Here is a 115,343-nt window from a genome sequence, read left to right on the forward strand (position 1 = left end):
GAGCGAGTCTTAGTTTAATTAAATGCTTTCTCTTTTTCTAAAGATATTATTTTTCTTTCTGCAAATCTAAAGGAGCGGAGTCGAAGCATCTCATAAAAATTTTTAACCCAATAATTTATTTTTCAGTTTATTAAACTGATATTCTATTTTATCTAAACATAGATTTCCAATACTTCCCTGATGAGTATGATTAAGATTTCCGATTTCAAAATCAAACTCATTATTTTCAATCTCCTGCCCTACTTTTACATACGCATCACGGAATGAACTCCCATTTTTCACCTCTTCATTTATTTTCTCTACGCTGAAAAGATATTTATACTTTTCGTCTTCCAGAATTCCATCTTTCACCTGAATATTTGGCAATGTATAACTTAAAATCTCCAAGCATTCTTTTAAAGAATCAATGGCCGGGAAAAGAATTTCCTTCGTCAGCTGCATATCTCTGTGATAACCTGAAGGCAGGTTATTTGTTAACAAAATAAACTCATTCGGCAACGACTGGATTCTGTTGCAACGTGCACGAACCAATTCGAAAATATCAGGATTTTTCTTATGTGGCATGATGCTGCTTCCCGTTGTAAACTCTTTAGGAAAGCTTATAAAATCAAAATTCTGACTTAAATACAGGCAAACATCATAAGCAAATTTCCCCAATGTTCCAGCCAAAGTTGCCATTGCCATCGATAACATTTTCTCTGATTTTCCACGCGTCATTTGAGCATACACCGAATTGTAATTCATCGACTGAAAGCCTAAATTATAGGTCGTACTCTCACGGTCGATCGGGAAAGACGAACCATATCCCGCCGCAGAACCCAATGGATTTTTATTAATGATATTTTTAACAGAGAACAACATTTCAACATCATCTAACAATGCTTCAGCATAAGCTCCAAACCACAACCCAAACGATGATGGCATCGCAATCTGTAAATGCGTATAACCGGGAAGCAGAACATTTTTATGCTGTTCTGCCAGTTTGATTAATATTTGAAAGAATTCATCTGTCAGTGCCGCAATTTCACGAATTTCATCAACTAAATATAGTTTGATATCCAATAAAACTTGGTCATTTCTTGAACGTGCGGTATGAATTTTTTTTCCTGTATCCCCTAATTTTTCAATTAAGATAGATTCTACCTGCGAGTGAATGTCTTCTGCAGTTTTATCAATTTCAAAAGTTCCGTTGTCGATATCTTTCAAAATTTCTTCCAAAACAGATAACATCTGCTCTGATTCTTCATTGGAAATAATTCCAACTTCTGCCAACATTTTACAGTGCGCCATCGAGCCTTTGACGTCGTATTTCGCTAAACGCTCATCAAAATCAAGATCTTTCCCGACCGTAAATTTATTGACTAATATATTGGTGGCAAGGTCATCCTTCTGCCATATTTTTTTCATATTTTTTTCTTTAAAAATTTAGTTTGTTTTGACAACTCAGCAGGACACCCTTATTATTTTGTACAAGTCTTTCATTTCTAATTCAATTTTTGCATAAATCTTTATTAAAAATATTTCAAACTTCATTGCCTGCTGAGTAAGGCCAAAACATTAAAAAACTAATATTATATTTCTTTTGTCTTGAAACAAAAGAAACAAAAATTCAAGACTGGAAACTTCCGCTAAAAAATATTTTTATTCTCTAAAAATCCCAAAACTCGTGCGAATTGAATATTGGTTCTTCGATTCGATATTTGTCTCGCACTCAAACAGTGGGATTTTCTTGACGTTCATAAAACTATTTTTCTTAACGCTCCATTTTCCTAAGTCGTTTTATAAAACTTTTTCAAGGATTTGAATATAAATATCAATCCCTTCTTTTATTTCATTTATATATATGTACTCATCCGCTGTGTGAGAACGCCTACTGTCGCCAGGACCGATTTTCACTGATGTACACGGAATAATCGCCTGATCGGACGAAGTTGGAGAGCCGTAAGTTGTCCTTCCGATTTCCAAACCAGCTTGTACAAAAGGATGATCCATTTCGATTTTTGAAGAATTTAGCCTGAAAGATCTTGCCGTTAAGGTTGATTTCATCTGTGATTGGATAATTTCAAATGCCTCTTCATTGGAATATTCATCCGTCACCCTAACATCCAACGTAAAAGTGCACGATTCCGGAACTACATTATGCTGAACTCCGGCATGAATTCCAGACAATGTAACTTTAACTTCACCCAAATAATCCGAAACCTTTGGAAATTTGAAGTTTAAGATCTGTTGCAGATCTTCCATACATTTCACAATCGAGTTATCGTCGTTAGGATGAGCGGCGTGAGAAGGAGTACCTTTCATTTCCCCGTCAATAACCAAAAGTCCTTTTTCTGCGATTGCCAGATTCATCTGCGTTGGTTCTCCTACGATGGCAAGCTCGATATTTGGTAGTTGGGGAAATAAAGCTTCAATTCCGTCAAAACCTGAAATCTCCTCCTCAGCCGTCAAAGCAACAACTAAATTATATTTTAAATCTTCTTGAGCATAAAAATGCAAAAAAACCTGCGCCATCGAAACCAGAGAAGCTCCTGCATCATTACTTCCCAATCCGAATAACTTTCCATCCTTCTCAATGGCAAGAAACGGATCTAAAGTGTAAGCTTTATTTGGTTTTACCGTGTCATGATGGGTATTCAACAAAATTGACGGCTTGAAAACATCAAACTTTTTGTTCACCGCCCAGATATTATTTTTAAAACGTTTTGTTGGAATCTGATGTTTTTTGAAAAAATTTTCAATCTCCATCGACGTATTAAATTCATCCTTGCTGAATGACGGAATTTCAATCAGTTTTTTCAACAAATCCACTGCATTATTCAGTAATTCTTCTTTATTATAAACAGATTTCAGTTCCTGCATGATGATTTTCTATGTGGTTTTTTAGTTCGGTTTCTTTAATTAAGAATACCTTATTGACTTTATTTTTTACAGCTCCCAAAGCGTTTTCTAACTTTGGAAGAATTCCTTTATGAAGTTTCCCTTCCTCTTTTAAGGTTGAAAATTCTTCTTCTGAAATATTTTTTATAACAGATTCCGGATTGTTTATATCTTCCAAAACGCCTTCTTTATCGAAACAATACAACAATTCAACATCATATTTTATTGATAAAGCCTGAGCAATTACCGAAGCAATCGTGTCTGCATTTGTATTAAAAAGATGTCCTTTTTTATCATGAGTAATCGCAGAGAATACAGGAACCAATTCAAGCTTCAATAACTTTGAAATCAACTTTCTGTTGACGCTTTTTTCAGTAATATCTCCTACAAACCCGAAATCTATTTCGGCGTGTTCTCTTTTTTTAGCCTTAATTAAGTTGGCATCAGCCCCCGAAAACCCCATTGCTTTGCATTTTTTATGCTGAAGTTTTGCCACAATGTTTTTGTTGATTCCTCCCGCATACACCATCGCTACAATATCCAATGTATCTTTATCTGTGATTCTTCGTCCGTTAATCATTTTCTGTTCAATGCCTAGTTTATCAGCCAATGTGGTTGCTAATTTTCCGCCTCCATGAACCAGAATTTTCTTTTCCTGAATATCAGAAAACTGCTCCAGAAATTCGTTCAATAATTCCTCATCATCAATTAAAGCACCGCCGATTTTTATGATGTATAATTTTTCTTTCATTATAAACACTTTTATGATCCTTGTCAAGGTTTAAAACCTTGACAAGGATTGAAGGAATTTCTGTTATTTTGAATTGATTTCATCCAAAATTTCAGAAAAAACTGCCTGAGCCGAGAAAATTCGGTTTTTTGCCTGTTGGTAAATGATAGAATTTTCACCATCCATTACCTCATCACTCAATTCCACATTACGACGAACCGGAAGACAGTGCATTACTTTTGCCTGATTGGTATTGGCTAATTTTTCGTTCGTCAACATCCAGTTTTCTTTTACTTCAGGCATTGCTGCATAATCATCAAAAGACGACCAGTTTTTCACATACACAAAATCTGCATCTTTCAATGCTTCATCCTGATTATGGATTATTTTAACATCTTTGGTGAAGTTTTTATCCAAATCATAACCTTCAGGATTCGCAATCACCAATTCCACATCCATTTCCTGCATCCATTCTGCGAAAGAATTTCCTACCGCATGGGCAATTGGTTTGATGTGAGGAGCCCAAGTTAAAACCACTTTCGGTTTTTTTTCTTCCTTCCAGTTTTCTGTAATCGTGATACAATCTGCCAAACTTTGTAAAGGGTGACGCGTTGCAGATTCCAAAGAGATAACCGGAACTTTTGCATGTTGCTCGAACTGACTTAAAATACTTTCGTTAACATCATCTTCCTTGCTTTTCATTCCAGCGAAACAACGAACCGCAATGATGTCACAATATTGATTTAACACTTCAATAGCATCTTTTATGTGTTCAACGGTGTCGCCGTTCATCACAGCTCCGTCTGCAAATTCCAGATTCCAGGCCTCTTGAGCTGCGTTTAACGTTAATACATTTAACCCTAAATTTTGTGCCGCAATCTGGCTGCTTAAACGAGTTCTCAAACTTGAATTCAAAAATACAAGTCCGATTGTTTTTCCTTTCCCCTTTTCGGTTTCCGAAAGAGGATTTTCTTTAATTTGTAAAGCTTTTTGTATGATTTCCTGCAAGTTTTCAACATCACTTACAGAGGTGAATTTTTTCATTTTGAATTGATTTTAAACCAAAAATTTTTAACACTTTAGTACACTTTAGAAGTTTTATAATATTGAAATATTTAGAACACATGAGTTGAAAATCAAAGATTTTCAAAATCTTAAGTGAACTTCTTCAACTTTATTTTTTAACTTAATTAAACTAAAGTGTTTAAAATTTTGTGGTTAATTAAAATTTAAAGATTTTCTAAAACAGTTTTCAAAGCACTGATGAATAAATCAGTTTCTTCTTTTCTAATGTTAAGCGCCGGAAGAATCCTCAACACAGCCTTATCATTGGAGTTTCCGGTGAAAATATGATGATTGTACAACAAGCTGTTCCTCACTTCCGAGCAATCCCTGTCGAGTTCAATTCCAATCATCAAGCCTTTCCTTCGGATCGTTTTAATATGTGAAAAATCTTTAATTTCATTTTCAATATATTCGCCTATTTCCTGAGCATTTTGGATGAGATTTTCATCTTTCATTACGTCTAAAACCGCAATTGCAGCGACACAAGCTAAGTGATTTCCGCCAAAAGTTGTGCCCAATAAACCATTGCTTGCCTGAAATTTCGGATGAATCAATACTCCGCCAATTGGAAAGCCATTCCCCATTCCTTTTGCCGTTGTAATGATATCTGCTTCAACTCCAAATTCCTGATGAGCAAAGAAATATCCGCTTCTTCCGTACCCTGATTGAACCTCATCTAAAATCAAAACCGTATTGTATTTTTCACACAGTTCTTTGATTTTAGTTAAAAATTCAACCGTTGGAATCATAATTCCTCCAACTCCCTGAATTCCTTCAATAATTACAGATGAAATTTCACTTCCATGATTTTCAAAAACAATTTCAAGCTGTTCTATATTATTCCATTCAGACTTAATAAATCTTTCGTCATAGTTTACGGGAGCTACAATTTTAGGATTATCAGTCACAGAAACCGCTGCTGAAGTTCTTCCATGAAACGAACCTGAAAAATACAGCACTTTACTTTTTCCGTTATGGAAAGAAGCCAGTTTTAAAGCATTTTCGTTCGCTTCAGCTCCTGAATTGCATAAAAACAAATTGTAATCTTCCAACCCTGAAAGTTTTCCTAATTTATCAGCTAGTTCAGTCTGTAATTCGTTTTGAACCGAGTTTGAATAGAAAGATATTTTATCTAACTGGTTTTTTAATTGAGTTTGATAATGCGGATGGTTGTGCCCGATAGAAATCACTGCGTGACCTCCGTAAAAATCAAGATATTTTTCTCCTTTATCGTCCCAAAGAAATGATCCCTGAGCTTTTACCGGATTTATGTTGAATAATGGATATACGTTGAATAAATTCATTTTCTAGTTGATTGTTTTTGGTTGATAGTTGCTGGTTTTACAACTTCATTTTATTATATTTTCTTTTGTCTTGAAACAAAAGAAACAAAAGTTCAAGACTGGAAACTTTCGCTAAAAAATATTTTTGTTCTCTAAAAATTCTAAAACTTGCGCGAAATTGATATTTGTTCTTCGACTCGACATTTGTCTCGCGCTTCGAACAATTGAATTTTGTTAACGTTCACAAAATTATTTTTCTTAACGCTCCATTTTCCTATGTCGGTTTTGATTCGAGTTTTTAAAATTAATTAAAACTACGATAGAGATGCTTCGACAAGCTCAGCATGACAAACCTTTTACTTTGATATTAAAATGCTATTGGTTTCAAGTTTAATCCTGAATTTTCTTCCCAGTCCATTGCAAGATTCATGTTTTGAACAGCCTGCCCGGACGCTCCTTTCAACAAATTGTCAATCGCTGAATGAATAACCGCAACATTTCCACTCTTTTCTATATGAATCACACAGCGATTGGTATTGACAACCTGCTTTAAATCAATTGCTTTTTCGCTTACCTTTACAAAAGGTTCATCTGCATAAAAATCCTTAAACAATTGATGAATATCTGAAAGTTCTAAATCTGTTTTCACCGTGGAACTCGTAAAAATCCCTCTCGCAAAATCCCCTCTCCATGGAACAAAATTCAGACTGATTTCATTTGTATTAAAAGAAATTAATTGCTGTAAAATCTCATCCACATGCTGGTGGGTCAAAGTTTTATAGGCTGAAATATTATCATTCCTCCAGGTAAAATGCGTCGTTGCCTGCAAAGACTGACCCGCTCCTGTAGAACCTGTAATTCCCGTTGTGTACACTTCATTCAACAATCCTTTTTGAGCTAATGGAAGCAAAGCAAGTTGAATCGCCGTAGCAAAACATCCCGGATTTGCAATACTTTTCGCTCCTAAAAGTTGTTTTTTGTTGATTTCAGGCAGACCGTAGATAAAATTTCTTTTTGCGAAATTTCCATCTAAACGAAAATCATTTCCTAAATCGATGACCAACGTTTCATCTTTTACCCTATTTTGAGCCAGCCAATTCTGACTTTCTTTGTGAGGAAGACATAAAAATAAAATATCTACCTCTTCAGGCTGATCTGTTAAAACCATTTCACAAACCGTCGTTAAATCCGGGTACAAATCTGAAATTTTTGTCCCCGAATTCGAACGACTATATAAAAAACTCAAAGACACATGAGGATGAAAAGCTAGCAGACGAACCAGTTCGCTTCCTGTGTAACCGTTGGCTCCGATGATTCCTGCTGTTTTATTAATTTCAATCATTTTTTATTTTTGCCATAGGTTTCACCTACGGCTACTATTATTGAACCCTGCGGATTCTCTGTTTATGTTGATCTTTTTTAATCCATAGGTTTCACCTACGGCTATTCGTATTGAACCCTGCGGGTTCATCATCAAAACGCTGAATTAATCTGATGATATATATTTAAGGAATTGCTTACAATTTTCGTGTAGCCTTTCACATCTTCGCCTGTCCACGCTCTGTTTGCTTCGCCATAACTTCCGAATTTATCAGACATTAAATCATGTTCAGATTCAATTCCATTTAAAATAAATCTGTACGGATGAAGCGTTACAAAAACTTTTCCGCTTACTGTTTTTTGAGAATCATCCAAGAAAGACTCGATATTTCTCATCACAGGATCTAAGAAAAGCGCTTCGTGAAGCCAGTTTCCATACCAGTCAGACAATTGAGATTTCATCATCTGCTGATATTTTGAGAGCGTATGTTTTTCCAATAAATGGTGCGCTTTGATAATCACAGACGCTGCTGCCGCTTCAAAACCTACTCTTCCTTTGATTCCGACAATTGTATCTCCAACATGGATGTCACGACCGATTCCGTAAGCTGAAGCTAATTCTTCAATTTTTTGAATCGCGTAAACCGAGTGTTCAAAGTTCTCTCCATTCACTGCTACAACTTCACCATTTTTAAACTCAATTTCCAACTCTGAAGGCTGAGTTTCTTTAATTTGCGAAGGAAAAGCTTCTTCAGGAAGATAATTTCTTGATGTTAAGGTTTCTTTTCCACCGACTGAAGTTCCCCAAAGTCCTTTATTCACAGAATATTGTGCTTTTTGGAATTCCATTTCATAACCGTGGATTTTTAAAAACTCAATTTCTTCTTCACGGGATAAAGCCATATCACGAATTGGCGTAATAATTTCCACATTTGGACACATTACCTGAAAAATCAAATCAAAACGAACTTGATCATTTCCAGCACCTGTACTTCCGTGAGCGATAGCGTCAGCCTCGATTTCAATCGCAAATTTTGCAATTTCCTGCGCCTGAATCGTACGTTCAGCACTTACAGACAAAGGATAGGTATTGTTTTTCAACACATTACCAAATATCAAATACTTTACGCAAGAATTATAATAATCTTCCTGAGCATCAACACACCTGTATTCTTTTACCCCAAGATTGAAGGCTTTTTTCTCCAGTTCTTTTTCCTCTTCTTTAGAAAAACCTCCGGTATTTACAGTGACTGCATATACTTCATATCCAAGTATTTCACTCAAATATTTGGCACAGTAAGAGGTATCTAGACCTCCGCTAAATGCTAAGATTACTTTCTTGCTCATTTCTATATTGATTTTCGGGTTGATCACTTACAACACCATTTACTTTATTATTATCGGGAACGAAAAGCATTGCTGTACAAAGGCAGTTTTTACGTTCTTTTTTCATTAAAATTTCATAATTCACACAGTTTTTGCAACCGTTCCAGAATTCTTCATCCTGTGTCAATTCAGAATAAATTACAGGTTTGTATCCTAAGTCACTATTGATTTTCATCACTGCCAAACCTGTTGTCAATCCAAATACCTTCGCATTCGGATATTTATCTCTAGATAACTGGAAAACTTTATTCTTAATTAAAGTAGCGACTCCTCTGTTCCTGAATTTTGGCGAAACGATTAATCCGGAGTTGGCCACAAACTGACCATGTGACCAAGTCTCTATATAACAGAAACCTACCCATTCGCCGTTTTCAGTGGCTATTACAGCATTACCATCTGAAATCTTTTTACTTAAATATTCTATGGAACGTTTTGCGATGCCCGTCCCTCGTCGCTGTGCAGAATCATACATTTCCTGCTGTATTTCACTCACATACATTAAATGTTCGCATGAGGAAATTTCTATTTCCATTTATTTATCTGAATTTTTTGGCAAATTTAAAGCATTACAACTTTAAAAACCAAATAAAAAAGATATTATTTTTGTTAAATTAAAATAAACAGGTAAAATTATCTTTATAAGAAAATACAACTTTGCTAATTTATTATATATTTGCTAAAATGCTATATATGGAAAGTAATTGCCCCAAATGCAACAGCAATAAAATTGTAAAAAGCGGAATCATCAACGAGAAACAAAGGTTCCTTTGTAAGGACTGCAACTATTATTTTACGGTTAAAAAATTAGGCAAAAGAATTGACGATTATTATGTAACAAAAGCACTTCAACTTTATCTTGAAGGCTTAAGTTTCCGTGAAATAGAAAGAATTATCGGAGTTTCTCATGTCACGATAAGTTCGTGGATCAAAAAATATAATATCACAAGACCACCGCATTCTGAATTCCATCCGGTATATAAAATTTTAAAGCAAAATGAATTAATTGAATATATCGCTCAAGAAGAAAATCTTAAAAACTCAGGAATTATTATCACTCAGTTTGCAGATAAATATATGTTGATTAAATGGGAAAGATTTAAGAAATAATACTTATATTCAATTGTAAATAAGTTAATTATGAATTTTACTCTCGCAGCAATTATTGTATTTTGAAAAATTAATTTATAAAATTTTTAACTTTAATTAATATCAAACTATATTATTACCACTAATATATATTAAATTTTCGTAAACAAATTATTAATTACAATTTGGCTTTCACAAAATTAACGCCAAAAAATTGATAATTTATGAAGAAAATACTCACATTTATTGGATTAGCTCTAATCAGTAATTCTTTATACTCACAAGGTTCTCCCGACTACGGAAGTGGACTCAAATTAAACCTCAATCCGCAAGGTGATAAATATGTCAGGTTTATCTTATGGGATCAATTTTGGTTAAGAAATACCCAAATGAACCCAGAAAGTATGGTTGGCGGAGAACCAACAGACAATTCATGGAGTTTAGGAAACAGGCGATTACGTGTTTTAGCGTACGCTCAGATTTCTAAAAGATATATGATTCTTGCTCATTTTGGGATTAATAATCAAACGTTTATCAACGGCGGAGGCTCAGGAACTTCAGGAACAGGAGGTTATGGAAACGGGAAAAAGCCTCAAATGTTTTTCCACGATGCCTGGAATGAATACGCAGTTATTTTACCTGGAGAAGCCGGAAAATTCAGTTTATCTTTGGGTGCGGGACTTCATTATTACATGGGACTTTCCCGTATGACAATGGCTTCTACATTGAATTTCCTAACCGTCGACTCCCCTATTTTTTCATGGCCGTTGATCGACAACTCAGATCAGTTTGCAAGACAATTAGGAATGTTTGCTAAAGGAAAATACGGCAAATTAGAATATCGTTTTAGTTTAAATAAGCCTTTTGCAACAGATTTAGTTCCAGTAAATGTTACTGATCCCACAAAAGCCGTAGCAGTTGATAATAACGGAAATCCTAATTTTTCAAAAGCAGGTTATGTTGAATATCAGTTTCTTGACGAAGAATCCAATACGCTTCCTTTCAAAGTAGGTTCTTATTTGGGAACAAAAAAAGTTTTCAATCTTGGAGCAGGTTTTTATCATCAAAAAGATGGTACCCGAACTTCTATTAATTCAGCGATAGAAAAACATGACATTACGCTTGTTGCAGTCGATGCTTTCGCAGATATTCCTTTGGGAAATGCTAAAAATAAAATGGCAGTTTCTGCTTATGCAGGCTATTACAACTATCAATTCGGTCCCAATTATATCAGAAATTTAGGCATTATGAATATTGCTTCTTCCGATCCCAATTTTATCGGTGATAAAGCCATTGCAGGAGCAGGAAATCTACAACCAACCATCGGTACAGGTAATATTATCTACGCGCAGGCGGGTTTACTTCTACCAAATCAGGCAGAAAAACCTAAAGTAAGAATCCAGCCTTTTGCGGCTTATACTCATAAAAGTTTTGATGCTTTAGAAAAATCATCTTCACAGTTTGATATCGGAGCGAATTGGTTTATAGACGGTCATCATGCGAAAATCACTACGCAATATTCAACACGACCAGTTTATACGAGCCCGACAAAAAGTCCATCTTCCAAAGGGGAATTTATTATGCAATTTCAAATTTATTTATAAAAACTTCAAAATTTTAACCACAAAAGATACAAAAGCTATTCTGCTGTTAAGAAAACAAAGTTTATAAAAGATTTCTTAAACTTATATGTTTTTCTTATTGCAATTTAATAATAAACTTAAAAATAACTAATGTGTTAATCTTTTGTCTCTTTTGTGGTTAATTAAAAATAAACTATAAAAACTCAATATCAATTTAACTAACATCAAAATCAAGCAATATGAGCGAAAATCATCACGATACCTACGAAAATATGACCGAAAAGCAGAAAAACCGCACCATTTGGAGCGTGATCACTGCCTCGTCACTTGGTACATTAATAGAATGGTACGACTTCTATATTTTTGGAAGTTTGGCCGTTGTTTTAGCAACGAAATTCTTTCCGTCAGATAATCCTACCGCAGCATTTTTATCTACGCTTGCAACTTTTGCTGCCGGATTTGTGGTAAGACCTTTTGGAGCTTTATTCTTCGGAAGACTAGGAGATATTATTGGAAGAAAATATACTTTTTTGGTTACTTTATTAATTATGGGATTTTCAACTTTCCTCATCGGATGTATCCCGAGTTTTGAAACTATTGGATATCTTGCGCCGGTTTTAGTTTTAATTTTAAGACTATTACAAGGTTTGGCGCTGGGCGGAGAATACGGAGGTGCCGCGACTTACGTTGCAGAATACGCCCAGCCCCACAGAAGAGGTTATTGGACTTCATGGATTCAAACGACTGCAACTGCAGGGCTTTTCATTTCATTAATTGTTATTTTAATTACTAAAAATACCCTTTCTGCTGAAGAATTTGAAGGTTGGGGATGGAGAGTTCCTTTCTGGATCTCAATTTTAATGGTGGGAGTTTCTTATGTCATCAGAAAAAACATGAAAGAATCTCCACTTTTTGCTAAAGCTAAAAGTGAAGGAAAAACTTCAAAAAATCCTTTAAAAGAAAGTTTTGGGAATAAATACAACTTCAAATTTGTCTTATTGGCATTATTCGGAGCGGCGATGGGACAAGGGGTAATCTGGTACACCGGACAATTTTATGCCATGAGTTTCCTTCAAAAAGTAATGAACGTAGAATCTTCACAGGTCGATTCTTTAATGGCAACTGCCTTATTGATGGGGACTCCTTTCTTCGTATTTTTCGGTTGGTTGTCAGACAAAATCGGGAGAAAAGCCATCATGATGACCGGAATGCTGGTTGCAATTCTAGCCTACAGACCAATTTATGATGCAATGTTTAAAAGTGTAAATCTTGAAACCAAAACCGTCGCAGCCAACGGAATTACAGAAAAAAGAACTGCAAAAATTCATAAAGATATCGCCTCAGATAGCCTTGTCAATTTCCATAAAGAAATATTGTACACAGACGGAACTTTAATTAAAAAAGACAGTGTAGTCCATTGGTCACCGAGCGGTGTTGTGATGAAAGACGGAAAAGCCGAAGAGCCAAAAGTTTCTCAAACCGTGAAATTAGCCGACAATACAAAATGGTATTTGGTGTTTTTGGTATTCATTCAAGTGATATTTGTAACGATGGTTTATGGTCCGATTGCTGCTTTCTTGGTAGAAATGTTCCCGGTGAGAATCCGTTATACATCGATGTCTTTACCGTATCATATTGGAAACGGGGTGTTTGGAGGACTTCTTCCTGCCGTTGCAACTTATTTAGTGACCGTTGGCAAAGATGCAGGACATCCGACCTGGTATCTTCAAGGGCTTTGGTATCCTATCGGAGTTGCCGCAGTCTGTTTGCTCATCGGAATGATATATCTTAAAAATAAGAACAATAATATTCACGATTAAGCATTGAATCACTCAATTTTTCATTAATTTTAATACTACTAAAATGGACACACTAAAAAAAATATTTGGCATTATCTGGATCTTAGCAGCTCTCGTGGTGGGATATTTCGGGATAACGGTCATGGGAATTCCAAAGATCACTTCGGGAAAACAGGAAGATCTGGTATTCGGAATCATAATTCTATTTGTTTTGATGCCGATTATTTCTGGCGGATTAGCAATTTTCGGCTACTATTCTTTAACAGGAGAATATTCTGACGATAAAGCCTAACCCATAAAATCATGAATGATAATTGATAAATGATGAGTTAAAACACCGTCAATTTATCAATTATCATTTATTAATTATCACTTATGAAAAAGAGACACGAACAAAAATTAATACTTCTGAGCATCGGACTTCTAGTTGCCTTCAGTATTCCTATTTCGTTGTTATTCAACAGTGAAAAGGAAGTCTTTGGCTATCCGATGATCTTAATTTACGTGTTCGCAGTCTGGATGATTTCCATTATTATCTCTTTTGTAATCGTAAAAAAATATGATGAGTAGTTTCGCGTTATTTATCGTTGTTTTGATCTATTTGGCACTTTTATTCTTAGTCGCTCATTTGGCGGAGAAGAAAAAAAGCAAAGTCTGGATCAACAATCCTTACATCTACGCATTGTCTTTGGCTGTGTATTGCACGGCTTGGACGTACTACGGAAGCATCGGCGTTGCAGCTACAAGCGGGCTTAATTATCTTCCGATTTATATCGGTCCCATCATGGTAATTCCTGCATGGATTTACATTAATACCCGAATTGTAAGAATTTCAAGAGTTAATAAAATAAGTAGTTTAGCAGATTTTATTTCGTTAAGATATGGGAACAGCAGAAGTTTTAGCGCGATTATTACGATCGTCTGTCTTTTGGCGATTGTCCCTTACATTGGTTTACAGATTAAAGCGATTTCCGAAACATTTCATTTGGTAACAGAAACACCAATGTCTAAAAACATTTTGACAGATAATGCCACTTTTGTGGTTGTTTTAATTGCTTTATTTTCATCCTATTACGGAACAAAATATGTTGATGCCTCAGAAAAACGCTTGGGAATTATTTCCGCTATTGCATTGGAAAGTTTTTTAAAATTATTTTTCATCATTATTTTAGGATTATTTGTTATTTATTATGCTTTTGACGGATTTTCAGACATTTATGAAAAGGCCAGTAAGTTTGAAGATTTTAAAGCAAAAAATACCTTCAACGGAATTGAAGGTGCGATGAACTGGATGGTTTTATGTTTGATTTCAGGAACAGCAATTTGTATTCTTCCGAGACAGTTTCACACAGCGATTGTTGAAAACAGACAGGAAAAACATATTAAAACTGCGATCTGGTTTTTTCCTCTTTATTTATTGATTTTCACCATTTTCATCTTCCCGATTGCTTGGGGCGGAAGATTGATTTTTGAAGGACAAAACGTGAATCCTGAGTTCTACTCTATTTTAATTCCGCAACATTTTGACAATACCTTAATTACGGTTTTCGTATTTCTTGGAGGATTAAGTTCTTGTATTTCAATGATCATTATTTCTGCGATTACTCTATCCATAATGCTTTCAAACAATTTGATTATTCCTTACGGTTTATTGGGAAAATTTAAATCAGAAAATGAAGTTCAGAACACCAGAAACATTACCAACATCAGGAAATTCAGCATTTTCGCATTGATTATCATGGCGTTCGGCTTTTATAAATATTTTATTTTAAAAACTTCGCTCGATTCTGTTGGCTTAATTTCATTTGTCGTGATCGGACAGTTGGCACCCGCATTTTTCGGAGCATTATTTTGGAGAAGAGGAACGTACAAAGGCGCAGTTATCGGATTGCTGGCAGGATTAGCAATTTGTTATTTCGGATTGATTATTCCGCAATATTACTTCTCCTATAATCAAGAATTAAAAGGAGTTTTGAGAGAAATGTACAATGCTTTTGATTTTTTCAGCATCTCTTTTTTGAGTAAAATTCCGCAGATTTTCTTTTGGTCAATGCTCGTGAATACTGCTTTATTTACAATCATTTCCGTGAGTGTAAAAGGAAATTACCGTGAAAGAAATTTCGCCGAATTATATGTTGATATTGATAAATACATTCAAAATCACGAAAACGCTTTCATTTGGCGCGGAACAGCTTATGTTTCAGATATTAAAAATATTTTAGAACGTTTTTTAGGTAAAAATAAAACTGAACAAGCATTAAGAATTTTCAATTTAAAATATAATATTGATTCTCAAACCGAAACTGCGGATTCAAGATTCATTAAATTTTCAGAAAACCTTTTGGCAGGGAGAATTGGAACCGCTTCTGCAAAGATTTTAATTGAAGGCGTAACCAAAGAAGATAAAATATCTTTAAAGGAAGTTTTAAATATTTTAGAAGAATCTAAAGAAAATATTACACTGAATAAAAAGCTAACCGAACAGTCGGATGAACTTCAAAAACTTTCGGATGATTTAAGAAAAGCTAATGAAAGTTTAATCATTAAAGACCATCAAAAGGATGATTTCTTGGATTCTGTCGCTCATGAATTGAGAACTCCAATTACAGCAATTCGTTCAGCCGGAGAAATTTTAGCCGATGACGACGATATTCCTTTAGACATCAAAAGAGAATTTTTAAACAATATCATCACAGAATCCGACAGATTAAGTGAAATTATTAATGATATTTTGTATCTGGATAAATTGGAACATGGTGAAATTGCTTTAAATATTCAACAGAATAACATTCTTGAAACTTATAAAAAATCTGTAAATCCACTTCTTCATTTAATTCAGCAGAAAAACATTCATTTAAGCGAGGTGAATCTTTTAAATCAATTTATATTTGAATATGATGAAGCGAGGATGATTCAGTTATTTCAGAATATTTTAGGAAATGCCTTGAAATTCACAGACGATCAAGGAACGATACAAACTAAATTATCTGAAAAGGAAAATGAATTAACGATTAAAATCTTCAACACAGGAAAAACAATTCCTGAAGAAGATCTGGAAATGATCTTTGATAAATTTTATCAATCTAAAAACCAAAACATCCTAAAACCAACAGGAAGCGGATTGGGGTTGGCAATTTCCAAGAAAATTGTACAAGCCCAAGGCGGAACCATAAAAGCAGAAAACAGCGGATTGGGCGTGACTTTTATAATTACTTTGCCAAACAATAACTATGCAAACAACGACGAACCCGAAGGGTTCAACAACAGTAGCCGTAGGTAAAACCTATGGAAACGAATGAATAAAACACAAACCAGAACCCAAAAGGGTTCAATAATAAAAGTACAAATGAAAAATGGGAACATATCGACAAATATTTTATCATATTGTTTTCGGAACAAAACATCGGGAACCAACAATTAATGAAAATAATGAATCAGAGTTATACAAATATATTTGGGGTATTTTAAAGAATAAAAAATGTAAATTATACAGAATTAATGGAATGCCAGACCACATTCATATTTTTTGTGACCTGCATCCAAACATAAATCTCAGTAATTTGGTAAAAGATATAAAGGTTGCAACCAATTTATGGATGAAAGAATCGGCATTGTTTCCTGAATTTTTCGGATGGCAGGAAGGGTACGGAGCATTTACCACTTCAATAAGAGATAAAGAAAGAATTATAAACTATATAAAAAATCAAAAGGAACATCATAAAACGGAAACTTTTGAGGATGAATTTAAAAAGCTTTTAGCAGAACATGGAATCGAACCAGAATAAACATTGAATTAATAAAATTCAACCCTTGCGGGTTGGTTTAATGCAAATCATAATCCATATTACATAGGTTCCACCTACGGCTATTGAAATTGAATCCTTCGGATTCTCTAAAAACATATGAAAACAATGCAGTTGAATCATAAAAAAAATACAAAATGAAAAAGATAATCATTGCAGATGATGAACATAAAATATTGATGTCACTGGAATACAGTTTCAAGAAAAACGGCTACGACGTCTACATCGCAAGAGACGGAACCGAAGTATTGGAATTTTTAAAAACCATGATTCCTGACGTCATTCTACTCGACATTATGATGCCAAATTTAGACGGATACAGTACATTAGATATCATTAAACAAGACGAAAAATTAAAAGATACAAAAGTCATTTTTCTGAGCGCGAAAAATAATCCGAAAGACATTGAAAAAGGCTTAGAAATGGGAGCTGATGCTTATGTAACAAAACCTTATTCTATTAAAAAATTGATGCAGCAGATCGAGGAAATGTTTTAATTTAAACGCAAATAGCACTAATAAATTACACAAATAACACAATTATCATTCGTGCCATTTGTGAAAAGATTTGTGGCATTAGTGTTTAAAACCAAACACAAAAAATTAATATGAACACAGAGAGTTTATTTAAACAAAGCATAGAAGACAAAGAGAATTTCTGGAAAGAACAAGCTCAGGAAATCGATTGGTTTGAATTTCCTACCCAAATTCTTTCTAAAGACCAAAACGATTACACCCAATGGTACTCCGATGGCAAACTGAATATGTGCTATTTATGTATCGATAAACATATTGAAGACGGTTTCGGAGAGCAAATTGCCATTGTTTATGATTCTCCGGTTACCAATCAAAAAATACAGCACACTTTTAATCAAGCGAAAGAAGAAATTTCAAAACTGGCGGGAGGTTTGGCTTCTTTGGGACTGAAAAAAGGAGATACGGCTGTTATTTACATGCCGATGATTCCGCAGACGCTTTTTGCGATGTTGGCCTGTGCAAGAATTGGGGTCATTCATAATGTTGTTTTTGGAGGTTTTGCACCTCATGAATTGGTGGTGAGAATTGATGACTGCAAACCAAAAGCTTTAATTACGGCAACCGCTGGAGTAGAAATCGCCAAGAGAATTCCTTATTTACCATTGGTTGAAAAAGCGATTGAACTCGCTCAGGACAAAGTTGAAAATATTATCGTTTACAACAGAAAATTAGTCGAAAATCAACATGAAATGTTTGATGGATTAATTGATTACAAAGAATTAGTTCAAAAATCAGAACCAGTGGATTGCGTTTCAGTTGAGTCTACTCACCCACTCTATTTGCTGTACACCTCAGGAACTACAGGAAAGCCAAAAGGAATTACCCGCGATACAGGAGGTTACGCCACCGCGTTGAAATTTTCCATGAAATATATTTATGGAATTGATGAAGGAGATACTTTTTGGGCAGCGTCCGATTTTGGTTGGGCAGTTGGGCACAGTTTTTCGGTGTACGGACCTTTAATTAACAGAAACACCACCATTATTTTTGAAGGAAAACCCATCATGACTCCCGATGCAGGAACATTTTGGAGAATTATTTCAGAATATAAAGTTTCTGCGATGTTTACAGCTCCAACAGCAATTCGAGCGATTAAAAAAGAAGATCCGAATGGAGAATTGGTTAAAAAATATGATTTAAGCCATTTCAAAAAACAGTTTTTGGCAGGTGAAAGATGTGATGTTGCGACGTTGGATTGGTTTGAAAAACATATCGGAGTTCCCGCAATCGATCATTGGTGGCAGACAGAATCTGGTTGGCCAATGTTGGGTTTAATGACGTTTGATGATCATTATAAAATCAAAAGAGCTGCTGCAGGAAAACCAATTCCGGGATATGATATTAAAATTTTTGATGAAAACGGATATGAATTGGATGCTCATCAGGAAGGCTATTTAATTATAAAACTTCCACTTCCGCCAGGTTCATTATTAGGAATTTGGAATGATAATGAAAGATTCCAAAGCAGTTATTTATCACAATATAAAGGCTATTATTTTTCTGGAGACGGAGCCATAAAAGATGAAGACGGCTATATTTTTATTACAGGAAGAGTTGATGATGTCATCAATGTGGCAGGGCACCGACTTTCAACCTCAGAAATGGAAGAAATCGTTTCATCACATCCCGATGTTGCTGAATGTGCCGTTGTCGGAATTGATGATGATTTGAAAGGTCAGATTCCTTTTGCAACGGTTGTTTTGAAGAATGGTTCAACAATTTCGGAAGAAGAAGTAGAAAAAGATATTGTAAAATCGGTTCGTGAAAAAATCGGAGCCGTTGCCTGCCTTAAAAATGTGATGATTGTAAAACGTTTGCCCAAAACACGTTCAGGAAAAATTTTAAGAAAACTCATCAGAACATTATTAGACGGTAAAGAATTTCAGATTCCGTCAACGATTGATGATGAAAAAATCATTGAAGAAATTCAGCAAAAAATCGAGGAATATAAGGCTTAAACAAGAAATTAAGCATAAATTTAATTATAAATAAATTCAAATTTCAAAAACGAAAGGGATATGAGAAATTACTTAATAGAAGATCTTCCACATTATTTTGAAGAGTATAAAAACTCTATTAAAAATCCTAAAAAATTCTGGGACAAAATAGCAGATCAGAACTTCGTATGGTACCAAAGATGGAGCAAGGTGGTGAAGTATGATATGAATGAAGCAAAAATCGTTTGGTTTAAAAATGCAAAATTAAATATCACCAAAAACTGCATCGACAGGCACTTAAATGAAAGAGGCGAAAAACCCGCCATCATCTGGGAACCCAACGATCCGAAAGAAGCAGCACAACATATTTCTTACAACGAATTATACAATCGCGTCAACAAAACAGCCAATATTCTTAGAGATATGGGCATCGAAAAAGGCGACAGAGTCTGCATCTACCTTCCAATGATTCCTGAACTGGCGGTCACAATGCTAGCCTGTGCAAAATTAGGCGCTGTACATTCTGTTATTTTTGCAGGTTTTTCTGCATCAGCTGTAGCATCAAGAATTAATGATTGTGAAGCCAAAATGATCATCACATCAGACGGAAGTTATAGAGGAAGCAAAGTTTTAGATTTAAAAAGCATTGTGGATGAAGCGTTAGAAAAAACTCCAACCATCGAAAATGTTTTGGTAGTAAAAAGAACCCACAATGAGATCAAAATGAAAGAAGGCAGAGATCATTGGATAGCTCCTCTTTATGAAAAAGCCTCTCCGGATTTTGTAACTGTAATTATGGATGCAGAAGATCCGCTTTTTATCCTATATACATCAGGATCAACAGGAAAGCCAAAAGGAATGCTTCACACCTGCGCAGGTTATATGGTTTATACCGCCTATACTTTTAAAAACATTTTTAATTATCAGGAAAACGATATTTATTGGTGTACCGCAGACATCGGCTGGATCACAGGGCATTCATACATTCTTTACGGCCCTCTTTGTAACGGAGCGACCACTGTAATTTTTGAAGGAGTTCCTACTTATCCTGAGCCGGATCGTTTCTGGGAAGTTATTGAAAAACATAAAATTACGCAATTCTACACTGCTCCAACCGCAATTCGTTCATTAGCGAAAGAAAGTGCAGAATGGGTTGACAAACATGATTTGAGTTCATTAAAAGTAATCGGATCCGTTGGTGAACCGATTAATGATGAAGCTTGGCATTGGTTCAATGATCATGTTGGAAGAAAAAAATGTCCGATTGTAGACACATGGTGGCAGACAGAAACAGGCGGAATTATGATTTCACCGCTTCCGTTCATTACCCCAACAAAACCTACGTACGCTACTCTACCTCTTCCTGGCGTTCAACCTGTTTTGATGGATGATAAACGCAATGAAATCACAGGAAACCAAGTTACCGGAAACCTTTGCATCCGTTTTCCTTGGCCGGGAATTGCAAGAACAATTTGGGGTGATCACCAAAGATATAAAGAAACCTATTTCACTGCTTTTCCGGGAAAATATTTCACTGGTGATGGCGCTTTGAGAGATGAAGTTGGATATTACAGAATTACAGGTCGTGTGGATGATGTTATCATTGTTTCAGGGCACAATTTAGGAACTGCTCCGATTGAAGACAGCATCAATCAACACCCTGCTGTTGCGGAATCTGCGATTGTTGGCTATCCTCACGACATCAAAGGAAATGCTTTGTACGGCTATGTTGTTTTAAAAGAAACGGGAGAAAGTCGACAAAGAGAAAATTTGAAAAAAGAGATCAATCAGTTAATTTCAGATCAGATTGGACCGATTGCTAAATTGGATAAAATTCAGTTTGTTTCCGGACTTCCTAAAACTCGTTCAGGAAAAATCATGCGTAGAATTTTGAGAAAAATTGCGGAAGGTGATTTTAATAGTTTTGGAGATATTTCAACGTTATTAAATCCTGAAATTGTAGAGGAAATTAAGAACGAAAAAATATAAATTAAATTTAAGGTTGAGATGTTATTTAGGTTGATAAAACTCACCTTAAATTTAAACGACAAGATCAATAGGAACGGGCTTTAGCCCGTTTTCTTTTTAAGAATACAATCAATTGACTTTAATCAAAACCTGAATTATAAACTAACATAAATTTAAACACACATTCAATAGATATTCTCATAAATTTTAACAATTAAATATAGATAAAATAATATAATATCAATTTTATTAAATTAAATACAACATATGTGAGATTTAATTATTATCTTTAAGTACAAATTTAAAAACTATTGCTTATGTCAAATATATTAGCTGGGTTATTTGAACATCACAGCGATTACAAACAACTCGAAACTGATCTTGAAAGCTCGGGATTCGGAAGTTCAGATTACATCGTATATCTTGATGACACACACCATTACTCTCAGTATATGACAAGTGTTTCTGTAAGAGATAAGGATCAAGCAGACAATGCGAAGAGCATTTTTAATCAAAATTCTGTAGTAAAAACTTACTTATTTGAGAATGTAAGTATAGAACAGGCTGATTATAATAACATCAAAAGGCTTATTGACGCTAGAAACAGAGCGGAAATACATAATTGTCCCGATGTCAAAATAAAAGCTTCAAGCCATGGCATGGACTCTGAAGTAAAATTCTAGAAACAAAATTAAATACTAATAACCGAAAATCCGTAGAACGTTCTGCGGATTTTTTAATGCTTTGAAAAGTGGGAAAATTTTCGTATTTTCGTTTAAATATAGGCTTTTACACAAATGAGTTACGACTTAGAACAGGAAAATAAAGAGATTCTTGCGAGATATAAGGATCTGATTTCGAACACCTACAGAACTTTGGATGAGGAAAATAATAAACTTATCCGAAAGGCATTTGATATTGCATTGGATGCCCACAAGGATCAAAGGAGGAAATCTGGCGAACCTTATATCTACCACCCCATTGCCGTTGCGAAAATCGTAGCGACAGAAATTGGTTTGGGGGCAACTTCCATTGCCTGTGCGTTGCTGCATGACGTGATCGAAGATTCAGATTACACTTACGAAGATCTTAAAAAGATATTTGGAGAAAAAATCGCCAATATCGTGAATGGATTAACAAAAATATCCATCATGAATCATCAGAATATCTCCGTACAATCTGAGAATTACAGAAAGCTTTTGCTTACTTTATCTGAAGATTTCAGAGTTATTTTGATCAAAATCGCCGACCGACTACACAATATGCGAACGCTGGAAAGCATGGCGCCCGACAAACAGAAGAAAATCGCTTCTGAAACGGTCTATATTTATGCTCCGATGGCGCACCGTTTAGGTTTGTATAATATTAAATCTGAACTTGAGGATCTTTCTTTAAAATATAATAATCCAGAAGTTTTTAACGAAATCACGGAAAAATTAGAGCTAGCCAAGGAAAACCGTGAAAGATATATTGATGAATTTAAAAAGGAAGCTTCCGAAAGATTACAGGAAGAAGGATTAAATTTCACCATTAAAGGCCGTGCCAAAGCAATTTCTTCCATTTACAGAAAAATGCTGAAGCAGGGAGTTTCTTTCGAGGAAGTATTTGATAATTATGCGATTAGAATTATTTATAAATCTGATGCTAAAAACGAAAAATTCTTAGCCTGGAAAATTTATTCTATCGTAACAGACGTTTATCACAGTAATCCGTCACGAATGCGTGATTGGATCACTCAGCCCCGTTCTACAGGATATGAAAGTTTGCATTTAACCGTTCTTGGTCCCGATAAAAAATGGATTGAAGTTCAAATTCGTTCCGAGAGAATGGACGAAATCGCTGAAAAAGGGGTTGCAGCACATTACAAATACAAGGAAGGTTACAAGCAAAGCTCCGACGATAAGAATTTTGAAAGATGGGTAACAGAAATCCGCGATGTTCTTGAGCAGCAGCAGGACCTTTCTACTTCTGAGCTTTTAGATAATATTAAACTTAATTTATATTCAAAAGAGGTTTTCGTATTCACTCCAAAAGGTGAAATTAAAATCTTACCAACCAATGCAACGGCTTTAGATTTTGCATTTTCAGTTCACTCCGATCTGGGAATGAAATGTTTAGGAGCAAAAATCAATGGTAAATTAGTTCCAATTTCTTACGTTCTTCAAAATGGAGATCAGGTTGACATTCTTTCGTCCCAAAATCAAAAACCGAAATTTGACTGGCTGGAATTTGTTGTTACTTCAAAAGCCAAGTCGAAAATCAAAGGTTATTTGAATTCTCAAAAAAATCAGTTGGTTGAGGAAGGAAAAGAGACTTTACAGAGAAAACTTCGTCATGCAAAAATCAATTTTAATGATGAAGAAATCAACAAACTTCAAAAATTCTTTAATTTAAAAACTTCTCAGGAATTATTCCTGAAATTCCAGACTAATGAACTGGATGCGAGTAGTTTAAGAAAATATATAGAAAGTAAAAACGTATTTAATAATTTACTTTCAAGATTCAGAAAATCTCCGACAAAAAATACGGCTTATATAGAGCCAAAAGAGCAGAATCTTGACATGATCGTCTTTGGAAAAGATGAAGAGAAGCTGAATTATACTTATGCAAAATGTTGTACAGTAATTCCGGGAGACAAAATTTTCGGATTTATAACCATTTCGGAAGGTATAAAAGTTCACAGTGACAATTGTCCGAACGCGATCAACCTTAGAGCGCAATACGATTACAGGGTGATTCCTGCGAAGTGGGTAAATGCTGAAAGTTTCCAAAACAGAGTGAAAATTGAGATCGAAGGTCTCGACAGAATGGGAATGATCAACGATATTACTGCCGTCATCAGCGGTTCTATGGGAATGGATATGAAAAGTATGTCAATTGAATCCAACAACGGAATTTTCACAGGAAACATCAATCTTGAGGTTAAAAATAAAAGTCAGTTGGAGGAAACATTTACAAAACTGAAAGATATTAACGGAGTTTCACGAGTGAGACGATTACAATCATAACATGAATTTATCTGTATATTTTAAAAAATTTTTCAACAACAGTCAGTCATCGGGAATTATACTTATTTTTTGTGTGTTAGTTTCGTTACTAATCGCAAATTCTTCTGCTGGAGAAGGTTTCCAGCATTTTTTGGATAATGAAATTGGTGTAGATCTTTTTCATTTAAAATATCCTGTCAGCATTTGGATTAATGATGGTTTGATGGCCATTTTCTTCCTTTTAGTTGGATTGGAAATTAAAAGAGAAATGGTAGAAGGTGAACTTTCATCTTTTAAAAATGCTTCTCTCCCTATTTTCGCAGCCATCGGCGGAATGGCTGTTCCGGCAGGAATTTACAGTATTTTCAACGCAGGAACTCCCTACGCAAATGGCTGGGGAATTCCGATGGCAACAGATATTGCTTTTTCATTAGCTATTATTTCAATGTTGGGAAGTAAGATCCCGAATTCAATTAAAATTTTTCTTGCAGCATTAGCTATTGTTGATGATTTGGGAGCTATTTTGGTCATTGCAATTTTTTATACAGAACAGATTCACTGGACGTATTTATTACTGTCTTTTGGAGTAACTGCTTTATTATTTTTATTGAATTTTTTAAAGGTTACAAAGATTTATTTTTACATTATTCCTGGGTTATTTTTGTGGTATTTTCTGCATCATTCAGGAATTCATGCTACAATTGCTGGAGTTTTATTAGCGTTTTCAATTCCGACAAACGCTTCTAATGTGAAAATTTCACCCTTGGAAAAATTAGAACATACATTACATTTCCCTGTAAGCTTTTTAATCATGCCCATATTTGCTTTAACCAACACCAATATCGCTTTTAATAATGGAATGATCGAAGGTTTAACGAGTACCTTAGGTTTAGGAATAATTGGCGGATTGATTATAGGAAAATTAGTAGGAATTAATTTACTCTCATTAATTGCTATTAAATTTAAACTAAGCTCACTTCCTCAAAACAGCTCGTGGACGCAAATGATAGGAGTCGGTTTCTTAGCCGGAATTGGTTTTACGATGTCTATTTTCATTGCACTTCTTTCCTTTAAAGGAGAAATTGAAATTCAGGATCAGGCTAAATTTGCGATTTTAATTGCTTCTTTTTTGGCAGCTTTTTTAGGATATCTGATTTTAAATTTAGGATCTAAAAAGAAGGAGGTAATTGAGAATTAATTTTTTGAAACCGACCAAGTTCCGTTTAAATTACCCATTTTCCATGTTCCGGATTTGTTTTCTAAATTTCCATATAAAGTAAATCCTGAGTTAGAGTTTGTACTGTTTATTGATGAACCTACTAGTCCCGAATAAAAAGTCTCTTGGTGGCCTTGGGAAATTTTAGTTCCTTCTATTGTTCCGCTTTTGCTTACATTTAAAATTAAAGTTCCACTTTGATCTCCTGAATAACTCCCACTCCATTTTCCCATGTAAGGAGAAGTGTAGTTTTCTTCCTGCTTATCGCGTTCTATTTCGTCAAGAACATGCTGGCATGAAAGGACGGTTAATAATGGAAATATGATTAGTAGGTATTTAATTTTTAGTTTCATAAGTTATAGTTTTTTTGCTATTCATTATTTTAATAATTTGAATCTCTTCTTTTTCCAATTTATCAGAATATAGCTTCCATATCTCTTGTAAAAAATATTTTAAATCTATATAAACAGTTATTAAAATTGAGTTCTAAAAATCAAAATTTTACTTAAGCTCCAATTTCTCTAATATCTTCTTTGTGAACATCTGAGCCATTGGATTTTGATAACTTGTAAAGCTAATAAAATTCCCATTATTATCTAAAATAAAACTTGTAGGATATGATGATACTTCCATTCTATTCAATAACATCTTTTGACCCGATAAATGAATAAAACTAAATGGCGTTTTTTCAAGAAACTTTTTTAAAACATTTTCATCATCAAACGTAATGGCGATAAAATTTACTTTATCCTTATATTCTTCCTGAAGTTTATTTAAATCAGAAATTTCATCTATACAAGGATTGCAGTGAGTATACCAACAGTTTATAAAGTATGGTTTCGACTTATCAATACTTTTATTAGAACGTATATTTACCAAATTAGTAAAATTAATATTATTTTTAAATGTCTGTTCAAAATAGGTCTGACTATCAAAAAAATATTGAGAATTATCCGATGATTTTATTTCTAAACGAGGTAAAATAAAAGTGCTGTCATTCTTTTTAAAAATCAAAGCTATACTTTCCGTAATTTTTCCTTTAGCGGAAATACTGTCCTTAAAATTCTTATACTCTTTTTCGTTCAGAGCTTTAGTTCCATTTAATAAAAAATACTTGTTTTGAGAGAATCCTAAGATTACAAACAAAATGAAGAAAAGTGAAAATGTTTTTTTCATTGTTGCTGAATATTATTATTTACTATACAGATAAGTTAGTATAAAAATTAATTTTTCTTAACCAGATCTTCCATTCTATAAAATTGTATTGCTTTTTGTTTCAAAGGATTTGTACTCCATTCTTCCCATTCACCGGTATAAGGATCATAACCGCATTTTAACGGTTTAGAAATATCTAATCCATTTTCATTGTGAGTCTGTTCCGTGTAAGCTCTACAATCTGTACAGATATATCGAAATTCACAGTCTTTGCAAACTTCTATTCTATCTTTGGTAAGATTCCAGTATTTTTTGAAATCCTGATGATTCAAAGCTTCTTCTAAGGTTGTTTCTTTAATATTGTCAAAACTTTGTGGCATTGATGGACAGTTTTTGATATTTCCGTCTTTGTCTATTGATATTTTTTTGTGAAGACAGGAGTTATGATTAATTGCTTCTAAAACTTTTGGAAGATTTGTATTAAAGTATTTTACATCTACTTTTCCGCAAGAATTCATTTCTATTTGTTTCTTTGTAAAAGATGTAGAAAACTTGTACCTGTCCTTTGGTTTATAAATTATTTTTTTACAATTATAAAAAACTAAACTATATACTCGACAGCAGAATTGATCTATAGATTTTAAGAATGTCTCATTAATATCATTATAATATAAAGAGAATATTTCTATTGATGTAATAGTTGTACTTTTAAAAGAATCCTCTATAAATCTAAAATCTTGAATCGTTAATGGCTTATTATAATGTATTACAATATGTTCAGTACCCAGATTGGATAATGATGAATTAATGTTATTCAGGACTGCTAAATTATCAATTTCTAAAAAAGCATTTGTTATTGCATTCGGTACAGAATACTCATAAGTAAGAGGTGGGAAGTTTTTATCCCAGTCATTTTTTGTAATAAAACCAAATTCATTTTTTAAGAGTATATCTATATATTCTTTTACAAACTCTTGTGAAGTTACATCATATGATTCAATAACGCTTTCTATTGGTTTTTTACTAAGCTCATTAATAATTTCAATAAATTCCATTGGAAATAACTCCGACTTATCTCTTTGTAAGTCAGAGACTAGTATCCTATCAATACCTTTTGTTATTAAAATATTACTGAATAGATTAAAATAATTCATAGTAGTCTAATAATTGGTTTGCATGGTGTAGATCTTATTAAGTATTCTGTTTGATAATCTTCACATTTCACAAAAAACGTTAATCTCGTTTTACTCTTAAATGATAATTTATTTCTAGAGAATTCTATATACTTAAATGTGAGAGGAAGTTTATGCTTCTCTTTCGGAATATTTTTCATAAACTTATTGCAATTTCGTAGTCTAGTTTATAATTACAGTATGTCGATACATTACCAAACTGTCCAATCGCATTGACTTCTAAAAAATAAAATTTTTCACCACTTTTAATAAAATCTATTGAGCCAGAAGTTAAATCAAGCTTATCCATTAAATTAATAATTTTATCTTCTAAGCCCTTTGGAATGCTGTACCTTACATTTCTATTAGGTACTTTTTTATTATACTTTCTATAATCCACTTTGGTTTGATCATCATTTTGAGAAAAAATAGCCATTGACCATACTTTCCCGTTCAGATAAAATGTTCTTATTTCAAAATCTTTTTCTATTTTTTCTTGAAAAAAAGTGATAAAAAAATTACCTGGCTCCTTTTCTTTTATAATAGAAGTATACATAAAACCATCATGATTCTTTTTATCAAATTCTAAAATCCCGTTTCCATTAATTGTTTTAATAATTGTATTTTCAACTTCAACATTCGCTGTATCTTCTGCTAAAAAATATTTTGGGACATCAAAACCAATTTCCTTTGCATGGTCTAAAACAATAAGCTTATTGATATGAAAATTACTCTCTTTATTGATATGCTTTTTATTTTCCAAATAATTTAGAACATAATTTTCTAACCAATGTTGATGCTCATTCATATGAAGATTTATAACCTGATCATCATACTTCTTTCTTAAAAAACGAATCCCGCCTCTCCGATACCAAACGCTTGAGATTTCATCAATGTAAAAATTATTTCTATTACTTTCTATGTAAATGCGTTTATCTTTTGTTTTTATCTCGAAAACTTCATTTTCATGGATACGGATAAACTTTTTATCAAGAGATACCAGCCAACGTATTATTTCTGTTGTAGTTCTCTCATTATTCTCTGAAACTATCAATATCATTACTATTCTTTAAAATAATCATCACGGATTTTTTTGTCATGCTTCAAACTAGGCATTCCTATCTTTTTACGGTTTCTGTTCACTTTTAATGTATCCATTATATTTTTATAACAATTAATACCATATTCACATTCTCGTCTTTGAATAGCAGCACGCTTATCAATCATGCTAGCATAATCTTCAGGTGTACATTCTCCCGATTTTACATACTCCAATATTTTTTCTTTAAAATATGGAAAGCTTTTGGAGTCCGCTGTATGAGTAAGAATAGGATCCATTGACATAAAAATATTGTTATTTCCCCAAAGTCCTATTTTTTGAAGAGAAGGATACCCATAATTAGAAAAGGTCCACAGAAGTAACTGCTCATTTTTAATATCATTTTTATTATAAAGTTCACGATCACTTCTTCCTTTTTCCTGATCTCTAAATATTGCCACAGAAAAAGAGTCAATCAATTTTTTATTTAGTGTTTTTTTCCAATTCTGAACTTTTTCTTCAACCTCTAAACTGTCAATCCCATATTTTTTATAAAGGATAAAAAAATCTTTATCCATTCTGTTATACTTCCAGTTAGGAGCTACCAAAGGGATTAACTTATATAAGTTTTTTTTACCTCCAACTTTTTTTTTATACTTATCTGAAAGTATAATATAAGTTTGAAACTCGTTAATGAGAGTTGAATTATGTGGTGGGTATTTTTTAAATAAATTTTGATACATATTTAGAGCTGTGACGCTATCATTTCTAATACGATAAATACTATCAATTTCGTTTACTTTATTTAAATAAGTTATTTGATTATATTTTCTTGTTTGACATGAAAACGTCATAAAAAAAATTAAAATATAAAAAAGTTTTTTACACATAATGAATGATATGATTAGAGTATATTAAGTTAAAGGCTGATCATTATTAAGATCAGCCTTTTTTACTAATTAGGACACAATGAATCAGTTTTTGTTTTAACTCCATCTGTCCAATAATTAGTATCAGGACAATTATTTTCGCATGATGCTGTAGTCCATTTTTCATTACTTCCTCCTCCTGTAATAAAAGCAGGATTCAATAACTTTTTGTTTTCTAAAGAAGAAAAATTCTTCTTCATTCCTGTTAATTTTTTCATAATTTGAAATGTATTTTATTTTCTGTCATTATTGACAATTCAAAAATATCAAACGTTATTGAAATAATTTCAAACTTTTTATGTGAATTTTATGTGAATTCAGCACATAAATAATATATTTGTACCACACAAATAAGACACAAATGATAAACAAAAAATTAATTAAAGCCCGTAAGGCTATGTATACTCAGGAAAGTATAGCAAAGATTTTACATATGACCCAGTCTCAATATCAAAGAAGAGAAACGGGAGAAATAAAAATATCTAACGAAGAATGGGAACGTATAGCAAAGGCATTAAATACTACTGTAGAAGAAATTAAGGAAGATCATCTATCATTAATTCACAATCATGATACTGTATCAAATAATTATTTAGAAAATAATCAACTTTATAATATTCCGGATTTTATTCTCAAAAATCAAAACGAATATATCGCGCTTCTAAAGGAAGAAATTGAAGAATTAAAAGAGGAAATTAAAAATTTAAAATCTCTAAATAATTTTTCCTAGCTAGAAATTAACTTTAATATTATTTACTGGCAATAGTCTTTCTAAGGATTATTGTCAGTTTGCGTATGATAATTTGAATCCTCTTTTCTAAGCTCATCCGACAACAATTTCTCCACTCTTAATTTTCTAAGAGCCATATTCAGTTCATTTCCAAACAGAAGAAGATAGACGTTTACATTTACCCAGACCATCAGTAAAATCATACTTCCGATTGATCCGTATAAAACGTTGTATCTGGCAATATTTTTAACATACAGCGCGAAAAAATAAGTAGTAACAACAAACAGGACGGTCGTCAGAATTGCACCCGGAACAGCTTGTCTAAATCTCGCAATTTTCACGGTTCCCAACCAGTAAAATAGCGCCAAAAGAATAAAGTAAAACAATGGAAATGAGACAAATCCGATGATGCTAGAAAGGTTTTCAACCAACCACGAGATACTATCATCAGGAGCGAATAATTTCATTACAACTTCCACATAATACACCCCAAAAAGAGCCAGAAAAACGATTATTATAAAGCCAATTGTAATAAAAAATGACAGAATAAATTCTTTTACATCCGTTAATTTTTCATCAGAATTTTCATTAAATCCGTTGATGAGAGAAAATGTTCCGTTGGTAGCGAAAACTAAGGCTAAAACGATTGTCAGATTACTGATTCCCTTCATATTAGGAATAATATTATTTTCAATATATCCTCTCACTTCGTTTTCCATGTGTGATGGAAAAACATTGTGAATCAAAACTTCAAAAATATAAAACTGAAGCTTATCATAATGAGGCATATACGGCAAAACCGACAACAAAAACAGAAGAAACGGAAATAAACTTAATGTAAAACTCCATGAAATGGATGCCGCTTTTCTTCCAATCTTACCTTTAAAAACTCCCGTAATATAGATCTGAAACATCTCCCAAAGTGATATTCCCAACACAGGAATATGTATATCATCAAAGAATTTTTGAATTTTTAGAATGAAGCTGGGAATTTTAAGATTCATAAAGTATATTTGCGCCTAGCAAATATAAGAAATGCGTATCAATTTACTCTGCATTGGCAAAACGGATGACAAAGAAATCACCTCTTTGATCAATTATTACCTTACTCGCCTTCCCAAACACTGGAATTTTGAAATTATAGAAATTCCTGATGTAAAAAACGCCAAAAACCTTTCTCCTGATCTTTTGAAAAAAGAAGAAGCAAAACTGTTTTCTAATCATATCGATAAAAATGATCTGGTTGTGATTTTAGATGAGAAAGGAAAACAATTTACAAGCAGAGAATTTTCACAAAAAATAGATACCTGGATGAATTCTTCGGTGAAAAAAATTCATATTTTGATTGGTGGAGCTTATGGTTTTTCAGAGGAAATTTACACCAGAGCTAACGAAAAAATGTCATTATCTAAAATGACATTTACGCACCAGATGATCCGGTTATTTATCGTTGAACAATTGTATCGCGCAGATCAGATCTTGCAGGGAAAACCTTATCATAACGATTAGACTTCAAATGCTATATTTTAAATATTAAACTTTTAAACCAATCTGCCTTTTTGCTTCACCAACCACAAAGGCTACAGAATTTGCAATATTAAAACTTCGGATTAAATTTGACATCGGAATGGTTAAGTGATTATCAAAACGAGATAGAACATCTTTACTCAATCCTACACTTTCTTTTCCGAAAACAAGCCAGTCGCCGTCCTGAAAATCAGTTTCCAAATAGGATTTTTCAGCATGTGAGCTCATCAAAAAAACACGGGATTTGTCCGGAATCTGCTGAATCCATTCATCAACATTTGCATATTCTGAAACATCGAGATGAACCCAGTAATCTAAACCTGAACGTTTCAGATTTTTATCATTAATTATAAATCCAAAGGGATGAATTAAGTGTAATCTACTTTCCGTACCTACACATAATCGTCCGATATTTCCAGTGTTATTTGGTATTTCAGGTTCTACGAGAACAATGTTTAACATATTTATTTTTTACTGGTTTTTCAGAGAAAACCTTATCACAATGATTAATTATTTTGCAGGTGCTGTACATTTAGCATAATAATCTGCAAGAAGACCTTTTTCATATCCTAAACTTACAGCTTTATCCAGCGTTGTACATGCTTCTTTTGGTTTTGCAGTATCAAACAAGATCAAAGCTTTTGTAACATAAGATTGAGAAAATTTCGGGTCTATTGAAATCGCTTTATTAACATCAACAAGAGCTTCTTTAGATTTTTTCATTTTAAGATAAACATCCGCTCTTCCGTTGTACAAAAGAGATTCGGGCTTTTCGGAAATTAATTGATTATAATCTTTTAAAGCACCCTCCAGATCACCGCTGTTCTTTTTTAAATTGGCTAAACCTGTTTTTGCATAAATATTATCTGCCGCAAAACTTAAAATTTGGTTTAAATCTTTTGAAGCCAGATCTTTTTTTCCCTGACTTTCATAAATTTTAGAACGCGTTAAGTACATATCAACATTTTCAGGTTCTATCTGAAGGCCTTTATCAATGTATTCCAAAGCTTTTGCTTTGCTTCCTCTCTGACTGTTTAATGAAGCTAAATTTGCATAAACAGAAGCCGACAAAGGATTTGCTCTCAAGGCAGCTTCATAGGATTTAAAAGCCAAAGCGGTCTTTCCTAATCTTCTCTGTGACGTTCCTAAGTTATTATAATAATCAGATTGAAATTTCTGAATCTGTTCTTTTTCAGCAAGTTTAGAATATTGCTCTTCTGCACATTTGTAGTCTGCTTTTTTAAAGCATTCTTCAGCTATTTTGGCATCCTGAGCGGAAAAATTTAATGAGGAAAAGGCTAATGCCAGAATTAATAAATGTTTTTTCATGAGGTTATATTTTGTTTATTGATTACTTTTTTGGCAAGTGCACCAAATATCACTCCCAATAAAAGTCCAACAAACGCCCCCACCAAAATATCTATCGGGAAATGTACACCTAAATATATTCGACTGTATGCTACCACCACAGCCCACACAAATATAGCATAAGGAAACCAATTGAGTTTCTTTTTTAATAAAATACTTAAATAAGTTGCTAAAAAGAAGGTGTTGGAAGCATGCGCAGAATAAAAACCGAACTGCCCTCCACATTTCACGATTCTCATGTGATGCTCTAAAGTCGGGTCATGACAAGGTCTTAATCTCGCCACCCCAAATTTAAAAACACTCGCCAACTGATCGGAAACCGTAGCTCCAATCGCTATAAATATGAGAATAAAAACTAATGATCTTAGTTTGTAATTTTTATATAAAAAGTAAAGAAATATAATGTAAAGCGGAACCCAGATCCAAGTGCTGGAAATCAGCATCCAAAACTGATCAAAAGAAGAATTTCCCAAATTATTGAGAAACAAAAAGACCTTCTTATCTTCCTGAATAATTTCTTCCATGGATTATCTGCTTACCGGTCCTTCGTGAGTTTCGTCATCGGCAGGCTTTAGCTTAGGTGCTTCATTAGATTCATTTAGATTGGGTAAGAAGTCCTTTTCCATATCTTTCATTGGATTGTACTCTTTTGCGGCATCTTTTACCTTCTCTATTTCACGTTTAATTTCAGAAACAGGGTTATCTGTTTCCTTCATTATCTCAGTTTTGATGTCTTCCACTGCGCCACGCATTTTTCTTATGCCCGAGCCTAAGTCACGTGCTATCGAAGGAAGTTTATCCGGTCCGAATAATACAACAATCGCAACTGCGATCAATGCCATTTCTCCAAAGCTTAATTCCATGATACAAAATTACAAAAGTTTATACATATCTGATACAGTTATATTATATTTTAAACAAATTTTAATTTTTCAGTAAGTGAAGTTCGAAATTAATGTTGATATAAATTTGATGAACTTCTACTCTATTTTTAATTTGAATATTGACTTTTATAATATTTTTTGATGATTAAACTATCATTTAGACATTCGTTTTTAGTATTTTATAATATTTAATAAATAATTAATTCCAATCAAAGAGAATTATATCACAATTTTAAGTAAATTTATTACACACAAAACATTTAAATATTTTATTATGAAAAAACTACTAACTACATGTAAGGTTTTTGCCGTTTTAGCGGTATTAACGCTTACCAGCTGTCAGGACGAAAACAATCAGGTCTTGCAGGAAAATCCATCAGAAAAAGTAAGTCTTTCTGATCTAAAAAGGGAAATTATACCATCATCACAGGTAATTCCTGAGGCTGTTCAAATTCAACTTGATGAATCAAAAAAGAACATTGAAAAGTATCTTAAAAATGATCTTAAGATTGAAGGAATTGCTGTTTTGGGCAAGTTATCTACTGAAAAAGGAGTTTTTCTTTCACAAAATTTAATTTCTCAAAAGGACAATTTTGTTGCAGCAGGAAATATTTTAGATCCTGAGTCTGTAAAGATCGGGAAATTAGAAAACTTAAATTCAGGTGAAGATTTATCGATCGCTCAAAAAGGATTAAAAGATATGGCCATTGAAGAAATTAAAGCAAACGCAAATGTTCTTGAGATCAGCTGGAATCATAACGGAGAGAAATTCTCAACATTATGTTATTATAATGATTCGGGAATTATCTGGGATAATATTCTTGGCGGATTGGTCATGATGGACAAAAGAGGAAACTCTGAAGTTTCAAATGATGCAGCTGCAAAAGTATCTTCCAAATGGTACAAACAATGGTGGACTGCCAATTGGCTTTGGGGATCTAAAAGAGGTGAAATCGGATACCAAATTACCATTTATTATACAGGCTCATCTGTTTCAAATGTTGATGTGAGCGATTGGGGAAGCATCAGTTTAGGAAAGGCAAAAAGCGAAAGCAAAGTAACCAAAAAAACGGGAGCTTACGGACAGTGCAGATATGCTCTTGGACTTTGTACTCCTACCGGTTCTTTAAGCTTTAATTCAAGTAATTTTTCGGTATCATTCTCAGGATTGGGAAGCAATATCGTAAGCAACGGAACAAAATCACTTTATCCATAGTTACTAAATTCTTTCAAACGAAACAGGGAACCAAAATTTGGTTCCCTGTTTTTATTTATCTAAGTAATTTTACTTTATTTTATTCTTTTTAAAAGCATAATAAGTTGCAACAACACTCGCCGTCATCAATAGAAACGCTAAGAAAAATGGTGCTCCTGAGAATTTAAAAGGCGCTTCATCATGAGTAAAATAATAAAATAAATTCGTCATCATTGGAGGACCAACAATAGACGTTGCACTCATCAAACTCGTTAATGCTCCTTGAAGCTCACCCTGTTCGTTTGCCGGAACACTTTTCGTAATCACGGACTGAAGAGCCGGGCCGCAAATTCCACCTAAACAATAAGGTATTAAGAAAGCAAACATCATCCAGCCTTCTGTAGCAAAAGCAAATAACAACATTCCGAGTGCGTATAATGCTAATCCGTAATAGATACTTTTATGTTCACCTAATCTTGGGGTCGTCCATCGTATTAAAACTCCCTGAACCAGTCCTACCAATAATCCGACTACACCAAGGGAAATCCCAACCATTCTTTCTGTCCAACTGAATTTGTACATGGTAAAGAAACTCCAGTTACTTTGTACGGCATGCCCTGCAATATAAATTAAAATCAAAGCAACAATTAATCCTGAAATTTCGGGGTGTTTCCCTAAAAACTTAAATGAACCTACGGGATTTGCACGCTTCCAATTAAATTCTCTACGTTTATCTTTATCTAAACTTTCCGGAAGAATGAAATAGCCGTAAAGGAAATTAAGCAAACATAAACCTGCCGCCGCATAAAACGGAACTCTCGCTCCATAATGTCCTAAAACACCACCAAGAACAGGTCCGATAATGAAGCCTAAGCCAAAAGCTGCTCCAATTAAACCAAAGTTTTTCGCTCGATCTTCATCTGTAGAAATATCCGCGATATAAGCACTTGCCGTTGTGACACTGGCTCCTGTGATTCCCGCAATGATCCGCCCTAAAAAGAGCCACCAAATTGTTGGTGCCAACGCAAGGAAAATATAATCCACCGCAAAACCAAAAAGGGAGATCAAAATAATAGGTCTTCGTCCATATTTATCACTCAGATTTCCTACAACAGGTGAAAATATAAACTGTGTAAAAGCATAGGCAAAACCCAGCCAACCACCATATTTGGCGGCTTCACTTATGTCTGCGTGAATAAGTTCCTCAATTAATTTGGGAACAACAGGAATGATGATTCCCCATCCTGTAATGTCAATCAACAGCGTTATAAATATAAAGCCTATGGCCGCTTTTTTCCTTGAATTTTCCATAATCCTGCAAAAATAATCAAATTGGGAAAAATAATGGTTCTAAATTGTATTAATTAGTTGTTAGATATTTGTTGATGGTTGATGGGCATTGTTATCGTCTTTGAAACTATCAACTAAGAGCCATCAACAATCAACTATTGTGTTTGGCACAAAAAAAGCCTTTCAAATTGAAAGGCTTTTTCTTATTTATTGTAGTAATACTTATTTTGAAGCAAGTACTTCTTTAGAAGTAGTCGTTTTTCCGTGTACTTCATCTTCTTTTCCAGATTTAAGGAAGTCATATGCAATTGCCGAAGCAATGAATATGGATGAATAAGTACCGAATCCAATACCGATCAACATTGCAAACATAAACCCTCTTAAGTTATCTCCACCAAAGATGAAAATCGCTAAAATTACAAGGATCGTTGTAAATGAAGTGTTGAACGTTCTACCTAATGTACTAGAAATAGAGTCATCGAATAATCCAGCTAATGTTAAAGCTTTTTTCTCTCTTAAATACTCTCTAATTCTATCGAAGATAATAACGGTATCGTTAATTGAATAACCCAATACTGTAAGAATCGCCGCAACGAAATCCTGATTGATCTCCATGTTGAAAGGCATGTACTTGTGAAGCAATGAATAAGCTCCTAAGATAATAACCGCATCATGGAACAATGCTGCAACAGCACCCAATGAGAATTGCCATTTTCTAAATCTTAATAAGATATATAAGAAAATACCTCCCAATGCAGCTACTACTGCAAGAATACCGTGAGTTTTAATATCATCTGCTACTGTAGGTCCTACTTTTTCAGAAGAAATAATTCCTGCATGTTCTTTATCTGCAGATTTGAAATCATGTAATGTTACATTAGCCGGCAAGCTTGATTTTAAACCTTCATATAATTTCTGTTCTACAGTCTGGTCAGCTTTTAAAGATTCGTCTTCGATAAGATAATCTGTAGAAATCTTTAATTGCATGTCGTTTCCAAAAGTTTTAGCTTCAACAGAAGAGTTTTTACCGTCTTCAGTTTTGAAAACTTTTACTAAGTTCTGTTCAACATCCTCAGCATTTACCGCTTTATCAAATCTTACAACGTAGTTTCTACCACCTGTAAAGTCGATTCCGTACTTAAATCCATGAATAGCGATTGAAGCAATACAAACAACTGTTAATACAGCAGAAATGATATATGCATATTTTCTTTTCCCGATGAAATCGATCCAAGTATTTCTGAATAAGTTTTTCGTTGGAGGAGTCCAAACAGAAAGGTGTTTTCCTTTATTCAATCTTGAGAAGATCATTACTCTTGAAAGTAATACTGAAGTAAAGAATGTCATTAAGATACCAATTCCTAACGTTAAAGCAAATCCTTTAATAGGACCTGTTCCGAATAAGAATAGTACACCTGCCGTTAATAACGTCGTTAAGTGACCATCAACAATTGCACTTAATGCATGTTTGAAACCATCTTTATAAGCTTCTAGAATGCTCTTACCTGCAAATAGTTCTTCCTTCGTTCTTTCGTAGATAATTACGTTCGTATCCACGGCCATGGCCATTGTAAGAACGATACCCGCGATACCAGGAAGTGTTAATGTAAAGTCTCCAGAATCCATGATTCCGAAAATATAGAATAAGTTAATAATCATTGCAATTACAGCGTACACACCTGCACCACCGTAATAGAAAATGATATAAACGATAATAATCAAGAATGCAATAGCAAATGAAATAACCCCTGCATCAATAGACTCTTGTCCTAATGATGGTCCTACAACAGTAGCCTGAACCACTTTTGCACCTGCAGGTAATTTCCCAGCTCCCAGAACGTCAACCAATTCTTTAGCTTCCTCCTGAGAGAAGTTACCAGAGATCTGAGTTCTACCGTTAGGAATTGCGCCTACAACGTTTGGCGCAGTATAAACTCTACCATCCAATGTTACAGCAACCGGTTTACCAACGTTTTTCTCAGTTAAAGTTTTCCATTCTTTAGCACCTTTAGAATCCATCTGCATGTCTACTACTACTCTGCTTAGCTCATCATAGCTAATGCTTGCAGTTTCAACGGCACCATCTACAGGAGCTTTTTGGTTGATGTTACCTCTGATAGCATACAATACTAAACTTTCAGTATCAGTAGCTTCAGGCTTGTAACCCCAAAGGAACTGTGTATATTTAATGTTTGAAGGACGTAAAGACTGCCCTACTTTGCTGTTTAAGATTTTGTTTACAGTAGCTGTATCAGATAATTTTACACTTCCAACAGCACTTTGTCCCATAGATTTCCCACCCTGCATCAAATTCATGAAATTGACATTCTTAGCAACTCCCATAGAATCACCTTTTGCAGCGATCATTGTAGCTAATGTTTGGAAATAAGGATAAACTTCCGGAGCTTGTTGTACTTCCCAGAACTGAAGTTTTGCAGAAGTCTGAAGCATTTTCTTCACCTTATCAATATCCTTCATACCAGGCATTTCAACAGAAATTCTCGCCGTACCAGGTACTCTCTGAACGTTTGGCTGCACTGCACCCATCTTATCGATTCTGGTTCTGATCACCTCAAAAGCTGTACCTACAGAAAGGTCAATTCTTCTTTTAATGATGCTTTTTACCTGCTCATCAGAAGTATTGTATTTAATCTCAGATAAGTTTGTATTTCCGAAAATTTCCGGATCTGCAAGTTTAAGATTTGTTCCTTTTGATTTGTTTACAGCATCAAACTGATCGAAGAAATTGTCGATGTAAGATTTTGTTGAACTTTTCTGAGCTTCATCAGTCTTATTTAAAGCCTCGATAAGAACAGGATTTGTAGAGTAATTTGTAAGATCGTTTACCAAATCTCTTTGGTTGATCTCCAAAAGAACGTTAATCCCACCTTTCAAGTCAAGACCAAGTTTCATTTCCTTGTCTTTGGCTTTAGTGTAATAAAGTTTTGTGAATCCCAGGTTCAGCGTATCTTTAGAAAGCCTTGTAATTTCTTTCTGATACTTTTCCGGATTGTCTCCTGCAACAGCAGTTGCCTGCTTTTCAATTTTGCTGGCGTACCAAGTTGGTAATAGCTCATTTAAGCAAATTAACCCTAGTACAATAGCAACAATTGTAATAAGTCCTTTTCCTTGCATTTTGTTATAACTACGTTAAATTAAGTCGGCAAATATAATGATTTTCTTGATATTTTATGAATTTTTAAGAACAGAAATCGTTTATTTTCAGATATATCGGCTATTTCACTTCTATTTAAGATTTATCAATTTTTATGTTATATTATGATGATCTTTTAAATTTGATTGGTACGGAATTTTCATTCACTTAATTCAACACACTAAATATCAAAATATTATGAAAAAACTACTTTTTACGGCAAGTATTTTTTCTTCCTTAATCCTTAATTCTCAAACAATTATTTTGGAAGAATTTGCAACCGGACTTACGGCTCCGGTAGAGATTACAAACGCTAACGACAGTAGGCTATTTGTCGTGCAACAGAACGGAATGATTAAAATTATTCAACCAAACGGGACAATTAACGCCACGAATTTCTTAAATATCAGTTCTAAAATTCTGTATGGTGGAGAAAGAGGACTTTTAGGTTTAGCATTCCACCCACAATACTCGACGAACGGGTATTTTTTTGTGTATTACAACAACACAGCCGGGAACATTATCGTTGCAAGATACACCGTAACTTCAGATGCCAATGTTGCCGATCCTAATTCCGAAAAGATTTTATTGAATATTCCAAAACCGTTTGATAATCACAATGGCGGAAGTATTCATTTTGCACCTGACGGAAATTTATGGATCGTCACGGGAGACGGTGGAAGTGGCGGAGATCCCAACAACAACGCTCAAAACAAAAATTCTTTACTCGGAAAAATGCTGAGAATTGATGTTAATGCAACAGGAGCTTACAATATCCCGACCGGAAATCCTTTTATTGGCTCAACAGTTGATGGCTTAGACGAAATCTGGGCTTATGGACTTAGAAATGCTTGGAAGTGGTCTTTCGATCTTACAACAGGAAATGCAGTGATCGCAGATGTTGGACAGGGACAAATTGAAGAAATCAACAGAATCCCGCTCACACAGGCCGGGGTCAATTACGGATGGCGCTGTTATGAAGGAAATACAGCTTACAACACGGCCGGTTGTCAGGCTTCTTCGACAATGACTTTTCCAGTGGCGGTTTATGATCATTCCGGAGGAAGATGTTCTATAACCGGAGGTTACGTTTACAGAGGAACAACCTATCCTAGCCTTCAGGGGAAATATATTTTTAGTGATTATTGTACCCCACAAATCGGGATTTTAGATTCTGGAAACTCAATTACATGGACGACCTCATTTGCTGGAAATAATTTCTCAACTTTTGGAGAAGACAGTCAAAAAGAATTGTATGTTGCAGCGGTAAATAATGGGAAAATTTTTAAAATTAAAACAGATGCTTCTTTATCTACGAATGAAAATAATAATTTGAAGCAAATCAAAGTCTATCCGAATCCTGCTTCTAAAAAAGTTTTCATTGATGGATTGAAAGATAAAAATATTTCCGCCGAAATTATAAGTTCAGAGGGAAGGAAAGTTCTTGAAAATGCGAAAATTAACAGCGATAACAGCATTGATATAACAGGAATTCCTGCAGGGGTTTATTATATTAATTTAAAATCCGGTGAGTTGAAATCTTACAGTCAGAAATTGATTATTAAATAAAAAAACAAAAGCCTCAGAATATTCTTTTTGGGGCTTTTATATAATACCAAAATCCAGCAAGGATTGGAATTACCATCAATATTCTTTCCATTAAAGTAAATCTTGCTACCTCAAAATCAAATAAATCAGGTTGAGTTATTGCCAGAAAAACCATTACACCAGCCGAAATTATCATTAATGAAATTGGAAATTGTTCAAAGTGATGTGTATTATTTTTAAATTTCAAATTTAAGATCCAATATCCCAAAAACATTGTCATATAAGGGAAAGCCCAGATTCTATAAGTATCCCAGGCAACGAAATGAAGTAATAATGGCGATAAAACAGCAATCATGAATAGAAAAAATAAAGACAAACCTATTGTGTGGTATTCTTTGTAAACAATAAACAGCAAAAACAAAATTGGAAGACTAAAAGCGAAAGATTTATGATAAATCATTTTTATAATGAAACTTTTACTCTCTGTTGCTAAATAATGTGTAAATTTTTCAGTGTAAGAAGTTGCTACTAAATCTGCAATATCTTTTTTAATTAAACCTGAACCATTGAGATAATTGAACAAATTTAAATAATTATCCTTCCCGTAAATTTCCTGATAATAGGATAAAAAGAACATCAAAACAGCAGGAAGCGCTAGAAATAAGATGCTTTTATTGAATAATTTTAAATTAAAAACTTCTTTGAAAGAAAATTTTTCATCGGACATTTCTGCGACAATTAAAGCAAAAAGAGAAATAGGGATTGTCAGGAAAAAGGATATTTCATGAATCAGCAAACTTATGCAGACCAATATTGATGAAAGAAAGATCAGATTTTTTCTTATTAAAAAAATAATCAATATCGTCAATAAAAAAACAATATGATCTAAATAACCAATAATATGGGCACTTAAAACCACATATTGCGACAAAAAGAAAATTAAATAAAATACTACCCGATAGATATTTCGCGAAATATTATTCGTCTGTTTTAAAGCAATCAAATATAAAAATCCATAAAGAATCAACAATATTACTGCTGAAACCAACAGAATATTAAATTCATTTTTCAGAAAAAAGAAACCAAATATTTGTCCTGCAAGACCTCTTTTAATAAATCCGAACCGATAATCGATCAACCAATGTGCTTCTGACCACTCATTCGGAAATCTTATCGTTTTAAGAACACTAAAAATCAGTGCATAGAAATAAAGTAAAGCAAGCAGAACTTTCCCCTTCATAGACTAGATCGTCATTGAGAAAATTCTAGTCTCAGGTTTATTTCTCATCATTCTAAGGTCAAAAACCATCGCTACATTTCTTGTAAAGGCTCTTCCTTTTTCTGTAATTTTTATCTGATTATCATGAATTTCAACCAACTCATCTTTTTCCATTTCTTTCAGCATTTCAAAAGCATTTTCAAGCTCAGGGAAAGAGTTTTGCGCATCAAAAGTTGTTTCAAGCTGACACATTAAATTCAAAATATGTCGTCTTACAATAAGATCTTCTTCATTTAAACTATGACCTTTTACAACCGGAATTTCACCTTCTTCAACCATCTTCTGATATTCTTCAACCGTTTTTACATTCTGAGCAAAAGCATACCACGAATCAGAAATAGACGACATTCCAAGGCCAACCATCAATTGAGTGTTGCTTGAAGTATATCCCATGAAATTTCTGTGAAGTTTTTTCTGAATTAATGATTGGTATAAATCATCATGTTCCAAAGAAAAATGATCCATTCCCACCTCAATATATCCCAGATCTTCCAATAATTTTTTACCATCTTCGTACAAACGGCGTTTTTCTTCTCCGCTTGGCAGGTCATTTTCGTCGAAACCTCTTTGTCCGACACCCTTCACCCACGGAACGTGTGCGTAAGAATAAAATGCCAAACGATCCGGCTTCAATTCCATTGTTTTACGAATCGTATACTCCATTGCTTCCCAACTTTGGTGCGGAAGTCCGAAAACCAAATCGTGACTGATTCCTCTGTAGCCGATTTCTTTAGCCCATTCCGTCACATTTTTTACATTTTCAAAAGGCTGAATTCTGTTGATCGCTTTCTGAACTTTAGGATCATAATCCTGAACCCCAAAACTCACTCTTCTGAAACCTAGATCATACAAAGTTTGAAGGTGATCTTTCGTTGTATTATTTGGGTGACCTTCGAAAGAAAACTCAGGATGTTCTGCAATTTCCACACTTTCAAAGATACCTTCCAATAAAGTTTTCAAGTTTTTAGGAGAGAAAAATGTTGGTGTTCCGCCGCCTAAATGAAGTTCTTTTAATTTTGGTTTTTCATTAAAAAGTTCCAAATAAAGCTTCCATTCTTTTAAAACACTTTCTAAATAAGGTGTTTCTACACTATGCTGTTTTGTAATACGCTTGTGGCACGCGCAAAACGTACACAAAGCCTCACAAAAAGGTAAATGGATGTAAATAGAAATTCCTTCCCCTTCATTACTTTCCTTAAATGACCTTACAACGCTTTCTTTCCATTTTTCAGGTGAAAAAGTGCTCTCGTCCCAATAAGGAACGGTAGGATAAGACGTATAACGAGGTCCCGGAATATTATATTTATCTATTAAAGAATTCATTGAAAATGTAAATTTTAAAAATGGAACTCCAAAAGGAATTTCATATTGCAAAATTAAATATAACTTATGAATTTTAAATCATGAATTATATTAGGGTTTCTTTTCGAAATTTATAATGAGTCTAAATACCGTGTCCGCAAAACTCTTACCCAAATCGATGTAACCTGCACTGTCATAGTGCCAAGGGTCGTTTCCGTAATTATATTTTACCGTCGATCGGATGATCGCAGCATTTTTATCATTCTTCACAAATTTTTCCTGAGCATATTGCACCAACTCCCCTGTCGGCCAAACTTTCCCGACTTCATTCTTCCCGGAATCTGAAATTTTTCCAATCACAACAGGCAAATCATCGATTAATAAAGTCGCTCTCATTTGATTCATCAATATTTTCAGATGATCGTAATATTTATTGGCAATTTCTTCTGTCAAACCTGCGTCACTCTCGCCTTGCATCCAAAGAATTCCTGAAGGTATTAATTCATCTTTTTTGCCGTTTCCGTCGATATCCGCTTCAGATAAAGCATTTTTTACGGTTTTTAAAAAGTTATCGTATTGATTAATTCCGTTCTTTCCGTTAAAGTCTGCATCCCAGCATCCGAAATTGGCAGCTGCTAGGCTGTCGATGGAAGTTCCTTCTCTTGCATATTTTATTAAAGCAATTTTATCATTCGGGAAAAGTTCTTTCATTCTTTTTGCAAAAGTAATTTCTAAACCGAATCTGTCTGACAGCGTATTTGTTTTTCCATCTGTCTTAAATCCGGTTCCGTGTCCTGGTTTTAAAATATCCCATTTTCCGACTCCGCCATTCAAATCTCCATCCGGAACTGAATTTCCCTGAAAAATATAAACATCTTTAAAAGTTTTTGAATCATTCGGAAGATCTTTATTATATCCAAAGCCATTCATATTGGATTGTCCGGCAAGAATAAAAACTCTGATCTTTTGAGTATAAAATAAAGTCGGAATTAATAAAAGAAATAATATCTTAAAGTTTTTCATGCGGAAATTTTAACCAAAATTAAGTTGAAGAAAGTTTTAATGAAAAGTTTTTACAGAGATATGCTCTATATGAAAAATTTAGAATTTTAATTTAAGTAAAGATATTTTGTCTTTTCCAGCAATAACGACTGTATTTTTATCAACCCATTTGCAGACAAAAAATCCTTTTTCATTTGAAATTTTCTTCCATGTTTTCCCAAAATCGGAGGAATAACTGATATGCTGATCTCCTACGGAAATAATTTCTTTTCCTTTTGAATTTGGTTTAATTTCTACACAAGTTGTATACCCAGCATTTTTTCCGGAAGCCTGAATTTGCCAGGTTTTTCCTCCATCATTTGTTGTTGCAATATTGTTGATATTTGCCTCTTGTTTTGTATAATCTCCGCCAACTGCAATCCCGAATTTTTTGCTGCCAAAATCTATCGAATAAATCCCTTGAGAAGACTCCCCTTGAATAAAAGGAGTTTCATAAACATCCCATTTACAAGATATCGCTCTCTTTTTATAAATTCTTGATTTTTTGCCACCAGTGGCAATCCATAACCTTCCTGCATAATTTGAAATATTGGTATTACTGGCAGCAAAAGCTGCTTCTCCTTTTTCTAATTTTGGCCAGTTTTTACAATCACAACTTGTCCATTTTGATCCCCCATCACCTGAAAATGCAAGGTTCAGTTTTTGGGTAGGATCAGGATCACTGAAAGCTATTCCGAATTTATTATAAACCAATAATGCATCATAAAATGCTGTTTTCGTAGTGTCTGTATGCACAATCTTGTATGACAAATCTTTTTTATCAATCTTAAAAAAATAAGCCGGGCTTTCAATATTAATTGCAAAAAATGATTCTTTATTCTGAGCTAAAGTTCTGAATTGAAGCTTCTTTTCTGATAATATGATCTGTTTTTGATTATTAAAAGTCTTTAAATCAACAAAACCAAACTTTGAATCTGTTCCGCTGTACCAGACTTTTCCATCGTAAAGTTCTAAAGCGCGAATGCTTATTTTATCATTTAAAATAGTTGTCAGACTTTCTACTTGTTGAGAAAATGTAAGTATTCCCAAGAATGAAAATAAAATTGGTAAAAGCTTTTTCATATTAGCAAAAATAAAAAATCCACAGAATTCTGTGGATTTTAAGTTGAATATTTTTTAATTAATCTAAGTCTGGTTTTTCTAAAGGCTCCTGTTCAGCTTTAAAAGTTTCTCCATAACCTCCGTTTTGAAGTTTTGAGTTTCTCTTACTGTATAGGAAATAAATAATGAAACCGATAATTAACCAAGCAAAAGAATATAATTTAGCTTCTCTACTCAAGTTGAAAATCAAATAAACATTAATTAAAATACCTAAACAAGCAATCAAAGGTAAAGCCGGAACTTTAAAGTTTCTCTGTAAGTTAGGTTCTTTCACTCTTAATACCCAAACAGCTACACAAACCATCGTAAACGCAAATAGAGTTCCGAAACTTGTCATGTGAGCTAAGTCATTAATTGGTGTTAAAGAAGCAACAACAGAAATTACACCTCCCAAAATGATAAGGTTTTTTGTTGGAACCCCCGTTTTAGGATTTACTTTTGAGAAAGTAGCAGGGATAAGACCATCTTTAGACATTCCCAAGAAAATTCTTGATTGTCCCATGATCATTACCATTAATACTGAGATCAAACCAACTGTTGCTGCAATCGTAATGATGTAACCAGCCCAAGCATAACCTGCAATATCAAATGCGTAAGCTACAGGAGCTTTAATCGCATCAGGATATTTACCTAGCGGATTGAAATCTGTATAATGCATCATTCCCGTTAAAACAAGAGATACTAATATGTATAAAAGTGTACAGATAATTAATGAAGTAATAATAGCAAAAGGAACGTCCTTTTTAGGATTAATAGCTTCTCCGGCCTGTGTAGAAACTGCATCAAAACCTACGTAAGCAAAGAAAATAGCAGATGCTCCTGCGACAACTCCGCCTATACCGTATGCAGAATGCGAAACTCCGCCTTCCGTAATAGTTGTAGCTTCAGGGATAAAAGGAATCCAGTTTTTAAAAGGATCAGCAGATCCGAAAATAATAAATGCTCCAGCAATAATTACGAAAATAATAGCCGAAACTTTAAGGATAACGATAAAGTTATTTGCTTTTGCCGCTCCTTTTGTTCCTCTAACTAAAATTGAGATTACAAATAAAACGATAAAAAATGCCGGTAAATTCATTGAAAAACCAGAGTTTCCTGCTGCCCAATACGTTTGTGGATCAGTTGTAAGCCAAGCCGGCAAATGTAACCCAAACATCTTGAGAAGTTTTGCGAAATATCCCGACCAGGATACTGCGACGGTCATTGATCCCATTGCATATTCAAGAATCAATCCCCAACCGATGATCCAGGCGAAGATCTCTCCTACTGTTCCATAAGCGTAAGCGTAAGCCGAACCTTCTACAGGAAGTATTGATGCAAATTCTGCATAACACAAAGCTGCAAATACACAGGCAATACCCGCGATCACAAAAGACAAAGCCAATGCAGGCCCTGCATTATAGTATGCTCCTGTTCCCGTCAGTACAAAAATTCCTCCTCCGATAATTGCTCCGATTCCAATAGCAGTAAGGCTCCATTTTCCAAGAACGCGTTTCAGCTCACTCTTTTTGATATCAGCTTCATAGGCGCTCATCGGTTTTTTAACCCAAATTTTAGACATATTTTATTATTTATTAAAGATTTACGAAAATATAAAAAATTTAGAAATAGTAACGTTTATTGACAAACTTTCGTCATTTATTTTAAATTTAAAAACTTAAAAATCTGATTCACATATAATTTAAGGCATTTTCAGGTGTCTGATTTTTTGTTTATTTTTGACCTTATGAATTTATACGATCTTTTCGTAAAACCGTATGAGAACTATACTGCTTTACAAATTCTGTTAGAAGCCAGCGGAACGCTCTTCGGGATTTTAAGTGTTTATTTTTCCATCAAGAAAAATATTTGGGTATATCCTACCGGTATAGTTTCTACATTAATTTATGTTTACATTCTTTTCAACTTCGGATTATTGGGAGATTGTATGATTAATGTTTATTATACGGCAATGAGTATTTACGGTTGGATCTTGTGGGCTAAGAATTCTAAAGATCATATTCATGTTGATGTAACGTGGGCTACCAAAAAAGAATGGGTTTTTGCGACCTTCCTTTTCATAATAAGTCTACTTTTAGTTACCGTCATATATTATTATAAACCTTACATCGACAATCAGTTTTCAATGGAGGGTACAAACTTAGGTTTATATCATCTTGATTGGGCAAATTGGCTGGATGTTATCACCACTTCAATATTTTTGGTAGGGATGTGGTTTATGGCCAAACAGCGCATTGAGAACTGGATTTTCTGGATCATCGGAGATTTTATTTGCATGCCGATGATGATTTTTAAGGGTCTTGGTATCACTTCGGTTCAATATTTGGTATTTACTATAATGGCGATCCTAGGATACGTCAGTTGGAAAAAAAGTTTTAAAGAAAAAAGTACAATAAAGTCATGAAAAATTTATTAAAAATAACATTCAGTATTTTCGCTATAGCAAGCTTAACATCTTGTCTTGCTTATTCAGACGGATACGCAAACAACGGATACGGAGACCCATACTATAACAACGGAAATTATTACGCTCCTCAAGGATATTACGGCGGCGGCGGATATTATGGTAACGACGGATATTATTACAGAAATGATATCAATTATTACTACGACAGCGGTGTTCCTTATTATTATGGAAGCAACAGAAGAAAAGTGTATGTAGAAAGAAGAAATACGACTACTACTTCACAAAGACCTAATAACGGATTCCGAAACAACTCAAATAGTAACAACAACGGAGGCGGATTTAAGAATAACGGAAATAACAACGGAGGATTCCGAAACTCAAATTCCGGAAGCAACCAAAATAGCGGAGGTTTTAGAAATTCTACGCCACCTGCGAATAATGGTAATAATGGGGGGTTCAGAAATAGTACGCCATCAAATAACAATAGTGGCGGATTCAGAAATCAACAACCAACTACTCCGGCACCGCAAAATAACAACAGTGGTGGATTTAGAAATGATAACAGCTCGTCAAACAGCAATAGTGGAGGATTTAGAAACAGCACTCCACAAACCACAACTCCAACCAGATCAACCGGAGGCGGATTTAGATAAAACGATTATAAATAAGAAAACGGACAGCTAACACTGTTCGTTTTTTGTTTTAAATATAGTAATTTTGCACGTTTATATTTTAGACAAGAAAAGTATGGAATTTTATAAATATCAAGGCACAGGAAATGATTTTGTAATGATCGATAATCGTGACCTGCAGTTTCCTAATGACAAAAATACGATCGAAAAATTGTGCGACAGACGTTTCGGAATCGGGGCTGATGGTCTTATTTTATTGGAAAATGAAGATGGTTATGATTTTAAAATGGTGTATTATAATTCTGACGGTGGAGAAAGCACCATGTGTGGAAACGGTGGAAGATGTCTTGTAGCATTTGCTTTTTTCCTTGATATTTTTGAAGATAAATGCAAATTCATCGCCATTGATGGTGATCATGAAGCTGAAATCCACAACGGAATCATTAAACTAAAAATGATTGATGTAGAAACCGTTTCAAATGACGGAGAAGACGCTGTAATGAATACCGGCTCACCTCATTATGTAAAATATGTGGAAGACTTGGTAAATTACAACGTTTTCGCACAAGGAAATGGTATCAGAAACTCCGAAAATTATAAAGAAAAAGGCATCAATGTAAATTTTGTTGAAAAAATTACCGATGATGAGATCTTTGTAAGAACCTATGAACGAGGCGTTGAGGACGAAACTTTCAGTTGCGGAACAGGAGTTACAGCTTCTGCTTTAACTTTTCTGCAAAAACATAATCTAATCTCTGTAAAAGTTAAAACTTTAGGCGGAAACCTTAAAGTTTATGCTGAAAAAAATGGAGACTCTTTCCAGAATATTTGGTTAGAGGGTCCTGCAAAACAGGTTTTTAGAGGAAAAGTAGATCTTATTTAAAAACAACAAAAACTTTTAATCAATTTTAATAATGAAAAAAGCTATTCTCATTATCATTCTGCTAATTATTGTGATTGCAGGATTTTTTGGTTTTAGATTTTATACTAAATATTACGGAAACAACGTAGAAAAAGACGGATATGTTTTGATCCCTCATAATGCGAGTTTTAAACAAGTATTAGATTCTATTGCTCCCTATATTAAAAATAAAGAATCTTTTGAAGATGTTGCAAAAGATAAAAATCTTGATAAATATTTAAAAGCCGGTCGTTACCACATCCAAAGCGGAACAGGCAACACCAACTTGGTAAATATGATCAAAGCAGGAAATCAGAGTGAGAATACATTTAGAATTGGTGATTTTGGAGATATTTATCAAATGGTTGGTAAAGTAACCAAGAAAACAGAACTGGATTCTTTACAATTTGTGAATGATTTTAATAAGATCGCCACAGAAAAAGGGTATAATAATGCAGAAGATCTGAAAAAATATTTCTTCATTGATACTTATAATTTTTTCTGGACGGTAACTCCAAAAGAGTTCTTTAACAAATTTGACAGTCAGTATAACGAATTTTGGAACAGCGAAAGAAAAAATAAAGAGCAACAATCCGGATTAACAAGAGATCAAATTTATGCTTTGGCTTCCATCGTTTATAAAGAATCCGGAGGTAAAAAGGATGAAATGAAAACGATCGCAGGATTGTATTTAAACCGTTACAGAAAAGGAATGAAACTTCAATCCGATCCAACGGTAATTTATGCCATCAACAAGCAGACAAATTTTAAAGATCCGATAAAAAGAGTTTTATATAAACATTTAACGACCCCATCTCCTTATAATACGTATGCTAATAAAGGAATTCCACCAGGACCAATTTGTGTAGTAGATAAAAGCTCTGTTGATGCTGTTTTGAATGCAGAGAACAACAACTTTATCTTTATGTGTGCAGATCCTAAAAGATTTGGATATCACAAATTTACAGCAAGTGCAGAAGAGCATGCAGTTAATGCAAAAGCGTATCAGGATTGGCTGAATTCAAAAAATATAAAATAAGAAATAAATTTAACTTTATTTTAACAATCTAATAATTAACATTTAGGTTTAAAAAACGACATATACTTTATAAATAATAAACTAACCTTAATATATTGAAATGTATTCAATTAACAATTTCATAATATTAAGAAAGATTTTTCACGATTTTACACAAACAATACCTTATGAATCAGACGGAAATTATCAATATTTTCACAAAAAGAACTTTAGGGCTTACTTTTGTACTATCGGCGGCAGCGTTCGCCTTTGGACAGGAAAAAGCAGGTATTTCAGGAACGGTAGTTAATAAAAGTAACCAACCTGTTCCTTATGCTTCAGTGACTTTCAGTAATAAAGCAAATAAATTATTAAGTGATGCTACGCTTACCGACGAAAAAGGACAGTATAAACTAGACCTTACGCCTGGAAATTACGACATCACGATTGAGGCAATCGATTACAAGAAAAGCCTTATTAATAAGCAGATTTCAGCAGCCGGAAACATCGGAGCTTTATCTATTGAACCTGAAAAAAGCGCTACTAATGTTAAAACTCAGGATATTGAAGGAATTGTTTTAACAGCTCCAACAACCAAAGCTTACAAAGTAGAATTAGACAAGAGGACTTATGATCCTTCGCAGGATATTGTGAGTAAAGGTGGGAATTTGCAGGATGTTTTACAAAATGTTCCGTCCGTGGAAGTAGATACCGATGGTACTGTTTCGATGAGAGGAAGTAGCAATGTAAAGTTTTTAATTAATGGTAAACCCTCTGCTTTATTAGGTATTTCTGAGGGAAGCAATGCTCTTCAAAGTATTCCTGCTGACCAGATTGAAAGAATTGAAGTGATTACAAACCCATCTTCAAAATTTGAAGCATCCGGAACTTCAGGTATTTTAAATATCATCTTAAAGAAAAGTAAAAAAGTAGGTTTTAACGGAAGCGTTGTAGGAACACTTGGATATCAACCAAGAACCAATTTAAATGCAAATTTAAGCTGGAGAAAAAATAAATTAACTTGGTTTCTTAATGGTGGCGGTGGTTATAGTGAATCTACAACGACTAGTAGAAACAGTAACATCAATTATGATCAGAATAAAAAGTTTCAATTATTAAGATCTGATCAAGAAACCAAAAATAAAAATTATTTTAAAAATTATAATGCAACTGCTGGTTTAGTTTATGATTTAGATGATAAAAACTCATTTAATTTATCCGGAACAGTAAGAACATTTGATGGTGAGACAGACGGAACAATTAATTATAATTTCCTCTATAATAATTCCGATTTTCCGAATACTTATACTTTAAGAACAAGTGACGGAAATAATAATAACCTTGCGTTTCAAGGAGATTTTGGTTGGGATCACAAATTTAATGATAAAGGACATAATTTATCTGTTTCATTAAGTCTTCAGAGAAACAGAAGCAATAATTATACAGATATTTATCAGGAATCAAACTTTATTACTGACTTAGATACTTCAGGAAATATTATTGGTATTACGCCTCAAATGAATTATCAGCTAAGTAATAATGCACAATATTCACTTACAAAATCTGTAATCGGCAAAATTGATTACGAACTTCCTATCAGTGAAAATGCAAAACTAGAAGCTGGTTACAGAATTGACAGAAATGATAATTTCTATGATAATACAGCTAATCAAGCCTTAGGTTTAAATATTCCTTTTACTCCCCTAGGTAAGTTTACAAACGTTACCAATTATGATGAAATGTTTAATGCATTTTATTTACAATTCCGTAGTAAAATAGGTAATTTAGGATATCAATTAGGTCTTAGAGATGAACTTTCTAATGTAAAAGTAGATTACAGAAACCTTGAGGGAAGCAACCCTATTAATGAAAATAAAACATATAATAATCTTTTCCCAAGTGTATTTTTAAGTTACGATCTAGGAAAAGACAATCAGTTTTTATTAAACTATTCCAGAAGAATTGATAGACCGCGTTCTTTCTTTTTAGTTCCTTATTTTTCTATCACAGACAACCAGAATATCTTCTTAGGAAATGTAAATCTGAATCCTTCATATGTTGATTCATTTGAATTTGGATATAGTATTTCTAAAAAGAAATATACTTTAAATCCTACCCTTTTCTATAGAAAAACAACCGGAGATGATAAAACTGTGGCCTATCAGGATGACGAAAGAACAAATGTATATTTCACAACACCTGTAAACTTAGGAACCAACGAACAATACGGTTTAGATTTTAATGGTACGGCGGATGTTTTTCCTTGGTTAAAATTAATGGGTAACTTAAGTTTCTTTGGTTATAAAACAACTGGACTTTATACTTACAACACTATTGATGTTACGGGAGCAAGTATTACCAGAGAACGTCCTTATGATGGTAGCGGTTTCTCTACAAGAGCAAGATTAAATGCTACTTTTAAAGTAGATAAAACATTTAGCTTCCAGTTACAAGGATTCTACAGAGGTCCGCAAAACACTGCAAGTCAGGACAGAAAAGCAATGTATGCTTTAAATATGGGAGCATCCAAAACGATCTGGAAAGGAGACGGAACAATTGCATTCAATATGCAGGATATCTTCAATACCCGTTCTATGAGAAGCACTAACTATCTGGCAACAGGGGTTAGAGAGTCTTACATGCAATGGCAACCAAGACAGTTCTCAGTTTCTCTGACATACAGATTTAAGCAAGGCGAAAAAGTAGAACAGCCTAAAAAGAAAAAAGACATCAACGCCAATGATACAGGCGGGGACGAACAAGGTCCAATGTAAGATAAAATATAATCACAAAAAATCCCGAAATAAAATTTATTTCGGGATTTTTCTATTTTGTAGCTTTTGCCATTTCGGCTTCAAAGATTCTTTTCCTTAAGTCGCTCGAGGAAAACCTGTGATCTCTTTTGTTGTAAAAAATTTCTATGCCTTTTTCTTCACAGTATTTTTTACCTGTGAAATCTTTGTCCATATAATCATCACCGATGATTCTTACGTCAATCACAAAAGATTTTAAAATATCTTCCAAATCCTGTTCTGTGTAATAAGGGATAATTTCGTCAACCGCATTTACAGCTTTCAACTGAATATAACGCTCCACAATAGTTTGTGTCGGCTTGTTTTTAGTCGGACGATCGTGAGACGGGTCAATTTGAAGACCAACAATTAGATAATCGCAAACTGTTTTTGCTTCTTCCAGCATTTTGATGTGACCTGCGTGTAGTAAATCGAACGAGGAAAATGTAATGCCAATTCTTTCTGTTTTCATAATGTGTATTTAAAATTTCACTGAATACGATATTCTAAGGGATTAAATCTAAATTCAGCAAAGTATTTTTAGTTATATATTAAATTAATTATTTCTTGATTCTAAATATTTTTGCCACTCCCAAGTGGTTCTCAAAGCTTCTTCCAAGCTCGTTTCAGACTTCCAATTGAGTTCCTTTTCTGCTTTGTTTGGATTAGCATAAGCGATCGTAATATCACCTTCTCTCCTATCACAAATTTTATACGGTACCTCAACATTATTTGCAGTTTCAAAAGCTTTTACAACTTCCAAAACAGATGATCCTTTTCCTGTTCCTAAGTTATAAATATCAATGGTAGCTTTATCAGACTCTTTGCTCATTAAACTTTTTAAAGCGGCAACGTGAGCTTTAGCTAAATCTACAACGTAAATATAATCACGAACTGCTGTTCCGTCTACCGTTGGATAATCATTCCCCCAAACACTTAGTTTTTCACGAATTCCGGCTGCCGTTTGCATAACATAAGGTACCAAATTATTAGGAACTCCAATTGGCAATTCACCTAATTTTGCAGATGGATGCGCTCCGATTGGATTAAAATACCTCAACAAAGAAATTTTTCTGTTGTAAGCTTTTGCGAAATCGATTAAAATTTCTTCGCCCATTTGCTTGGTCTTGCCATAAACACTTTCAGGCATTTTCAACGGTGTATTTTCGTCAATTGGCATTTCATCCGCTTGCCCGTAAACCGTACAAGATGAACTGAAAATAAAATTAGAAATTCCTCTGACTGTAAATTCTTGAAGAATATTAATTAAAGAAAACAAATTATTCTCATAGTAATCCACAGGTCTTTCCTGACTTTCTCCAACTGCTTTATATGCTGCAAAATTGATGCAACCCTCAATAGAATATGCATCAAAAACTTGAGTTAAAAGTTCCTTTCTCTTTAAGTCAAAAGGATAAAAATCCGGTTTTTTACCCGTAATTTCCTCAATATTTTTTAAAATAAATTTTTCAGAATTGGATAAATCATCTACAATAACAACATCAAAATTGTTATTCAAAAGTTCTACAACTGTGTGAGAACCAATATATCCAAGACCTCCCGTTACGAGTATTGCCATTTTTTAGTAATTATTTTTTTTAATCATTGTGTTTTCCTATTTCTTCTATTTCTAAAGAAGCTGAATTATCTATAAACTTATATTTTCTAATTAAAATATATAATCCAAATAAAATTAGATAACAAATTGGCACTAAAATATAATCAATTGGATCCTTTCCAAAATGCTTTTTAATAAAGATTGATTCGAAAACTCCAAATGTAAATGTTATTGCTATTAAAATTATCGAATATGAAAAGATTTTAATTGATTGTTTATTTTTTGTAATTAAACAAAATAAAGATATCATTGATAGTATTCCAATCAAAATTATAGACGTGGAATAAATAAAATCTCTTTTATTTAAAAATGAATTTGTAGCTATTCTATTTAGAGACGCAAAACCAAATATAATTGAAAATGCAAGATTTATTAAAATTGCAATCCAATAAATAATCTTATATCTAAAAACTTTTCTTTTCATTAATTACCCATAAATTCCAACACAGCATCCGTAATATACTTCAACTGCTCTTCATCCAATTCTGTATGCATCGGAAGAGAAATTACCTGATCCAAAAGCTTATCCGTATTCACAAAATCAGCATCATTACTTTCCTGATAGTATGCTTTTTGTTTTCTCAAAGCTACAGGATAATAGATCATTGCCGGAATTTCTTTTTCAGTTAAGAATTTTTGAAGATCGTTACGTTTACCATTCAAAATTCTTAATGTATATTGGTGAAATACGTGAGTAGAGTTTTCTGCTCTTTTTGGAGTTAAAATATTTTCGTTTCCGGCAAAAGCTTCATCATAATAATCAGCAGCTTTTCTTCTTGACTCGTTGTAAGTATCCAAATGAGGAAGTTTTTTTCTTAAAACTGCCGCCTGAATACTGTCCAAACGAGAATTAACTCCAACCTCATCATGGTAGTATCTTTCGTACATTCCGTGGTTAACGATTCCTCTTAAACGATGTGCTAAATCGTCATTATTAGTGCAAATTGCACCACCATCTCCGTAACATCCAAGGTTTTTCGAAGGGAAGAATGAAGTTGTTCCTACCGTAGACATTGTTCCCGCCTGTTTTACCGTTCCGTCCGAGAAAGTAAATTCTGCACCGATTGCCTGTGCGTTGTCTTCAATGACATATAAATTATGCTCTTCAGCAATTTTTAAAATCTCCTCCATATTCGCACACTGTCCGAAAATATGTACAGGAATGATCGCTTTTGTTTTTGGAGTGATCGCTTTTCTGATCGCTTCTGTTGAAATCGTGAATGTATCGTAATCTACATCTACCAAAACAGATTTAAGTTTAAGCAAATGAATAACTTCCACAGTTGCTGCAAAAGTAAAATCAGCAGTGATAATCTCATCCCCTTCTTTTAGGTCTAAGGCCATCAAAGCAATCTGTAAAGCATCTGTTCCGTTTGCACACGGAATCACATGATTTACTTCTAAATAAGACTCCAATTCATTCTGGAAAGACTTTACCTCAGGGCCGTTGATGAAGGCCGCCGAATCCATTACATTTAAAACTGCATTATCTACATCATTCTTTATTTTGTAATACTGACTTTGTAAGTCAACCATCTGAATTCTTTTCATAAATAAATATTTGTGTAAAAATAAGGAATTTAAAATCCTGTCAAAAATTTTATTGATTTTGTTTTATCTTTATACAAAATAAATACATGAAAAAACTTTTACTCTTTTGTATCTTAACGGGTTACTCGGCCGTTTCCGCACAAACACAGCTTGTTTTTGTTTATTTTAATGATAAACCGAACAAGACTGCATTTTACGCCAATCCGCTATCAGAACTGTCCCAAAAGTCTCTCAACAGACGTACAGCATTAGGAATCTTATTGAATGATCAGGATGCTCCGATTGAACAATCTTACATTCAAAACATTCAGAATCTGGGATTTACCGTTACCGATTATTCGAAATGGCTGAATGGGGTTGCCGTAAATGCTACTCCGGCACAAATCATTACGCTTCAGGCTCAGCCTTATGTTGGCTCAGTGGAAAGTTTTGCCAGAAATTCGTCCGGCGTTCCCAAAACTTCGAATGTTGATAAATGGGCAGATTTTAATTCCAATTATTCAACCAGCAAAACATTAACAACTTTTGATTATGGTTCTGGTTCAGACCAAATTGATCAGATCAATTTAAGACAACTTCACCTTGCAGGTTATACAGGAACGGGAGTTACCATTGCTGTGATCGACAGTGGTTTTCCGACCGTGAATACAGGTTCTGCCTTCGCAAGATTATGGACAAATAATCAGATCAAAGGCGGATATGATTTCGCTGCAAAAAGTACAGACATTTACAATCCTTCATTAAACGCACATGGAACTGTAGTTTTGGGAGCTATCGGAGGATTTATTCAAAATACTTTTGTTGGCTCTGCTCCGGATGCTGATTTTTATTTATATCGAAGCGAAAATGCAACCGTTGAAATTCCTGAAGAGGAACTCTATTGGATCGAAGCCGCTGAAGAAGCCGACAGAAAAGGAGTTGACGTTATTACAACTTCATTGGGTTACAATACATTCGATGATTCGAGATACAATTATACCTATGCAAATATGAACGGAACCACTTCTTTCATCGCTAGAGGTTCTGAAATTGCCGTTAATAAAGGAATTTTTCTTCTTGTAGCAGCAGGAAACTCGGGACAACAACCGTGGCATTATATCATAACGCCTGCTGATAATGCTAAAGTTTTCACGATTGGATCGGTTGATTCTGCAGGAGCTTCTTCCGGTTTTTCATCTTACGGTCCCAATTCTGCTGGTGTTGTAAAACCAGATGGAAGCACAAGAGGAAGCGGATCTTTTACTGTTAATAACAATTCATTAACCACAGTTTCCGGAACTTCAATTGCAACACCGATTGCTGCGGGAGGAGTTGCTTGTTTGGTTCAGGCTTTTCCAACAATGAACAGAGATTTGATGAGGAATAAATTAAGACAAACCGCTTCATTATCTCCAAGTCACACCGATCAAATGGGATTTGGAATTCTAAATTTTGGAAGTTTCTACAACGGAACATTAAATACCTCCGAAATTGTAAAACAAAAACAAGTTGCTATTTTCCCAAATCCTGTGAAAAGCATCCTGAATATTGCTACAGAAAGCAATGTCTTATCTTTGGAAGTGTATGATAATTTAGGAAGATTGATTACTAAAAATAACAATCAAAAATCTATTAAAGTTGAAGATTTTGCAAAAGGAACTTATTATCTGAAAATTCAGACGAAGGATAAGGCTTATTATGAGAAATTTATCAAGGAATAATTGAAAAAAGAGCTGCCTAACAAATTAAGCAGCTCTTTTTTATTTTTTAAAATGTTTTAAAATCCAATTCAGGCATTCCTCGGAATCCATGATGCTCCAGGAGTGTGGATGTCTAAAACCTTCAGGTCGTATTCCTCTGTCATTAACAATCACTAAATCTGCATTTTTATGCCCTTTAAGTTTTAACAAATTCATCATTGCAGTAATGCTGATACAGTTGGTGTCGTACAAATCTCTTCCTCGGTTATTCATCTGCCACATAATTCCAGGCTCTGTATAAATGAGCAACGGAATATTCATTAAATATTTTGCATTTCCACCATCTTTTTCGCTGTACAAAAACATAGACTCTTTGATATAATTTTCCTTATTTTTATCTGGATATCCAATGGCATCAACCATTTCTTTGCTGAAATATTTAGCTTCATTCACGGCTGCCTCAGAAAAATTTCTTTCTATATCTCTATTCAGTTGATAATACATTTTTTCGTAATCAAGTGGCGGATCCAGTGCAAAAACCGCACTTGGTATAAAATAAGTATTTTTATCTCTCACCGACATTTCAGCATATTTTATTCCTAGCATTCCACCGTAAGAAAGTCCTCCGATTGCAATGTTGTCTTTTGAAATTTTATGTTTTTCAACAACGTCTTTTGCAATTCTGTCTAAGAATTTCTGTTCAATAGTCATTGTAAAATTACCGTCTTCAAATCCGGGAAATAAGACGATCAAATTTTTATCAAAAGCCAACTCATCCAAATAAATCTGATTCATCACTCTTTCCGGTGTTTCTCCTCCACCCGGTAAAACAATGATCATTCCGACAGGTTTTCCTTCGGGTAGAATTTTATAATAAAAATTTTCAGTGTCTTTAAAAGTTATTTTTTCAGGTTTCTGAGAAAACACTTGAACAAAAAAAGAAATAAAAAAGACTATTAAAAATTTAAGCTTCATCTGATATTAGTTTTAGTTGATAAAAAACTACCCGAAAAACGAATAGTTGAAATAGGAAACGGTCAATTTTATTTTTTATTTTATTCTAATTTTTTATTTTAAAGGCTTCGACTCTATTCAGCCTGACACGTTACAAACTAAATGTTTAGTATTAGAAATGTCAGGCTGAGCGGAGCCGAAGCCTTTTTAAGTATAACTTTGAATCCAATATTTGTCATTTCGGAGGAATCTAACTCTTATAAAAAGTATGCGTAGAGAGATTCCACGCTGCACTTCGTTCCGCTCTGAATGACAACTTTATGTTTAAACTTAATATTCTTAACTTCTTAAAACAAACCTTAATGGTTCAAAATTTAATTTAAGCAGAGTTCCTACTCGCATTAATATTTCCAAACAGAGAACGCGTCACCAATTTTTCATAGGCTTCTTTATTACCTTCTCCTTTTTGAATTTTCATTAAAGCATATTGCTGAATACTCAATAATGGTAGAACAATTTTTTCACGAATTTTCACCGATTTTCTTGACAAAGGATCTTCTTCCTGAAGCAACTTAAAGCCTGTTAATTCCAGCATAATGTCTTTTGAAAGATTGTATTCTTCAAAAAGAACATTCCAGAACGCTCCGAATTTTGGATTGCTTTTAATATAATAGGTTAATGGGAAATAAGACTTATTCATACTCATCATCGAGTTCAAAACTAAAGTTTTAAAGAAGTCCGAACCTTTGTATAGATCTCTCACTTCTTCAAATCGTCCCTGCTTTTTCATTTCTTCCATCGCAAAACCGAAACCGAAGAATCCGGGAACGTTTTGTTTTAATTGAGACCATGATCCAACAAACGGAATAGCCCTAAGATCTTCAAACTTCAACTCACTGTCACCACCGCGTTTTGATGGACGGCTTCCGATATTGGTTTTACCGTAATATTCCAACGTACTCATTTCCTGCAAATATGGAACGAACATTGGATGAGCCTTTAGATCTGAATATTTTTTATAACTAATATCTGCCAGTTCAATGATTAGTTTTCTTTCTTTTTCGGTTAAATCTTTTTTAGAATTCTTGAAAACATCATTTTCAACTCCGGCCGTTAAAAGTTGTTCGAAATTGTATTTTGCCTGTTCTTTATTTCCAAAAATACTTGTGATCGTTTGTCCTTGAATCGTTAATTCAATCTTATTATTCGCAATTGTATTTCCTTGAGAAGCATAGAAATCGTGGGTTTTCCCGCCACCTCTTGCGGGAGGGCCGCCTCTACCGTCGAAGAACACTACTTTAATTCCGCTTTCTTCGGAAAGTTTGGTTAAAATTTCTTTGGCTTTATAAATTTCCCAGTTGGCTTTTAAATATCCACCGTCTTTTGTTCCGTCCGAGAAACCAAGCATGATCGTTTGCTGATTTCCTCTTTTTTCCAGATGCTTTTTGTAGATAGGATTTTGGTACAACTCACTCATTACATTTTCAGCATTGGCAAGACCTTCCATCGTTTCAAAAAGCGGAACAATATCCATGTTGATTTCTTCATCTTTGTAGCCACAAACTTTGAAAAAAGCATAGACATTCATCACATCTTTTACGGCATCAGAATTAGAAATAATATAGCGGTTCATTCCTCTGAATCCGTTCGCTTGTTGGATTCCTGTGATTTGGGAAACCGTCAGTAAAGTATCCTGAACAATTCCTTCAAAATCATCCGTATTTACTTTATCTGAAATTTGAATTAACTGATTGAATTTCTCATCATTTGTTGCATCAATATTTCCAAAAACCTTAGCGTGAACTTCATTAATTACCTGTTGATGAATTCTGCTATCCTGTCGAACATCCAACGTCGCAAAATGCGTCCCGAAAATCTTCACACGATCTCTGAAATTCAATAACAGCTCTAAAAATAAAGAATTATGATGTTCAACCAAGATTTTTTCGGCTTCATTAGCTCTCTTTAGAATATCTTCTGTTGTAATTTTTTCATTATTAAAAATCGCACCGTATAATTCGTCATTCAGTTTCTGTAAGACCTCTGAAACTCCCCTGAAACTCAATCTTCTTCTGATAAATTTCAAATGGCTGTAATATGATTTTAAAATAGCTGAACGAAGTTCTTCCGACACTCTTTTCGTAACATCTGCCGTAACGAAAGGATTTCCGTCTCTGTCACCGCCCGGCCAAAAACCAAGCTGAATAATATCTTCATGAAGGTGAAAATGACCGTTTCCGAAAGTGTTTCTGATCTTCGTAAACAGTTCACCAATCGTATCATAATACACATATCTCAAATATGAAATAATGCTCAACGCCTCATCGATCGGAGTCGGTTTTTCTTTATTAACGAAAGGTGTCTTTCCTAATTGTTGAAGTAAAGTATCAATATTTGTTACAGAATCGGTCGTAATTGCCGTTCTCAAATCCTGAATAATTCTCTGAACCGAGCTTGGATAAAACTGCGTTGGGTGCGCTGTAAAAACAACTTTTACGGTAAAATCTTTCAATTTCTCACGTACTTTTTCCAATTTATGATCCAGAAGTGAGCGTTCGAAAAGATTGGTTACTGTTCCGCTGTCACTTTCTGAATGCAGACTTGGAAAAGCAGCATCTTCGATACTGTCGAACAAAACGACCTGTCTTTCTATATATTGAATGATCTTGAAAAGCAATTCGAGTTTTTGCTCTTCCGACTGTAAATCTGTATGACTTGTAAAGAATTCTTCGACGATCTGTTCAGGTGTTTTTCCTGCTTCATAGCCGTTCTTACTTTCTTCATACAAAAACGGAAGCAACATCCCGATATTCGTCATTTTATCATAAGGCAGGCTCATAAATAATGAATTGTAGATCTGGAATTTATTTTCAACGATCTGCCTGAATTTTTCTGCGCGTTGGTCGTGTATCATATAACAAATGTAGGGGATTTTGGTTTGAATTCAAATGGTGTTTCTTTTAAAAATTTATTAATTATACATTTAATATCCTTTCTTGGAATTAATTCAATAACTTTATTTGAAACTATTTACCATGAAAGAAGACTCTATAATTGATCCTTTTTATCTTCAGATACAAAAGGAAATTAACCGGATTGAAAGAAAAGCTGATAGTTATATTTGGCTGTTTTACATTATCCGAATTACTCAAATTATTTTTGCAGGAATAATTACTGTTTTGGCAGGAATGTCAGAAATTAATGATCTCAGTGAAGCTAAAATTATTTTGATTTTAGGAGCTGTAACAACCGCCATTACGGCATTTGACACGTTGTTTCAAGTTGACAATAAGAAAAATACTTATAAGCTTGTTTTATTTGAGCTCAGAACAATCAGAGCCGAAATTGTTTATGAGTTTATGAAAGAAGGAAAAATTAATGATGAATTTAAAGCAACATTTTTGGGGAAATATCAAAAGGCTACTTCGTATGCCAGAGATCTTATTAGTACAGATATTGATAAAACTAAGGAAGTTAAAAAATAATTTTTTTTCTATGAGTTTCTGTTAATTGTGTTTAAAATATATCTTTGCAAAAATTTAAAAACACAATGAAATTCGGTATCATTTTCTATTCAATTTTAGGAATTTTGGCTTTATTAATAGGAGTCTATTTATTGCAATATTTTTTCATCCTTTCCATTATATTTTTTATTGGTGCATTTATCAATGGCGTTTTCATTTATAAAGAATATAATATTCACAAAAGTGATAAAATTGAATATGATGAAACTACACTCCCTGATGAAGTTATTGTTAAATATTCGCGTTCGGGAAGAATCATTACGATTTCTATGTATAGTATCTTTGTAATTCTGGGAATATTTTTTCTTTCTTGCATTATTATGAAATTGAATTTCATAACAGTGTTTATGGTTGCATTGTTAGCAGCATTTACGATTTATTTTATTGTAAAAGTTGTTTTAGAAATTAAGAAAATATCTAAAATCATGATTTCAATTAATGGAAAAGGTATTCAAGTAAAAGATAATCCAAGATATTTGTGGAGTGAAATCCAGCTTGAAAAAATTATTGTAAAACGTTTAGTAAGTCGTGAATCCAAACATGATTATAAGCCTGAAGTTAATTATTTATATTTTTTTCACAACAACGAAAAAATAGAAATTAACATTGATGATTTTGACATTACAGATTATCAGCTTTCACAGGTTTTAAAAATATTCAGAGTAAAATATAATAATCAACTTTAAATGAAATTAAAAATTAAAAACCCCATATCAATGGGCTTTATGTTTATCTTTAGTATAGTATGCATATCCCTTCCATTGCTTTTATAGTGGAAATTCAATGTTAGAAAAGAAGGAATATATTTGGTTTCTATACTTCAATTTAATTTTTATGTTCTTAATTATTTTCATGCTTAATAAAAGTTATTCTGAACTGATTCGTGCTGAAATAAGAGAAAAAAGACTTTTTTATCATAATTTTTTATTCATTAAAAAATCCGTTGAATTATCCCAAATCAATGGCTATAAAACAGGGCGAGACGATAATGGGAATAATTTGATAAGTTTATATAGCAATGAAAATAAGAGACTTTTTATTTTAAAAGATAATTATTACTCAAATATTCCCGAATTTGTAGAGAAACTACAAATTAATAATCTTGGAATAGAGTTTACTGTTTTTCAAAAAATAATTTTAAAACTTAAGGGGAAAAATAAAGACCAGAATTCTTTATAATTTTGAACACAACACATTAATCATTAATTTTACAAGTCACATAAATTAATCCAATGAAAAAAATATTCATATTCCTTTTAATGGCTTTTCTTTTTACAGCCTGTGGTGACGATTGCTATAATGCTCCTCAGCCGATAGCTTTTGAATTCGTTAATGCTGATGGTGAAAACCTGATCACGAATGGAACTCTTAACCCTTTTTCAATCAGTGACGAAAATCACATCGGAGTACAATTGACCAAAACGTCTGACGACAGGATCATTTTAGAAAATGTGGGCGCTTATAATGGTACAAAAAATTATACTTTTTATTCCAACCTTAAAATTTTTGATTTTTCAATACAATCGTCTGAATTTAAAGGAGGTTGTGATGGCTATCAAATCAATAAATTAACGTTTACTGGCGTTGGTATTGATGTAACAGATGAAAAAGGATATTATAAAATTGTTTTGGAATAAAAATAGCTAATAGTAAAATTGTGTCTGAGCATGGGTAAAATCCCATCCAGGAAAATAATAAGCATGAAAATTATTTTAATCATTTCTTTTCTATTACCGGGTCTATTCCTTTCCCAAAAAACGGTTTCCGAGGATTACAAAAAAATCCCCGAAATCCTCGACAGCACTGAGTTCCTCTACCCTTTCATCAAACCTGATACAAAATATCAATATTGGTCAGTTCTCCGCAACATTGAAGATCCTGATCCAGATAAATCTATCATTTACGAAAGTCAAATGCCCAACTTTATGACGCTCAATGATCCGGCGCCGGAAAAAGGTTTCTTTCAGCAATGCACGACCAATGACTGTTTTTCCTATATTTTAGCTTGTAAAAATGGCAAGACAGAATATTTTAATAATGAACAACAATTGAGAAATTTCATTGGATTTGTTGACAATTTACCGGAAGCGATTTTAATTGCAGAAACGTATGGTTTTAAGGTTGATACAAGTAATAAATTAGGAGGTTCTTATAAAATTGATGATCAATATATTTCGATGTATGTTTCTAAATCTAAAAATGATACGCAAAAAGAGTCTTTTTTCGTAAAAATCAATAGAAAAACGGGGAAATTGGAAGCGAAAAGTAATGGCGTATACTAATTTCCACCCTCTGTCATTCTGACGAAGGAAGAATCTAATATGTTTTAATTTGAACCACTAAGTTTGGATTAAGTAATTAAGAATATTAAGTTGAGATTCTTCACTACACTTCGTTTCGTTCTGAATGACAGTGTGTGTGTAGATTTGTGTGTAGACTATAAACACATCAAATTTCAATAGTTTTAATTAAACACAATCATAAGAATTTTAAAACTTCCTTAACTCAATTTTCACTTTGCATTGCGTAAATTTGGCTTAAATAAATTTAAGAACAATGCTTAATTTCGAGTTTAAAAATCCAACAAAAATACTTTTCGGGAAAGGCGAAATCGCTAAGATTTCAAAAGAAATTCCTAAAGACGCAAAAATATTAATGATTTACGGTGGCGGAAGCATCAAAAGCAACGGTGTTTACGATCAGGTACAAGAAGCTTTAAAAGGTTATGATGTTCATGAATTCGGTGGAGTTCCTGCCAATCCTGAATATGAAGTTTTGGTGGAAGCTTTAAAAGTTATCAAAGAAAAAAATATCACCTATCTTCTTGCTGTCGGTGGCGGTTCTGTGATTGACGGAACAAAATTCCTTTCTGCAGCAGCAAATTATGACGGCGAACCTTGGGAAATCCTTAAAAAACCTGTTAGAACTTTTGAAGGTGAAGGAATGCCTTTCGGTTCTATTTTGACATTGCCTGCAACAGGTTCTGAAATGAATTCGGGATACGTAATTTCAAGGAGAGAAACAAACGAAAAATTATCTTCAGGAGGTCCCGGGCTTTTCCCTGAATTTTCTGTTTTAGATCCGGAAGTGGTAAGATCTATTCCAAAAAGACAAATTGTTAACGGATTGACAGATGCTTATACTCACGTTCTAGAACAATATATGACCGCTCCATCTTCTGCTGATTTACAGGAAAGAATTGCAGAAAGTATCCTGATCAGTTTACAGGAAACTGCTCCAAAAGTCTTGTCTGATGATTTTAATTATGACGCGGCAGGAAACTTTATGTGGTGTTGTACAATGGCTTTGAACGGATTAATTCAGAAAGGAGTTATTACAGACTGGGCAGTTCATGCGATGGGACACGAATTGACAGCCTATTACGGAATTGATCATGCAAGAACATTAGCTGTAATCGCACCATCTCATTACCGTTATAATTTTGATTCTAAAAAAGGAAAATTAGCTCAATATGCAGAAAGAGTTTGGGGAATCAAAGACGGAACTGTTGAAGAAAAAGCTGAATTAGGAATTAAAAAAATGGAAGAATTCTTCCACAGCCTTGATATTAAAACTAAACTTTCAGAATATACAGAAGACTATAAAGGAACCGCAGAAAGAGTTGAAAAAGCCTTTACAGAAAGGAATTGGGTAGGTTTAGGTGAACACAAAAAACTGACTCCTCAGGATGCCTACAAAATTGTAGAAATGAGTTATTAATAAAGCTGGAAGCTGGGAGTTTGAAGAAAGGAAGAGTTTAAGTCTTCCGGCTTCTGACTTCCAGCTCCCAATTAAAATTCATTTATTTACAAACATTCGTTTAAAAAACCTTAATTTCATTATAAATATTTCAAATTTATTTATATTTTAGCATATTCTTAAATTTGTGATAATGAAAAAACAGCTACTTTTATTTGCCTTTTCCGCTTTGGCGCTTACTTCGCTTGCTTCTTGTGAAGATGATGATGTTCAAGCTTACGACTTAGACACCCTTCAAGGTGAATGGAAAGTCAGTAAATCAGAGATAATTTCAGGGAAAGACGGTAAAACTGTACTTGATACTTACAATCCTGCAGGATGTGAATTAAAAAATGTGACTTCGTTCAGTACTGATTATTCCACATCGTATACTTATTATGGTGGTGTAGGAGCTAATTGCCAGATCAGCGCACAAGAGCACGGTAAATATACCTATGATGCGGAAACTAAGGATATGGTAATAACGTACGACGACAATATTAAAGTAAAATATAAAGTAATCGTTCTTTCAAGCTCGGAGCTAAAACTAATGGATGTTCCTGGTGGTGGAGATTATAACGGAGATACAGTAAACGATCTTTATTATACTACTTATAAAAGATAAAACAAAAACTCTCGATTTTATCGGGAGTTTTTTATTAGAATGAATTTTAATTAACTAAAAATTATTAAAAAATGAAGAAGATGTTATCAGCATTCTTATTGCTGACCTTTGCCCTTTTCTTTTCACAGGAAAAAAAGCCGATGTATTGGCAGGACATTCAAAATTTCAAAAAATTAGATCAGGAAAATGCACCTCCAAAAGATGCTATTCTTTTAGTCGGAAGTTCATCTTTTACAAAATGGACTGATGTTGCCAATTATTTTCCCGATAAAATGATCATCAACAGAGGATTTGGAGGATCAAGATTAACGGATCTTAATTATTATTCTAATGATCTGCTTTCTCCTTATCAGCCAAAACAAATTATTGTTTACTGTGGTGAAAACGATTTCGCTGACAATCATAAATTAAAAGCGAAAGAAGTTGTTAATCGTTACAAAACGTTCTACAAAAAGATTCGAGAGAAATTCCCGAATATTGAAGTTGATTATATCTCCATAAAATACTCGCCAAGTAGAGAAAGTCTTTGGCCTCAAATGAAGGAAGCCAATAAAAAAATTGCTGCTTTTATGAAGAAAGAACCGAATGCAGAATTCATTGATATCACAAAAGCAATGGAAGACGCCAACGGAAATGCAAGGAAAGAGCTTTTTGTAGAAGATATGCTTCACATGACTCCGGAAGGCTATCAGATCTGGACGAAGGTGATGAATCCTTATATGAAATAATTTTCAACCATGATAAAAAAACGACTAACCATTTTAATTCCTATTTTCATTTGTTCTTTGATGTTTGCACAGAAAGACACCAAAAAGGAAGTATTGAAGGAACTTTCAGAAAAAGCTTGTCAATGTACAGATTCAATCAGAATACTTAATCGGAATAAAAAAGATATCCTAAAAGATGTGCATGGCTGTATCGACAAATATACAGGAGCATTACAAATTTCATCCCTTCTTTCAGGTGCCGAAGATTTAGCAAAGACCGCTCCTGAAGTGAATGGAAAAAAGCAAATAAATCTAAATTTCAATACTAGCAAAGACTCCAAGCAATATATAGACAGCTACAATGATATTGAACGATATCTGATGGGTAACTGCCAAAGTGTTAAAAATATTACAGAAACTTCTGAAACTAATGATGACGGATTTTCTAAAGATAAAGAAGCTATGGATTTTTATCATGAAGGACGAGAGCTAACGGAAAAAAAAGATTGGAAAGGAGCTATTGATAACTATGAAAAAGCAGTTAAAAAAGATCCTAAATTCATTTATGCATGGGATGCTTTAGGAATCAATTATAGAAGAAATGAGGAATTTGACAAAGCAATCTCTGCATATGAAAAATCATTGAAACTAGATCCGAAAGGAAAAATGGCTTTACAGAATATCCCAGTGGTATATATTTATAAAAAAGAATATCAAAAAGCAATTGATTCTTATATGAATCTTGATAAGGTATATCCCGGAGATCCTGAAGTATATTACGGAATTGGTAATGTATATTTTAACGCATTAAAAGATGATGAAAAGGCATTAGATTATATCTGTAAAGCTTACAGAATTTATAATGATCAAAAATCTCCTTACAGAACAGATGCAGAATCCATAATGTCATCTATTCATAAAAGCATGAAAGAAAAAGGCCAAACTGAAAAATTTAAAGAAATTCTGAAAAAGAATAACATGCAGTTTGATTAAACTAAAAGCTCCTGAACAAGGGGCTTTTTTAGTTTTAAACAATCAAGAAAATATTTTGAAATAATAAATATATTTTCATTTCTTTGTGGACTTTAAAAAAATTAAACTAACCATGAAGAAAATCTTATTTCTAGCTGTCTCGACGGCTTTTGTATTCAGCTCTTGTAGTAACAATGATGATGACGACAACTCAGTAAATATTGTCGGAGTATGGAAACCATCAAAAACCTTAAAAATTTCAGGAAGTAACGGGAATATAATCTCTACTGAAAATTCTTCTACCTGTAACAAAAAAAGTACTTATGATTTCAATGCAAACAATCAGTTAACGAGTCATATTTTTGAAGATGATTCAAATACCTGTACAGATTTCGGATCACAGACAGCGCCTTATTCTTATGATATGAACAATAAAAAGATCGTTATCGATGGAGATAGCTATGATGTAGCAAAGCATACTTCAAACGAAATTCAAATTGTTGTAGATTACGGACAATTTAATAGTGACAGCATTGAAGATCACATGATACTTGTTCTTACAAAATAAAAAAAGCAAGCTCCCAAAATTGGGAGCTTTTTCGTTTATTTCTTTCTTTTGGATTTTGAGATCGCTTTTTGCTGCGCTCTGTTGGCTCCAAATTTCTTAGGTTCTTTTCTTTTTGAAGGCCCACCCCAGTTTTCTTTTTTGTTTTTATCCTTTTTCTCATGGAAAGCTCCTCCTCCATCAAACAGTTTTGCATTTGCAGGATTTTTCATTAAGATCACATCTTCTTCTGAAATGATCTTTTTAGGATTAATTTTAACTCCTTCAGGGAAATCAACGAATTTTAATTCTCTGTCCATCAATAGTTCGATATCTAAAACAGGACGCTCTTCTTTTTTAGCAACAAAAGAAACAGCTTTACCGTCTTTATCTGCTCTACCCGTTCTACCGATTCTGTGAATATATTGTTCCGGAACCTCTGGAATCTCAAAGTTAATAACGTGAGTAATATTTGAAATATCTAAACCTCTTGCCATAACGTCAGTCGTGATCAAACCTCTGATTTCTTCATTTTCAAAGCGTTTCATCGCCTTCAATCTATAGTTTTGAGATTTATTTGAGTGAATTACATCAAACTGTTCAGGGAAAAGCTCATCAATTTTAGTAAATAATAAATCTGAATGCTTCTTATTATTAGCAAAAATCAAGACTTTAGACATATCTGCGTCTGATTTCAATAAATACTCCAACAAGTTGATCTTCGTATTGAAGTTTTCAACTTTATAAGCAGTCTGTTCAATTTTTTCAAGTGGAGTTCCGGATTTCGCCAATGAGATCTCGATTGGACCAGCAAAATACTGAGCCAGCATTTCATCCACAGCATCTGTCATCGTTGCAGAGAAAAGAATGTTTTGTCTCTTGTCTCTCATCATTTCGAAAATATGCGTTAACTGTGGTCTGAAACCTAAGTTAAGCATTTCATCAAACTCATCAATGATCAGTTTTTGAACTTCTTTAAGAGAAATAGCGTTATCAATCGCTAAATCCATAATCCTTCCCGGAGTTCCAACTAAAATATCACAGCCATTGTTAAATAAAAGCTTCTGCGTATTGATATTTTTTCCACCGTAAATTCCGATAACTCTTGCAGTAATATTTTCCGTTAATTTTTCAACAATTTCAGTTACCTGAACCACTAATTCTCTTGTAGGAACCAAAACAACAACCGTTGGATTTCCGGTTTTGTTATATTTCCAAGTTTTAAGAACAGGCAGCAGATAGGCTAATGTTTTTCCGGTACCCGTTTGTGCAATTCCCATCACGTCTCTTCCGGAAAGTATAGGTCCTATACTCTTTTCCTGAATAGGCGTTGGTTCAAACAATTCCAGGTCTGCTAAAACATCTAGAACTTTAACCGGTAAATCAAAATCTGCAAAAGTTATTTTATCCATTTTGCAAAGATAGGCAATTAATTTATTTATATATTAAGGATGGGAGTTGGAAGATGGATGTAGGAAGTTTAAAGCTTAATGTTAAATTTACATATTTACTAACTTCCATCTTCATGCTTCTAGCTTCAAGCCAAAAATTACTAAAGCTTAATACTTTTACTGATCACTTTAATATCGTCATCTTTCCAGACGCTAGTTGTAATAATTACATTTCCTTTCTTTTTGGGATCTTTTTTAATGGGGAATTTTTCGTCTTCCCATTGTGAACAATGCGTAGAAATAGGTGATACCAAAGGTTTCCAAATATTTTTGCTTAAAGTGTAGACATATAATGGATGCCAGCAACTTGTACACCAATTCGGGTAAAATCCGATGTCGTCTTTTCCGTCATTGTTTAAATCTTTGAGATTGTATAAAATTCCGTCCTTAGCGGGTGAAATCGTAAATGGTTTTATCTTTTTATCACTGAAATAAATGATGGTTTCGCATTTTCCGTCGCACTCATCACTGCAGTCGCTGACTTTGGTGTAGGCGTATTCTTTTGTTCCGTTTCCGTCATAATCGCCTAGAATGCCTTCGCTTTTTTGAGAGAAAACTAAGGAACTGAATAATGTAAGGAGGAATAAGGTTACTGTTTTCATGATTAGTTTTTAATTTTTTCTGTCATTCTGAACGAAACGAATGTGTAGTGAAGAATCTATTTTGAGATTGCTTCGTCACTTCGTTCCTCGCAATGACAAAATTGTGTTTTATTTTCGAGTTATTCTTAACAAAATAATGATAACCAATAAAATAGAAAAAATAAACCCTAACAAAGCAACCAATGATATCTCCCCGATTCTAGGGCCAGATTCTGAGACAAAAACAATCGCTGTTGCAATAATATTTGCTCCTAAAACCATGGCTAAAATCAAATTGACAATACTTGATTTGATGATTTGATTGGTTTTTTCAATATTCTTAATTTCACTTGAAACGGTGAATTTATTTTCATCTAATTTTTGAAGAACAGAACGAAGCTCTTTCGGAATTTCATCGATATTATCTGTGAAATTCATCATTTTATCCATTCCGTTTTTGAGGATGGTTTTTGGACTGATCTTTTTGGTGAGAATTTTTTTGGTATACGGATTAAGACTTTTAACGATATCCAGATCAGGGTTAATGGTTCGTCCTACCCCTTCAATCAAGCCAATTCCTTTGAATAAAAGATAGAAATAATCCGGCATATAGAGACGGTTATCTTTTAAGACGTCTTTCATTTTATTAATGATCGCCTGAGGATCAATTTCTTTTAAAGAAGTACTGTGAACGAAATTAAGAATATCGTCCACATCATTTTCGAATCTTCTTTCATCGGGAATCTCATAGCTTATCGCCATCTTTTTTAGAGATCTTACGATTTTATGAGCATTTTTCGCTACAAAGCTTACAATTAAACTTTCAAGGATTTCTTTATCATTCGGTTGAATTTTTCCTACGGCACCAAAATCAATGAAAACAACTTTACCGTCTTTTTTAACTAAAATATTTCCTGCGTGAGGATCAGCATGGAAAAATCCGTAATCCAAGATTTGAGATACAAATAGGCGCAACCCAACTTCGGATACTTTTACAGGATCTATATTGTTGGCTAAAAGTCCGGCTTTATCGGTTACTTTTATTCCATCAATGAATTCCATACAAAGGACGTTGTTGTTGCAAAATTCCTCGTAGATCTTCGGAACGTATGTCTCTTTATTATTTTTAAAGTTTCGGGCGAATTGCAGAATATTATTCTTTTCATTAATTAAAGAAACTTCCTCTAATAATGATCTTTCAAATGTTGAAATTGCCTGTTTCAGATTCAATTTTTCTCCTATTTCAGAGTATGATGAAATCAGTTTTTCGAGATCTTTTATTAACAGAAGGTCATCTTCGATAACGGTTTGAACATCGGCTTTTTTTATTTTTAAAATGACTTCATCGCCATTCAATAAAGTAGCTTTGTAGACCTGTGCGATTGAAGCTGTTGCCAATGGATGTTTCTGAACTTCAAGAAAATGATCATTAACCGAAATATTAAACTCGTTTTCAAGAATTTCATGTACATTCATTTCGACTGTATCTACCTTGTCCTGGAGTTTTTGAAGTTCCTGCACCAATTCCGGCGGAAGAAGGTCTTCCCTGTTGCTGAATGTCTGTCCAAGCTTCACAAAGGTGGGTCCAAGTTCTTCCAAAACGAGTCTTATCCTTTCATACACCGTTCCTTTTGAGATGATCTCGTCTGAATTTGAGGAATCTTCTTCCTGTTTGTTGTTCCCGTTCATTCTTGCGAGCATATCTTTAAATCCATATTTACTTAATACGGAAATTAATCTCGCGGATCTCTTAAATTTTCTTTGTTGCTTGTCGAACATAATCTATTTTCAATAAAAAATGGAGTTGCAAAGTAACTCCAAAAATTATTCCTATTCCGTATTTTTATAGGTCTTTATGAATATTGTATCGGTCATTTGCAATTTTACTATTGCCAACGCCAGTATTGAATCCGCCAACGCTAACATTATACTCTCCATTGCTGATTTTGAAACCGCCATCTACATCCCTACAATTGACTACTGAAATATTGAACCCGCCATTGCTTATACTGAATTTGCCAATGGTTATATTGTAACCGCCAATGGTAACTTTAAACTTGCCATCGCTAATACTGAACCCGCCAACGCTTATATTTAAATAGACCTTGGTTCATTATTTATCTCCTTTACGAACTTTGAATTCTATCCCGCTAATTTGTTTGTATTGCGGACTGGATGCTCCGAAAACACTTTTCACATATAGTTTAACTTCTTTCGCTGTCTGCAAAAGCCCTGATAACGGGTTGTACATTAAGTGATTTCTTTCCAGCATTGCGTTGCTATATTGAGTGTAGGAATCTATAAGTTCTGTATTTTTTGTTTTAAGATCTGAGAGCTTATTCTGTAAAGCTGTAATCTTTAAGTCATTTTCATTGGGGCTGTAAGATGGATTCTGAACCAGAATTTCTATGATCCCTGAAAAATGATCTACCATTTTGTCATATGACTGCTGAGAATTAGAGATCTGTTTGGTTTCAGGTTGCTGATCATCTGCCTGAACAGTGTTTTTCTTTGAAGGTGAGCCCTGTATTTTTCTATTAACAGACTTCATGTTATTTATCCCAAGCTGGTCTGCACCGGACACAGAATAGGCATTTACTATTTTGGTGGAAAGAGATCTTAAATCTGTAAAAGCATTTCTGCGGTTATTGGTAGCATTGTCAAAGCCTGTTTTTTTGGTTTTCGTATTATCGAGTTTACTTTGTACGCTTAGTAAAAGATCCTGAAGCATTTCTACCTTAAGGTTGTCTTTTATAGGATTGTAAGCCGCTCCGAATCCTATGCAAAAAGAGATGAGACTTTGAAAATTAGCTGCATTTTTTGCATGTCCTGTTTCACTTACAGCACTTTTAACAGCTTTAGAATTTGTGTTTTGATTTTTTGATTCCATATTATGTAAATAATTATGATTAATACAAACAAATTTACAAATCATAGCACATATACCAAATAAAAACACAAAAATCTATCACATTGAAAAATTTAAACAAACATAAATTAAAAATATTAATTCGTTAATATTCAAGCTTTAATTCTATGAATAAATTTAATTAAATATATAATTTAACTTAAAAAGACTATTGCTCAGACTTTTATTCACAAGTAAATTCTTTAATAATTTTTAAAAAATATATTTATCTTCGCAGCAGATTTTAACAAAAACAAAAGCGTAAGCTATCATTCAGGCTAGAGAAAACTGCGAATCTTCTTAACAACCCTAAAATGATAGACTTACGCCCGTGCTCTATACTGGGCGTGGGCTGTAGGTCATATCTGGTTGTTGGGTTCTTCGCAGTACCTCTCTAGCGGATTGATCTCAGTTCCACGCCTTTTATTTTATGAATTAATTTCCAACCTATGAGTAAAAAAATGCATCCCTATATAATACGACATAGTTTGTCGTGTCTGAGGATTAATTTTGAAAGTAGATAATAAAAAAGTAAAGTAAGGAAATCCACATTTTCCTGATCATAACAGTTTATAAATTTGAACACAATAAAAAAGCTAATGCTTATGAAAAAAAACTATTCGGGCGCACTTCTGGTGTGTGCATTATTTAATTTTTCGGCTCAGGAAGTAGTCTGGCAGAAAGATATAAAATCCAATACACAGGATTTTCTGAGTCAGGTTACTACGACTATTGATCAGCAGTATTTAATTACAGGAAGCAGCATTCAGGGCGATAAGCTTCAGGCTGGAAGCAGTAAGCAGAATAATGGTTACGATTTCCACTTGGTTAAACTTAACCAACAGGGAGAGGAAGTTTGGGAAAAGTATTTCTCCGGTCAGAATCATGATTTCTTATCTGCAACCGTGGCTACACAGGAAGGCGGTTTTCTCCTTTCTGGAACGTCTTACAGCGGAAAAGGTTTAGACAAAAAAGAGGATTCTAAAGGCGGATCGGATATCTGGTTGATCAGATTAAATGAATTCGGAGACGAGCTTTGGCAGAAAACTATTGGATCAAACGCAGATGAAGAAGCAAGATCAGTTATTCAAACTACAGATTTAGGATTTTTCGTTGCCGGAAATGTTCAGAATTCGGCTAAAGGTTATGGTTCCAAGGATATTTTAATTATCAAATTAGATAAGAATGGAAAAGAATCATCACAATTAATTTTAGGGGGAAAAGGTTTAGATGAAGTTGAAAAGATGATTCCAACAAAAGACGGTGGCGCTTTGTTAGGAATGTATTCAAGAAGCGGAAAGATAGCTGGAAGTGGGAAGATGGATGCTGGAAGTAAACAAACTGAAAACTTCGGAGAAGGAGATTATTGGATCATCAAACTTAATAAAGACGGAAAAGTTGAATGGGAAAAGAATTTTGGTGGAAAGGGTGATGACCATTTGAGAACATTGGCTTTGACTTCGACAGGATTTTTGGTCGGTGGTGAAAGCCGTTCTGAACGCTCAGGAAATAAGACAGTTGGAATTGAAGAAGGAACTGATGTCTGGTTAATTTCTTTGAATGAAAAAGGAGATGAAGTTTGGCAAAAGTCTTACAACTTCAAAAACAGAGACGTTTTGATGGGGATGAGTGTGATTAGCAGGGAGTCGGAAGATGGAAGCGGGAAGTCTACAAAAGGAGTGCTGATCGGCGGATATACTCAAGCTGAGGGAAGAATTGAAAGTGATGATGAGAAATTTTGGATGCTTTATTTAGATGAAAACGGCAATGAACAGTGGAGAAAGCACGTAAAAGGAGAATCCAGCAAGAAAGAGGAACGATTGTCAGATATCAAACTTAACAGAGACGGATCGATTGTGTTGGCGGGTACAAGTGCAGAGGAACTTGGAAAAGAAAACTGGAAAATCGTTAAGCTTGGAGATAAGCAAATTGATCAGTTGATTGTAAAACAAGATATTAAGATTTACCCGAACCCTGTGTCAGATTACACTTATGTAGAAATAGGTTTTGATTTCCAGGATGCTGATATTCTTATCTATGACATGTCTGGTAGACAATTACAAAGTTTGAAAACTAAGAATAAGGTGACGAAGATCAATACTCAGAATTTAATTCAGGGAGCCTATCTGGTGACTGTAAAAACTGCCAATAAAACAGCTAACGCTAAACTCATAAAAAAGTAAACACAAATACTCATGAAAAAAACAATTGCAGCAATTTTTATAATTGCTACACAAATGTATTCTGCACAACAGGCAACTGATATGCAGAATAATAAATATAATCTGACCATTAAATCTCCTGATGCAAGTCAATTATCAAAGCATATTGATATCCCGACTACAACCCATACAGGAACAGTAGGAATTGATATTCCTATTTATAATATTAAGGTTGATAATTACAGCCTGCCGATTTCGTTAAAGTACCATGCTTCAGGTGTGAAAGTGAAAGAAATTGCTTCAAAAGTAGGTCTTGGCTGGTCTTTATCAGTAGGTGGGATTTCACTTTCTAAACAGATTATTAACGTTGAAGATAAAGGATTTGTTCCTGTGATTAATCAGGCAGACGGAGCTTTTCACCCTAACGATAGAACTTCTTCCGACTATGCTCTTGCAAATACAATTACAGGATTTAATATTGTTGATCCTTCGAATCCTATTGTTGGGCAGAAAAGAGATTCACAGCCTGACATTTTTTCATATTCTATACCAGGAGATTCAGGAGATTTTCATTTTGACAGCACTGGAAAGCTGGTTAAAATTGGAGAAACAAGTGTCAAAATTGAGACCTACCCATTTATTTTAACGGATGATTCGGGCAATAAATATTATTTTTCTGCGGCTAATGAAATGAGGACATTTGGAGGAGCAATACCTACCGTGGAAAATACTGTAGTTACGGATTTTAAGATAGATAAAATAGTTCTTCAAAATGAGAAGGAAATAAGATTCGAGTACCTGCCAACTGCTTATAAATATCTGAGCAGTTATTATAAAGGCTTCAGGTTTCCTTTACAATGTCAAATATCCACAGACGGAGAAACTGCCCAGAATGAATATAGTGAATTCGCCTCTTTAACAGATGTAATGCGGGAAAGCTATTTAAGCAAAATTATTTATCCCGAAGGTTATACCCTCTTTACATATAGTAATAACAGGCAGGATGTACTTGGTGGACTTTCTTTAGATAATATTTCTGTGTTTGACAATAATGATAAAGTAATAGCCAATCAACAACTTAATAAGAGCTACTTTACAACACCTGACACCAAAAATATTGGAGGATATACGAATCATACTGATGCACTTACAAAAAGGTTAAAACTGAATGAGGTAAAAAATGTATTAGATAATTCTTCTTATAAATTGACCTATTATGAGGATAATCCTCTTCCGAACAGGCTTTCAGATGCAACGGACTATGTTGGATTCTATAATGGAGAGAATAACAATTTAGGAATTCCTTATGTAGCTCTTGATGATAATATTTATGGATGGGGGGATATTAAGAATCCTAATGTCAGTTTTGCTGTTTCTGGCAGTTTAAAAGAACTTATTTATCCTACAGGAGGTAAAATGAAGATGGAATACGAATTGGATGATTTCGATTCAGGCACGGGCTATGCTGAAACTGTTATTAATCAACGAGAAGAACTTGTCATTTCAGGAGATCCTGAAAAAGTCTTTACTGTAAATTCTATTGCCAGCACAATATCCTTCAAGATCAATTTCAATAGTACTGCAAACCCAGACAATGATGGTTCAGGTACTTTACCTGAAGCCAACACCCCTTATTTCATTGCTGAAATATTAGATAATACAAATCTTATTTTAAAAACATTCATTCTTAATGGAGATTATGAATTTTTCTTAGATAAAAAGCCTTCGTATAAATTAAGGATTAGAAAGTATAAAAATCCATCTATAGAAAAATATGCCAATTTTACGGTTAAGTGGTTTGAAAAAACAAATGTACCAGCTGTAAGACACAATAAATCTGTTGGAGGAATTAGAGTAAGTAAAATTATTAAACAAGATAATGCTGATATAATTGAGGAAAGGTTTACCTACAAGGATAAAGATGGTATTTCTACAGGTGTATTTATGGGAGATCCTATCAATTACTATTATTTTGCTTCCTCTCCCCATGGATATTGGGGTGAAACATGTAGAAGGCTTGTTATTAGTAATTCAGGAAACTTTAATCTGTCAACAATAAATGGAAAACCAACTGTTTATAATAAAGTCACAACAGAAAGAGTAGATGTAAATAATCCAAGTAAAAAATGGAAAACGGTTGATACGTATTACAACGCACCTTCTACCAATTATTATAACAATGAGAGTCCTTTCCAGACTTTCGTAAATAATCAGTTTGCAAGGGGGCTTTTGCTTACAAAAGAGGTTTTTGATTCCAATAATAATATAGTGAAAAGCACAGAAAATAAATATACCACTGATAATTATTTTAATCAAAAGTCCAGTGATTACTTAAGTCAGTTTCCAGATGTAACAATACGACCTTATCAGCTAACCATTACAAAGATAACTAAAGAACGTATTTTCACAACGGGAACTCAGTTCTTCTATATTCCAACATTTGAATTTACCCGATATGATATTGCATCAGCTTGGATGAAACTGGATAAACAAATAAATACAACGTATTTTAATAATCAAAATATAGTTGAAACAACCAATTATTTTTATAATACAGAGCATAAACATCTTAATCCTATGTCTGTTGAGGTAGAATCTTCCGATGGAACGATAAATAAAACCTCATACACCTACGCATACGAAAAAGGCAATCAGCTGATGATTGATAGAAACATGATCGGAATTCCATTAGAAACCATAGTCTTACAAAAACAAGATTCTAATGATACAGGAAAGGTAATGTCAAAAACAGGAACCACTTATCCAACTTCATTACCGACTGCTCAAGCAGGAAATCTTGTTTTACCATTATCTGTGCAAAAGTTTAATAAAGATAATTCCTCTGTTGCGGAAAGTAAGATTGAATATAACCAATATGATAATAAGGGAAATATCCTACAGTATACCACAAAAGGAAATATTCCTACCGCTATTATCTGGGGATATAACAATACTGCACCTATTGCAAAAATAGAAGGGGCTACTTATGCTGAAGCTCTAAATCTGGCCTCAGATATTATTACAAAATCCAACGAGGATGTGGATGTCAGCAAAGAGAAACTGTTAATGAATGCTTTGGATGCATTCAGAAATCAGTCGGCATTTAAAAACTTAAATATCACGACGTATACGTATGATCCACTTGTAGGAGTAACCAGTATAACACCGTCAACGGGACTTAGAGAATTTTATAAGTACGATTCTGTCGGCAGACTGCAATCTGTAGTGGATGCCAATGGTAATATCCTGAAAGAAAATAATTACAATTACAAACACTAAAAAACACATTTTATGAAAAAATATTGGCTATCAACCATAGTTTTTCTGTCCGCCGTTTTGTCCTTAACAGCACAAGACTTAACACAGGCAGAGAACTATGTCTACAGCAGGACCTATTTAGAGCCTGTCACTATTTCCAGCAGTACCGCGAAACAAGTGCAGGGAGTGAGTTATTTTGACGGTTTAGGAAGAGCTAAACAAAGTGTTGCGATCAAAGCAACCCCATCAGGAAAGGATATCGTAAAACCTGTGGAATATGATGGTTTTGGGAGACAGGTGATAGATATGCTTCCGCTTCCTCAACAGACCACGAACAACGGCGGAATATTTACCTCTCCCGATATGGCGGGTGCTGTATCAGTTTATGGTACAGCCTCCAATTATTATGGAGAAAAAAAGCTGGAAAACTCACCATTAAACAGACTGCAGGAACAGGCAGCTCCCGGCGATCCATGGAAAATGGGAAGCGGGAAAACCGTAAAATACACCTATGAGTCCAACAGCGATTCTGAGGTGAAGAAATTTATGGTGAGTACTTTCTGGTCTACTGTTTCCAATATAGTGGTTAGCGCTGTAAGTCTTAGTGTTTCCACTGAAAATACAGCGTATGCTTCAGGAGGCTATTATAAAGCCGGAACATTATATAAAAATAAGGTTACCGATGAAGACGGAAATACTAACATTAAATATATCAATAGTAAGGGTCAGGTTCTTATGGTAAGAAAAAATGACGGATCTCAAAACGTGGATACCTATTATGCTTACAATGAATACGGACAACAGGCTTATGTGATTCCTCCTTTGGCTGTTAAGGCGATAGAAACGGCAAATAATACGATCTCAACAGCTACACTGGATAATTTATGCTATCAATACCGTTATGACAATCAGGACAGATTGGTGGAAAAGAAATTTCCGGGAAAAGACTGGGAGTTTATGGTATATGATCAACAGGACAGAATTGTTCTGTTACAGGATGCGAACCTGAGAACAACGACCAACAATTTTGCAGCAAAGGGCTGGATTTTTACCAAATATGACCAATTGGGAAGAGTGGTTTATACAGGATTCTTTGCCAATACAGCGACAAGGCAGGTGATGCAGAATGCCTTAAACAGTATGTCTGTTAATGCTAAAAACAATGAAAAGTTCAGTACTACTCCCATTACCCAGAACGGGATGAATGTATATTACACAAAGGAAGCATTTCCCACAGGAAGTATGACAATCCTGAGTGTAAATTACTATGACGAATATCCTTCGGATACTCCTGTAAGACCTGATGTCATTTTAGGACAGAATACCCTTTCTTCCGTTCCAACCTCCATGACGGTTAACGGAGTTACAACCAGCAGAAGTATTAAAGGACTTCCTACTGCAACCTATGTAAGAAATATTGAAGATACCAATTGGACAAAAGATTACTTCTGGTATGATATGGAGGGAAGAACAATTGGTTCTCATTCTATAAATCATTTGGGTGGGCTTACGAAAACGGAAGCTGAGCTTGATTTTACCGGACTTCCCAAACAAACTGTCAGTTACCATAAAAGGAAAGATAATGAAGCCGGAATTACGGTAAAAGAACGCTTCGTGTATGATGATCAGAAAAGATTAATTCAACATTATCATCAGGTTGACAGCAAACCGGAAGAACTTTTAACAGAGAATACGTACAACGAACTTTCCCAGTTAAAGAATAAAAAAGTCGGAAATAATCTTCAAAGTATTGATTACGCCTACAACATCCGAGGTTGGATAACAGATATTAATAAGGATCAGATGTCCTTACCTGATTTGGGAGGAAAGTTATTTTCTTATAAAATTAAATATGCCCAAAAGGATGGTATTGAAAATCCTGATTCTGTTCAATTTTCAGGAAAGAATGTAAAAGCCAGATACAACGGGAATATTACTGAAGTAGATTGGAGAGCTGTTGAAAATATTGGAAATAATCCTTCTTTAACACCGAAAAGATATGGTTATGCCTATGATAGTTTAGATAGATTAACAGCCGGATATTATCAAAATCCGAATAATCCGAATAGTAAGGAAAATACGGAATCGTTGGCATATGACCTGAACGGAAATATTACAAATTTATACAGAACATCTGTATTGGAATCTGGAACCAATACCGCTATGGTTATTGATAATTTAGGATATACCTATGCTGCAGGAGGGAATTTGGTAACAAGTATCAATGACATCTCTCAAAACCCGATAGGATACGAAGGTGGAGGAAGCACGATACCTTATGATCTGAACGGAAGCATGACAGCAATACCTGATAAAGGAATTTCTACTATCAAATACAATTATCTGAATCTTCCTAATAATATGATGATCAGTAAAAATGGTAATGAAAACATTATCATTAATACCAAGTACAGAGCTGATGGAACAAAGCTGAGAAAAGAAAACACAACTGATCTAACAGGTTTTAACGGAACTATAACCACGATCAATACCATAGATTATCTTGATGGCTTTCAGTATTTACATTCAGTTAGTCTGACTCCGCCAAGCGGTGGCGGCTTTGAAATGCTTGCTGCTTCAGCATTATCCAGAAGAGCCATGGAGCCACAGGCATTCAGTATAGACGGTCCTGTTGTGACTGATCCTACTATTGATCCTCCTTTTGGAGGTGGTGTTATTGTGGATGTTAAAACACCGGATTTACAGTTTTTCCCAACTGAGGAAGGATTTTATGATTATCAGAAAAATCAATATATTTACAGTTACACAGACCATTTAGGAAATGTAAGGTTAAGTTTCGGAAGAAACAGCACAGGCGTTCTTGAAATTGTAGACAATAATGATTACTATCCTTTTGGGATGAATCATTTGAAAACGGGGAATGCCTATTTTGGACAGGGAAGTTATAAATCATATAAATTCTTAGGTCAGGAATTACAGGAATCTGGGATTTATGATATGAATGCCCGTTTTTATATGCCGGATGTAGGAAGATTTGGAACACATGATCCGTTAAGTGCATCAACATTAGATCCTTATGGATATGCTTATAATAATCCTATCCTATTTGCAGATCCTACAGGATTGGAAGGAGAACCTGTAATACCTCCCAACTCATTAGGAGGAGATAACAATCCTGCTCCAATAGAGGAAGTTATTGTAAATAAATCAGGGAAAGTAAATCTAAGTCCTGCTCCAATGATGATGCCTTCCAATTGTAATGCATGTTTTTATGGCGGCGGAGGTATGGCAATTAATTTGCCGAAGCCACAAATACAACCACTACCTTTGAACTGGAATTGTGGCCACTGCAATGATCATGGAGTTGTCATGATGGACAGCATGTGGGATGTTGTAGGAATTGCAATTGCTAATAATATAAGTCCAGAAAATCAGAAAGCAACAATGGTTTTGGGTATATTAGCGATTATCTTGTCAAAAGGACAAGCTACTGATGAGATATTGAAAGCAGAATTAGCAGTTGAAAAAGCCGAAGTAGGAGCTGTAAAGATGTCTTTAAAAGAAGATGTAAATGTAATAAGAGGAGGAACTTGTTTGGCTTGTCAATTTGAAAATGGTTCAGGTGTAATAGTAGATTCAAAGGGGCTACTTAATGGTGTTTCAGTAAATAGCGTAGAAGGTTTAAGTATAAAAGATTTATCTGCTGGAATTCCAAATGGAAAAATTGGAACAACAACAGTTAGCCAAATTGAGGCACTTGGAGGGAAAGTTATTGCTTCTCCAACTAAAAATAATCCTTTTCATTCCACATTATCAGGTATAACGGCACAACAGGCAGAAAAATTATTTAACCCTACAATAAAAAATCCTTTAAAATAAATAATTATGACAGAATCGGAATTAGAAAATATTCTTGAAATGTGTAATAAATCAACAGTTGGCCCTTGGACTTCCTACATTGAAGGAAGAGATTTTGATTCAGGTTCAAGCTTTATAATGACAGGAGAGAATGAAACTAGAGATTATGATATTGAATTTGTAAAAATAAAACCAGAGGATCAAGATTTTATTGCTATGGCAAGAAATATAATCCCAAAGTTAATTGATGAAATTGTTGCATTAAAATCAAAAATGAGTTAAATATTTGAAATCTTTGATTTTGTAAATAATTTTCCAAAGATTAATTAGAATAATTTCAAATACAAATTAATTGAAGTTCAAATAAAATTCAAAAACCAGAGTAGAAATTCCCTACTCTGGTTTATTTTTGTCGAAAAAAACATATTTAAATGATTGAAGATCATATCAAGTGAATCAGAGTTAGTGATGAAAAAGTTTTAGAAATAATAATTATATTTACAACTACACAGACGATTTAGGAAATCTAAGATTAAGTTTTGGAAGAAACAGCACAGACGTTCTTGAAATTGTAGACAACAATGATTACTATCCTTTTGGGATGAATCATCTGAAAACGGGAACGTCGTATTTTTGGACAGGGAAGTTATAAATCATATAAATTCTTAGGTCAGGAATTACAGGAATCTGGGATTTATGATATGAATGCCCGTTTCTATATGTCGGATGTAGGAAAATTTGGAACACATGATCCTTTGAGTGGTTCTACTCTTGATCCATATGGTTATGGATATAGTAATCCTATCTTCTTTGCTGATCCAACAGGATTAAAAGGAGAGCCCACAAATGGTCCAGAAGTGCCAGCGAATTCATTGGGAGGAATTAATAATCCACATCCAATAGAGGAGGTTGTCATAAATAAGTCAGGAACAGTTAATCTAAGTCCTGCTCCAATGATGATGCCATCTAATTGTCTGCCGTGTTATAGTATGCAGGGAATGACAATTGGCAATCTACCCGCTCCACGGCAAGAAGTTTTTCTTCCTGCAACCTACTATGACAGAGGTATAGCATTTATGGGACCGACAGATTTAGCTGGTATGATGGCTGAAAATGAATTAGCTGACCATGTTGGAGAAAGAGATGCCCAGTTTTTAATGACATTAGCGACTGTTGCGTTTTTTGCTAAGGGCGTTGCCACTAGTGGACCTCCTGCTGCTCCTAAACCAAATATATGGAGAGTTGGTGCATATAACAAAATGAAGGGGTTAGAGAAAGGGTTAGATGCACATCATGTGGGGCAAAGCGCAATTATGAAGAGATTAGTAGCTAATTATGAACACAAAAATGCACCTTCAATCCTAGTACCAGCTGCTGGTCACAGATTAAATATCCCTAACATAGGAAGAATGGCTATAACAAAAGGTAATGGAGGTTTTACAACTGCAAGACAAGTTCTGGCGAGAGATATTTTTGAATTAAGACGTGTTTATGGTAATCAGGGAATTCCTAATAGTGCATTAAAAGAATTAATTCAAATGAATAAAACAATGTATCCTGACGCTTTTACAAAATAATATTATGAACAATCAAGAATTAGTAGAAAAATTTTATCTAGAGTCAACTAAAGGTATTAAAGACGAGTGGTTTGTGAGTGAAATTCCACACTGGTATAGTTACATTATTAACCTTCCCCAATATTTACAAGTTACATATTTAACTGTATTATTGGAAAGCCAAGTATTTAATGGAGGATTTCATCAGTACTTTGCAAATGGATATGGACAGTTTGCAAAAGAAACTATAGATGCATTAATAGAAATAGGTGCATTTAAAAAATCAAACTTGTTGGAAAAAGCTTTTAATCTTGTCAAAGATGAAAACATTAGTGACGAAGAGTTTCGTAAAGAATTAGTAAATAAAACTCTTAAAAGGCTTTTTGATGAAGATGATTTATATGATCCTTTAGGCGACCTAGATGATATATACTATGATATCGAAGATGAATATATCGAAGACTTACTAGGGAATTATTTAAGAAAAATAATTTAATAGATGAAGCCCAAACAACTAATAGAAATCTTTAATAGAGATGTTATTGAAGGGAATCTAAGTTTATATCAAAATTTATTAGAAACAGCGACAAAGGCTACGGATCCAGTGTGGAAAGGTATAATTCCTATGTATATAGATTTTTCAAGAGAAGAAAAAGAAACATTCTTAAAATTCTTGAAAATTGTAGAAATTAATACACTGTCACATGCATTGGGAATATTAGATGGATCAACTTATGCAAATGGTATAGATGATGAATTTTTATTAACAACAGAAAATAGTAATGAAAAATTAAATGAGGATTTACAAAGCCTATTTTTAGAATTGGTTGAAGATAAATAATTTCAAATCTTTGTAATATTAAGAGTATTGATGATTTCAATACTCTTATTTTCGTAAAATGAGTTTTGCAAGAAACAGCACAGGTGATCTTGAAATTGCAGATGCCAATGATTACTACCCTTTTGGGATGAATCATTTAAAGACTGGAAATGCTTTCTTTGGTGTAGGTTCGTATAAATCATATAAATTCTTAGGTCAGGAATTACAGGAATCCGGGATTTATGATATGAATGCCCGTTTCTATATGCCGGATATAGGAAGATTTGGAACGCATGATCCGTTAAGTACATTAACATTAGATCCTTATGGATATGCTTACAATAATCCTATCATGTTCGTAGATCCTACAGGATTGGAAGGAGAACCTGTTAGTAATAAAGGTACTCCGCAACCATCATCAAATCAAATAAGGGATGATTATAAATTATTTCCTAATGGAGCGGTTGAGCTAATAAAAAAAACTAATGATAATTTTGACAGATTATTTGTTAGTGATGAAAAAGGGAATATAACTGATAAGAATCCTTTTATAATAAATAAAAAGAAATCTACAGATGCAACCATGATAACAGATTTGTCCAACGTTAAAGAGCAAACAGAGTATGGACCTTTGAGGTATACTATATCAAATAATATAGTACAAGCTTTAGATTTATATCAATTTATAGCTCTAAATTCTACTTCGGAATGGTCTTTTGAGAATCACAGAAATAAAGCAATTTTTGGCACTTATCAAAATGATGCTAGAAGTCCTAATTTTTCAACAGGTCAATATCCTGTAAAAGGCTTTAGTGAGACCTCCCTAATCTATGATATACATTCTCATGGCTCTTTATTAGGGACTAATGGTCCTTCATCTTCGTATTCTAATCTATATGGTTCTGATATTTCTCATGAAAGAACATCAAACTCAGTTCGATATATCTTCAGAACTAATGGTAATAAGCCTGGTGAAAAAGGAACAATGTGGAGATATGGACGATCAATTGATGGAACTCCTATTAAAGAAAAAGAAAAAGTTCCTGGAAATTTTTTAAAAAGTTACATTTCTCAAAATCCAGATTTTAATAAATAATTTATTCAATATGAAAAACTTAGTAATTGTATTTTTTATAATATTTTCTTTCTATTCAAACGCTCAAGAAAGTGATAAAAGATTAACCCCATTTTTAAAAGATACTAGTATTATTCCTAAAGTAGCAAATGTTTTAGATTTTATTGATAGTTCAACAACATTAAAGTTAAGTGATAATTCAACCTATTTCATTTCTTTAGGATTAGAAGATTTAAAATATGTAAAAAATTCTACTCGAGAAAGCGTAATATCTGAAGGAATCATTGGTTTTAGGATTTCTAATAAAATGCCTTATTACAAAGATGGGCTGAAATCTATCAAATGCTATAAAATCAATGAATATAGATATCTAATTATTTTTTTTGGTAATAATATAAGTAATCTAGAAAAATATATTCTTAATAGTGAAGCTATTCAATCGGATTGCAGTAAGTTAGCGTCAATCAATAAGAACATTCAAGACCTTCCTCAAAGTACTTTTTCATATTCTGTACATAATAGCATTCCTTTGCTATTTGAAGCTGGAAGCTTTGATGCTCTGGAATTTCTTAGAATAGAATTTTTAAGAGAGTAATGATACAATGGCTATGTTCCAAAATTAATGATAAGAACAATTTCAAATATTAATTCTTTGAAATTCAAAAAAAATTAAAAATAATAAATTCAAAAACCAGAGTAGAAATTATCTACTCTGGTTTATTTTTGTCGAAAAAACATATTTAAATGGTTGAGAATCATACCAAGGATGAAAAAGTTTTAGAAATAATAATTACATTTACCAGTACAAAGTATGGCTATCAATTTGCCGAAGCCACAAATACAACCACTACCTTTGAACTGGAATTGTGGCCACCGCAATGATCATGGAGTTGTCATGATGGACAGCATGTGGGATATTGTAGGAATTGCAATTGCTAATAATATAAGTCCAGAGAATCAAAAAGCCACAATGGTTTTGGGTATATTAGCAATTATCTTGTCAAAAGGACAGGCTACTGATGAAATATTGAAAGCAGAATTAGCTATTGAAAAAGCAGAAGTTATGGCTGTCAAAGATGTACATTTTATGCAAAGCAGTATTAAAAATACTACCGGAGAATTTACAGTACTAGGTAATGCTGAAGCATTAAAATCAGGAGCATTAAATCCTGAAATTTTAAGAATAAATGTTTGGAAGGATGCTGCTGGAAAAGTTTGGACATTAGACCATAGAAGATTGGGAGCCTTTAAATTATCTGGGTTAAATGAAGTCCCAATCAATTGGGCAACTTCAAAAGAGGTTCGTAGTCAAATGTGGAAAATGACAACTCAAAATGGAGGAACTTCTATAAAATTAAAATTGGGAGGAGGAGAAAATATGATAGTAAAATAAATAATTATGACAAATTTGGAAGAAGCAGTACAAGGAATAAAAGTAAAAGATGATTTTATAAGATTTGTGGGATTGCTAATAAAGGACTTTAAGGAAAATCCGGAAACTTGGGAGAATAAAAGTATAGAAGCATATTTAGAAGCCGTACAAAGTTGGACTGAAGATATGGAAGGATATTATATTAATAATAATCTTCCAATACCTGAAAATACAAATTGGAAAGTCTTTTCTGAAATTTTAATTGCAGCAAAAATGTATGAATAATAAGAGTTATCGATAATGTTCTGGTAATGTTCCAAAATTAGTAGTGAGAACAATTTCAAACACTAACTCATTGAAATTCAAATAAAATTAAAAATAATAAATTTAAAAACCAGAGTAGAAGTTATCTACTCCGCTGCGCAAAGTCTGTGACTTTGAGCTGTAGATAAAAATAAGGTAATGTTTTAAAGTTAGTGATGGGAACAAATCAAATCATTAACTCATTGAAATTCAAATAAAATTCAAAACAATAAATTTAAAAACCAGAGTAGAAATTATCTACTCTGGTTTATTTTTGTCGAAAAAATATATTTAAATGATTGAGAACATTAATTAACATAAAAGCCACTAAAATTTATATTGATAAACTTATTAATTACAAATATTTAACCAAAAAGTATGGAACAAACGGAATTGAAAGAAAAAATCTAAGTGTAAGAACCAACCTCAAAAGATTTGGCAGAAGAACGATATGTTTTAGTAAAAATATGGTGATATTAATTTCAATTTTGAAGATATATTTCTGGACTTAGTTCAATTAAAATTATAAACAAATACATGTAATAAAGATAAAATAAACACCTATTTTATGATACTTTAACTTTAAATTAAATACTAAAACAAAATATAGAGCGTTTATCTTTCAATATTCAACTAATTAACAACTTTCATCCTTAAAATCTTTATGGATTCTTTATACAATTTTTATAAAAAACATTGTCTTATATACTATTATTCGTAAAAAACCATTTAGATTTGCATAATTAATATTAATAACAATAACTTATGAAGAAACTTTCTACTCTTTTAGTACTTCTTCTGTGTCTGATTAATGTAGGCTTCCTGTCGAAGGCCTATGGACAGGCACCTGCAACACTCCCCTACACACAAAATTTTTCGACAGCAAATGATCTTACCTTAACCAACGGAACTCAGCCAAACAAATGGGCTTACGGTTCCGCAGCAGGTAATGCAGCCAATTCACTTTATATCTCAAATGATAATGGAGTTACCAATGCTTACACCATCGCAGGTGCAGCAAGTACAGTCCAGGCTTACAGAGATATAACGATTCCTGCAGGATCTACTCTAGCTACGATTACATTTGATTGGAGAGCATTAGGTGAAGTAACTTGGGATTATTTAAAGGTTTGGATGGTACCAACTACCTACACTCCTACACCAGGTACTTTAACAACTGCCGGATCCGGAAGAATCCAGATTGGTGCTGAGTTCAGCAATCAAGCTGCTTGGCAGAATTATCTTAATACGAACTTAAATATCAGCAGTTTTGCCGGAGGCACAATGCGTTTGGTATTTGAGTGGAGAAATGACGGCGGTGGCGGTACAAACCCTCCTGCTGCGATTGACAATATCAACTTGTTTATTCCAACTTGTTTCGTGCCGACACCAACAGCGCCATCTGCAATTACTGCTACGACAGCTACAATTTCATGGACAGCTCCAACTCCGGTTCCGGCAAATGGATATGCTTATTATTTAAGTACATCAAACACTCCACCTGTTGCTGCAACAGCGCCTACAGGAACTTCTGCTACAACGACGACAAACTTAACTCTATTAACACCGAATACAACATATTACTGGTGGGTACGTTCAGTTTGTAGTTCTACTGATAACAGTATTTGGGTTGCCGGTGCAAGTTTTACAACAGGACAGATCCCAACTACGATCCCTTATACTCAAAACTTCAATACAAGTAATGATCTAGGATTTACAAGTACTGGACAAGTCAATAAATGGGTTTATGGTTCAGCTACAGGTAATGCAGGAAACTCTATTTATGTTTCAAATAATGGAGTTGCCAATGATTATACAATTTCAGGTGCTGCAAGTGTAGCTCATGCTTACAGAGATATTACAGTTCCTGCCGGTACAACTATTGCTACTTTGGCATTTGACTGGAAATCTTTAGGTGAAACAGGATGGGACTACCTAAGAGTTTGGATGGTTCCTTCAAGTTTTATGCCTACTGCCGGAACTCAGATTACTGCCGGAGCTGGAAGAATTCAGGTTGGTGGTGAATTTAGTAACCAAACTGCTTGGCAGAATTATCTTAATACAAACCTAACGTTAACTAGCTTTGCAGGTACAACAATGCGTTTGGTATTTGAGTGGAGAAATGATGGCGGTGGCGGTACTACTCCTCCGGCTGCTGTTGATAATATCAACTTATTTATTCCAACTTGTTTTGTACCTACAGGAATGGCTGTGCCTACGGTAACAGCAACGAATGCTACAATTAGCTGGACAGCTCCAACTCCGGCTCCCGGAAATGGATACGCTTATTATTTAAGCACATCAAGCACTCCACCTGTTGCTGCAACAGCACCTACAGGAACTTCTGCTACAACAACGACAAACTTAACTCCATTAACACCGAATACAACATATTACTGGTGGGTACGTTCTGTTTGTAGTTCTACTGATAACAGTATCTGGGTTGCCGGTCCTAGCTTTACTACAGGGCAAATACCAGCATCTCTTCCATATACTCAAAGTTTCAATACAAGTAATGACTTAGGATTTACAAGTGCTGGACAAACCAACAAATGGGCTTACGGATCTGCAACAGGTAATGCTGCAAATTCAGTTTATATCTCTAATGATAACGGAGTTACCAATAATTATACAATTTCAGGTGCTATAAGTACAGTTCATGCTTACAGAGATATTACGATTCCTGCAGGTACAACGATTGCTACTTTGGCATTTGACTGGAAATCATTAGGTGAAACAGGATGGGACTACCTAAGAGTTTGGATGGTACCTTCAAGTTTTATGCCTACTGCCGGAACTCAGATTACTGCCGGAGCTGGAAGAATTCAGGTTGGTGGTGAATTTAGCAACCAAACTGCTTGGCAGAATTATCTTAATACAAACCTAACGTTAACCAGCTTTGCAGGTACAACAATGCGTTTGGTATTTGAGTGGAGAAACGATGGTGGCGGTGGTACTACTCCTCCTGCTGCGATTGATAACATCAACTTGTTTATTCCTACTTGTTTTGTACCTACAGCAATGGCGGTACCAACTGTTGGAGCAACAAATGCTACAATTAGCTGGACGGCTCCTACTCAGGTTCCTGCAAGTGGATATCAATATTATTTAAGCACATCAAGTGTTCCGCCAGTTGCTGCTACAGCACCTACAGGAGCATCTGCTACAACGACAACAAACTTAACTCTATTAACACCAAATACAACTTATTACTGGTGGGTACGTTCAGTTTGTAGCCCTACAGACCGTAGTCTTTGGGTTGCTGGTCCTAGTTTCACAACAACACAGATTCCTGCAACGATTCCTTATCTTCAGGATTTCACAGCTACTAATGATTTAGGATTTACAAGCACTGGTCAAACCAACAAATGGGCATATGGAACTGCTACCGGAAACACAGGGAAATCTATCTATATATCAAATGATAGTGGTGTAACGAATGCTTACACAATTTCAGGAGCTATAAGTACAGTTCATGCTTACAGAGATATTACAGTTCCTGCCGGAACAACGATTGCAACATTCTCATTCGACTGGAAAGCGGTTGGAGAAAGTACTTTCGATTATTTAAGAGTTTGGTTGGTACCTGCATCTTTTATGCCGGTTGCCGGAACTCAGATTGCTGCCGGAACTGGAAGAATTCAGTTAGGAACGAACTATAATCAACAAGCAACTTGGCAGTCATATTCTAATACAAACTTAAATATCAGTTCTTTTGCAGGTACTACTATGCGTCTTGTATACGAATGGAGAAATGATGGCAGTGGAGGTACTCAACCTCCTGTTGCAGTTGACAACATTGTAATTCGTATCTGTAGTAATACGACACCTGTGGTAACAGTAACACCTGCTTCTATTACTTATAATACTGCAACAATTACTTGGCCTCAGGATATTGGTGGTGCAAGTTATAGCATCAGATACAGACCTGTTGGTTCTACAGCACCTTGGTCTACAGCGAGTGTAGCTGCCGTAACTACAGCAACTAATACTTATAACTTAACCAACTTATTAGCTGCAACATTATACGAAGTAGAAGTAGCAGCAGTTTGTAATGCAACACCTGGTGTATTCTCACATAATGAGTTTACTACTAAATGTGATCCTACTCCACCAAATGTTACAATAAGTAATATTACGACAACATCTGCGTTGATTACTTGGGCTCCGCTTGCGGCTAGTTCATCATACACATTAAGATGGAGAAAAGTAGGTACTACAGGATGGCCAAATGCTGAAATAGCTTTACCATTAGCTCCTGCAAACACATATACACTTCAGAATTTGGCTGTTTATACTTCTTATGAAGTACAGATCGCAAACAAATGTGATGGAACTACTACACTTAATCCGTGGTCTAACCCGAAAGTATTTACGACTGAGAGAACATGTGACATTGCTCCTCCAGGATTAACGATTACGAACCTTACTCCTACTACAGCAGTTGTGGTTTGGGATCCGTTCCCGGGAGCGACTTATATCTTAAGATATAGAAAAGTAGGTATTCCGAGCTGGACAAACGTACCAGTTTCAACGAATACTCTTACATTGACAGGATTATTAGAATTAACTAAATATGAAATGCAGGTAGCAAATATCTGTAGTGGAACTCCAGGAACTTTCACTCCTCCATATTTGTTTACAACGCCAACAGTAACTTACTGTCCAATGTCTTCTACAAGTGCAGCTAATGAATTTATTTCAAAAGTAACTGTGAAGCCAAACGGTAAACCAGTAATGGATAACATTTCAGTAGGATCTACTTATACAGATTATACAGCTGTTCCTACTAAATTCATTGAATTAATTCAAGGTTCTACAGGTAACGAGATTGCTATTGAAAAAACTTGGTTAGGTACTAACAACAATGAAGGTATTGCTGTTTGGATCGACTTTGACAGAAACGGAACTTTCGATATTAATGAAAGAATTCTTGCTTCAGCTCCAAGTACAACGACTCCTGTTAAAGGAACGTTCAATGTACCAACAGATGCATTTGTTAGCTTAACTGATTACAAATATGTTGTCATGAGAGTAGCAATGCAGAGAGACGGTATCCCTGTAAACTGTACAAGTTTTGCAAACGGAGAAGTTGAAGATTACACAGTGAGAATTTCAAAACCAGGAGTTCCTAATGCAACAAACCAGACGGATATCATGATTTATCCTAACCCGGTAAAAACTGTATTGAATGTTAAAAATACAAGTTCAAGATCTAATTATAAGATCTACAATGCAGCAGGACAAGTGGTATCAGCGGGAATTATCTTAAACAACAAGATCAATGTAAGTAATTTGATCAACGGAGTTTATGTGATAGACATCGATGATGCTAAGGGTACTGCCCAAAAGAAATTCATCAAAGAATAATACTAAATTATCTTTAAAATAGAATAAGCTCTCAGAAATGGGAGCTTATTTTTTTGTGTTAATATTGAGAACGTTTTAAATTTTAAGCATAAAAAATCCCGCTTATAAAAAGCAGGATTAGTATATTTTTAACCTAAAATAATTTATTTAAGATAGGTTTCATAAAGATCATTTCGTCTGTCTTTCAGAATCTGAACAGAACCGTTGTAATGAAGATCTTTCAATAAATTTAAATCAACATCAACGATTAAAGTCATTTCCGTATTAGGAGTTGCCTCCCCTTTTATAGCATTTGATGGAAAAGGAAAATCCGATGGCGTAAACACGGCAGCCTGGCCAAACTGGATGTCCATATTATTAACTCCCGGTAAATTTCCTACACAACCCGCGATCGCAACATAACATTCATTTTCGATGGCTCTGGCTGCTGCACAATGACGAACTCTTATGTACGCATTTTGCGTATCAGTAAGATAAGGAACGAATAAAATTTTCATTCCCTGATCTGCCAAGATTCTCGGAAGCTCCGGAAATTCTACATCATAACAGATGACAAGACCAATTTTTCCACAGTCGGTATCGAAGACTTTTATTTCGCTTCCGCCTTTCATTCCATAATATTTTCTTTCGTTTGGAGTGATGTGAATTTTACGGTATTCGTCTACTCTACCATCACGATGAAGAAGATAACTCACATTATACAAATCATTATTTTCAAAAACAGGCATACTTCCGGAAATAATATTGACGTTATAACTAATCGCCAATTCTGAAATTTTAGCCTTGATTTGTTCCGTCAGTTTAGCCAATTCGATCATACTGTCCCTTTCCGAAAGTTTATTAAATGGTGCTAATAAAGGCGTGTTGAAAAGTTCAGGGAAAAGCACAAAATCTGATTTGTAGTCTCCCATCACATTCACGAAAAACTCAACCTGCTCGTAGAAAGCATTAATATCTTTAAAATGCCTCATCTGCCACTGCACCAATCCTAAACGAATGATGCTGTCCTGCATCGTATTTGGTTTTTTGCTGTAATAGACGTTATTCCATTGCAATAAAACAGCATTTTCTTTTGAAGATTCGTCTTCCGGAAGATATTTTTTTAAAACCTTGATTGGCAGAAAATTATTCGACAACTGAAAAGACAAAACGGGATCATAAATCTCTTTATCTCTTACTTTTCGGATATAATCTCTGGCTGAAAGTTCATGACTGTGTTTATGGTAATTCGGGATCCTTCCACCCAAAACAATGGATTTAAGATTGAGCAGTTCACAAAGCTCTTTTCTGGCATCATAAAGCCTTCTTCCCAGACGTAATTCACGATATTCGGGATCAACGAAAACTTCAATTCCATACAAAACATCTCCCGTTGATAAGTGGGTATTAAAAGTATAATTTCCTGTAATATCAACGTAGGTATGATCATCCCCAAATTCATTATAATTCACAATAATTGAAAGCGCAACCGCCGCCAATTTACCATCTACTGTGATACAAATTTGACCTTGGGGGAAAATTTTAGTCAGTTTTTCTATACTTCTTTTTGACCATATAGATTCAGACATTTGAGGATAAGCACGCTTCATTGTCACTACCAATTCATCGTAATCCTGAACCGTCAGTGTACGTGTGTCTATTTGCATATCATGTAATTTTACCTAAATTTAAGGAAAATTACCTAGAAACTATAATGGATTTGGATACTTATATAAAATACACCGATGAAAATAACACTGAAATTTCACAAAAACAGCTTGATCAATTTTCAGAATTTAACCGTCTGAGCTATGACAGTAAAACCAATGAACTTAAAAAAATAGAGCGTTTTTCAAAAAATTACAGAACAAAGGAAGTTGAACAATTAGGAGGCGAAGTTTATCTCTCTCCGGAAGATAATTTACCGGAAGTAATTACCAATCATATAGATATCGGATCGTTCGGTAAACCTTGGACGTTTCATTATAATAAAGAAACTAACGATAAAGGAGAAACTCAATGGGATTCTATTTTGTATCGTAACGGCAGTTTGCATGGTAAAGCTATTTCTGTATTTGATAATAGAAATAGAAAATTAGCAGGTTGTTCAATAGATTTATTAACGGGAACCAAAACGGATAAGTTTAAAAACTTTTATGGTGATCCCTCCGTTTTTGACTATGAATTTGAAAATGAAACAATTCCCTCAATTAAATTTACATATAACGAAAACGATCGTGTTGACGAAATTTTCTTTCAGGATGATGAGTTTTCAGTGAGAGATTTTCTTGATAATGATGAAATAGCGGCAAAATTTCCTTGGAAGGAGAATGAGTATTATCATGCTTTTGAGCCTATGCTTTTGTAAACTAAAAAGGAAAAAAATGATGAAAAAACTAATAACCATTCTCCCTCTTCTATTTCTTTTAAACTGTATCTCCAGAAATAGTGAAAGATATGTTTTAAGTGATCATACGGTGATATTAAAAGGTAAATTCTTTAGAATTGATAGTGCCAATAATATTTTCGTTTATCATTTTAAAAGCGACACTATTGAAGCTGTTTTTACAAGTTTTAATGATAAAGATTTTAAAAGTCCCAATTACAAAAAAATTAAACTTCACAAAAATTATACTTTAGTTTTAAACAGAGAAGTCAGATATGCAAATTGTTTTCAACCAGATTCTTCCGAAGAATCTTATACTGAAAATAATATTTTAGTTTGGAAAACAGGGATGAAATCTCAATATTTTGTTAGCTGTAACAATATAACAGCAAATAAGATAAATCCAAGATTTACATTGCTTAAATATATTAATCCAAGTTCTAATAATTATTAATAACTGCCTATGTATCTCAAAAACTTATTGGCTTTGTTATTTATATCATTGATCATTGCCTGTACACCTTACAAAATCAAAAATATTCATTTTAAATCTGAAACAATAACACTTAATGCAAAAATTGACAGTATAGATTCAACAGCTAACTATTATCTATATTTCATTAAAAATGATACACTTAATGCGTATTTCTCTAAACCAAAGCTTTGCAATAATTCTTACAAAACCAATATTGAAATTAAAAAAATATATTCATTAACAGTAAAAACTGATGCTGCTAAAACTTATCGATATAAAAATCAAGGTAATTATGATGTCTATGTTGATGATACTTTTTCTAATATTGATGAATCTATACTAGAATTAGTTGATTGCTTAAATATTTGCGGAAAAACAATTGAAAATTAATAACAAAAAAATCCTGCTCATAAGAACAGGATTTATATTTAAATTAAATCAAGATTATTCCCACTCAATAGTTGCAGGTGGTTTGCTTGAAATATCGTAAGCTACTCTGTTGATTCCTCTTACTTCGTTGATGATTCTGCTTGAAACAGTATCTAAAAACTCATAAGGAAGTCTGCTCCACGTTGCTGTCATAAAGTCGATGGTGTTGGCAGAACGAACAACCGCAGTATATTCATATGTTCTTTCATCACCCATTACTCCGACAGATTTTACAGGAAGTAAAACTACGAATGCCTGAGAAACTTTCTCGTAAAGGTCATTTTTATATAATTCTTCGATGAAAATATCATCAGCTTCTTGAAGAATTTTCACTTTTTCAGCATCTACAGCTCCTAAAATTCTGATTCCTAAACCTGGACCAGGGAAAGGGTGTCTGTGTACCAAATGATGAGGAATACCTAATTCTTCCCCAACTTTTCTTACTTCATCCTTGAAAAGCTCTCTTAAAGGCTCTAACAGCTCAAATTCCATTTCTTCCGGAAGTCCGCCAACGTTGTGGTGAGACTTGATTACTGCTGAAGGTCCGTTTATTGACTGACTTTCGATAACGTCAGGATAAATCGTTCCTTGAGCTAAGAATTTAGCCCCTTCAATTTTATGAGATTCTTCATCAAAAACATGAATAAATTCGTTTCCGATGATCTTTCTTTTTTGTTCAGGATCGTCAACTCCGGCTAATTTAGATAAGAATCTTTCTGAAGCGTCAACCAATTTAATATTCATATTAAAATGCTCACCGTAATTTTCCATTACTTTTACGTCTTCATTTTTTCTCAATAAACCTGTATCAACAAAGATACACTGCAATTGATCACCGATCGCTTTGTGAATTAAAACTGCTGCCACAGAAGAATCTACTCCTCCTGAAAGTCCAAGAATTACTTTGTTGTCTCCTACTGTTTCACGGATTTCTGCAACTGTTTTTTCGATATAATTGGTTAGTTTCCAGTTTTTCTCTGCATCACAGATACTGAAAACGAAATTTTCCAACATTTTACCTCCTTCCTCAGTGTGAGAAACCTCAGGGTGGAACTGTACGCAATAGATTTTCTTATCTTCATTAGAAATAGAAGCAATCACGCCAGATTTTGCGTTTAATTCAAAACCTGTCGGCAATTCTCCAACCTCGTCAAAGTGGCTCATCCAAACTACAGAGTTTTGAGTAACGCCTTTTAATAAAGAACTTTCTTTAATGATATCTAAATGAGCTTTTCCGTACTCTCCTTTTTCGCCTTTATTTACTTTTCCGCCTAAAAGATGTGCTGTTAATTGCATTCCGTAGCAAATTCCCAATACAGGAATTCCCTGCTCATATAATTCTTTTTCAACTAAATGAGCATTTTCTGCATTCACAGAACTTGGACCACCTGAAAGGATAATTCCTCTCGGTTGTTTTTCTAAAATAGTTTCTAATGGCGTATTGAAAGGTAAAATTTCAGAATATACCCCCATCTCACGGATTCTTCTTCCGATAAGTTGGTTGTACTGAGATCCGAAATCTAATATGATAATACCGTTATTCATTTTTATAATTAATTATTAATGCTTTAGGCTATAGGCAATATGCAGTAGGCTTTTTTATTTGTAGTAAAGCTTACTGCCTATAGCTTAAAGCTTACTGCTAATTTTAAACGTTTTACAAAAAAAGACCTGGATTTCTCCAAATCTTTTTTCGTGATTTTTATTAAAACTTCCCGATATCTTCTCTGTAGAAACTGTAATCGAAGTGTACATGTCCTGCATCTTCGTATACTTTCTTGCGGGCATCATCGTAAGTTGCTCCTGTAGCCACAATGTTTAGCACTCTACCACCATTGGAAACGACTTTGTCGCCTTTCTTGATAGCTCCTGCGTATAACAGCTGGCTGTGTTTTACTTTATCTTCACCTACGATCTCGAAACCTGTTTCAATGTTTCTAGGATAACCTCCAGAACACATTACAAGACAAACAGCTTTTTCGTCTTTAAACTTAAGCTCAATGTCTTTTCCTTCCATACAGTCGTTGATAACGTCTAATAGATTGTTTTCCATTAAAGCCATCAATACCTGAGTTTCAGGATCACCGAATCTCATGTTGTACTCAAGAAGGTAAGTTCCTTTCTTAGTTACCATTAATCCGAAGAAGATGATTCCTTTGAAACTGAAACCTTCAGCCTTAAGACCTTTTACAGTAGGTTCTAAAATATTTTGTTCGAAATCTGCAGCGTGTTCTGCTGTAAATTCCGGGCTTGGCGCCACAGATCCCATACCTCCTGTGTTTGGTCCTGTATCACCGTTTCCAGCTTTTTTATAATCTTTTGCTGCAATACAAGGGAATAGTTTTTCACCGTTTGAGAATGCAATAATAGAAGCTTCAAAACCTTCTAAAAATTCTTCAATAACCAAACGGATACCCGCGTCTCCATAGATTCTTCTGATCATGAAATCGTGGATCGTAGCTTCAGCTTCTTCCAACGTGTCGCAAATAACAACACCTTTTCCACCTGCTAAACCGCTAGCCTTAATTACTAGAGGATATTCCTGAGTTTGTACATATTCTTTAGCCTCGTTATATGAATCAAATACCACAGCTTTTGCTGTCTTGATATCATAGGTCTGCATGAATTTTTTAGAGAAAGCCTTACTTCCTTCAAGACTTGCTACTTTTTGATTCGGACCAAAAACTTTAAGATCATGTTTTTTAAACTCATCCTTCAACCCTGCTACAAGCGGAGCTTCCGGACCTACGATCGTAAGATCTACTTTTTCTTTAATGGCAAAATCTCTAAGTTCTTTAATCTCTGATAAATGAACATTTTTCCCTATTACATCGGTAGTAGCGTTTCCGTTTGCAAAAAACATTTTAGAAACTCTCGAGTCATTTTGAAGTTTAGCTGCCAAAGCAGACTCTCTTCCACCTTCACCTATGATTAATATTCTCATACTTTATTTAATTAGCTAGTCTATAATATTACAAATATATAATTTAAAATTAAAAAATTGAGAGATTAAGGAATTAAGAAATCACATGTGTAGTCTCTTAATCGCTAAATTTCTGAATCTCTTAATCTTTAGTGGAAAAAATGTCTAACACCTGTAAACATCATCGGAATGCCATGCTCATTTGCTGCTTCGATACTGTCTTGGTCTTTTACACTTCCTCCCGGCTGAATAATAGCTGTGATACCCTCCTGAGCGCAGAAATCAACTACGTCACGGAAAGGGAAAAACGCATCAGAAGCTAAAACTAGATCTCCTGTGAATTTTCCTTTTGCTCTTTCAATAGCCTGTTGAGTCGCCCAGATTCTGTTAACCTGTCCGCCACCGATTCCGAAAGCCTGAATTCCGTTAGAAACAACAATTGCGTTTGATTTAACGTATTTCACCACTCTCTGAGAGAAAAGCAAAGCTTTCTTCTGCTCTTCTGTAGGCTGAGTTTCAGTAACCACTTTAATATCATCAGAGAAGATACTGTCGTTGTCCTGAACTAATATTCCACCATCAACCTTCACCCAAGTCTGCTTATCAGAAACAGGGTTAACGATTTTTATAATTCTTAAATTTTTCTTCTTTCTTAAAATTTCCAAAGCATCTTCGTCAAAACTAGGAGCCATAACGATTTCTAAGAAAGTTTTGTTTAATTCTTCTGCTGTTGCAGCGTCAACCTTGTAGTTGGTAGCAACAATTCCGCCAAAGATAGAAATTGGGTCACACTCAAAAGTTTTTTGGTATGTTTCCAATGCTGAAGTTCCGATTGCAACTCCACAAGGTGTAGAATGCTTCACTGCACAACAAGCCATTTCGTCTTTGAATTCAGTAACCACTTTCCAGCAAAGATCCATATCACGAAGATTATTGAAAGACAATTCTTTACCTCCCAATTGTTCGAAATCTTTCATTGCTCCATTCTCGAAAGTAGAAACATAGTAAGCTGCCGTCTGATGTGGGTTTTCACCATATCTCAGGTCAGAAACTTTTTTGTAAGATGCGCTTAGATAAGTAGGATAATCTTCTTCTAAAAGCATTCTTGAAATAGCCGCGTCATAAGCCGAAGTAAGATTGAATACTTTACCCGCTAATCTTTTACGCGTTTCGATGTAAGTATCACCATTTTGTTCCATTTCAATTTTTACTGCTGCATAATCTTCAACATCAGTAATTACTGTTACAGAATCAAAATTCTTAGCTGCTGAACGAAGCATTGACGGACCTCCGATATCGATAAATTCTACCTTTTCGTGTAATGAAATGTCTTTGTTAACATTTTCAAAGAAAGGATAAAGGTTTACGATCACCATGTCGATCAAATCAATTCCATGTTCCTGAACCGTCTGCATGTGTTCTTCATTTGAACGAACAGCCAACAAACCTCCGTGAACTTTCGGGTGTAAAGTTTTTACTCTACCATCCAACATTTCAGGAAAATTAGTAACCTCGTCAATCTGAATTGGATTTAAACCAGCATCTTTCAAATGTTTGAATGTCCCTCCTGTAGAAATCAATTCGTAATTCTGGGCTTCCAAAAACTGTGCAAATTCTATCAATCCGCCTTTGTCAGAAACACTGATTAAAACTCTCTTTTTACTCATTTTACTTTCAATTTTTTACTTTTCACAGCTATTTCAAACTGTAAACCGGGTCTTTCACCTCCGATTTTACTTTATTTTACTTAGATTTTTTGCTTTTTTTCGAAATATTTAAAATCTAAATGTGTTTTTTACGTTCTGTTTGTCATGCTGGAAGCATCTCAACTATTTTTAGATTCCTACAGACTGACAAACTGGATGTTATTTTTTTAACGCAAAGAGCGCTAAGTTTTCTTTTAATGCTGAATGTTTTTAAGTTCGCAAAGGCGTTCCACTCAGCAAAGGTTTAATTAGTTTCCTAATACTTTATTGATCGCTATTGGAAAAATTTCATATTCAACTAAATGAACTTTTTCAGCGACCGTTTCGGGAGTATCATCTTCTGTTACAGCGAATGATTTTTGAAGAATTGCTTCTCCTTCATCGATTCCAGGAGTTACAAAATGTACGGTTGCTCCACTTTCTTTTTCTTTAGCTTCAATAACCGCATGGTGAACATGATGTCCCCACATTCCTTTTCCTCCGAATTTCGGAAGCAAAGCAGGATGGATATTGATTATCTTTCCGCTCCAGTTTTCGCAAAATTCAGGTTTTAGAATGGATAAAAATCCGGCCAATACGATTAAATCTGTATTTTCTGGAATAATTTTACTCAATTCGCTGCTGAAGTTTTTGCCTCTCGGGATCAGGACGTTTTCTATGTTATGATTTTGGGCTCTTTCCAATCCGTAACATTCTCTGTCGGCAACAACCAAAGATACTTTTGCATTCTGGATTTCTCCATTATCAATAGTATCAATAATTCTCTGAAGATTGGATCCTGAACCTGAAACAAGTATAACTATGTTTTTCATTAATTAGAAGTTAGAAATTAGAAATTAGAAATTAGTTTTAAACTAATCTCTAATACTAAATTCTATTTTTATTTAAAATTTCAGGTCTATTTTTTCGCTTCCTTCTGTGATTTCTCCGATCTCGTAAGCATCGTCCAAAAGGTGTAATACTTTTTCTGCGTGTTCTGCATCTACAACAACGATCATTCCGACACCCATATTGAATGTTCCGAACATTTCTTCACGTGCTACACCACCTCTTTTTTCTAATTCCAACATAATACTTGGAATCTGGATTTTTGAAGCATCAATAGTCGCACATAATCCATCACCGATAATTCTCGGAATGTTTTCGTACAATCCACCACCTGTGATGTGAGCGATACCGGCAACCTGTACTTCTTCAATCACTTTGTGAATATCTTTGTAATATAATCTTGTTGGAACTAAAAGTGTTTCGTATAATGGTTTTCCTTCAAATTCTTCTTCAAAATTCGGGAATACTTTTCTTACCAAAGAGAATCCGTTTGAATGGAATCCTGAGCTTGGAAGAGCAATAATTTTGTTACCCGGTTTGATTTTAGAACCGTCGATAATCTGATCTTTTTCAACAATTCCTACACAGAATCCTGCAACATCATAATCTCCCGGCTTGTACATTCCCGGCATTTCAGCAGTTTCACCACCAATCAATGCACAGTTGTTGTCTTTACAAGCTGCTACCATTCCTAAAACGATCTCAGCAGCGATTTCAGAATCTAATTTTCCGCAAGCCAAATAATCTAAAAAGAACAATGGTTTTGCACCGTGACAAAGGATATCATTTGCACACATTGCAAAACAATCTACTCCGATAGAATCGTATTTTTTAGAATCTAAAGCTACTTTCAGCTTCGTTCCTACTCCATCCGTTCCTGAAACCAAAACAGGATTTTTGTATCCTCCGATCTCGTAGAAAGCACCAAAACTTCCCAAATGATTCAATACATTTGAATTGTGGGTTTCACCAACCGCTTTTTTGATCTTGTCAACGGTTTTGTATCCTTCCTCTTTGTCTACTCCTGCTGATTTGTACGTGTTGCTCATGTCTACTTTTAAAAATTTATTTCAAACTTTTTATATCAATTTTAGAAAATAAAAAAGCCGACAATCTTGGTAGATTATCGGCCGTTATTTTATCTCAGAATTTCAGTGCCCACAGTTTTTCCTTTTATGGAGAAACATTCTTTGAAAGTGGACTGAATTTTCATCTTTTTTCTTTTTGCAAAGATATTAATTTTAAATTAATATTCAAACCTATTTTTCAAGGATCGATTCAATAGCTGAAATCTTCTGAATTTTTTCTCTTAACTCACTGTCTTTTTCTTCATTAGAAATCTTTTGAGCCGATTTGTCAAAATTATCATTAAAGAAAGGAAGTGTGAAGGTATCAACGATATTTCCTCCATGCGACGGAAAACGTTTTTCTGCTGCTTCCAAAACACCTAATCCACCTCTTCCTCCAGGAGCTGTAGCCATCAATAACATTGGAACTTCATTCCAAACTGTTCTTGGTTTGATTCTTGAAGTCCAGTCGAACACATTTTTGAATGCTGTAGAATACGTTCCGTTATGCTCAGAAAGAGCAACCAAAAGAACATCTGCGTTATCAATTTTTGATGCGAAATCTTGCGCTTGCTGAGGAATTCCGCCTTCTACTTCTCTTTGGTGCTTGTAAATTGGCATTTCAAAATCGTTCATGTCAACGATTTCTACTTCTGCGTTTTCGAATAATGTTGTGGCATACGTTACCAATTGTCTATTGATTGATGCATCAGAATTACTTCCTGCTACTGCTAAAATTTTCATTATATTTTTTCTGTTTAAAGTATTTTTATTTTTTTAAAACGCAAAGATCGCAAAGAATTTTGACAATTCGCGTGTTTTTAAAGTTCACAAGGGCGTTTCACTCAGCTAAGACTAAATGCTTTTATTTATCCCTAAATTTTATTTTAAATAAGACGGTAATTCCATCGGAACTTCCATTAAAAGGATTTCTGTGTCTTCGACAGCTTCTATATTAAAGCTTTGAGTATCCCAAATTCCTAATCCGTCTCTTTCGTTTAAGATTCTGTCGCCAACTTTTGCGCTTCCTTTTAATACAAAGGCGTAAACGCCGTTTCCTTTTTTGTTAAGTGTATAGTTTTTACCGTTTCCTTTCGTGAAATTGGCTAAATTAAACCATGCATCCTGATGAATCCAAACGCCGTCATCGTTTTTGTTTGGTGATAAAATCTGTTGGAATCCATTTACCTTTTCACCTTCTTTAATGCTTTTTTGGTCGTATCTCGGTTCAACATTTTCTTCTTTCGGGAAAACCCAGATCTGTAAGAATTTTACAGATTCATCTTTATTTTTGTTATATTCGCTGTGCATTACGCCCGTTCCTGCGCTCATCACCTGAATTTCGCCTTTTTTGATTACAGCAGTCGTTCCCATCGAATCCTTATGTTCTAAATCGCCTTCCAAAGGAATTGAAATGATTTCCATGTTTTTGTGAGGATGCGTTCCGAAGCCCATTCCCTGAGAAACGGTGTCGTCATTCAACACTCTCAACACTCCAAAATGTGTTCTTTCCTGATTTTGGTAATTCGCAAAACTGAATGTATGGTAAGAATTTAACCAACCATGATCTGCGTGACCTCTTGTATCTGCTTTATGATATACTGTTTTCATATCGTTAATTATTTATAGTACAAATTTACGGTGTGCAGACCGGGAAAATGTTGACGTAGGATAAGAAAGGTGAAGAGAACTTTTAAATGCCTTTTTTAAACGCAAAGAACACAAAGAATTTTTATTAATATTGAAAATATTTTTCGTTCGTAAAGGCGTTTCACTCAGCAAAGGTTGTGCGTTCTGTTTGTCATTCAGAACGGAACGAAGTGGAGTGTGGAATCTAAACTTATTTTGTAAAGTTGATTTTATGATAATGATTATTGAGATACCTGCGAATGAAAAAATGGTTGTTACATTTCTACTATGTTAATGAGATTGCTTCGTCGCTTCGCTCCTCGCAATGACAAAAAGTAATGATGGCGACAAATACCCTAGCCCCGATTGCAGAGAAAATCCTTTTTTGAAAAAAAAGATTGTAATGAAAAGCGGGAAATAGCTCCCGAAAAATGAATAATAAGTAATTGGTAATGAGTAATATTTTCTATTCACTTTTCTCTGCTTTCGTTGGGCTTCCGAAAATATGTTTACGGTGATTTTCGCCCCAATCTTTTAAAGATTCTACGACTGGACCTAATGTTTTTGTGTGTGCAGTAGGGAAGTATTCTATGCTGACAGGATATGTATCTTTGACTATTCTTTCGACCAAACCGTTTTGTTCAAGTTCCCTTAATTCTTTGGCTAAAACTTTTGATGTTAACTTCGGAATGCTTCTTTCAATCTCTGTAAAACGTTTATTTCCGTGATTTAAAGAGATGATGATCTGCAGTTTCCATTTTCCATTGATAACATCTAAAGTGTCGCGAACAGGCTTCAATGCCTGCATACAGTCTTTATGATTGTGTTGTTTTTCCATTTTTTTCACTTTCCTTTAGGTAACTACTATACTTTGGAAAGTAAATTTACAATAATTTTGTCAGTAATAAAAACAAAAAAAGTTAAAACAAAATGGCAAACATTTTAAATATCCAAACCAGTATCAGCGGAGAAAACTCTGTAAGCAACAAACTTTCTCAGGCTGTTATCAATCAATTGTTAGAAAAAAATCCTGGCAGCAAAGTTGTTACCCGTGATTTGGCAGCGAATCCGATTCCCCATTTGGAAATTCATCATTTTAGTGCTTCAAGAGTTCCGGACGAAGACAAAAATGAGCACGAAAAAGAAGCTGGAAAATATTCGGAAGAATCATTGAAACAAATTCAGGAAGCTGATATTATTGTGATTGGTGTTCCTTTTTATAACTTCACTTTTCCTTCAACGTTAAAATCGTGGATCGACAGTATTGCGGTTGGCGGAAAAACATTCTCTTACGCTGACGGAACTCCAAAAGGTCTACTACAAAACAAGAAATTATATTTAAATTTTGCAATAGGCGGTGTTTATGAAAACGGATTAATCGAAAACATGGAGCATTATTTAAAAACGTTATTCGCCTTCATCGGGATTACTGATGTGGAAGTTTTCCAGTCTCAGGGAATGATGGTTCCTCAATTGAAAGATGAAAATTTAGCGAAAACGGTGGCTCAAATTGAAGAATTAGTTTAATTGAAATTAATGATGAAATTTAACCATTAAGATCAAATTAAGTTGTTAAGATGGAATCTATTTTAACCACAAAAGGAACAAAAGATTAACACATTAGTTATTTAAGTTTATCATGAACTACAAAACAAGAACACATAAGTTTTAAAAATCTTTGATTTTTATTCTTTTGCAAACTTTTGTTTTCAAAATAGCTAAACTTTAAAAGTGCAATACTATCTTTTGTACCTTTTGTGGTTAAATTTTTAAAAAGCTTCTTTTATTTTAGAATTTTTCTTTAAACAGAAAAGTAAAACACAAATGAGAATCATACAAACGATTAAAAACTGGAAAATAATATCGGTTTGATTGGAAAAATTACCCAAAACATTAGTGATAATTCCAGTTCCGATTTGGTTTGCTGCCATTAAAAATCCGGATACCAAAACGGACAACGTCGGAAATTCCACCGTTCCCCAACCGATAGATCCCGGGAATATGCTTCCCATAAAAAATCCGATCAAAAACATCATTAATACAACAATATTTACGTTTGGAAATAGTATTAATGATAAAAGTAATCCCGCGACGATTAAAGGAGAGAACAGAAATAAGTAAGACAAATCATTATTTTTTGAGAAAATTCCGAAAAGCAGGCGGTTTAAAGCTATTCCGCCCCAGAATAATGATAATCCCAAGCTCGCTTTGTTGTTATCTAATCCTTGATTTTTGAGAATTATCGCACCAAAACTCCCAAAAGTTCCTTCAATAAAGCCGTACAAAACGATTGCTATAAAGAAAATCCATAATTTTGAAGGAATTTTAAAATGCTTTGGAAGTTCGAAAAATGTTCCTTTTTCCAGTTTTAAAAATAAAAAAAGGACGAAAATTATTGAAACTAAAACAAAGATACCTGCCGGAACGTACATCCAGTTTTTCACATTTCCAATTAAATTCATCATCATTGGAGAAGTTGAAGTTCCCAATCCGACCAAAAACTGCAATATTAAAATTGCGGACGATTTATTTTTTTCAAATAAGCTTGCTGCTAAAGGATTCAAAGTCGTAATCGAAAGTCCAAAACCTGAGCCTGTGAACGCTACCAAAATCATTAATACAGGAAAAAGCAAAGATTTATCATTCATTAAAAACTGGAGCATCCACAAAATTCCTGTTGAAATAATCATTAATAATAATCCGGCTCCCAAAATGATTTTCGGGCCGAATTTATTCACCAAAAACGGCGCTCCCAAACATGAGATGATAATACAAATCACCTGTGGAATAAATAAATTCCCAAACTGCGATGATGAAAGTCCAAAAAGTGAAGCATCCGTAAAAGCCGTTCCTAGAGCCGGAAACACGACAAAATTAACTCCCGTAAAAAAAGCCAATAAAAAGATGATAACGATTTGGGCTATCCTGGAATTCATGATGTTAAAACATTGGTTTTAAGATGATCTCCCACTCTCAATGCCATTGCAATGATTGTCAGCGCTGGATTTACCGCACCGCTTGAAACTAAAAATCCGCCATCGACAATATATAAATTATCGAGATCATGTGCTTTACAGTTTGTATCTACGACCGAAGTTTTCGGATCTAATCCCATTTTTGTAGTTCCGTTTTGATGGGCGGGTGAAGCGATATCCATACCTTTGCTGAAATAAATTCCTTTAAACAAAAACGATTTGAATTTTCCTGAAGCTTTTAATGCTTTGATCAATTCTTCTTTCAGAAATTCGTGTCCCTGTTGATTATTAGAAGTATAATTTATTTTAATTTGTCCGTTTTCAACCGTTACTCTATTATCCGGATCGGGCAAATCTTCCGAGGTCAGCCAAAAATCTACGGCGTGTTCTGCCATTAATTCAAAAGTAAAGCCCGGCGCGGCAATCGGACTGTCGGCTTTGATCTGATGTTCATCTGATTTCCCCAACATCTGAATGTGTCCCAAAGGAAATTCATAGCCTTTATTGGCATGGTAAAAATCATTAATCCCGAATGTTTTTCCGAATTTTGTAGGATTGGGTTCTGTGTACAAAGCTACCAAAGCAGAATTTTGATGAAACATATAATTTCTGCCCACCTGATCTGAAGAATTGGCAAGTCCGTTGGGGAATTTCTCACTTTTACTTTCCAAAAGAAGTGCCGCAGAATTAATCGCTCCCGCAGAAAGAATAACCAAATCAGAAGTCAGAGTTTTTGTTTCTCCGTTTTGTTGGACTACAATTTCGGCGATCTTGGTTCCTTCTTCATTTGTATTTAATCGCAACACTTTTGTATTGACAATCAATTCAACATTCGGATATTCCAACGCTTTTGCCAGCGAACAAAGATGAGCGTCACCTTTTCTTTCCGCAGCATCGGGAAAACCATCAAAACGGTCTAATGTGTATGGTGCATTTGCAGTTTCGTGAGGTTTAAAATTTACTCCAATCGGCAATTCAAACGGCTGCCATCCATAATCAATCAACTCATCAACAACTTCCTGAATTCGTGGTTCGTGCGGTAAAGGCGGGTTTGGATAAGGCTCAGAATCAAAAGGCTCTGTCGGATCTGATCCTCTTTTGCCATGAACATGAAAAAGTTTTTCTGATTCAAGATAATAATCCTTTAAATCCTGATATTGAATAGGCCAAGCCGGTGAAGTTCCGCCATAATGATGTATTTCTTTAAAATCTTCTTCTCTTAAACGAAATAAAGCAGCGCCGTAAAATTTGGTATTTCCGCCAACATTGTAATGCATTCCTGGGCGAAATGGTTTGTTATTTTTATCAAGCCATAATTCCGTCGTTGTATATCTGTTTTTCTGGAAAACTTCTACAGAATCCCAATTTTCTTTTTCTACAGGAACATAATCTCCTCTTTCAATAATGAGAATTTTTTTCCCACTATCTGCCAATCGATACGCCATTGTTGCGCCTCCTGCTCCACTTCCTATTATAATGATGTCGTACATTCTTTAAATTTAATCTATCTAAATTAGAGATTAAAAGCTATGATTAGCTTAATAAAAAATTAAAATTCAATAGATTGTATGAATAGAAATTAGATTTTAGATGTTAGAAATTAGATTTATCTTCTGAGTTTACAATTCACATTGTTATTGTAGGTTTTGGCTAAAGCCTTCTTTTGGATTAAATAAGAAAGCGGGCTAAAGCCCGCTCCTATTGATTATTAAATTAATTTTCAAAAATTTGAAGTTTATTATCAAGATTAACTATTGACAATTCATTCATTGACTCTAAAAATGTACCTGCTGAATTTCCTCTTCAATTTCCTGTGATGTTTCATCTTCTGATTTAATGAAAATCATTGTAACTACTGCTCCGATCAACATACAGACTCCTCCAACCACAACATAATCCATTGCCTGATTTCCGAAAATATTGCTTACAATCGGGCCTCCGAAAAGTCCATTAATGATCTGTGGAATTACAATAAAAAAGTTGAAAATCCCCATGTAAACGCCCATTTTTCTTTGTGGAATCACTTCAATCAACATAGCATAAGGCATTGCTAAAATGCTCGCCCAAGCAAATCCTAATCCGATCATTGACATCCAAAGATGATTGACGTCTTTAATGAAATACATTGAAATCAATCCTAATCCGCCACAAGCTAAAGCAAGAGCGTGGGTTTGTTTTTTTCCGATCCATTTTGCAATTGGAGTCAATAAAAAAGCGAATGGAATTGCCCAAAGATTGTACATTCCGAATAATTCGCCCGTTAAATCTCCTGCGTTATTGAAGGCTTTGGAGTGAGTATCTTCAGGAGAAAGTCCAAAATGATGGGTAGCCAAAGCACTTGTCGTAAAAACCCACATCGTAAACAAAGCAAACCAAGAGAAAAACTGAACGATTCCCAATTTTTTCATTTGAGTTGGAATGTTCGCAAAATCCTTGAAAATATCGCTGAATTTAGATTTCTCTTCTACGACTTCTTTTCCATCTTCAAACTCTGCAAATTCTTTTGGTGAATATTCTTTGGTTGTAATAATCGTGTAAAGTATCGTTATGATCAGCAATCCGGCTCCAACATAGAAGGAATAGATCACATTATCTCCAACAAAACCTTCCGGAGCTTCATTTGAAACTCCCAGTTTTGTCAACAAACTTGGAACATACGAACCGACAACCGCCCCGATTCCAATTAAAATAGTCTGAATTGAAAATCCTAACGTTCCCTGATGTTTTGGAAGCATATCGCCGACCAAAGCTCTGAAAGGTTCCATCGCAATATTAACGGAAGCATCCATCATCGCAAGAAAAATAACCGCTAATAAAAGTGCATTTGCCGCAAACATATGCGTAACCGTTGCCGCATTGGGAAGCAAGACCAATCCAATCGCACATAAGATCGCACCAATTAAAAAATAGGGTTTTCTTCTTCCTAACGGGCTCCATGTATTGTCTCCCATGTGACCGATGATTGGTTGAACGATCAGTCCTGTAAATGGTGCAACCAGCCAGAACCAAGACAATTCGTGAACATCAGCTCCCAGATTAGCTAAAATTCTGCTCGCATTTCCGTTCTGTAAACCAAAAGCCATCTGAATTCCCAAAAATCCCATGCTCATATTAATGATTTGAGGCATGGAAAGATTCGGTTTAATTTTTTTTGACATTGTGTTTTATGTTTATTTTTTTGTTTTTAAATCTTGAATAAGAACATCTTCAATAGCAGTTTTTTCAGCCACAACTTTATCCGACACATCGTTTGGAATTGTCATTGAAAGCACATATTGCTTCACTTTCCAAGCTCCGTTTATTTTTTCTACAACTCCGGAACCACGGCAGATTTTCATTTGAGTATCCAATACTTCATCAAACCAAGCCAATTTTCCATCTTTGCTGAAATAGATGTTTCTTTTTAATGAAGTGAAATTCCAGGTTTTCTTTTTATCGAAATAAGGTTTTGCCCAAATCATAAAGGCTTTTTTATCCCAAACTTCGGTTGCATCTGTTCCGATGAAAGTAGATTCATCTGCGAAATAATTGAAATAAGTAGTAAAATCGGATTTTGCAGCTGCAACATTGAAGCCGTCGAGCATTGTACCGATTTCCGTTTTTTCTTTATCAAATTTTGATTGTGCTGAAATGGTTGTAAAGCTCAATACAAATAAGATGAAGGTGAATAATATTGTTGTTTTTTTCATATTTAAATTATTTTTTCTAATAAACCTAACAGGTTTTAAAAACCTGTTAGGTTTGGAAGTTGTATCTAATTTTTTTAACGCAAAGAGCGCAAAGTTTTCTTTTTATCTTTTTTCTGCATATTTTTCGTTCGCAAAGGCGTTTCACTCAACGAAGTTTGAAAGAGAATATAAAATATGTTTAAGTTTATTTTAATTCAATAATCATAGACGTTTTTGCTGGTATTTTTAAGCTGTTTTGTAATGGAATTTCCTTATCAGAAATCACATCTTTTCCTTTTGAAAAACCGTTTAAAGATTCTGCAAAATGTTTTACATCTAATGTTTCTTCTTTTTCATTATTATTTAAAACGACCATTACGCTTTCTTTTTCATTATATCTAAAATACACAAAAACATTATTCTGAGGAACGAAATTTTTAGTTTTTCCGGAATGAATCACTTCTTTTCCTTTTCTCCAGTTCAGTAATTTTTGAGTAAAATCATAAAATTCCTTTTGTTCAGGCGTTTGAGCAGAAGTTTGAAAAGCATTTTGTTTATCCGATTTCCAACCACCCGGAAAATCTCTTCGGATATCAGCATCGCCACCTTTATTTTTGTCGCCACGCATTCCGACTTCGGAACCGTAATAAATTTGTGGAATTCCACGAACGGTCGAAATTAAGGTTAATCCCAATTTGTACGCTTTCGGATCATTGTTAAAAATCTCATTCCATCTTTCAGTATCGTGATTTTCAAAGAAAACCATTACATTATTGATGTCAGGATAAAGGAAATCACTTGCTAAACTGTTGTAAATACGGTTCATTCCCGTGTCCCAGCCTTCTTTTTCCTTCAGAGCTTTCGGCATATCGCCATACAGCATAAAATCCATCACAGACGGGAGATTTGAGTTATAATTCGCCGCTTCTCCTGTTTTTGAACCCTTTTGCCAAGCTGAAATATAGGCCGCGGTATTCAGCCAAGTTTCTCCAACAATATTGAATTTCGGATATTCGTCAGTGATTGCTTTTGCCCATTTTGCCATCGCTTCTTTATCGTTGTAAGGATAAGTATCTACCCGGAAACCGCCTAATTCGGCATATTCTATCCACCAAATTGCGTTTTGGGTTAAATATTTTAAAACTAAAGGATTTTTTTGATTGATATCAGGCATCGTTGTATCAAACCAACCGTCTAATGCTACTTTTTTGTCAACTTCAGAAGCATTCGTGTCGAACTGTGTTGTTGTTTTGTAATTGGAACGTTTGAAACCATTTTCACCATCATTAAATAAGTGAATCCAGTCTTTCGTGGGCAAATCCTTGATCATCCAATGCGAAATTCCCCAGTGATTGGTGACGTAATCCATCACCAACATCATGTTTCTTTTATTTAATTTTTGGGAAAGTTCTTTGTATTCTTCGTTGGTTCCGTAACGTCCATCAATTTTATATAAATCGGTTTGGGCATAACCGTGATATGAATACACTTTTTCATTGTCCTCATTTACCGGAGTTAACCAAACTGAGGTTGCTCCTAAATTTTGAATATAATCAAGATTGTTGATGATTCCGCGTAAATCTCCGCCATGACGGCCGTTTGGAAGACTTCTGTTTGCTTTTTCCGTTAAATTCGGGCTTGAATCATTTTTTTCATCACCATTTGCAAAACGGTCAGGCATGATTAAATACATTACATCTTTAGAAGTAAAAGATTCTCTGTTGGCAGAGTTTGGTATTCTTTCTTTTAATTCATAAGTGTAAGAACCAATATTTTTTTTGCCGTTTTTAATATTAATCTTAAATTTTGGAACATTGATCTCGTTGGTATTAACCGTTACAAAAACATAGTTAGGATTTTCAACTTTTTCGATGTTTTTAGCTTTAACTCCGTCTGAAAGCTCGATTTCATTGTTGGCAATATCTTTTCCATAGACCAAGATTTGGAGCTCGGGATTTTTCATTCCTTTCCACCAGAAAGCGGGTTCGACCTTGTCTAATGGTTTTTGGGAAAAAGCTATCACCGCGGTTGAGAGCGCAATAATTGTGTATAATTTTTTCATTTTTTTGTTTTTTATTTTAATTAAAATAGGTGCTTTTATTTTTTTAACGCAAAAAGCGTAAAGTTTTTTTTAACTACTAACTACTTTTAAGTTTGCAAGAGCGTTTCACTCAGCAAATGATAGCAATATTTAACATTTATTTTAAAATTTATCTACTTTTCTGAATATCCGATGCAAAATAAGGTTTCGTCTTTGTTTACGGGTGGAGTTCCTACTTTGTATAAAATAATTCCATCAGTTTTTGAAATAATATTCTGTTTCTTTTTACCAAATTCATCTGTAATATAGCCTAAAACTTGATTTTTTGTTACTCTATCTCCACTTTTCAGCTCACTGTAAAAAATTCCGGTTTCGGGAACTTTTATATAATCCTGTTGATCAAGAAGTGTTGGTTTTCTTTTTTTGGTTTTCGATTTATTTCTTATGTAATTTCCTGATGATTCAAGCATATTGTAAACGGCAGTCTTGATCATGTCTACATTTTCTTTCTGAACGGTTCCTAATTTTCCGGCTTCAATGCTTAAAGCTGTAATTCCCTGCTGGGTTGCCTGTTTAAAAGCATATT

The 115,343-nt window shown here is 34.1% G+C and carries 100 protein-coding genes and 1 pseudogene (1 of these 101 running past the window's edge); 50 read left to right on the forward strand and 51 right to left on the reverse strand.

Going from position 1 to position 115,343, the window contains the following annotated elements; all coding sequences use genetic code 11:
* Positions 1-102: 102 nt before the first annotated feature.
* The 8 genes from argH to AC1Q7L_RS16760 form a co-directional block, all read right to left on the reverse strand.
* Entirely contained in the window at positions 103-1,407 is a 1,305-nt protein-coding gene (gene argH, locus AC1Q7L_RS16725; protein ID WP_492307264.1) for an argininosuccinate lyase, read from the reverse strand.
* Between the two features lie 372 nt (positions 1,408-1,779).
* Positions 1,780-2,862: a M20 family metallo-hydrolase gene (locus AC1Q7L_RS16730; RefSeq protein WP_492307263.1), complete on the reverse strand. Its 1,083-nt coding sequence runs from the start codon at positions 2,860-2,862 to the stop codon at positions 1,780-1,782.
* Positions 2,837-3,631 (reverse strand): acetylglutamate kinase, encoded by a 795-nt coding sequence (gene argB, locus AC1Q7L_RS16735; RefSeq protein WP_492307262.1) that lies wholly within the window; start codon positions 3,629-3,631, stop codon positions 2,837-2,839. Before argB ends, AC1Q7L_RS16730 begins: the two co-directional genes overlap by 26 nt.
* Before the next feature lie 63 nt (positions 3,632-3,694).
* Entirely contained in the window at positions 3,695-4,654 is a 960-nt protein-coding gene (locus tag AC1Q7L_RS16740; protein WP_492307261.1) for an N-acetylornithine carbamoyltransferase, read from the reverse strand.
* Between the two features lie 185 nt (positions 4,655-4,839).
* On the reverse strand, positions 4,840-5,979 hold the full coding sequence (locus tag AC1Q7L_RS16745; protein ID WP_492307260.1) for an aspartate aminotransferase family protein: 1,140 nt from the start codon (positions 5,977-5,979) through the stop codon (positions 4,840-4,842).
* 346 nt (positions 5,980-6,325) lie between these two features.
* Positions 6,326-7,300, reverse strand: coding sequence for an N-acetyl-gamma-glutamyl-phosphate reductase (argC, locus tag AC1Q7L_RS16750; protein WP_492307259.1), 975 nt, complete (start codon positions 7,298-7,300; stop codon positions 6,326-6,328).
* Between the two features lie 131 nt (positions 7,301-7,431).
* Positions 7,432-8,625 (reverse strand): argininosuccinate synthase, encoded by a 1,194-nt coding sequence (locus tag AC1Q7L_RS16755; RefSeq protein ID WP_492307258.1) that lies wholly within the window; start codon positions 8,623-8,625, stop codon positions 7,432-7,434.
* Positions 8,597-9,196: a GNAT family N-acetyltransferase gene (locus tag AC1Q7L_RS16760; protein ID WP_492307257.1), complete on the reverse strand. Its 600-nt coding sequence runs from the start codon at positions 9,194-9,196 to the stop codon at positions 8,597-8,599. Before AC1Q7L_RS16760 ends, AC1Q7L_RS16755 begins: the two co-directional genes overlap by 29 nt.
* Positions 9,197-9,354: 158 nt before the next feature.
* Here AC1Q7L_RS16760 and AC1Q7L_RS16765 point away from each other — a divergent pair, with 158 nt between their 5' ends.
* The 13 genes from AC1Q7L_RS16765 to nhaA all read left to right on the forward strand — a co-directional run bounded on the left by AC1Q7L_RS16765 (position 9,355) and on the right by nhaA (position 25,561).
* Entirely contained in the window at positions 9,355-9,771 is a 417-nt protein-coding gene (locus AC1Q7L_RS16765) for a transposase (RefSeq protein ID WP_492307256.1), read from the forward strand.
* Positions 9,772-9,974: 203 nt separating this feature from the next.
* Positions 9,975-11,354 (forward strand): porin, encoded by a 1,380-nt coding sequence (locus tag AC1Q7L_RS16770; protein ID WP_492307255.1) that lies wholly within the window; start codon positions 9,975-9,977, stop codon positions 11,352-11,354.
* Positions 11,355-11,572: 218 nt separating this feature from the next.
* Entirely contained in the window at positions 11,573-13,153 is a 1,581-nt protein-coding gene (locus AC1Q7L_RS16775) for an MFS transporter (protein ID WP_492307254.1), read from the forward strand.
* 43 nt (positions 13,154-13,196) lie between these two features.
* Entirely contained in the window at positions 13,197-13,424 is a 228-nt protein-coding gene (locus tag AC1Q7L_RS16780; protein WP_066750187.1) for a DUF6814 family protein, read from the forward strand.
* A gap of 83 nt (positions 13,425-13,507) precedes the next feature.
* On the forward strand, positions 13,508-13,702 hold the full coding sequence (locus AC1Q7L_RS16785) for a hypothetical protein (protein ID WP_066750189.1): 195 nt from the start codon (positions 13,508-13,510) through the stop codon (positions 13,700-13,702).
* Entirely contained in the window at positions 13,695-16,412 is a 2,718-nt protein-coding gene (locus AC1Q7L_RS16790; protein ID WP_492307253.1) for an ATP-binding protein, read from the forward strand. The genes AC1Q7L_RS16785 and AC1Q7L_RS16790 overlap by 8 nt, the downstream gene beginning before the upstream one ends.
* Before the next feature lie 73 nt (positions 16,413-16,485).
* Complete coding sequence (gene tnpA / locus AC1Q7L_RS16795; protein ID WP_492307252.1) at positions 16,486-16,917, forward strand: IS200/IS605 family transposase; 432 nt, start codon at positions 16,486-16,488, stop codon at positions 16,915-16,917.
* A 155-nt stretch (positions 16,918-17,072) separates the two neighbouring features.
* Positions 17,073-17,432 (forward strand): response regulator transcription factor, encoded by a 360-nt coding sequence (locus tag AC1Q7L_RS16800; protein ID WP_492307251.1) that lies wholly within the window; start codon positions 17,073-17,075, stop codon positions 17,430-17,432.
* Positions 17,433-17,542: 110 nt separating this feature from the next.
* A complete protein-coding gene (locus AC1Q7L_RS16805) occupies positions 17,543-19,429 on the forward strand; it encodes an AMP-binding protein (RefSeq protein WP_492307250.1) in 1,887 nt (628 codons plus the stop codon).
* Between the two features lie 30 nt (positions 19,430-19,459).
* Positions 19,460-21,397 carry an acetate--CoA ligase gene (acs, locus tag AC1Q7L_RS16810; RefSeq protein WP_492307267.1) on the forward strand — a complete coding sequence of 646 codons (1,938 nt, stop codon included), beginning with the start codon at positions 19,460-19,462 and terminating at the stop codon, positions 21,395-21,397.
* Positions 21,398-21,693: 296 nt separating this feature from the next.
* The gene (locus AC1Q7L_RS16815) at positions 21,694-22,059 is read left to right on the forward strand and encodes a hypothetical protein (protein WP_492307249.1); all 366 of its coding nucleotides are present in this window, start codon (positions 21,694-21,696) and stop codon (positions 22,057-22,059) included.
* Positions 22,060-22,173: 114 nt separating this feature from the next.
* Positions 22,174-24,384 (forward strand): RelA/SpoT family protein, encoded by a 2,211-nt coding sequence (locus tag AC1Q7L_RS16820; RefSeq protein WP_410694244.1) that lies wholly within the window; start codon positions 22,174-22,176, stop codon positions 24,382-24,384.
* 1 nt (position 24,385) lies between these two features.
* On the forward strand, positions 24,386-25,561 hold the full coding sequence (gene nhaA / locus AC1Q7L_RS16825; protein WP_492307248.1) for a Na+/H+ antiporter NhaA: 1,176 nt from the start codon (positions 24,386-24,388) through the stop codon (positions 25,559-25,561).
* On the opposite strand, the gene AC1Q7L_RS16830 is transcribed toward nhaA, so the two are convergent.
* The 6 genes from AC1Q7L_RS16830 to AC1Q7L_RS16855 all read right to left on the reverse strand — a co-directional run bounded on the left by AC1Q7L_RS16830 (position 25,558) and on the right by AC1Q7L_RS16855 (position 30,092).
* Entirely contained in the window at positions 25,558-25,932 is a 375-nt protein-coding gene (locus tag AC1Q7L_RS16830; protein ID WP_492307247.1) for a hypothetical protein, read from the reverse strand. The two genes, nhaA and AC1Q7L_RS16830, sit on opposite strands and share 4 nt — an antisense overlap.
* Before the next feature lie 148 nt (positions 25,933-26,080).
* Positions 26,081-26,755 carry a TlpA family protein disulfide reductase gene (locus AC1Q7L_RS16835; protein WP_492307246.1) on the reverse strand — a complete coding sequence of 225 codons (675 nt, stop codon included), beginning with the start codon at positions 26,753-26,755 and terminating at the stop codon, positions 26,081-26,083.
* 47 nt (positions 26,756-26,802) lie between these two features.
* The gene (gwsS, locus tag AC1Q7L_RS16840) at positions 26,803-27,888 is read right to left on the reverse strand and encodes a grasp-with-spasm system SPASM domain peptide maturase (RefSeq protein ID WP_492307245.1); all 1,086 of its coding nucleotides are present in this window, start codon (positions 27,886-27,888) and stop codon (positions 26,803-26,805) included.
* A gap of 175 nt (positions 27,889-28,063) precedes the next feature.
* Positions 28,064-28,966, reverse strand: a complete 903-nt coding sequence (gene gwsG / locus AC1Q7L_RS16845) for a grasp-with-spasm system ATP-grasp peptide maturase (protein ID WP_492307244.1) — start codon at positions 28,964-28,966, stop codon at positions 28,064-28,066.
* Positions 28,967-28,968: 2 nt separating this feature from the next.
* Positions 28,969-29,799, reverse strand: a complete 831-nt coding sequence (locus AC1Q7L_RS16850) for a hypothetical protein (RefSeq protein WP_492307243.1) — start codon at positions 29,797-29,799, stop codon at positions 28,969-28,971.
* 101 nt (positions 29,800-29,900) lie between these two features.
* Complete coding sequence (locus AC1Q7L_RS16855; RefSeq protein WP_492307242.1) at positions 29,901-30,092, reverse strand: hypothetical protein; 192 nt, start codon at positions 30,090-30,092, stop codon at positions 29,901-29,903.
* Between the two features lie 143 nt (positions 30,093-30,235).
* Here AC1Q7L_RS16855 and AC1Q7L_RS16860 point away from each other — a divergent pair, with 143 nt between their 5' ends.
* Positions 30,236-30,604 carry a helix-turn-helix domain-containing protein gene (locus AC1Q7L_RS16860; protein WP_492307241.1) on the forward strand — a complete coding sequence of 123 codons (369 nt, stop codon included), beginning with the start codon at positions 30,236-30,238 and terminating at the stop codon, positions 30,602-30,604.
* Positions 30,605-30,645: 41 nt separating this feature from the next.
* On the opposite strand, the gene AC1Q7L_RS16865 is transcribed toward AC1Q7L_RS16860, so the two are convergent.
* A complete protein-coding gene (locus AC1Q7L_RS16865) occupies positions 30,646-31,608 on the reverse strand; it encodes a YihY/virulence factor BrkB family protein (protein WP_410694253.1) in 963 nt (320 codons plus the stop codon).
* 31 nt (positions 31,609-31,639) lie between these two features.
* Here AC1Q7L_RS16865 and AC1Q7L_RS16870 point away from each other — a divergent pair, with 31 nt between their 5' ends.
* Positions 31,640-32,113 carry a 23S rRNA (pseudouridine(1915)-N(3))-methyltransferase RlmH gene (locus tag AC1Q7L_RS16870; RefSeq protein ID WP_123983972.1) on the forward strand — a complete coding sequence of 158 codons (474 nt, stop codon included), beginning with the start codon at positions 31,640-31,642 and terminating at the stop codon, positions 32,111-32,113.
* 24 nt (positions 32,114-32,137) lie between these two features.
* Here the strand turns inward: AC1Q7L_RS16870 and AC1Q7L_RS16875 are convergent, their stop codons facing one another.
* From AC1Q7L_RS16875 to AC1Q7L_RS16890, 4 genes are read right to left on the reverse strand one after another with little or no spacing between them, the layout of a single operon-like run.
* Complete coding sequence (locus AC1Q7L_RS16875; protein WP_492307240.1) at positions 32,138-32,593, reverse strand: tRNA (cytidine(34)-2'-O)-methyltransferase; 456 nt, start codon at positions 32,591-32,593, stop codon at positions 32,138-32,140.
* Positions 32,594-32,641: 48 nt separating this feature from the next.
* A complete protein-coding gene (locus tag AC1Q7L_RS16880) occupies positions 32,642-33,460 on the reverse strand; it encodes a tetratricopeptide repeat protein (protein ID WP_492307239.1) in 819 nt (272 codons plus the stop codon).
* On the reverse strand, positions 33,457-34,023 hold the full coding sequence (locus tag AC1Q7L_RS16885) for a phosphatase PAP2 family protein (RefSeq protein ID WP_066750217.1): 567 nt from the start codon (positions 34,021-34,023) through the stop codon (positions 33,457-33,459). The genes AC1Q7L_RS16880 and AC1Q7L_RS16885 overlap by 4 nt, the downstream gene beginning before the upstream one ends.
* 3 nt (positions 34,024-34,026) lie before the next feature.
* Entirely contained in the window at positions 34,027-34,362 is a 336-nt protein-coding gene (locus AC1Q7L_RS16890) for a Sec-independent protein translocase subunit TatA/TatB (protein ID WP_410694256.1), read from the reverse strand.
* Positions 34,363-34,657: 295 nt separating this feature from the next.
* On the opposite strand from AC1Q7L_RS16890, the gene AC1Q7L_RS16895 reads away from it, so the two are divergent.
* Entirely contained in the window at positions 34,658-35,599 is a 942-nt protein-coding gene (locus tag AC1Q7L_RS16895) for a hypothetical protein (protein WP_492307238.1), read from the forward strand.
* A 69-nt stretch (positions 35,600-35,668) separates the two neighbouring features.
* Here AC1Q7L_RS16895 and AC1Q7L_RS16900 read toward each other — a convergent pair whose 3' ends face one another.
* Positions 35,669-36,889 carry a TCR/Tet family MFS transporter gene (locus AC1Q7L_RS16900; RefSeq protein WP_492307237.1) on the reverse strand — a complete coding sequence of 407 codons (1,221 nt, stop codon included), beginning with the start codon at positions 36,887-36,889 and terminating at the stop codon, positions 35,669-35,671.
* Positions 36,890-37,090: 201 nt separating this feature from the next.
* Complete coding sequence (gene secD / locus AC1Q7L_RS16905; RefSeq protein WP_492307236.1) at positions 37,091-40,003, reverse strand: protein translocase subunit SecD; 2,913 nt, start codon at positions 40,001-40,003, stop codon at positions 37,091-37,093.
* Between the two features lie 217 nt (positions 40,004-40,220).
* On the opposite strand from secD, the gene AC1Q7L_RS16910 reads away from it, so the two are divergent.
* Positions 40,221-41,591: a PQQ-dependent sugar dehydrogenase gene (locus tag AC1Q7L_RS16910; RefSeq protein WP_492307235.1), complete on the forward strand. Its 1,371-nt coding sequence runs from the start codon at positions 40,221-40,223 to the stop codon at positions 41,589-41,591.
* 13 nt (positions 41,592-41,604) lie between these two features.
* Here AC1Q7L_RS16910 and AC1Q7L_RS16915 read toward each other — a convergent pair whose 3' ends face one another.
* From AC1Q7L_RS16915 to AC1Q7L_RS16935, 5 genes are all read right to left on the reverse strand, one after another.
* The gene (locus tag AC1Q7L_RS16915; protein ID WP_492307234.1) at positions 41,605-42,810 is read right to left on the reverse strand and encodes a hypothetical protein; all 1,206 of its coding nucleotides are present in this window, start codon (positions 42,808-42,810) and stop codon (positions 41,605-41,607) included.
* A gap of 3 nt (positions 42,811-42,813) precedes the next feature.
* A complete protein-coding gene (hemN, locus tag AC1Q7L_RS16920) occupies positions 42,814-44,172 on the reverse strand; it encodes an oxygen-independent coproporphyrinogen III oxidase (RefSeq protein ID WP_492307233.1) in 1,359 nt (452 codons plus the stop codon).
* Positions 44,173-44,262: 90 nt separating this feature from the next.
* Complete coding sequence (locus AC1Q7L_RS16925) at positions 44,263-45,174, reverse strand: sialate O-acetylesterase (RefSeq protein WP_492307232.1); 912 nt, start codon at positions 45,172-45,174, stop codon at positions 44,263-44,265.
* A gap of 78 nt (positions 45,175-45,252) precedes the next feature.
* Positions 45,253-46,275 carry a WD40/YVTN/BNR-like repeat-containing protein gene (locus tag AC1Q7L_RS16930; protein WP_492307231.1) on the reverse strand — a complete coding sequence of 341 codons (1,023 nt, stop codon included), beginning with the start codon at positions 46,273-46,275 and terminating at the stop codon, positions 45,253-45,255.
* Between the two features lie 58 nt (positions 46,276-46,333).
* On the reverse strand, positions 46,334-47,875 hold the full coding sequence (locus tag AC1Q7L_RS16935; protein ID WP_410694264.1) for an APC family permease: 1,542 nt from the start codon (positions 47,873-47,875) through the stop codon (positions 46,334-46,336).
* A gap of 165 nt (positions 47,876-48,040) precedes the next feature.
* On the opposite strand from AC1Q7L_RS16935, the gene pnuC reads away from it, so the two are divergent.
* The 5 genes from pnuC to AC1Q7L_RS16960 all read left to right on the forward strand — a co-directional run bounded on the left by pnuC (position 48,041) and on the right by AC1Q7L_RS16960 (position 54,046).
* On the forward strand, positions 48,041-48,718 hold the full coding sequence (gene pnuC / locus AC1Q7L_RS16940) for a nicotinamide riboside transporter PnuC (protein WP_492307230.1): 678 nt from the start codon (positions 48,041-48,043) through the stop codon (positions 48,716-48,718).
* Positions 48,715-49,374, forward strand: a complete 660-nt coding sequence (locus AC1Q7L_RS16945) for a hypothetical protein (protein WP_492307229.1) — start codon at positions 48,715-48,717, stop codon at positions 49,372-49,374. Before pnuC ends, AC1Q7L_RS16945 begins: the two co-directional genes overlap by 4 nt.
* 94 nt (positions 49,375-49,468) lie before the next feature.
* Positions 49,469-50,236, forward strand: a complete 768-nt coding sequence (gene dapF / locus AC1Q7L_RS16950; protein ID WP_492307228.1) for a diaminopimelate epimerase — start codon at positions 49,469-49,471, stop codon at positions 50,234-50,236.
* 31 nt (positions 50,237-50,267) lie between these two features.
* Positions 50,268-51,293 (forward strand): endolytic transglycosylase MltG, encoded by a 1,026-nt coding sequence (mltG, locus tag AC1Q7L_RS16955; protein WP_492307227.1) that lies wholly within the window; start codon positions 50,268-50,270, stop codon positions 51,291-51,293.
* A gap of 167 nt (positions 51,294-51,460) precedes the next feature.
* Positions 51,461-54,046, forward strand: a complete 2,586-nt coding sequence (locus tag AC1Q7L_RS16960; RefSeq protein WP_492307226.1) for a TonB-dependent receptor domain-containing protein — start codon at positions 51,461-51,463, stop codon at positions 54,044-54,046.
* A 52-nt stretch (positions 54,047-54,098) separates the two neighbouring features.
* Here AC1Q7L_RS16960 and AC1Q7L_RS16965 read toward each other — a convergent pair whose 3' ends face one another.
* The 4 genes from AC1Q7L_RS16965 to AC1Q7L_RS16980 all read right to left on the reverse strand — a co-directional run bounded on the left by AC1Q7L_RS16965 (position 54,099) and on the right by AC1Q7L_RS16980 (position 57,233).
* Positions 54,099-54,536, reverse strand: a complete 438-nt coding sequence (locus AC1Q7L_RS16965) for an adenylyltransferase/cytidyltransferase family protein (RefSeq protein ID WP_066750249.1) — start codon at positions 54,534-54,536, stop codon at positions 54,099-54,101.
* A gap of 84 nt (positions 54,537-54,620) precedes the next feature.
* The gene (galE, locus tag AC1Q7L_RS16970) at positions 54,621-55,643 is read right to left on the reverse strand and encodes a UDP-glucose 4-epimerase GalE (RefSeq protein ID WP_492307225.1); all 1,023 of its coding nucleotides are present in this window, start codon (positions 55,641-55,643) and stop codon (positions 54,621-54,623) included.
* A 19-nt stretch (positions 55,644-55,662) separates the two neighbouring features.
* Positions 55,663-56,106, reverse strand: a complete 444-nt coding sequence (locus AC1Q7L_RS16975; protein ID WP_492307224.1) for a hypothetical protein — start codon at positions 56,104-56,106, stop codon at positions 55,663-55,665.
* On the reverse strand, positions 56,106-57,233 hold the full coding sequence (locus AC1Q7L_RS16980) for a DegT/DnrJ/EryC1/StrS family aminotransferase (RefSeq protein WP_492307223.1): 1,128 nt from the start codon (positions 57,231-57,233) through the stop codon (positions 56,106-56,108). Before AC1Q7L_RS16980 ends, AC1Q7L_RS16975 begins: the two co-directional genes overlap by 1 nt.
* A gap of 86 nt (positions 57,234-57,319) precedes the next feature.
* On the opposite strand from AC1Q7L_RS16980, the gene AC1Q7L_RS16985 reads away from it, so the two are divergent.
* Positions 57,320-58,933 (forward strand): S8/S53 family peptidase, encoded by a 1,614-nt coding sequence (locus AC1Q7L_RS16985; RefSeq protein ID WP_492307222.1) that lies wholly within the window; start codon positions 57,320-57,322, stop codon positions 58,931-58,933.
* Positions 58,934-58,972: 39 nt separating this feature from the next.
* On the opposite strand, the gene AC1Q7L_RS16990 is transcribed toward AC1Q7L_RS16985, so the two are convergent.
* Complete coding sequence (locus AC1Q7L_RS16990; RefSeq protein ID WP_492307221.1) at positions 58,973-59,887, reverse strand: hypothetical protein; 915 nt, start codon at positions 59,885-59,887, stop codon at positions 58,973-58,975.
* A gap of 358 nt (positions 59,888-60,245) precedes the next feature.
* Positions 60,246-62,780 (reverse strand): phosphoenolpyruvate carboxylase, encoded by a 2,535-nt coding sequence (locus AC1Q7L_RS16995; protein WP_492307220.1) that lies wholly within the window; start codon positions 62,778-62,780, stop codon positions 60,246-60,248.
* Between the two features lie 121 nt (positions 62,781-62,901).
* Here AC1Q7L_RS16995 and AC1Q7L_RS17000 point away from each other — a divergent pair, with 121 nt between their 5' ends.
* The 10 genes from AC1Q7L_RS17000 to AC1Q7L_RS17045 all read left to right on the forward strand — a co-directional run bounded on the left by AC1Q7L_RS17000 (position 62,902) and on the right by AC1Q7L_RS17045 (position 70,000).
* On the forward strand, positions 62,902-63,351 hold the full coding sequence (locus tag AC1Q7L_RS17000; protein ID WP_410694275.1) for an SLATT domain-containing protein: 450 nt from the start codon (positions 62,902-62,904) through the stop codon (positions 63,349-63,351).
* 65 nt (positions 63,352-63,416) lie between these two features.
* Complete coding sequence (locus AC1Q7L_RS17005) at positions 63,417-64,076, forward strand: hypothetical protein (protein ID WP_492307219.1); 660 nt, start codon at positions 63,417-63,419, stop codon at positions 64,074-64,076.
* Between the two features lie 148 nt (positions 64,077-64,224).
* Positions 64,225-64,569: a hypothetical protein gene (locus AC1Q7L_RS17010; RefSeq protein ID WP_492307218.1), complete on the forward strand. Its 345-nt coding sequence runs from the start codon at positions 64,225-64,227 to the stop codon at positions 64,567-64,569.
* Between the two features lie 53 nt (positions 64,570-64,622).
* Positions 64,623-65,027, forward strand: coding sequence for a putative periplasmic lipoprotein (locus tag AC1Q7L_RS17015; RefSeq protein ID WP_492307217.1), 405 nt, complete (start codon positions 64,623-64,625; stop codon positions 65,025-65,027).
* 63 nt (positions 65,028-65,090) lie between these two features.
* Entirely contained in the window at positions 65,091-65,672 is a 582-nt protein-coding gene (locus tag AC1Q7L_RS17020; protein ID WP_492307216.1) for a hypothetical protein, read from the forward strand.
* A 274-nt stretch (positions 65,673-65,946) separates the two neighbouring features.
* A complete protein-coding gene (locus AC1Q7L_RS17025) occupies positions 65,947-67,110 on the forward strand; it encodes an iron-containing alcohol dehydrogenase (RefSeq protein WP_492307215.1) in 1,164 nt (387 codons plus the stop codon).
* 172 nt (positions 67,111-67,282) lie between these two features.
* Positions 67,283-67,753, forward strand: coding sequence for a lipocalin-like domain-containing protein (locus AC1Q7L_RS17030; protein WP_492307214.1), 471 nt, complete (start codon positions 67,283-67,285; stop codon positions 67,751-67,753).
* A 71-nt stretch (positions 67,754-67,824) separates the two neighbouring features.
* Entirely contained in the window at positions 67,825-68,481 is a 657-nt protein-coding gene (locus AC1Q7L_RS17035; RefSeq protein WP_492307213.1) for a GDSL-type esterase/lipase family protein, read from the forward strand.
* A 9-nt stretch (positions 68,482-68,490) separates the two neighbouring features.
* On the forward strand, positions 68,491-69,453 hold the full coding sequence (locus tag AC1Q7L_RS17040) for a tetratricopeptide repeat protein (protein ID WP_492307212.1): 963 nt from the start codon (positions 68,491-68,493) through the stop codon (positions 69,451-69,453).
* Between the two features lie 112 nt (positions 69,454-69,565).
* A complete protein-coding gene (locus AC1Q7L_RS17045) occupies positions 69,566-70,000 on the forward strand; it encodes a lipocalin family protein (RefSeq protein ID WP_492307211.1) in 435 nt (144 codons plus the stop codon).
* 35 nt (positions 70,001-70,035) lie between these two features.
* Here the strand turns inward: AC1Q7L_RS17045 and AC1Q7L_RS17050 are convergent, their stop codons facing one another.
* From AC1Q7L_RS17050 to AC1Q7L_RS17065, 4 genes are all read right to left on the reverse strand, one after another.
* Entirely contained in the window at positions 70,036-71,388 is a 1,353-nt protein-coding gene (locus tag AC1Q7L_RS17050) for a DEAD/DEAH box helicase (protein WP_492307210.1), read from the reverse strand.
* A gap of 140 nt (positions 71,389-71,528) precedes the next feature.
* Positions 71,529-72,029 carry a hypothetical protein gene (locus AC1Q7L_RS17055; protein WP_492307209.1) on the reverse strand — a complete coding sequence of 167 codons (501 nt, stop codon included), beginning with the start codon at positions 72,027-72,029 and terminating at the stop codon, positions 71,529-71,531.
* 108 nt (positions 72,030-72,137) lie between these two features.
* Positions 72,138-73,787 carry an ABC1 kinase family protein gene (locus tag AC1Q7L_RS17060; RefSeq protein WP_492307208.1) on the reverse strand — a complete coding sequence of 550 codons (1,650 nt, stop codon included), beginning with the start codon at positions 73,785-73,787 and terminating at the stop codon, positions 72,138-72,140.
* Between the two features lie 334 nt (positions 73,788-74,121).
* Positions 74,122-74,898, reverse strand: coding sequence for a hypothetical protein (locus AC1Q7L_RS17065; protein ID WP_492307207.1), 777 nt, complete (start codon positions 74,896-74,898; stop codon positions 74,122-74,124).
* Positions 74,899-75,521: 623 nt separating this feature from the next.
* Between AC1Q7L_RS17065 and AC1Q7L_RS17070 the strand changes: the two genes are divergently transcribed.
* From AC1Q7L_RS17070 to AC1Q7L_RS17130, 13 genes and pseudogenes are all read left to right on the forward strand, one after another.
* A complete protein-coding gene (locus AC1Q7L_RS17070; protein ID WP_492307206.1) occupies positions 75,522-77,099 on the forward strand; it encodes a T9SS type A sorting domain-containing protein in 1,578 nt (525 codons plus the stop codon).
* 12 nt (positions 77,100-77,111) lie between these two features.
* On the forward strand, positions 77,112-80,357 hold the full coding sequence (locus tag AC1Q7L_RS17075) for a hypothetical protein (protein ID WP_492307205.1): 3,246 nt from the start codon (positions 77,112-77,114) through the stop codon (positions 80,355-80,357).
* Positions 80,358-80,369: 12 nt separating this feature from the next.
* Positions 80,370-84,176, forward strand: coding sequence for a DUF6443 domain-containing protein (locus AC1Q7L_RS17080; protein ID WP_492307204.1), 3,807 nt, complete (start codon positions 80,370-80,372; stop codon positions 84,174-84,176).
* A 6-nt stretch (positions 84,177-84,182) separates the two neighbouring features.
* Positions 84,183-84,437, forward strand: a complete 255-nt coding sequence (locus AC1Q7L_RS17085) for a hypothetical protein (RefSeq protein ID WP_492307203.1) — start codon at positions 84,183-84,185, stop codon at positions 84,435-84,437.
* A 347-nt stretch (positions 84,438-84,784) separates the two neighbouring features.
* Positions 84,785-85,732, forward strand: a complete 948-nt coding sequence (locus AC1Q7L_RS17090) for an RHS repeat domain-containing protein (RefSeq protein ID WP_492307266.1) — start codon at positions 84,785-84,787, stop codon at positions 85,730-85,732.
* A gap of 4 nt (positions 85,733-85,736) precedes the next feature.
* Positions 85,737-86,207 carry a DMP19 family protein gene (locus tag AC1Q7L_RS17095; protein ID WP_492307202.1) on the forward strand — a complete coding sequence of 157 codons (471 nt, stop codon included), beginning with the start codon at positions 85,737-85,739 and terminating at the stop codon, positions 86,205-86,207.
* 3 nt (positions 86,208-86,210) lie between these two features.
* On the forward strand, positions 86,211-86,552 hold the full coding sequence (locus AC1Q7L_RS17100) for a hypothetical protein (protein ID WP_492307201.1): 342 nt from the start codon (positions 86,211-86,213) through the stop codon (positions 86,550-86,552).
* Positions 86,553-86,610: 58 nt separating this feature from the next.
* On the forward strand, positions 86,611-87,627 hold the full coding sequence (locus AC1Q7L_RS17105; RefSeq protein WP_492307200.1) for an RHS repeat-associated core domain-containing protein: 1,017 nt from the start codon (positions 86,611-86,613) through the stop codon (positions 87,625-87,627).
* A gap of 10 nt (positions 87,628-87,637) precedes the next feature.
* Entirely contained in the window at positions 87,638-88,201 is a 564-nt protein-coding gene (locus AC1Q7L_RS17110; protein ID WP_492307199.1) for a hypothetical protein, read from the forward strand.
* Positions 88,202-88,459: 258 nt separating this feature from the next.
* A complete protein-coding gene (locus tag AC1Q7L_RS17115; RefSeq protein WP_492307198.1) occupies positions 88,460-88,999 on the forward strand; it encodes a hypothetical protein in 540 nt (179 codons plus the stop codon).
* A 6-nt stretch (positions 89,000-89,005) separates the two neighbouring features.
* Positions 89,006-89,263 carry a DUF7660 family protein gene (locus tag AC1Q7L_RS17120; RefSeq protein WP_492307197.1) on the forward strand — a complete coding sequence of 86 codons (258 nt, stop codon included), beginning with the start codon at positions 89,006-89,008 and terminating at the stop codon, positions 89,261-89,263.
* Positions 89,264-89,580: 317 nt separating this feature from the next.
* A pseudogene (locus tag AC1Q7L_RS17125) lies at positions 89,581-89,793 on the forward strand (IS1 family transposase); the annotation flags it as partial.
* A gap of 253 nt (positions 89,794-90,046) precedes the next feature.
* On the forward strand, positions 90,047-94,651 hold the full coding sequence (locus tag AC1Q7L_RS17130; RefSeq protein ID WP_492307196.1) for a fibronectin type III domain-containing protein: 4,605 nt from the start codon (positions 90,047-90,049) through the stop codon (positions 94,649-94,651).
* A gap of 143 nt (positions 94,652-94,794) precedes the next feature.
* Here the strand turns inward: AC1Q7L_RS17130 and AC1Q7L_RS17135 are convergent, their stop codons facing one another.
* Positions 94,795-96,297: a carbon-nitrogen hydrolase family protein gene (locus tag AC1Q7L_RS17135; protein ID WP_066750315.1), complete on the reverse strand. Its 1,503-nt coding sequence runs from the start codon at positions 96,295-96,297 to the stop codon at positions 94,795-94,797.
* 47 nt (positions 96,298-96,344) lie between these two features.
* On the opposite strand from AC1Q7L_RS17135, the gene AC1Q7L_RS17140 reads away from it, so the two are divergent.
* From AC1Q7L_RS17140 to AC1Q7L_RS17150, 3 genes are read left to right on the forward strand one after another with little or no spacing between them, the layout of a single operon-like run.
* Entirely contained in the window at positions 96,345-96,998 is a 654-nt protein-coding gene (locus tag AC1Q7L_RS17140) for a hypothetical protein (RefSeq protein ID WP_410693409.1), read from the forward strand.
* Between the two features lie 19 nt (positions 96,999-97,017).
* Positions 97,018-97,470, forward strand: coding sequence for a hypothetical protein (locus AC1Q7L_RS17145; RefSeq protein WP_492307195.1), 453 nt, complete (start codon positions 97,018-97,020; stop codon positions 97,468-97,470).
* Positions 97,471-97,479: 9 nt separating this feature from the next.
* Positions 97,480-97,881 carry a hypothetical protein gene (locus AC1Q7L_RS17150; RefSeq protein WP_492307194.1) on the forward strand — a complete coding sequence of 134 codons (402 nt, stop codon included), beginning with the start codon at positions 97,480-97,482 and terminating at the stop codon, positions 97,879-97,881.
* Positions 97,882-97,935: 54 nt separating this feature from the next.
* Here AC1Q7L_RS17150 and guaA read toward each other — a convergent pair whose 3' ends face one another.
* The 8 genes from guaA to AC1Q7L_RS17190 form a co-directional block, all read right to left on the reverse strand.
* Positions 97,936-99,465 carry a glutamine-hydrolyzing GMP synthase gene (guaA, locus tag AC1Q7L_RS17155; protein WP_492307193.1) on the reverse strand — a complete coding sequence of 510 codons (1,530 nt, stop codon included), beginning with the start codon at positions 99,463-99,465 and terminating at the stop codon, positions 97,936-97,938.
* A 160-nt stretch (positions 99,466-99,625) separates the two neighbouring features.
* Positions 99,626-100,864, reverse strand: coding sequence for a phosphoribosylamine--glycine ligase (gene purD, locus AC1Q7L_RS17160; protein WP_123983923.1), 1,239 nt, complete (start codon positions 100,862-100,864; stop codon positions 99,626-99,628).
* Positions 100,865-100,992: 128 nt separating this feature from the next.
* Positions 100,993-102,510: a bifunctional phosphoribosylaminoimidazolecarboxamide formyltransferase/IMP cyclohydrolase gene (purH, locus tag AC1Q7L_RS17165; RefSeq protein ID WP_492307192.1), complete on the reverse strand. Its 1,518-nt coding sequence runs from the start codon at positions 102,508-102,510 to the stop codon at positions 100,993-100,995.
* A gap of 287 nt (positions 102,511-102,797) precedes the next feature.
* Positions 102,798-103,361, reverse strand: coding sequence for a phosphoribosylglycinamide formyltransferase (gene purN, locus AC1Q7L_RS17170; RefSeq protein WP_492307191.1), 564 nt, complete (start codon positions 103,359-103,361; stop codon positions 102,798-102,800).
* Between the two features lie 72 nt (positions 103,362-103,433).
* Entirely contained in the window at positions 103,434-104,426 is a 993-nt protein-coding gene (purM, locus tag AC1Q7L_RS17175; protein ID WP_492307190.1) for a phosphoribosylformylglycinamidine cyclo-ligase, read from the reverse strand.
* 210 nt (positions 104,427-104,636) lie between these two features.
* Complete coding sequence (locus tag AC1Q7L_RS17180) at positions 104,637-105,188, reverse strand: NADPH-dependent FMN reductase (RefSeq protein WP_492307189.1); 552 nt, start codon at positions 105,186-105,188, stop codon at positions 104,637-104,639.
* A gap of 138 nt (positions 105,189-105,326) precedes the next feature.
* Positions 105,327-106,055, reverse strand: a complete 729-nt coding sequence (locus AC1Q7L_RS17185) for a pirin family protein (protein ID WP_492307188.1) — start codon at positions 106,053-106,055, stop codon at positions 105,327-105,329.
* 484 nt (positions 106,056-106,539) lie between these two features.
* Complete coding sequence (locus AC1Q7L_RS17190) at positions 106,540-106,911, reverse strand: winged helix-turn-helix transcriptional regulator (protein WP_492307187.1); 372 nt, start codon at positions 106,909-106,911, stop codon at positions 106,540-106,542.
* A 92-nt stretch (positions 106,912-107,003) separates the two neighbouring features.
* Here AC1Q7L_RS17190 and AC1Q7L_RS17195 point away from each other — a divergent pair, with 92 nt between their 5' ends.
* On the forward strand, positions 107,004-107,600 hold the full coding sequence (locus tag AC1Q7L_RS17195) for an FMN-dependent NADH-azoreductase (protein WP_410693419.1): 597 nt from the start codon (positions 107,004-107,006) through the stop codon (positions 107,598-107,600).
* A 242-nt stretch (positions 107,601-107,842) separates the two neighbouring features.
* Here AC1Q7L_RS17195 and AC1Q7L_RS17200 read toward each other — a convergent pair whose 3' ends face one another.
* From AC1Q7L_RS17200 to AC1Q7L_RS17225, 6 genes are all read right to left on the reverse strand, one after another.
* Positions 107,843-109,009, reverse strand: a complete 1,167-nt coding sequence (locus tag AC1Q7L_RS17200; RefSeq protein ID WP_492307186.1) for an MFS transporter — start codon at positions 109,007-109,009, stop codon at positions 107,843-107,845.
* Entirely contained in the window at positions 109,006-110,538 is a 1,533-nt protein-coding gene (locus tag AC1Q7L_RS17205) for a GMC oxidoreductase (RefSeq protein ID WP_492307185.1), read from the reverse strand. Before AC1Q7L_RS17205 ends, AC1Q7L_RS17200 begins: the two co-directional genes overlap by 4 nt.
* 285 nt (positions 110,539-110,823) lie before the next feature.
* A complete protein-coding gene (locus tag AC1Q7L_RS17210; RefSeq protein ID WP_492307184.1) occupies positions 110,824-112,206 on the reverse strand; it encodes an MFS transporter in 1,383 nt (460 codons plus the stop codon).
* A 12-nt stretch (positions 112,207-112,218) separates the two neighbouring features.
* Positions 112,219-112,737 carry a nuclear transport factor 2 family protein gene (locus tag AC1Q7L_RS17215; RefSeq protein WP_492307183.1) on the reverse strand — a complete coding sequence of 173 codons (519 nt, stop codon included), beginning with the start codon at positions 112,735-112,737 and terminating at the stop codon, positions 112,219-112,221.
* A gap of 184 nt (positions 112,738-112,921) precedes the next feature.
* A complete protein-coding gene (locus AC1Q7L_RS17220; RefSeq protein WP_492307182.1) occupies positions 112,922-114,778 on the reverse strand; it encodes a glycoside hydrolase family 13 protein in 1,857 nt (618 codons plus the stop codon).
* 152 nt (positions 114,779-114,930) lie between these two features.
* A protein-coding gene (locus AC1Q7L_RS17225; RefSeq protein WP_492307181.1) for a succinylglutamate desuccinylase/aspartoacylase family protein crosses the window boundary here: on the reverse strand, positions 114,931-115,343 show its 3' portion. 625 nt of this gene lie beyond the right edge of the window; only the last 413 of its 1,038 coding nucleotides appear in the window; its start codon lies off the right edge, out of view; the stop codon is at positions 114,931-114,933.

This window comes from Chryseobacterium sp. GW823-FHT05E08, from assembly GCF_058795655.1.

What these genes read in the sequence shown, in the direction of transcription:
- AC1Q7L_RS17190 (WP_492307187.1), bottom strand. Translation starts at nt 106,911, where the DNA reads ATGGAAAAACAACACAATCATAAAGACTGTATGCAGGCATTGAAGCCT.
- AC1Q7L_RS16770 (WP_492307255.1), top strand. Translation starts at nt 9,975, where the DNA reads ATGAAGAAAATACTCACATTTATTGGATTAGCTCTAATCAGTAATTCT.
- galE (WP_492307225.1), bottom strand. Translation starts at nt 55,643, where the DNA reads ATGGCAATACTCGTAACGGGAGGTCTTGGATATATTGGTTCTCACACA.
- AC1Q7L_RS17035 (WP_492307213.1), top strand. Translation starts at nt 67,825, where the DNA reads ATGAAGAAGATGTTATCAGCATTCTTATTGCTGACCTTTGCCCTTTTC.
- AC1Q7L_RS17070 (WP_492307206.1), top strand. Translation starts at nt 75,522, where the DNA reads ATGAAAAAAAACTATTCGGGCGCACTTCTGGTGTGTGCATTATTTAAT.
- AC1Q7L_RS16790 (WP_492307253.1), top strand. Translation starts at nt 13,695, where the DNA reads ATGAGTAGTTTCGCGTTATTTATCGTTGTTTTGATCTATTTGGCACTT.
- AC1Q7L_RS17040 (WP_492307212.1), top strand. Translation starts at nt 68,491, where the DNA reads ATGATAAAAAAACGACTAACCATTTTAATTCCTATTTTCATTTGTTCT.
- AC1Q7L_RS16745 (WP_492307260.1), bottom strand. Translation starts at nt 5,979, where the DNA reads ATGAATTTATTCAACGTATATCCATTATTCAACATAAATCCGGTAAAA.
- AC1Q7L_RS17180 (WP_492307189.1), bottom strand. Translation starts at nt 105,188, where the DNA reads ATGAAAATTTTAGCAGTAGCAGGAAGTAATTCTGATGCATCAATCAAT.
- AC1Q7L_RS17080 (WP_492307204.1), top strand. Translation starts at nt 80,370, where the DNA reads ATGAAAAAATATTGGCTATCAACCATAGTTTTTCTGTCCGCCGTTTTG.
- nhaA (WP_492307248.1), top strand. Translation starts at nt 24,386, where the DNA reads ATGAATTTATCTGTATATTTTAAAAAATTTTTCAACAACAGTCAGTCA.
- purD (WP_123983923.1), bottom strand. Translation starts at nt 100,864, where the DNA reads ATGAGAATATTAATCATAGGTGAAGGTGGAAGAGAGTCTGCTTTGGCA.
- AC1Q7L_RS16855 (WP_492307242.1), bottom strand. Translation starts at nt 30,092, where the DNA reads ATGAAAAAATTAACAGGAATGAAGAAGAATTTTTCTTCTTTAGAAAAC.
- AC1Q7L_RS16805 (WP_492307250.1), top strand. Translation starts at nt 17,543, where the DNA reads ATGAACACAGAGAGTTTATTTAAACAAAGCATAGAAGACAAAGAGAAT.
- purN (WP_492307191.1), bottom strand. Translation starts at nt 103,361, where the DNA reads ATGAAAAACATAGTTATACTTGTTTCAGGTTCAGGATCCAATCTTCAG.
- AC1Q7L_RS16800 (WP_492307251.1), top strand. Translation starts at nt 17,073, where the DNA reads ATGAAAAAGATAATCATTGCAGATGATGAACATAAAATATTGATGTCA.
- AC1Q7L_RS16930 (WP_492307231.1), bottom strand. Translation starts at nt 46,275, where the DNA reads ATGAAAAAGCTTTTACCAATTTTATTTTCATTCTTGGGAATACTTACA.
- AC1Q7L_RS16785 (WP_066750189.1), top strand. Translation starts at nt 13,508, where the DNA reads ATGAAAAAGAGACACGAACAAAAATTAATACTTCTGAGCATCGGACTT.
- AC1Q7L_RS16830 (WP_492307247.1), bottom strand. Translation starts at nt 25,932, where the DNA reads ATGAAACTAAAAATTAAATACCTACTAATCATATTTCCATTATTAACC.
- AC1Q7L_RS17020 (WP_492307216.1), top strand. Translation starts at nt 65,091, where the DNA reads ATGAAAATTATTTTAATCATTTCTTTTCTATTACCGGGTCTATTCCTT.
- AC1Q7L_RS17135 (WP_066750315.1), bottom strand. Translation starts at nt 96,297, where the DNA reads ATGCAAATAGACACACGTACACTGACGGTTCAGGATTACGATGAATTG.
- guaA (WP_492307193.1), bottom strand. Translation starts at nt 99,465, where the DNA reads ATGAATAACGGTATTATCATATTAGATTTCGGATCTCAGTACAACCAA.
- AC1Q7L_RS17025 (WP_492307215.1), top strand. Translation starts at nt 65,947, where the DNA reads ATGCTTAATTTCGAGTTTAAAAATCCAACAAAAATACTTTTCGGGAAA.
- AC1Q7L_RS16820 (WP_410694244.1), top strand. Translation starts at nt 22,174, where the DNA reads ATGAGTTACGACTTAGAACAGGAAAATAAAGAGATTCTTGCGAGATAT.
- AC1Q7L_RS16890 (WP_410694256.1), bottom strand. Translation starts at nt 34,362, where the DNA reads ATGGAATTAAGCTTTGGAGAAATGGCATTGATCGCAGTTGCGATTGTT.
- pnuC (WP_492307230.1), top strand. Translation starts at nt 48,041, where the DNA reads ATGAATTTATACGATCTTTTCGTAAAACCGTATGAGAACTATACTGCT.
- AC1Q7L_RS16900 (WP_492307237.1), bottom strand. Translation starts at nt 36,889, where the DNA reads ATGGAAAATTCAAGGAAAAAAGCGGCCATAGGCTTTATATTTATAACG.
- AC1Q7L_RS17185 (WP_492307188.1), bottom strand. Translation starts at nt 106,055, where the DNA reads ATGAAAACAGTATATCATAAAGCAGATACAAGAGGTCACGCAGATCAT.
- AC1Q7L_RS17215 (WP_492307183.1), bottom strand. Translation starts at nt 112,737, where the DNA reads ATGAAAAAAACAACAATATTATTCACCTTCATCTTATTTGTATTGAGC.
- gwsS (WP_492307245.1), bottom strand. Translation starts at nt 27,888, where the DNA reads ATGAATTATTTTAATCTATTCAGTAATATTTTAATAACAAAAGGTATT.
- AC1Q7L_RS17110 (WP_492307199.1), top strand. Translation starts at nt 87,638, where the DNA reads ATGAAAAACTTAGTAATTGTATTTTTTATAATATTTTCTTTCTATTCA.
- AC1Q7L_RS16740 (WP_492307261.1), bottom strand. Translation starts at nt 4,654, where the DNA reads ATGAAAAAATTCACCTCTGTAAGTGATGTTGAAAACTTGCAGGAAATC.
- AC1Q7L_RS16865 (WP_410694253.1), bottom strand. Translation starts at nt 31,608, where the DNA reads ATGAATCTTAAAATTCCCAGCTTCATTCTAAAAATTCAAAAATTCTTT.
- AC1Q7L_RS17015 (WP_492307217.1), top strand. Translation starts at nt 64,623, where the DNA reads ATGAAAAAAATATTCATATTCCTTTTAATGGCTTTTCTTTTTACAGCC.
- purM (WP_492307190.1), bottom strand. Translation starts at nt 104,426, where the DNA reads ATGAGCAACACGTACAAATCAGCAGGAGTAGACAAAGAGGAAGGATAC.
- AC1Q7L_RS17200 (WP_492307186.1), bottom strand. Translation starts at nt 109,009, where the DNA reads ATGAATTCCAGGATAGCCCAAATCGTTATCATCTTTTTATTGGCTTTT.
- AC1Q7L_RS17100 (WP_492307201.1), top strand. Translation starts at nt 86,211, where the DNA reads ATGAAGCCCAAACAACTAATAGAAATCTTTAATAGAGATGTTATTGAA.
- AC1Q7L_RS17095 (WP_492307202.1), top strand. Translation starts at nt 85,737, where the DNA reads ATGAACAATCAAGAATTAGTAGAAAAATTTTATCTAGAGTCAACTAAA.
- argC (WP_492307259.1), bottom strand. Translation starts at nt 7,300, where the DNA reads ATGATTGAAATTAATAAAACAGCAGGAATCATCGGAGCCAACGGTTAC.
- hemN (WP_492307233.1), bottom strand. Translation starts at nt 44,172, where the DNA reads ATGAATTCTTTAATAGATAAATATAATATTCCGGGACCTCGTTATACG.
- AC1Q7L_RS16915 (WP_492307234.1), bottom strand. Translation starts at nt 42,810, where the DNA reads ATGAAGGGGAAAGTTCTGCTTGCTTTACTTTATTTCTATGCACTGATT.
- AC1Q7L_RS16925 (WP_492307232.1), bottom strand. Translation starts at nt 45,174, where the DNA reads ATGAAAAACTTTAAGATATTATTTCTTTTATTAATTCCGACTTTATTT.
- AC1Q7L_RS17150 (WP_492307194.1), top strand. Translation starts at nt 97,480, where the DNA reads ATGTATCTCAAAAACTTATTGGCTTTGTTATTTATATCATTGATCATT.
- dapF (WP_492307228.1), top strand. Translation starts at nt 49,469, where the DNA reads ATGGAATTTTATAAATATCAAGGCACAGGAAATGATTTTGTAATGATC.
- AC1Q7L_RS17010 (WP_492307218.1), top strand. Translation starts at nt 64,225, where the DNA reads ATGTTCTTAATTATTTTCATGCTTAATAAAAGTTATTCTGAACTGATT.
- AC1Q7L_RS17045 (WP_492307211.1), top strand. Translation starts at nt 69,566, where the DNA reads ATGAAGAAAATCTTATTTCTAGCTGTCTCGACGGCTTTTGTATTCAGC.
- AC1Q7L_RS16760 (WP_492307257.1), bottom strand. Translation starts at nt 9,196, where the DNA reads ATGGAAATAGAAATTTCCTCATGCGAACATTTAATGTATGTGAGTGAA.
- secD (WP_492307236.1), bottom strand. Translation starts at nt 40,003, where the DNA reads ATGCAAGGAAAAGGACTTATTACAATTGTTGCTATTGTACTAGGGTTA.
- AC1Q7L_RS17075 (WP_492307205.1), top strand. Translation starts at nt 77,112, where the DNA reads ATGAAAAAAACAATTGCAGCAATTTTTATAATTGCTACACAAATGTAT.
- AC1Q7L_RS17030 (WP_492307214.1), top strand. Translation starts at nt 67,283, where the DNA reads ATGAAAAAACAGCTACTTTTATTTGCCTTTTCCGCTTTGGCGCTTACT.
- AC1Q7L_RS16755 (WP_492307258.1), bottom strand. Translation starts at nt 8,625, where the DNA reads ATGAGCAAGAAAGTAATCTTAGCATTTAGCGGAGGTCTAGATACCTCT.
- AC1Q7L_RS16995 (WP_492307220.1), bottom strand. Translation starts at nt 62,780, where the DNA reads ATGATACACGACCAACGCGCAGAAAAATTCAGGCAGATCGTTGAAAAT.
- AC1Q7L_RS16910 (WP_492307235.1), top strand. Translation starts at nt 40,221, where the DNA reads ATGAAAAAACTACTTTTTACGGCAAGTATTTTTTCTTCCTTAATCCTT.
- tnpA (WP_492307252.1), top strand. Translation starts at nt 16,486, where the DNA reads ATGGGAACATATCGACAAATATTTTATCATATTGTTTTCGGAACAAAA.
- AC1Q7L_RS16895 (WP_492307238.1), top strand. Translation starts at nt 34,658, where the DNA reads ATGAAAAAACTACTAACTACATGTAAGGTTTTTGCCGTTTTAGCGGTA.
- AC1Q7L_RS17140 (WP_410693409.1), top strand. Translation starts at nt 96,345, where the DNA reads ATGGATTTGGATACTTATATAAAATACACCGATGAAAATAACACTGAA.
- AC1Q7L_RS17205 (WP_492307185.1), bottom strand. Translation starts at nt 110,538, where the DNA reads ATGTACGACATCATTATAATAGGAAGTGGAGCAGGAGGCGCAACAATG.
- AC1Q7L_RS16870 (WP_123983972.1), top strand. Translation starts at nt 31,640, where the DNA reads ATGCGTATCAATTTACTCTGCATTGGCAAAACGGATGACAAAGAAATC.
- AC1Q7L_RS16780 (WP_066750187.1), top strand. Translation starts at nt 13,197, where the DNA reads ATGGACACACTAAAAAAAATATTTGGCATTATCTGGATCTTAGCAGCT.
- argB (WP_492307262.1), bottom strand. Translation starts at nt 3,631, where the DNA reads ATGAAAGAAAAATTATACATCATAAAAATCGGCGGTGCTTTAATTGAT.
- AC1Q7L_RS16965 (WP_066750249.1), bottom strand. Translation starts at nt 54,536, where the DNA reads ATGAAAACAGAAAGAATTGGCATTACATTTTCCTCGTTCGATTTACTA.
- AC1Q7L_RS17220 (WP_492307182.1), bottom strand. Translation starts at nt 114,778, where the DNA reads ATGAAAAAATTATACACAATTATTGCGCTCTCAACCGCGGTGATAGCT.
- AC1Q7L_RS17000 (WP_410694275.1), top strand. Translation starts at nt 62,902, where the DNA reads ATGAAAGAAGACTCTATAATTGATCCTTTTTATCTTCAGATACAAAAG.
- AC1Q7L_RS16775 (WP_492307254.1), top strand. Translation starts at nt 11,573, where the DNA reads ATGAGCGAAAATCATCACGATACCTACGAAAATATGACCGAAAAGCAG.
- AC1Q7L_RS17085 (WP_492307203.1), top strand. Translation starts at nt 84,183, where the DNA reads ATGACAGAATCGGAATTAGAAAATATTCTTGAAATGTGTAATAAATCA.
- AC1Q7L_RS16765 (WP_492307256.1), top strand. Translation starts at nt 9,355, where the DNA reads ATGGAAAGTAATTGCCCCAAATGCAACAGCAATAAAATTGTAAAAAGC.
- AC1Q7L_RS17005 (WP_492307219.1), top strand. Translation starts at nt 63,417, where the DNA reads ATGAAATTCGGTATCATTTTCTATTCAATTTTAGGAATTTTGGCTTTA.
- AC1Q7L_RS17060 (WP_492307208.1), bottom strand. Translation starts at nt 73,787, where the DNA reads ATGTTCGACAAGCAACAAAGAAAATTTAAGAGATCCGCGAGATTAATT.
- AC1Q7L_RS16980 (WP_492307223.1), bottom strand. Translation starts at nt 57,233, where the DNA reads ATGAAAAGAATTCAGATGGTTGACTTACAAAGTCAGTATTACAAAATA.
- AC1Q7L_RS16885 (WP_066750217.1), bottom strand. Translation starts at nt 34,023, where the DNA reads ATGGAAGAAATTATTCAGGAAGATAAGAAGGTCTTTTTGTTTCTCAAT.
- AC1Q7L_RS17065 (WP_492307207.1), bottom strand. Translation starts at nt 74,898, where the DNA reads ATGGAATCAAAAAATCAAAACACAAATTCTAAAGCTGTTAAAAGTGCT.
- AC1Q7L_RS17210 (WP_492307184.1), bottom strand. Translation starts at nt 112,206, where the DNA reads ATGTCAAAAAAAATTAAACCGAATCTTTCCATGCCTCAAATCATTAAT.
- AC1Q7L_RS16815 (WP_492307249.1), top strand. Translation starts at nt 21,694, where the DNA reads ATGTCAAATATATTAGCTGGGTTATTTGAACATCACAGCGATTACAAA.
- AC1Q7L_RS16935 (WP_410694264.1), bottom strand. Translation starts at nt 47,875, where the DNA reads ATGTCTAAAATTTGGGTTAAAAAACCGATGAGCGCCTATGAAGCTGAT.
- AC1Q7L_RS17050 (WP_492307210.1), bottom strand. Translation starts at nt 71,388, where the DNA reads ATGGATAAAATAACTTTTGCAGATTTTGATTTACCGGTTAAAGTTCTA.
- purH (WP_492307192.1), bottom strand. Translation starts at nt 102,510, where the DNA reads ATGAGTAAAAAGAGAGTTTTAATCAGTGTTTCTGACAAAGGCGGATTG.
- AC1Q7L_RS17105 (WP_492307200.1), top strand. Translation starts at nt 86,611, where the DNA reads ATGAGTTTTGCAAGAAACAGCACAGGTGATCTTGAAATTGCAGATGCC.
- AC1Q7L_RS17145 (WP_492307195.1), top strand. Translation starts at nt 97,018, where the DNA reads ATGAAAAAACTAATAACCATTCTCCCTCTTCTATTTCTTTTAAACTGT.
- AC1Q7L_RS16875 (WP_492307240.1), bottom strand. Translation starts at nt 32,593, where the DNA reads ATGTTAAACATTGTTCTCGTAGAACCTGAAATACCAAATAACACTGGA.
- AC1Q7L_RS16960 (WP_492307226.1), top strand. Translation starts at nt 51,461, where the DNA reads ATGAATCAGACGGAAATTATCAATATTTTCACAAAAAGAACTTTAGGG.
- AC1Q7L_RS16945 (WP_492307229.1), top strand. Translation starts at nt 48,715, where the DNA reads ATGAAAAATTTATTAAAAATAACATTCAGTATTTTCGCTATAGCAAGC.
- AC1Q7L_RS16990 (WP_492307221.1), bottom strand. Translation starts at nt 59,887, where the DNA reads ATGAAGCTTAAATTTTTAATAGTCTTTTTTATTTCTTTTTTTGTTCAA.
- AC1Q7L_RS17120 (WP_492307197.1), top strand. Translation starts at nt 89,006, where the DNA reads ATGACAAATTTGGAAGAAGCAGTACAAGGAATAAAAGTAAAAGATGAT.
- AC1Q7L_RS16730 (WP_492307263.1), bottom strand. Translation starts at nt 2,862, where the DNA reads ATGCAGGAACTGAAATCTGTTTATAATAAAGAAGAATTACTGAATAAT.
- gwsG (WP_492307244.1), bottom strand. Translation starts at nt 28,966, where the DNA reads ATGATATTGATAGTTTCAGAGAATAATGAGAGAACTACAACAGAAATA.
- argH (WP_492307264.1), bottom strand. Translation starts at nt 1,407, where the DNA reads ATGAAAAAAATATGGCAGAAGGATGACCTTGCCACCAATATATTAGTC.
- AC1Q7L_RS17055 (WP_492307209.1), bottom strand. Translation starts at nt 72,029, where the DNA reads ATGAAAACAGTAACCTTATTCCTCCTTACATTATTCAGTTCCTTAGTT.
- mltG (WP_492307227.1), top strand. Translation starts at nt 50,268, where the DNA reads ATGAAAAAAGCTATTCTCATTATCATTCTGCTAATTATTGTGATTGCA.
- AC1Q7L_RS16850 (WP_492307243.1), bottom strand. Translation starts at nt 29,799, where the DNA reads ATGACGTTTTCATGTCAAACAAGAAAATATAATCAAATAACTTATTTA.
- AC1Q7L_RS16985 (WP_492307222.1), top strand. Translation starts at nt 57,320, where the DNA reads ATGAAAAAACTTTTACTCTTTTGTATCTTAACGGGTTACTCGGCCGTT.
- AC1Q7L_RS16975 (WP_492307224.1), bottom strand. Translation starts at nt 56,106, where the DNA reads ATGAAAAGAAAAGTTTTTAGATATAAGATTATTTATTGGATTGCAATT.
- AC1Q7L_RS16860 (WP_492307241.1), top strand. Translation starts at nt 30,236, where the DNA reads ATGATAAACAAAAAATTAATTAAAGCCCGTAAGGCTATGTATACTCAG.
- AC1Q7L_RS16880 (WP_492307239.1), bottom strand. Translation starts at nt 33,460, where the DNA reads ATGAAAAAACATTTATTAATTCTGGCATTAGCCTTTTCCTCATTAAAT.
- AC1Q7L_RS17195 (WP_410693419.1), top strand. Translation starts at nt 107,004, where the DNA reads ATGGCAAACATTTTAAATATCCAAACCAGTATCAGCGGAGAAAACTCT.
- AC1Q7L_RS16835 (WP_492307246.1), bottom strand. Translation starts at nt 26,755, where the DNA reads ATGAAAAAAACATTTTCACTTTTCTTCATTTTGTTTGTAATCTTAGGA.
- AC1Q7L_RS17130 (WP_492307196.1), top strand. Translation starts at nt 90,047, where the DNA reads ATGAAGAAACTTTCTACTCTTTTAGTACTTCTTCTGTGTCTGATTAAT.